This is a genomic window from Cupriavidus pauculus (assembly GCF_002858765.1).
In the GTDB taxonomy this organism is placed as follows: Bacteria; Pseudomonadota; Gammaproteobacteria; order Burkholderiales; family Burkholderiaceae; genus Cupriavidus; species Cupriavidus pauculus_B.
The window spans coordinates 57672-173014 of sequence record NZ_PJRP01000011.1 but is presented as its reverse complement, the minus strand read 5'-3'; the positions used below and the strand labels follow the sequence as shown (position 1 = coordinate 173014).

Below are 115343 nucleotides of genomic sequence, written 5' to 3'. Positions count from 1 at the left end.
CAAGCCAGCACTAGGAGCACACCATGGCAAAGAGTCAACTACGCAGCACTCGCGAGGCGAAGAAGCCCAAACAGCCAAAGAAACCGTCGGTGCCAGCGACCCCATTCAGCACAGTTCATTCGCGGGTTGGGAACGAAGGCGTCGCCAAGAAGAAGACGTAAGTCGGTTCGCCGCAGACACACGGCACGACAATCTCACGCGACTTGCATCGTTCACCCCAGGGAATTCCTAGCTCTACATTGAAAGCGCAGACCGCTTCGGGAGGCGCATCATGATCCATCACAACACGGACCCCACTTTTCGCGGGCTCCCCCTCACCGCCGAGCAGGACGCGGAAATTCGTCACTACCTGAATAGGAAGACCAGACTGGGCAAGCCATGGAATACCCCCGAGCTACGAGGGATGCTTGAGGACATGCTGCTGCCGCCGAGCGCCGAAGATGACAGCCAGAGCGACATCCCGCGCGGTGCGGTGTCTGCCGTTGAGCGCGCGACCGCGTTCGTCGACCAGGACATGGAGCCAATCGAGGCGTACGAGGAATTGCATGCTGCGATAGAAGCCGAGAGCATGAAAGAAGATACGAAGTAGCGGTAGCGATGCGCGCTGGTTGGCAACCTGGTTCCTCAAAGGCGTAGAACACAGGATGCCAACATGGCACTGAATTTTCCCAACCCCGGCCGCAGCTATGTAGGGCCCGGCGTGGCTTGTGGTTCTTGGGGGATGACAGCGCTCGCGAGATGACATGACGACTCACGCCATCGTCGCCGCCCTGGCCTTCACCGGGCTCGCGCGCGCTGCCTGATCGCCGCGTTCTCAAGAATCGTGATGCCGTCCTGGCCATGGAGCAGCTCGGCGGCAAAGGCACGGCCGATATCATCTTGATCGATCGTCCCGAAGGATCCCGGGACAAGACGCCCCAGCCACGCGAGATACCCCGGCGTATGCACATTGCCGGCAATGATGCCGGGGCGAAAAATGGCCAGCCGCTTGAACCCGACCTGCCGTACCGCGAGCTCCTTTTCTCCCATGATGCGCGCGTAGCGAATCCGGCTCGTCGCGCTGCTTCCCGCCGCCGACAGCAAACCGAACGCCTCGATGCCTCCTGCCAGGCAGCCACGCGCAAATGCACCAACGACGCCGATCTCCAAATCCCTTATGGCCTCGTCACTCCACTGCTGGCTCCCCTTGCCGATACCAATGCATGACGCCGCAACCAGCGTTTCGCCCGGCCGCCCGCTGGATCGGGCAAGTGTCTCGACGTCGCCGGCGAAATCTACGCCACCGGTATCCATGACCACCTCGCGCAATCGCACGTCGCTCGCAAGCGAAGCGGGTCGACGATTAACCAGAATCACCTCGAGGCAGGAAGGCATAGCCAGCAACGCTCGCACCAGCGCCGACCCGACCTGCCCGGTGCCCCCGGCGACCAAAACCCGAAATCCCATGTCATGCCCCTTCTTTGTTGTGAATCGTGTCCGTCATGACATCATGGCGCCTTGAACGGGAGCGCTTCGTCGATGACGCGAAATCAGCCAGGGGCTATGGTAGCCGCCCCTTCCTTGTCACGAGGCCATCTCGACCTTCAGGAAGGACTCGGCCGTTCGACCGGACCAGCGCGCACAACCGCGCTCATATAGGTCGACGAACTCCACCGCGGATGCGGTAAGAAGATCCTGATCGCGGTACTGGAGGAAGACGTTCAGCTTGGGCATATCGTGCGGAAGTACCAGGCGCGTCATCGACCCTTGCTCAAAATAGCGCTCGAAACTTGGGCGCACCGCGTCCATCCAATGCATCACGGCGTTGATGCGAACCGCCAGTTGGATATACAGCGTCACCGAGGAGCTCCGCACGATGCGTGAAGGCGGCGTCAATCCGTAGTGCGCGAAGAGCGTGGAGATGCAGCTCTCGGCGTCGTCTTCGGGGTCCAACGTCAGCCATGGCTCGTCAATCAGCGCCTCAAGCGTCGTCTCGGGGGTCTCGCGCGGGCCGGAGACCAGCATGGTCTCGTGGCTGAGCATCTTTCTCCAGCACAGGTCGGTATCCGGCTCACCGTACTGACTGACAAGCCCCAGGTCCAGCGTACCGTTGCGCAGGCCTTCCGCAATCTGTCCGCCGCGCATCTCCAGGACGGACACCTTTACCATCGGACGCTTCCGGACAAACTCAGCGACGGCCTCAGCCAGTGCCAGCGTCGCGGCCGGTCCTGTGTGACCGATGGTCAGTCGTCCACCCACCTCCCCCCGGTAGCTGCCGATTTCCTCCCACATCCGCCCCATTTCCTTTTCGATGGAGCGAGACCGTCGGATCATCATCAGCCCGCACTCCGTCAGCGTTGCGCCCTTCGCGGACCTGACAAGCAGTTCGGTGCCAACTTCCCGCTCCAGCTCCTTGATGGACTTACTGAGGGCGGATTGCGTCAGGTGCAGCAGCCGAGCGGCCTCATGAATGCTGCCGGCGTCCGCAATCGCCAGCAATGCCTTGAGTTGATTGAATTTCATCGCCTGCCTCGTCTACGTCCCCAGCGATTCGCTCGAGAACTTTTGCATCAAAACTGTGCAGGATTCTGCCAACCGTGCACCAGCCTTGCACTCCGGGCCTACCCGGGTGTACGTCGGCCAAATCAGGGATGGCGTGAGCAAATTCCGGACCCAAGACAATATTCCGACAGGCAGTACGCCTGATGAGCAAAAGTGATCGCTTTGAAAAAATGTCGCGGGCGCTGCGCGAAGAAAATCCACACACTACGTCTCGCACAACACCGGACCAATCAGGCAACGCGTCCGGGAAGTCATCGAAGAAATGGCCCCAACCAGGTCAGCAGCTACGACCGAATCGCCTGCCTTCAATTTTTGATTCCTCCCCCTGAATCGATTCATGAGACATCTCATTCGGTTGTCGACTGCGGTTGCCGCGATGGCGGTATCCGTTCCGGTGCTGGCCCAAGACAGTCAACTCGGCAGCATCTACGCATCAAATGGGACGGGCTTCGGTGCGCAAGCGCTAGGCATCGCACCGGGCCGCAATATCGTGTCGCTATACGGTACGGTGGACATGGCCATCAACTACATTCGCGCTGGATCGCAGTCTCAGGTGCGCATGCAAAGCGGCAACGTCTGGACGTCGAAGTTTGGCATCTATGGCCAGGAAGACCTTGGCCAGGGTTGGACAACGTTTTTCCGTCTGGAATCCGGTTTCGCCGCCGATACTGGCGCCGTCCAGGATTCCAAGTCGTTCTTCAACCGCGCGTCCTACATCGGCATGCACAGCCGAAACTATGGGCAGCTTGTGCTGGGTCGCCAGTACACGTCCATCGGCTCTGCCGCCATTGGCGCGGACCCCTTTCTGGCCAACGGGCATGAATCGGTCCACACGTACCTGCTGACCACCTCTGGCCTGGGTGGCGCGGCCAACACCGATGCTGTGGCGCGGCTGAACCAGACCATCCGCTATATCTCGCCGCGCATCCTGAACGTCTCGCTCGATGCCAGCCTGTCTTTCAAGGGAGATCGCAGCGTTGGCACATCGATGCATGCGAAGACGTTGTCCGCCAACTACAGCGACGGCGCCACCATGGTCGGCGTCGGATACGGCCAAAGCTATTGCGATCCCGCCATCACCGGCAGTTGCACCAGCACGGACGCGGCCGCCCCAACCCTGCGCACAGACACATGGATTGTCAGCGCGCTGCATGACTTCGGCGCTTTCGTCGGACAAGCGGCCTGGTTGCGCTTTGACCCCAAGGCCCCTGGTGCCCACACGGCTGACCTCTACACGGTCGGTGCGCAGCGCATGGTCGGCCGCAACTTCTTTCGCATTGGCCTGGCTTATCGGCACACCACGGCAGACCAGAACTATGCCTATGGCGGCACGGTCGGCGTCGATCACTTCCTGTCAAAACGGACGGCCCTCTATGCCCGCGTCAGTGTGCTGAAGAACGGCCCGAAGTCGAGCCTGATCTACGACTACGACACCACGAACGTGCCGGTATCCGCCGGGAACACCGTGTCCGACGCGTCCATCGGCATGTATCACAACTTCTAACGGCGACCCGCCGCCCATTCCCAAGTAGGAGGCACTAATGACAACATCCGTATCCACTCGCTTTGTTGACGAATTCATCGAGAGTCACCGCGACCACTATGTCAAGCTGTCCGATTCCATCTGGAACCAGGCGGAGCTTGGCTACCAGGAATGGCAATCGTCTGCCGCCCACATTGCCTATCTGAACGAGGCAGGATTCACGCTGCAGGAAGGCGTGGCCGGCATCCCTACCGCGTTCGTGGCCGAGGCCGGCAGCGGCGGTCCCGTCATTGGCATCCTGGGCGAATTCGATGCGCTGTCCGGCCTGAGCCAGCAAAGCATGGCCACATCGTGCCAACCATCGTCCGAGATTACCAACGGTAACGGACATGGTTGCGGCCACCACCTGCTTGGCACCAGCGCTCACTACGCGGCAGTGGCCGTCCACCAATACCTGAAGGCGCATGGCCTTCCGGGCACGGTGCGCTTTTATGGCTGCCCGGCGGAAGAAGGCGGCTATGGCAAGACGTATATGGCCCGGGCAGGGCTTTTCGACGACCTGGATGCGGCGCTGACCTGGCACCCCGGGGTCTTCAACGGGGTGATGAACATCGAAGCCCTGGCCGTGAAACAGGCGTACTTCCGCTTTACAGGGGTGTCCGCACACGCAGGCGCCTCGCCGCACCTGGGTCGCAGCGCACTCGATGCGCTAGAGCTGATGAACGTGGGCGTGAATTTCCTGCGAGAACACATGCTTCCCGACGCGCGCGTCCACTACGCCATTACTGACGCGGGTGGCGTAGCGCCAAATGTCGTGCAGCCGCGTGCGGAGGCACTCTACATGGTGAGAGCCCCTCACAACCACCAGGTTCAGGAACTCTACGAACGCGTGTGTGCGATCGCAGAGGGCGCCGCACTGATGACAGGTTGCCAGGTAGAGGTCGAAGTGCATTCCGCTTGCTCCAACATCGTCCTGAACACGGTGTTGAACCAGTTGATGCACGAGAAACTCAGCGAACTGGGGGCGCCGCGCTACGAAGCGAACGAGCTCGATTTCGCCGCGTCGATTCACAAAACACTGCGCAAGGACGAAGTCGAAATGGCCGGACGCATGCTCACCGCTGCCTGGCGCAACCCGAAGCCGCTTTTTGACGGCGTTGAACCCCTCGATTCGACCCGACCTCAACGTATGCATGGCTCCACGGACGTCGGCGATGTCAGTTGGGTCACGCCCACCGCCCAATGCATGACCGCCTGCTTCACGTTCGGTAGCTCGCCACATTCGTGGCAATGGGTATCCCAGGGAAAGAGCCCGATCGCTCACAAGGGCATGCTGCTCGCGGCCAAAACGATTGCCGCCACGGCGTTGGAGCTCTTCGTGCGTCCGGAACTGCTGACGCTGGCCCGGGAAGAGCTGGTAGAACGCATCGATGGCAAGTCGTACGAGTGTCCGATCCCGGCAGAAGTGCAGCCCCCTTTGCCTCAGGCAGACGTGGCGTTGGCCGCCTGACGGGAAAACGTCCCTACGACCCGACTGGCCAATTATTGGCCAATGACCGACTAATGACCGGCCAATGCAGAGACGCAGGGCAATGCACAGCCTGTGCCCCGCGTCTCTGCAATCCACGCGTTGACGTGCCATCCATCAAGCAATCGCAATCATGATGCCTACCACTGCAGTTCCCGGCCAGCGCGCCAGCGATGTGCGTGCCAAGCCAAGCCAGGCTCGCCTCATCGTCGCCACCTCGATTGGCAACGGACTAGAGATCTTCGACTTTACGGTCTACAGCTTCTTTGCCGCCATGATTGGCGCCCAGTTTTTTCCTTCTGGCGACCCGATCACGTCTCTGTTGTTCTCCGTCGGGACGTTTGGCCTGGGCTTTCTCATGCGGCCGCTTGGCGCCGTGCTGCTCGGTGGCTATGCAGACCGCGTCGGGCGTCGCGCGGCGATGACCATGACTATCTGGCTGATGGCCCTTGGCACAGCCCTGATTGGCCTGTGTCCGCCGTATGCATCGATCGGCGTGTTCGCACCCATCATTGTCCTGATCGGACGCCTGCTTCAGGGATTTGCCGCCGGCGGAGAAGTTGGCGCGGCCACGACGTACCTCATGGAATCGGGTCCTGCTTCGCGCCGCGGCTTCTATGTGAGCTGGCAAACGACCAGTCAGGCGGCCGCAGCACTGGTAGGCGCGGGATTCGGCATGGTACTGAGTCAATCCCTGGCGCAGGATGCACTCTATAGCTGGGGCTGGCGTATCCCGTTCCTGGTTGGGCTGCTCGTGGCACCTGTCGGCATCTACATTCGCCGCGCACTGCACGACACTCACGCTGGGCAACCCCAATCCGCCACGCAAGAGGCATTGCCGGTCGTTTCACTGCTTCGCGAGCAAGGCGCTGTTGTGGTGCTCGGTGCGTTGCTCATCATGGGTGGAACCGTGTCCCTTTACACGCTCGTCTACTACATGCCCAGCTACCTGACCCGCGTCATGCACATGCCGCCTCAGACAGGATTCATGTCGGCGACCGTGTCGGCGTTGGTGCTGCTCATCGTCTCGCCACTGTCCGGCCTGCTTGCCGACCGACTGAAGTTTCGCAAACCGCTTCTGCTGTGTACCTATGGCGCCATGACCGCACTTGTCATGCCGGTCTTTCTCGTTGTGGTCCACGCGACGCCGGAAAGCGCGTTCCTGGTTGTGGCAGCCGTGGCGGCCTTCACGGCGGTCATGACCCTGGGCGGCGCAGCAATGGTCCTGATGCTGCTCGAAGCGTTTCCCCCTGCCATGCGCGCGACCGGGATGGCGCTGCCCTACGCCATCGCAGTGACGTTCTTCGGCGGTACGGCGCAGTTCGTGGTGACGTGGCTCATCGACCGCACCGGCAATCCGCTGTCGGCTGGCTGGTACGTTCAGGCCTGCTGCATCGCAAGTTTCGTCGCCCTACTGGTCTTTCGCGAGCGAAAGGCCGCGCACTAACTGCAAAACCGCACGCCCCAACACCTCACGAACGCCATGTATCTCAGTACCTTCGACCTATTCAAGATTGGCATTGGACCATCGAGTTCCCATACGGTGGGGCCGATGCTCGCAGCACTCACGTTTGCACGAGCGCTTGGCGAGCGCGGGACGCTCTCGCTGACGCACAGGATACAGGTCGATCTGCACGGATCACTAGGCGCGACCGGCCGGGGCCATGCCACAGACCGCGGGGTCATGCTCGGCTTGATGGGGGAACAGCCCGATACGGTCGACCCGGACTTCATCGAGGAACAGCTTGAGATGATGCGCCGCCATGGCACCATTGCGCTGATGGGAAGCCATGGCGTCGCATTCAACGTTGCCGAGGACATTCGTTATCTCCCAGCCCCGCTGCCTGACCACCCTAACGCCCTCACCCTTTCGGCCTTCGATGCCACCGGGGTTTCGCTGTCTACCCAGACCTACTACTCAGTTGGCGGGGGGTTTATTACGACCGATGTGACGGCGGCGCCGGTCACGGATCGGGCGGCACCGCCCTATCCCTTTGACTCCGGGGCGTCGCTGCTGGCCCAGTGTCACCAGTCCGGACTCAGCATTGCGGAGCTTGTATTGGCCAACGAGATGGCGTGGGCCGATGCGGAATCGGTTCGGTCCCGGCTGCTACAGATCTGGAAGGCCATGGCGGACTGCGTCTTGCGAGGGTCTATGAATAACGCGCCACTCTCGTCAGGCCTTCGCCGGCGAGCGCCCGACCTGCTTCGGCGCTTGCAGGCCGATGCGGCCAAATCAGACGACTTCCTTACGTCGATGGACTGGGTGAATCTGTTCGCGATGGCGGTCAACGAGGAAAATGCCGCCGGCGGCCGCGTGGTGACTGCCCCCACAAATGGCGCGGCCGGCATCGTGCCCGCAGTCCTGCATTACTACGTTGATTTCGTCCCAGGCGCCCATGAGGACGGAATATGCGACTTTCTGCTGACCGCAGCCGCAATCGGCATGCTCTACAAGCTGAATGCGTCCATTTCCGGGGCAGAGGTAGGCTGCCAGGGAGAAGTCGGTGTCGCCTGTTCCATGGCCGCGGCCGCCCTGGCCGCGGTACTAGGCGGCACACCGGAGCAGGTGGAACACGCGGCAGAGATCGGCATGGAGCATAACCTGGGGCTGACTTGCGATCCGGTCGGCGGTCTTGTCCAGATACCCTGCATCGAGCGGAATGCCATCGCCTCAGTCAAGGCGATCAATGCAGCGCGCATGGCGGTCCGCAGTGACGGTGGGCACAAGGTTTCCCTGGATGCCGTCATTCGAACGATGCGCGCTACTGGCGCCGATATGGCAGCCAAGTACAAGGAGACGTCCCTGGGTGGCCTGGCTGTAAACGTCGTGCTTTGCTAACCACCAATGAACGCCTGTCGACTGTCCGAATCCGTCGCTGCCGTCCGCTGCTCAGCGCGCCGATGGCCGAGTTGAGTCGATCGTCGCACCTGGTACCGGCAAGCCCCTGCCTGCGTGGCTCGAAGGTCGGGGCGGGCCACAAGGCGGTCATCACGAGCGAACTCGCCAGGACGTTCAACCCACAGGTCCCAGCTCGCCAACAGTCATTGCTGTCGTCGTGGAATCTGAAGCAGCGTCGCAAGCCTTTATGAAGTCAGGGCGATGCTTTATGCCGCCCCGACCTATCGAGATTTATCGCAATGCAGCGGCCGAGGCCACTGACGCGTCGACAATCAGCACCGGCCAATCGGCGACCGGAACAGACAGCGTCACGGCATTCGAGCCATTTGCGGCGATGCTGCCAGCCGGCAGCGCGTACACCCTGCCATCCATCATGTCGACATAGCGCGGCTGGCTGCCCGAGGTTGCCAACTCGCTAAATCCGATATGGCTGCAGGTGACCTGCACGGCGGCGCGTGGCTCCGCGTCGTCCGGCACAGGCAACGTGGTCATCTTCCACACCCCGATGACAGTGGACGGCGCGCCGTCCTTCATCTGGCGCCAGGCGTGGGCAATGTAGCCGGCCGGCGCCACGCAGCCATGGTCCGGCACCGGTTGCATCCGGTTGTCAAACAGCGCCGTGACGTTCTGGAAGGCTCCGTAGACTATCTTCTTGCCATTGACACGCTGGTCGCCGTTAAGGAACGGCGTGTCGTTGCTGGGATCCCATACTCCGGTCGTCAGCAGCCCCTTGGTGTTCTTGGCATCGTCATAGTGCAGGTCGGTGATGGTGAACATGCTGGTCTCGATGCCGCGCGCCAGATCGCCAAGCACCCGGCGCAGGTTGTACTTGGCCTGGTTCTTCTCGGTCCACGCCAAGGCCCCCTGGTTGCACATCGCGTACGTATTGCAGGGCGTCGACGGCGCACCGTTCTCGTCCATGCGCGCGCGAAAACCATAGCCGGCCAGCAGGCTCAGGAAATTGTCCATGCTCTGCTTGTCCCAGACCACGTGGTCGTAGTCGACACTGGTCGTGTAGGGGTGGAAGGCTACGTACACATCTTCGCTCGGCACAGCGGGGCCCTTGTTGTCGTAGAAATACTTGAGCGACGTGAGGATGTAGTTGCGGGCGTCTTGGTTCGCTGCACTGTCGTTGCAGTTCTGCATACAACTCAACACATAGTGCACCGTGTACCAGGAACCGATGGTCAACTTCGCATTTGGCTGAATGCGTTTGATCAGCTTGGCGGTATCGACAATCAAACTCTTGTAGGTATCGAGATCCTTGGTGGGCTCATTCCAGATCTGCCAGTCGGTTACCTTGTCCTTGTATCGCGTCACCGTGGCAGCGACGAAGTTCAGGAAGCGCTCCTTGCCCTCTCCGGTCGGGAAGGTGCCGCCGAGCCCCGCAGTGCCGCAGTCCGTGCAACCGGGCCGCACGTTGCCATAGCCAAGGAAGACCAGCGGCGCCTGCCCTTGGGCCAGCGCGCCGTCGACGATCTCGTCAAGCTTGGCGAAGTTGTAGGTCGCGGGTGTGGTGATGGTCTGCTCGATGTCGTTCCAACCGGATTGAACGCGCACCTTCGTCGTCCCCAGCGGGTTCAGGTACTCGCGCCAGTTGGAGAACACGCTGAAGCCCCGGTCCGTGGTCTCGCCGCCGATCATCAGGGTGCTGCTCAGGCCTTGCGCCTTAAGTTCCATCGTGGTGCGCGGCCTGATGCGGCCGAGCGGCGTGTAGCCGTTTTGCGCGATTGGCTGCAAGGCGGCGTAGCTGGCCGGATCCGCGTCGAGAATCGCGCGTGTGGCGGCACTGACTGGCGGATTGATAGAGACCGGCGTGGGTCCGGGCTGCGTCGGCGGGCTGGCTTGCGGTGGTGTCGTGCTCACCGACTCCGGCGAATCCTCACCGCCGCAGCCGGCAAGCACAGCGGTCAGGGCGGTAACGGCGAACATGGTGGCGATGCGGGTCAAGTTGCGCTGGTACATGTGTCTCCTCTTTTGGGTTTTGATGACGTAACCATCCTTTGCATGCATTTTGGATAATCCATAATTCACGCAAGCGAACAACATGCTGACTTCCTGGCCAATCGGTTGGTCTTGCTCCTAGAGAATGGACAGACGCGGTGAAGGCCGCGCGCCGGCCCGCAACACATCCATCAGTTGAAAGAGTTGCCCGTCCTCCGGGCGCACCTCATGGGCCTGCCATTGCGGTCGGATCAGCGAGGTCACAAATACGGAACCGTCCGGCCCTGGGCATGGCATGCTTGGCGCCTGGCAGGGCAGCGCCACGACGGCCACCCGCTTCCCCGCCTGCGTATAGATATTGATGCGCCCGGCCGAGACCCCGGCGGACCAGTAGTGGCCAAGGTCGTCCACAAAGGCGCCATCCGGTCGCCCTGCCCGTTCGTCGGCATGGACCCACGGCTCGATGTCCCCGATGGTTCCGGCATCCGGCTGCCAACGCGCGCGGTAGACGACGCCGGCCATGCTGTCGGAGAAGTAGAGGGTGTGGCCGTCTGGCGCCCACGCGAAACCATTGGCGACGTACAGCCCATCGTGCACGATGTGGCAGCGGCCTGACGCATGCAGCGCGTGGATGCGACCGGTTGGCTGGCGTGCCCCGGAGTCGTCCATCGAACCGAACAGGAACCAGTTGCCGCAGGGAGATACCCGCCCTTCGTTGAGCCGATTCCCCGGCCGGTCCGGCTCGGGCCGTGCCACCGTGCTCAACGCGCCGCTGGCAGGATCCAGGACAGCCAGTTCGTCACTGAGCGCCAGCACGACGCGGCCGTCGACCCGCCGACAATGGGCGCCGACAGGCTTGTCCAGACGCCACGTCGACATCATGCACGTCTGCGGGTCCAGCATATGGAAGGCCGGCGCCCGCACATCTATCCACGATAGCTGGCCGCCATCCCATACCGGACACTCGCCAACGCGGTTGCCAACCCGGAACTCCCGCAGGTGCACCCCCTCGGCGGTACGCTGCTCCCGGACCTCAACGAGGCGCGTCGAATGCGGAACGATCACCGTCGTACTCCTCCGCGGCAAAGCTGCCGCCCTGGTAGAACTCTGCAACCGGATCCGCGGATGTCTTGTCGCGCAGCGCATCGACATAGGCATCGGCCGAATCCTGGGGCGCATAGCCAAGCGCATAGGCGCGCGAATTGTCCCACCACGTCATGGAATTGTGAGACGCGCCGTAGACGATGGCCTCGTCGATCTCCGCCGTCATGCCCACGCGAACCAGTTGCGCCAGGTCGCGCGGGCTGATCCAGTGCGACAGCATGCGGGCATCCACAGGCGCGTCGGAGCAGTGGCCGATGCGCATGCCGAAGGCCTTGATGCCGAACTTCTGCGCATACAGACTGGCTACCGCCTCCATGAACACCTTGGCCACACCGTAGCGCGAGTCGGGGCGCGGCACATCGCTACTGCCCACGATCACCGAGCGGGGATACATGCCAACCGCATGGTTGGAACTGGCATAGACGATACGACGCACCCCGGCTGCCCGTGCGGCCTCCCACAAATTGGCCACGCCCGCCACATTGGCAGGCAGGATCACGTCCCACTGGGCTTCGCGCGGATACCCGGCAAAATGCACGATCACGTCGACGCCCTCCAGCATCCGGTCCAGCGCATCGGCGTCCTCCAGCGCGCACTGCCACGCCGTCTCGTTCGCATGCAGCGGCGTCACGGCGCGCTGATCGCACAACCGCACTTCCGCGGCCACTTGCGCCAAAAGCGGCCGCACGTGTTGCGCCAGGCGTCCCGCGGCGCCGGTCAGTGCCACCACCGGTGGAGTCTGGTCAGGCATAGCGATGGCTCTCCCGCGTCTTCCATTCCGCGTACTCCACCTGCAACGCCGGATCCAGCAACGGATACAAGCCCGGCAAGCGGGCGCCTTCCAGGATCTTCTCGTTGACCCAGTCTTCGTACATCGTCTGGCCCACCGACTCCAACGCCACCTCTTCGGCCAGGTGCTGCGGAAGGCAGACAATGCCCTCTTCGTCCGCCACCATGATGTCGCCGGGGTAGACGCTCACGCCCCCACAGGCAATGGGCAGCTGAAGATCGACGGCGTGGTGACGAATCAGGTTGGTCGGTGCCGACGGGCGGCTGTGCCAGGCCGGGAATTCCATCGCGGCGATCTCGGGGCTGTCGCGGAAACCGCCATCCGTGACCACAGCCGCGCCTCCCCGCTTCCACAGGCGCGTCACCAGCAGACTGCCCGACGACGCCGCGCTGGCATCGCCTCGACTGTCCATCACCAGTACATGGCCAGCGGGACACTCCTCGATGGCAACGCGCTGGGGATGCCGCGGATCCTCGAACGCGGTGATCGGATCGAGGTCTTCGCGCGCCGGAATGTAGCGCAGCGTGAAGGCCGGTCCGACGAAGCGGCAGGCCTGCGGGTTCAGTGGTTTCAGGCCTTGCAGGAAGACATTGCGGAAGCCTCGCTTGAACATGATGGTGGTCAAGGTGGCAGTGGAGACCCGCATCAGGATCTCGCGCGATTTTTCGGACAAAGGCATGGTCGTGGTCTCTACGTTTCTATGTTATCGGTCGATGATGCGTGCGCGGGTGCGCCGCGCCTGCAGGTAGGAAATCTCTTGCTCGGTTCCAGGCTCCCAGCCGCCCGCCGGCAACGCGATGTTGCGCTCGCTCGGATGCGCGGCGACGAATGCATGGTCGAGCGTGGTGCCAAGGCCCGCGTCGGCGGGCACCGCGATGTACCCGCCGCTGGCCTGCAGGGAACGGGTCACGGCCGCCTGCTTGCCAACCCAGTCCGGCTCCAGTCGCTCCAGGATCAGGCCGTTGGTGGAAGCGGCCATCCAATGGACAGCGGCAAACTCTGCAACCGGTCCGAGCGAACCCGAATGCGGCGCAAGCATCAGCGCTCTGGCCTCGGCCAGCGCCGCGATCTTCTTGAGTTGGGTCGGACCGCCCGTGCGCCCGGTATCGGGTTGCACCACGTCGACCAGGCCGCTGACAATAAGCTGGTCGAATTCGGCCAGCGTGCCCAGTCGCTCGCCGGCCGCCAGCGGCAGTGCCACGCTGTCGCGCACGCGGCGCCAGCCGAGCGGATCGTCGGGCGCCACCGGTTCCTCCAGGAAAAGAAGGTGCGCGCCTTCGAGTGCCCGGCCCACCGCCACCGCGTCGGCGCCGGTCAGCCACGCTGGGCCGTGCAGGTCGACGATGAGATCGACATCCGGGCCGATGGCTTCGCGGATCGCCCACGCACGTTCCACGATCTGCTGCGTGCCGCCAACCTTTAACGCACGTACGCCGCGCGCCACGGCGGCCCGCGCCGTCTCGGCATCCTTGACGTGCGCATAGTAGGGAACCCGGTCCCTGACACGTCCGCCCAGCAGGTCGCACAACGGGCGCCCCAGGGCCTGGGCCTTGATGTCCCACAGGGCAGTGTCAATGGCCGCCAACGCGCCGCTGCCGACCACGCCCAGGTGGCCGTGGCCCATCATGGCGACGCGCAGCTTCTGGTGCAGCCGCTCGGTCTGGAAGGCATCTTCCCCAACCAGGAGCGGCGCAAGGTCAGGCAGCGCTGCCGCCACCACGCGTGGCCACCCGGAACCCTCGCCCAGCCCGACGAGCCCTTCTTCCGTATGGACTTCCGCGAACAACCAGTTGCGTCCCGATGCCAGCGCGCTTTTTCCCGCCCCACCCCATGCGGTATGGGTGGGGGCGCCCGCCTGCATCAGATGAACATTGACCTGAGTAATTTTCATGTTTGCCAATGCGATTACTGCGGCTTGATGTTGGCCGACTTGATCAGCGCGGACCAGCGGTCCAGCTCGTCGACATAGAGTTTCTGGAAATCGGCCGGTGCTGCGCTGGGCTTGACCTCCATGCCAAGCGCCTGCACCCGCGCGCGGACCGCCGGTTGCTGCAGGGCCTGGTTCAGCGCGTCATGCAGCCGGGCGATGACTTGCGGCGGCGTACCAGCCTTCACGGCCAGTCCTTGCCAGCTCCGGATATACGTCTCCTTCGGCAATCCGGCCGTCGACGCGGTGGGCGCGGCAATGCTGGCCACGGGTTCGGCCTGCATGACCGCCAGCGGGCGTACCTTGCCGGCGTCGATGTACGACTTCAGCGTGCCGGAGCCGAGGTCGAACATCACGTCCACTTCGCCAGACATCAGCCCCTGCAGCGCGGGAGTGCCACCTCGGTAGGGAACGTGCAGGGCCTGCACGTGTTCCGCGCGCTTGAACAGTTCCAATGCCAGGTGAGACGATGTCCCGATCCCGCCGCTGCCGACCCGGAGCCCGCCATCGGTCCGTCTGGAAGCCGCCACTACATCGGCCGCCGTCTTGTAGGGCGACGAGGCGGCAGCCAGCATCAGCACAGGCACGCTGGTCATCTGCCCCACCATCGCGATATCGGTGCGCGGGTTGTATGGCACACCGATCATTGACGGATTGGTGGCCAGGTGGATGGCCGCGAAGATCACCGAATAGCCATCGGCAGGCGCGGCCAGCGCGGTTTGCGTGGCGATGTTGCCGGAGGCGCCGCTCCGGTTATCAATCACGACGGGCTGTCCGAGCGTCTTTGCCATCTGCTCGGCCACCGCGCGCGCCACGGTGTCGGCGGCGCCGCCGGGCGCGAAGCCGACGATGAGCTGGATGGGCCGGGAAGGATAGGCTGCGGGCGCCGCGGCGCCGGAGTTGGCCAGCCCAACGCCGGCGGTGAACAAAAATGCAAGGCGCAGGACGCCCTTACCGAATTTCATTTCGGCTGTCTCCTTGATTTGTTGGAAATTTTCTCGTGGCGCCCCGTCGGGCGCGCACGGCTAGTGCGACTTGTCGATCATGCGCAGCAGGTCGTCTCGCGCGGATTCCGCATGTTCAAGGGCAACCTTCGCGGCCAGTGCCGGATCACCCTTGCGCACGGCGGCCACCAGCTTGCGGTGTTGCGCGATCACGGCTTCCTTGCGCTGTGCGCCATAGCCTAGCGAGCGCCGCAGCGCATCCACGAGGCTGGCACGCGAACCCAGCACGTCCACGGCCGGCTGGTTGCCCGCCACGCCGTTGAATACGCGATGGAACTCACGGTTGGCTGCCACGCACGCACCGATGTCGGTGCCATGCACCAGTTCCTCGTGTCGCAGTCGCGCCGCGTCGATGACTTCCAGGTCTTCGGGTGTTGCCAGCGTGGCGACCTTGGCCGCCAGCATCTGCTCGATAGCGCCACGCATGTCATAGATGTTGGCAATGTACGTCGCGTCGACCGTGGGAATCACCGCGCCGCGGTGCATCTGCATGTCGATGACGCCCTCGCCCTGCAGATGCAGGAGCGCCTCGCGCACAGGATTGAGGCTGACCTCGTACCGGTCGACCATCTGCGCAAGCGTGATGTGCGCACCGAGCGGCCAGATTCCAGCGGCGATATCGGCCCGAATCTGCTCGCGCAGTCGAACGTAAGTGGGGGTGTTGATCCGTTGCATGGTCGTGGAAACCCGGTTGCGTTTGGTGAACCATGAGCTTACTATACATTGGATTTTCCAAAATCCAAAATCCAATGAGATACGAAAACTTCATCGACGGGCAATGGATCGGCAGCGAGCGCTGGTCGCCGAACGTCAATCCGTCGGAACTAGCCGATGTGGTGGGATATGTGGCCATGGCCACGCCCGACATGGCGGAACTGGCCATCGAAGCCGCGTCGAACGCCTTCGGCACCTGGTCGCAAGGGCCCATTCAGCAGCGTGCTGAGATTCTGGAGCGCGTAGGCCTGGAGATTGTGGCCCGCAAGGACGAATTGGGCCGGCTGCTTGCCAGGGAGGAAGGCAAGACACTTCGCGAGGCGATTGGCGAGGTGGTGCGCGCCGGTCAGATCTTCAAGTACTACGCGCAGGAAGTGCTGCGCCCACACGGCCAGCACCTGCCTTCGGTCCGGCCCGGCATCGAGATCGAGGTGACGGCGGAGCCCGTCGGCGTGATCAGCATCATCACGCCGTGGAATTTCCCGATCGCAATTCCGGCCTGGAAAATCGCCCCTGCGCTCGCCTTCGGCAACTGCGTGGTGTTCAAGCCGGCCGAACTGGTGCCCGGCTGCGCGTGGGCGCTGGCGGAAATCCTCTCACGCAGCGGCCTGCCGCGCGGCGTGTTCAATCTGGTGATGGGCCATGGTGCCGAACTCGGCCCCGCGCTCACGACCGACCCGCGCGTCACTGCCATCTCCTTTACCGGTTCGGAAGCCACCGGCGGACGCATTGCACAGGCGGCGGCGACCACTGGCAAGCGGCTGCAACTGGAGATGGGTGGCAAAAATCCACTCGTGGTACTCGACGATGCCGCGCTGGACGTGGCCGTCGACGCCGCAGTCCAGGGCGCCTTCTACTCCACTGGCCAGCGCTGCACGGCCACGTCCCGCATCATCGTCACCGATGGCATCCATGACCGCTTCCTGTCTGCCTTCGAAGCCGCCACCAGGAACCTGCGTGTCGGCCATGCCCTGGAGGACAGCACCGACGTCGGCCCGGCCGTAGATGCTACGCAGCTCGACAAGAACCTGCGCTATGTCTCGCTCGGCCAGGACGAAGGCGCCCGCCTTCTCGTCGGCGGCGAGCGCATCCGTGCCGCCAACGATGGCTTTTTCTTCGCCCCGGCCATCTTTGCCGACTGTCGCCCCGACATGCGCATCGCGCGCGACGAGATCTTTGGTCCCATCGCGGCCGTACTTCGCGCTAGCGACAGCAATCATGCGCTGGCCCTCGCCAACGACTCAGATTTTGGCCTGTCGGCTGGCGTCTGCACGCAATCACTGGCACAGGCCACGCGGTTTCGTCGCGGCCTGCAGGCCGGCATGGTCATGGTGAACACGCCAACGGCGGGTGTCGACTATCACGTCCCCTTCGGCGGCACAAAGGGATCGTCCTCCGGCCCGCACGAACAGGGCTGGGCGGCGCGCGAGTTTTTCACCACGAGCAAGACCTCGTATATCCGCGCCTGACGCCACTCGCATCGGCCACACGATTTTTGCAGTCCCACGGCGGTGCGCAAACAACAGCAGCCGCCCATATTCATCCAAAAAAATACGGAGACAACATGAGGAAGTTCATCCTGCCGCTGTGCCTTGCCTGCGGCGGCGCGAGCCCGACACTGGCCCTGGCGCAATCGAGCGTGACACTGTATGGCCTGGTCGACACCACCATCCGCTACACCACGCATGAGAATGCAAACGGGAGCGGCAAGGTGCAGATGGGGGACGGCGTGCTCACCGGCACACGCTTCGGTCTGGCGGGCACGGAAGACCTCGGCGGGGGTTACCAGGCGCTGTTCGTACTGGAAAACGGCTTCCTGCCCGACACCGGCATGGCCTCGCAAGGCGGCCGGCTGTTCGGTCGCAAGGCCTATGTCGGCTTGGCTGGCGACTTTGGCACGCTGAAACTTGGCCGCGATTTCACGGTGATCCATGAAGTGATTGCCAGCTACGACACCATGGCGCTGCCCAACCTCGGCCTGGTCGCTTTCCAGAGCGGCAACTATACGGGCGGCGTGCGACAAGACAACATGCTGAAATATGGCGGCACGTTCGGCCCCGTGACGCTGGCCGCGCAGCACGCATTCGGCGAAGTTGCGGGCAGCTTTGCCACGTCCTCGTCAACCGGGGCCAGCGTGACGTACGCCAGCGGACCGCTCAAGCTCGCCGGCGGCTACCAGATCATGCGCGACACCAACACCTACTTTGGCACGGCCGTGCCGTTGAGCGACCAGCAGGTCTGGTCAGTTGGCGGCACATACAAACTCGCCAACACACAATTCAACGCCGGCTTTACCCGCAGCACCTATAACAAAGCCGGCTATCGCGACAACGCCTTCTACGCCGGCGCCAAGCATCCCTTCGGCGACGCCTGGATGCTGCTGGTCACCGGCACGTATGACCGCATGAAGATCAACGGCGATAGCGGCAACCGCTTCACCGGCGCCGTGATGCTTGACTACAACTTCAGCAAGCGTACCGATGTCTATGTGGAGGCCGACTACACCGCGCTCACTGGAACATGGCGCACGCTCGCCGCGCAGCCGACCTTTGTCACACCGTTTTATGGCCATAGCACCCGCATTGGTGTGACGACCGGTATTCGGCATAAGTTCTAAGGAATTACTCGTACCTGAAGGCCGACAGCCGGCCGCTCAAAAGCGGCCGGCTTGCTCTATAAGTACGGCTGCCAAACTTCATTCGCAACTTCTTGGAGCCGGCGCTGAACGGGTTCGAATGAGCGTAGCGGTATCTATGGCTGTCTTGCCCGTTAGCGCGGTCTTCTTTAGATCATCCAGTACTACGTTGACGCTTCCATACGAAGTCGACTTAGGGTCAACGCGCCAAGAATGGCGTCCCGGAAAATCCGTCCGATAACACCTACCCGCAGTTGGCAGTACGGGACCGGACGGTATGCGCTCCTGGAACGTCAGAACTTATGCCGGACGCCAATCGACACACCCATCATTGACGACTTGCCGTTGCCAAGTACATAGCTGTTGCCAAGCGAGAGGCTATTCGCATAGGCAATCAACGCAGAGTCAAACATCAACCCCGCGTTCTTCGCATAGGCTGCGGACAGATACACGTCCGTTCGTTTGGAGAAGTTGTAGTCGGCGATAAGGTTGACCTGCCAGGGATTTGCAACGTTGGTATTGCCGAATACATTTCGGACCTTGTCATAGTCGTACTCGAGCGTCAGGCTGAATGCCGGCGTTACCTGGTAAATTCCGCCGATCCAGAAGAAGTCATCGCGTCCGATCGTCGCACCCGCCGGCGTCTTGTTTTGTCCCCAACGATAGCCGCCCATGATCCGCCCCCAAGGCAGGCTATAGCTGAGCGCTGCCGTGGCTTTCTTGAAGCTGCCACTACTCGCACTGGTCGTGGTGCCGATGGAGGGGTTGAACTGATCATACGCAAGCGCAGCCCACAGCGCCCCGCCGGTGTATGACAGGGACGCGCCATAAGCGCTGTCTCTTCGCGCCTGGCCCGGCACTTCGCCATTGCCGCCGATCGCCAGGCCCGACTGCACGGTCTGTGGCAACGCCACGCCGGTGCCGAAGGAATAATGCGCGACGCCGGTGAATTGGCCCGCATTCAAGGTGTACTTGATTGTATTGTCTTCGCGGAAGTTCGCACCGGTGAAGAGCGTGATGGGCTCATACTGAGTGGCAAAGTACGCCGGCACAAAGTTGACGATGCTGTCGAATAGTGAGGTGTACTGACGCCCAAGGCTGATCTGGCCATACGTCGCGTTCTTTATCCCTACAAAAGCCTGCCGACCGAACAGTCGGCTCGACTGTTGCATCGTGCCGGTGTCGCCGTTGAATCCATTTTCGAGCACAAACACAGCCTGTGTTCCTGTGCCGAGATCCTCCACGCCGCGAATACCCCAACGAGAACCCGATAAGCCACCCGAATTCATGCGAACGACGTCATGCGCCGGCCCTGGATTGAATCCATTGGCCGCTGTGGGCACCGCGCCCACGTTGTTCACGTACTCGATGCTTGCGTCGACCACGCCATAGAGCGTGACGCTCGACTGGGCCAATGCGGAACCCGAGCACGCGGCCAGGGCAACTGCTGCAAAACGATTCAATTTCACCACTGTCTCCTTTATTGTCGTAATACATCTGGCTTGCAGGAATCGTCAGCCTCGCCGTCGGGACGAGCGCGGGCCGCACGCTGTGGGCGTGCATAGGCCACAGGAAAGGCTTGGGAAGCTAGGGCGTGGTTCCCGTGCGCTCCTTTGATGCGGGAGCAAGGGGAACAAGGGGTATTCACTGGAGATCGCGACCAACGATCACCTTCCCCGAGAAGCCTTGTCTGGCTGCTGACCATCGACGGGGGTCACTGTCGGCGGGGGCCAGATGCGACAGGACGAGGGTCTTGACGTGGGCCGCTTCGGCGATGGCACCGACATCCGATGCAGCGGTATGCGCATGCACAAGATGGTGCGCCTTGGCCTCCTGCGCCGCGCTCCTGGGCTTCGGGTACAGGGCATCCACCCACGCGGTGTCGATCACCTCATGCACCAGCACGTCAGCGCCTTGCGCCAACCGAATCAGATTCGGGTCGGGGCTGGTATCGCCAGAGAAGACAACGGACCCATTCGAGGTGTCGAACCGATACGCGAATGCCGGATAGACGGGAGCATGGTTGACCAGTGTTGCCGTCACCCTGACGTTCTCGTCCCGGTAGATCTCGAACGGTGCCATCTTCGGCGCGGGATCGCGATCGGGATCCACGTCAAGGCCAGTCGGCAGCGTGATATCCATGACATCGACGCGGCTATGAGGATTCGGCTTGCGGCTATCCAGAATGTTGTCATTGATGTCCGCCGCGAAGGCACGGTATAGCGCTTCGGTCATGGCAACGGTGCCAGGCATTGGCTGCTCGGGTGCCACGACCTCCGCTACACCGTCGTGGCCGCCGCTCGCAGGTGGCAGTTTCCCGCGCGAGCCAGGCCCGATCACCTTGAGTTTCTGACGCCGTTCGGCCAAGCCGTCCGACGCGCCAAACAGGACGAGCGACGGATAGTCGACGATGTGGTCCGCATGCATATGGGTGATGAACGCCGCCCGTAGCGTTTCAAGGCCCCGTCCCGGTGGCGGCGCGCCCAAGCCCGCCTGGAAGTAGCGCCGCAGCCAGCCCGCGCCGAAATCCACGAGGTAGACCTGGCCGTTAACCACTACTGCCGAGGCGATTCCCGCAGACTGCGAACCTCGCCATGAAGTCCGGCCACCGGCCGTACCCAGCAGTACGAGGCTTGGGCCGGGCTGCGCCACCGAGAGAGGGTGCGGCTTTCCGGCCGGTTCTGCATGGGAAGTCGACGCCAGGACGGCGAGCGCCGCGCATGCTCCCGCACAAAGCAGGCGCAAGCCATTGACCGGGCCGATCTCTGCCCGGGAAAGAATGTCACGCATGGGTTCTCCGAAGGAAGGTCAGGACTGAACTGGCATCATTCCGGCATCTTTCCGGCATCATTCCGGCTTCACACCGGCGTCCGAAATCACCTTCTCCCAACGGAGCTTCTCGGCCTCGATGAACTTTGCGCCTTCCGGCCGCGACATCGGCATCGGATACGTGCCCAGGTCCTTGAGCCGGTCGATAAACTGCTGCTGCGTCAATGACTGGTTGACGGCAGCATTGACGCGATCCAGCACCGGCACTGGCGTACCCTTGGGTGCGAAGATCGTGAACCAGCCCTTGGCGACAAGACCAGGCGCCACGTCCTTGGCCAGTGGAATACCTTCCAGGCCGGGCAGGTTTACGTCCGACGTCACCGCAAGCGCCTTCAGGCGACCGCCACGCACCAGCGGCACGAGCGGTGCGATGCCATCGACATAGATTGGGATATCGCCCTTCACCACGGCCTGGATGGCTTGCGTCGTTCCGCTGAAGCTCACTTGCCGGAACTTCGCCTTCTGCAGCTGTCCCATCATTTCCGCCGTGAGATGAGGAACGGAGCCACGGGTCGGACTTCCGATCACAACGTCGTCAGGACGTGCCTTGGCGTCCTTGATGACGTCGCCGAGCGTCTTGTAGAGCGTCGCGGGACCGGCCACGAACATCATCGGCGTGTACGCCAGCGTCGCCGCCACTTCGGTGTCGCGTTGGATGTCGAATTTCGCTTCCTTGTACATCACGGGCGTCGTGACAGCCGCCGCCGCGTGAAACAGCACCAGGGTGTATCCGTCGGCCGGCGCCTGCTTGAGCGCGCTCATCGCGACAATGCCGTTGCCGCCTGGTTTGTTCTCCACGATCACCTGCTGCTTCCAGGTGTTCGTCAGGCGTTCGGCAACCTGGCGGGCGATGATATCCGGCGCGCTGCCCGCGATCGATGGCACGAGAATCCGAACCATCTTGTCGGGATACGTGCTGGCGACGGCCGGCAAAGCCATGGCGAGCAGCGTCAGGGCGAGGAAGGGGCGTTTCATGTTGTCTCCACGTCTGGCGTACCGGCGACCCCATCGTCGCGGCACTTATTTGATATACAGTCAAATAAGGATTGTAGTTTTATTGACTGCATCTCAAATAAGTAGATACCACTAGCAAGGTGGTATCGCGACGCGGTGACGCCCGCCCTGCGGGTTACGCGGAACGCGCGCTCTTCTTCTTCACGGGTTTTGCGTCACGCTGCCAGGCTTCGATGCCATCGAGCGTAATGCGCAGGCCTTCCTCGAAGGCGGTATCGGAGGAAAGGTGGGAAAACGGCTTGCTGACAAAGCGTGCACCGGGATACTGCTCGGCCGACACGGAATCCAGCTTGTTCTGGATGAAGGCCTGGTGATAGGCAGGCAGTTGGCGCGAGGCTTCGGCCATGCTTGCCGCGACAAGGTACTGCGCCAGCAAGTGGTACCCCAGCGCAACCTGTTCGGCGGAAAACCCGCCCTGCATGATGGCCGACGTCATGCGGTTGAAGAACTCCAGGCCATAGTCGGTTTCGCCCGGCTGCACCTCCTGGAATAGGCGGTACCGGTTATGCGATGCCACATAGTTGCTCACGCCGGGATTCTCCACCGCTACCTGGAAGCTGAGCCGAGCAATGCGCTCGACATCTGCGCGCCAATCCCCTGTCAGCGCTGGGATACGGAGGGTGCGCTGGCGATAGTAGTCGTTCAGCACGCCGGACACCAGTTGATCGCGGCCGCCCAGGTAATAGTGGATCAGCCCCGGTGCCACGCCAAAGTCCTTGGCAAGCTGGACCATCGAAATCTGGTCCAGCGGCACCGTCTTCGTCAGCTGGATCGCATGCTGCAGGATCGTCGTGCGACTGAGCATGGGCTCGGCGCCAATCGGAGACTCCGTTTTCGGCGGCCGGCCACGACGGCGCGGCACCGGATTGGGCGTGGGCTGTGCGGCAACCTTGGCAGCAGGCGACTTGCGGGCGGCAGGCATGGGCGTTGGACGATCAGACCGACTGAAAATTGGTGGTATGCCAATTCTATCGCTGATCGCCCCGGATGCCATCCTCCGTGTACCCTAGGCAGACACGACCGCCGTTACGTCCTGCCCATGCGCGCCGGCTCTGTAGCGTCCGAGCGACAGCACCAGCGCAGCGGCGGCCAGCAGCATACAGGGCAGGACCAGCAACGGCACATCGTAGCTGCCATGCCGGTCGAACCAGGCGCCCAGCCCAATCGGACCAATGACCGCACCGAGGCCGTAGCCAGAAAAGGCAATGCCGAACAGTGAGCCAAACGACGCGAGGCCGAAGTATGACCGCACCAGGTAGGAAATCAGGTCGCCTTCCGCGCCGATGGTCAGGCCGATGAGGGTGGTCGCTACCAGCAACGCCGTGTAATCATGCGTCCCGCGCAGCAGGAATACCCCGATGGCACCGCCAACGAAGAATACGCTTGCCACCAGAGGCGCATGAATCTTGTCGATCAGCAACCCGGTGAGGAGTCGTCCGACGAGGAGTCCGACACCGACCATCGAAGCGCTCCGCGCAGCCATCCCCGCATCGAAGCCGCGATCCGCAAACAGTGATGGGAGATGCGGCCCCAAGGACAAGGTGGCCGCCGAACTCAATACGAACACCAGCCAGATCGCCCAGAGCCGGTAACTACGCATCGCCACTGCCAGTGCCACGCCTCCCGGCGCGTGCCTGGCCCGACGAGCACCGGAGAACCGCTCCCGCAACAGGCCACAGGCCACCAACGACAGCACGACCGAGCCGACACCCAGACCGACATAGGCCATACGCCAGCCAAATGTCGTGACGAGAAATTGCGCCGTGATCGGCAGGATGACGGTACCTGCCCCCAGGCCACACATCGCAATGCCCAGCGCGAGCCCTAGCCGGCGATCGAACCACTGGGGCAGCACCGCGAGGTAGCCCAGCACCGAGGTGGCCGCACCGGACACGCCGACAACGACCGAAAGCGCCACCCACATCAGCATGCTGCCGTTCTGCAGTGACATCGCAGCGGTGGCCAGGCCAAAGACGATCGCCGAACACACGATGACCCGACGAATACCGAACCGGTCCATCATGGCGCCAACAATCGGGCTGACAATGGCCAGCCCGAACATCGACGCGGCATACGACAGGGACGCCTGCGAGCGTCCCCAGCCGAACTCCGCGGCCAGCGGCCTGACGAAGACGCCGGCCGTCGCATTGAACAAGGGGGCGTATCCGGCCAGCATGCCGAGCGCCGCGCCCAGGATCACGCTGACGTAGATCCAGCCGGTGGCACGGGGCAATACTTGGGGGGCGTCTTGCATATCAGGGTCTCCGTGGTCTTGGCGCCGCCTTCCGTGGGCGGCCGCCTTGTGAATGAGCGGATGCTCAGCGCAATCCGGTCTGGCTGCCCAGGTAAGCGCCTGCGCCCGGTGCCTTGGCTTCCAGCCCAAGCCTGCGCAGCATTTGCCGCACGGTACAGGCCGCCGTCGACGTCACCGGAATGCCAAGCGCTTGCTGGGCGGGCTCAAGCGCCGCCAACGACGGCATCTGCACGCAGGCGGACAGGACCACGGTATCCACACCCTTGGTGTCCAGACGCTTCACGTCTTCGAGCAGTTGCAGCGGATCGCGCTCGCCCACCTCCAGGTTGTCGAGGATCGAGAAATTGATCACATCCTTGACTTCGATGCCCTCGTGCTCGATGTACTCGACGACGGTTTTCGTCAGGGCGTCGCTGTACGGCGCCATCAGCGAAATGCGGCGCGCACCGAAGTCCTTGAGTTCCTCCACCAGTGCACCGGCCGATGTCATGATCTGGGGACGATACGGCGCATCGCCAATGGCGGCACCGAGTTCTTCGATGACCTGACGGTGATAACCGTTGCCCATGCACATGGTGGCCACCAGGCACGCCGTGCTCATGACATCCACGCGCGCGTCGGCCAGTTCCAGCGCGCAACGCCCCATATCCCGGTTCATCCTCTCCAGTTCCTCGGCCACCACGCGATGCATGCGCACGCGGCTTGCGTGAAAGCTGAACTGCTCGGGGAGCACCTGCATACGGGCATGGAAGATGGCAGGGACTTCGCGCTCCATCGTGATATTGGAGCTGGGCACGATCTGCCCGATTCGATACTTCGACATTGACGATTCCAGGTACAGGTTCACAGGGCTGGCGAGAGGAAGCGGTTCAGCACCGCGCGCAGCGAGTCGGGGATGGGCGTGCCTTCGCGCCGGTCTTGGCGTACGCAGATCGGCGAGAACATGGCGTCGAAGACCGGGGTGCCATCGGGCCGGCGGGCCACGCAGCGGATATCGAACGACCGGGTGCGAATGGCTTCGACGGTGCAGGTGATATCGATCACATCGTCTGGCCAGAGCGTGCCAATAAATTCGAATCGCATCGCCTTGCATGGTGTACCGACGCCATGGGCGTCCCCGAGCCGGCCGTCGCCGCCCGCCATGTGCGCGGTATAGAGGCCGACCGCACCGAGCAGGTAGTCGGTGAACCGACCCGTGTAGACGACGCCGGCTGGGTCGCAGTCGCCCCAGCGCACGGTGCGTCTGACGACAAAAGGGCGCTCGCTCAGCACATACTCGGTGGCGCGAATCATGACTGCCCTTCTGCGGCCAGTGCCGTGACGCCGCCTGCGGCCAACTCGGCCATCAGCGCCGGAAACTGCGCCCGCAGACGCTCCACGTCGACGCGACCCGTGCGCGTCATGAAGCGGAACACGAACTCGTGCGGGGTAGGCACGTCCATCCACTCGCGGATGCGTTCGTACCAGTTGTAAGACGCCTCGGAAGCACTGATCAGCTTGGCCTTCTCCGGCTTGCGCACGGCTTCGTACTGTTCCAGCGCGGCCGGGACGTCGTCCGGGTGCGCCACGATGGCGTCCGCCAGGGCCATGGCATCCTCCATGGCGATCCTGGTACCTGAGCCGATCGAGAAATGGGCGCTGGTCAGTGCATCGCCAATTAGGACCTGCTTGCCCACATGCCAGTTGGCATTGAGGATCACCGGGAACTGCCGCCAGATCGAGTTGTTCGAGACCAATCCGTGGCCCGCCAGCTCCGGCGCAAATACCGACTCAAACAGGGCTTGCCGCGCTTCCGCGCTCATCTCCTCCATGCCGAAGTCGACCCAGGTCTGGTGGTCGCACTCGGCCACGAACGTGCTCATCGAATCGGAGTACGGGTAGTAGTGGGCCACGAAGTAGCCGCCCTCGTACTTGCGAAACACCAGGGCCGGACTCGCAAAGGGCTTTGCCACACCGAACCAGGCGAAATGATTGGTCAGCGTACGGCGCGTCGTGCCGAAGGCAGCTTCATTGGCCGTACGCAATTGGGAGCCAATGCCATCCGCCCCGACGACCAGATCGGCATCGAGCGCATCGAAATCGGCGATGCGCTTGTTGTACGTCACCTGTACGCCCAACTCCTTGGCGCGCGCCTGCAGTACCGTCAGCAGGCTGATGCGCGGAATAGCGCCGCCGCCCGCACCCGGCTTCTTCATGACGATAGGGTGTTCGTGACTGACGATCGAATGCTGGTCGTTGAAACGCATGGCCTTTGCCAGGCGATCCACCACAACCGGTGAAGCCGACCGCAGATTCGACAGGCCCGTATCGGCCAGGACCACGCCGAATCCAAACGTCGCATCTTCCGGATTCTGCTCGAAGACATCGATGTCGACCTGCGCCATCCGCTCCTTCAGCAGGATCGACAGGAACAACCCCGACGGCCCGCCACCAATGATCGCCACCTTCATTGCGCGTCTCCCGGCGCCACCACCAGCGCATCCATGTCGAATTGACGGATGCTACCTGCCAGGCCGCCCGTCAGCGCCCCGTACCATACCGCCGGTTTGAAGCCGAGTTCCTTGCGCCGGAATTGCAGTGTCGGATTGCCGTCGATGCGCACGTAACCATTACCGAGCGTCGTGGTCTGGTAACCATCGGTTTTACGCGCCACGTCGATCAGTGGCGCGAACTCGGGTACATCCAGTACGTAGACCGAGGCCTTGTCCGCGCTCGGCACGGCTCGCTCGATCCGCTCCGCCTTGCGCTGCCAGACGGGTTCGATCGATGCAAAGGCTGCGCCCTTCTCCCGTGCACGCTCCAGTTCGATGGCCGAATCCATCGTGAACGCTGCATCCTGCCTGTCGGCGTCGCTAAACGGGCGCACCTGCCAGGTGATTTCAATCGGGTAGCCATTCGGGTCGTTAAAGTAGATCGACTCGATCACCTCATGACGAATCTGGTAGCGCAGCGGAATACCAACGGCCTCCACGCGCTGGCGCCATTGCAGCAGCTCCGCTTCGTCGCGTACCCGCCATGCAGTGTGCGTGGCGCGGTCCTGGTAGTGCTCGCGAACGGTGAGCCAGTCGGGGCGTTCGGTGCCGATGTAGTAGAAGAAGGCGATAGTGCTGCCATTGCCGCTATCGAAGAAAAAGTGCAGGAAATCCGCGTGGTTGTCGGGCCCCCACCCTTTCGCTGAGATAGCATGAACGAGCGGTAGACCAAGCAGGTCGCGATAGAAATGCACCGTTTCTGCAAGTTTCCAGGTGGGCCGGGCAGTGTGATGCACGCCGTGCAATGCAACGACGGGCACGTTGGCGTGGGCGCCTTGCGTGGATGGGTTCATGTCTCTTCCTTCTTCACTTTGCGTGGTGAACAGTGTCTTTGTCCGCTTCGGTGCGCAGCATCTGGACGATGCGGTCACGCAGCAGGACCTTGCTGAGCTTTCCCGATGCCGTCAGCGGGAATTCGGGGATAACCTCCAACCGCTCGGGCCACTTGAACTTGGCGAGGCCGGCTTCCTGCAGGTATTGGGTGAGTGCGGGCAAGGTCAGGCCCGATGCCGCCGCGGCCGGCTTGAGCAGCACGAACGCGCAAACCCGCTCGCCGTAGACCTTGTCGGGCATGCCAACGACCGCAGACGCCAGGATTGCGGGGTGCTCGTTGATGACGTTTTCCAGCTCTTCGGCATTGATCTTTTCGCCGCCGCGATCCACAACGTCTTTGATCCGGCCGCGGAAGAAGTAGTAGCGCTTGCCGTCCACTACCTGCGCCGACATCAGGTCGCCAGACCTGTAGAAGCCGTCGGCGGTGAAGCGCGTGACATCCTCCTTCTCGGACTTGTAGTAGCCACGGATGGTGTACGGGCCCCGGAACAGCGCCTCCCCTACCTCGCCATCTTCTACGGGATCTTCGGTGCCTGGATGCACGATGTGCACTTCGTCGGCATCCGATACCGGGTAGCCAATCGATTGGTCGCGAATCTCCGCTGGGTCTTCCGGGCGCGTGAACATGATTACGCCCTCGGTCATGCCGAAAATATGATGTGTGGGCGAGCCGGTCAGGCGAGTCAGGTTGGCGGCGTTCTTCGGTGCGATGAAGTTCCGGCGCGCCTTGTCGGCAGCGGTGCCGCGCAACAGTTCCGGCGCGATGCGATTCAGGATCGGCCCGGCGACGCCGAACCACGTCGGCTCGTAATCGCGCACGAGCGACTGCAGCGTTTCCTCGCCGATATCGGGCGCCACCGTCACCTTGGCGCCGCTCAACAGGAACGGCCCGAAGAAGCAGCCCATGTTGAGGTTGTGCATGTACGGCGTCGGGAAGAACAGCACGTCATCAGCGGTATAGCCGTTGCAGGCCGCCACTGCGCGCATGTTGTACAGGTACTCGTTCTGAAAGCGCGGGATGATCTTCGGCACGCCCGTGGTGCCACCTGAAAGCTGGAACACCGCGGCCTGGAACGGCTCGTGGGTGACTTCGGCCAGCATCTGCTGCGCCCGCTCCAGCGGCATGTCGCGGATCAGGTCCGCCAGCAGCACGGCGCGGCCGCGGCGCTCGCCGCGCGCCTGCAGGATGAACTCGAGGCTTGGCACTTCGGCCTGCATCTCCTCGGCAAACGCGACGTCATCGAACTTCGGGTCATCGCCCTGCACGAAATGCAGGCGCGCCTCACACAAATTGCCTAGATAGCCCACTTCCAGTTTGCGGAATGCCTGTAGCGAGCACAGCGGGATGATGCCGGCCTTCAGGCATCCGAGAAATGCGAACAGCAACTCATTGCTGTTCCCGCATTGAAAGACGGCGCGATCGAGCGGTCGGAGCCCAAGCGCCAGCAAGGCAGCGCCGAGTCGGTCGGTGTACTCGTCCAGTCGCTGATAGGTGAACTCGCCTTCCGGACCGACCAGCGCCAGACGGTCGTGGTGATCACGGAACGACTGGCGGAAGGCGCCGACCAGTGTCTCGCCAGTCAGATAGCCCTCGCCCACGTATCGGCGCAGGCGGTCTTCATCGGGATAGCGCACGCCGTCCAACAGGACGGATGGGCGCACATGGGTGGGTTGCAGCATTGTTTGTCTACCTCTGTACTTATATTGGGTCTGTGCACCGCTTAACCGAGCGATTCGCGCAGCCATTCGACGATATGGCGGCCGGCAACGCGCTGGCCGGGCTCCTCATCGCGGCTCAACGCCATGCCATGGTGGTTGCCACGCACACGAATGTGGCGCTTGTGCTCCGCAGGGATCTGATCGTAGATGGCACGAATATCAGCCGGGAACGTGCACTGGTCGCCGGTGTATTCGAGCAGCAGCGTTGGCTGATGCAGCGCGCCGAGCGTCTTGTCCAGTGCTGCATTCGATGACAGCCCAGACCACGTGGAGAGCCACGATTCCGGCGTAACGACGCGCCCGAACCCCACACTGCCCCAGTTGGACACAAAGGGGTCCTTGCCCCAGAGCGAGCCGGTCTTCCGGTCAGACGGGTCCAGGGAGATGTCCCAGGAGCGCAGGTCGGCGTCAGTGCGCCAGACCTCGAAAATCGGTGCATGGGCAGCGAGTCGGCGGTCTGCATCGGTCGCCGAGCCCGCCTTCACCTGCTGGCGCGCCGCCTGCTTGGCCCGCAGCATGTCCCTGGCGCGTGCATCGATGCGCGCAACGCGCTCGGTTTGGGCGACGCGATATCGCTCGATGAACTCTGGCGCATATCGGCCCTTGCCGGATTCCACATCGAACCCGTTGGCCTTCGAAAACGGATCGAGTGTCGGATCCGTCTGCATGGGATCGTCTTCGTCGGTGACCGACGGGTCAATGCCGCTCATCAGCAGTTTGCCCTGCCCCGGATGCGGCGACACAAGGATGAACGCATCGACTTCCGGCATATGCAGTTCACCCAGGTTCGTCGGGCGGCCACCCGGCGTCCGGGCAATCCGCATTTCACGGGGTGTCAGCGCCTGCTGATTGTAGAACGTGTACAAGCCCGCTCCGCCCGAATTGCCAAGCAGCACGATCTTTTCGTAGCCGAGTTCACGCAGGTGCGTCATGCCGGCCGCAACATCGAACAACGCGATCTCGTGTTCCAGGCGCAGGTCGTTGCCAATGGAGCGCGGACCTTGCACCCAGCAAGCGCACCCGGCATCGAGCACGAACGGCACCAGATAGTGGGTGATCGCCATTTCGCGCGGATGCATCAGCGATACAACGGTCTTCTCCTTGCCGGTGGCGGTGAACAGGAAACCAAGCGTTCGCTGCCCATCGGCCGTGCCCAAGGCATAGGGCACCATCTGGTACGGCCGATTCATCAGCCGTGCATCCCATGAGGCACCTCGCATCCCCGCCGTCACTTGCGGCTTGTCTTGTTCGCTCACGCTGTCTCCTTCGTAAATGCTACCGTCTCAATAATCTAGTATTTATTTGATATGCTGTCAAATAATTCCGCTGTACTGCACTGACTAGGTAGGGCACCACCGAAAAAAAGGTGTGCCGCCGGGGCGACACACCCGCAAGACGCGACCCAGCCGGCGCGTCCAGTCGACAACAAATCGGTAGGAATGCCCATGACAGGACACCGCCCCGCACAGATCCCGGCGTACCCGATTCGGGCAGAGCCCCTACCTTGGGTGTTTGCTCAGAAGTTGTGGCGCAGCCCGATCACGGCACCAAATTGGTTGGCACCCGCAATCACGGAGCCGTCATACCCGTTGGCACCCAGCGCGGAACCGCCCTTATTCAAGGTGTATGACGCCGTCAGGTAGGCGTCTGTGCGCTTCGAAAACCGGTAGTCGGCAGACATCACCAACGACATCGGATCCTTCGCCGATGTGCGGTCGTTGGTCTTGTAAACAGCCCCGGTCAGCGCAAACGCCTGGTTGAAGTTATAGGTCGCACCCGTCCAGAACAGGTCCGTACGAGTCATCGAGGTCAGGATCTGGCTGACCAGTCGGCGATACCCCAAGTAGGCTGACACGGGGCCAAAGTCAGCGGCAGCCGATGCCACGTAGCGACGCTCGGTGCGTCCGGCCGTAGCTGCGGAGGTGCCATTGAGCTGATCGAACACGCCGGCCACGCGGAACTTGCCCATGTCATAGGAAAACCCTGCACTCATTTCCCGGCCCACCCGGCTGTTGCCCGGCACTTCGCTGCCGTTCGCAATCGTCGAATCCACGCCGAAGCTGTAGAGCGCCGACGCGGTGAGCCCGCCGAACTTGCCGGTGTATTTCACCGCGTTGTCAGTACGCCCTGCCAACCAGGTGTCATGCGAGTACGACGAATACTTGGGGGCGAAATACATCGGATCGAAGCCGATGATCAGGTCGAACGTCAGGTTGTGGTGGCGCCCCATCGTGACCTGCCCATACGGCGTGTCGAGGCCGACATATGCGCGGCGGCCAAACAACCGCCCGCCCTGCGCGGCCATGCCGGAGTCGAGCACCATGCCGCCTTCAAGCAGGAACACGCCCTTCAGCCCGCCACCCAGGTCTTCCACGCCACGCAAACCCCAGCGGCTGCCGGCGATGTTGCCGGACGTCATGCGCACGAGGCTTGACGATTGCTTCGCGGCGTTCGGTACGTGATTCAGATATTCAATACCCGCGTCTGCAACGCCGTACAGCGTGACAGACGATTGGGCGTGCGCGGTCGCGCCGGTCGCTAGCAGCGCACCGGCGATGGCCAGGCTTCTTTTCATTGCTCCTCCGTAATTTGTCTTCGATCGCGGCCTGAAGCGGCCTGCGATGTGCTGTCCTGCGCGGCCGGCATGGGGGCATGCACTACGGCACCGCATTAATTGACATCCACACAATTAAAGGTACGGTGTTTTTGATACCCAGTCAAATAATGGTTTTCCCCAGCCGAGCGCGGTGATCACTTTCCATTGATCGGATTGACGCCGGCGGACTCAGCAAAGACACCATGCGCACGAAACGCTGCGATCCGCGCTCCCAGGCCATGTCAACGACTATTCACGCTCAGGCGGCGGTCGCAGTTTGGAGGGGCGGACATCGTGCGTGTGGGCAGGCACCAACCGTGGTGGAGTCCATCCCCCTGTGGCGAGTCGAGAAGTTCGTCGCTCTTGGTTGCCTCCGGCAAAACACCCAGTCGCCGGGCCTGCCCGTCGACCAGCACCGAGGACCTACGGCGCTATCAACGCTATTTGGTTGATCACGGCATTTCCCCGGTTTGAAATCAGACATCCAGCTCAAAGAGCCCGCCATCGTCTGAAAAAGCCACGCTCAATGCCATGCACTTGTCCCCAACACAGGGGACGCGAATATTTCTCCCCCCTGCTAGAGTTGCGCTAGCGTTCGGGATCGGGCACAGGCGCTCCCACCAGGTGGTGCGCTTCAACGGATTCGGGTCGGGACCATGCATTGACACTTTCTCGCCGGCTGTTTCGATGGACCGTTGACCATCGACGGACCACCCTCCGATGCTCATAGTAGTAGTCGGCAATAGCAATCCAGAATAAGAACGGCGACGAGAGCTATGCGGGCGAAGGACCGTCTCACTTGGGCATGCTATGCCCGCTGGCGCGCAGGCTTCCCTTGGCTTGGCTTGTCAACCGGCCTGGCACAGTTACCGCCTACTCTGCGACGCACTGCGAGCCTACACCGTCTACCCACTCATCGCGACCGATCCTCATCGCAGATCGATCAGCGTAGTTTGCCCGTATCACAATCTTTGCCCATTGCAGCGATCAATGACCGGGTGTCTGGCCGTCAGCCGCGCCATTTCCCGCACGCTCGATCAGGCCGGACGGAACACATTGGGCACGCGTCATAGGTGAGCGGGGTAAGAACCGCCGCCGATTTAGTTTTCCCGTCAATGAGGGAGTTCATTTTGAATCGTAGAAGGTTTGCGCTGACCTCGGTAAATATTGCGATTGCGGTGCTGAGTGGGTGTGGCGGCGGTGACGAACCGCCTACTGGCGCTCCTCTCACCCCTGCACCGAATGAGCCATCCAGCCCGGCGTCGCCTACCCCTGAGCAACCTGGTTCTGGGCAACCTGGCCCTGAGCAACCTGGCCCTGAGCTCGCAACGCCGACCTCGCTGCCCGCATCGACGATCCTCGAGCAGAGTCTCGTCAATCACGACAACGACGCTGGCGTCGGCCCTGGCCAAGCAAATTTCTGGGACCTGATGCCCGACTTCAGCATCGGGAACGGCTGGAACAACCAGTTCGCAGGTTTGGGCGGAGGGGCGCTGGCGTTAAGTGTGAACGTAGGCGGCACTTCATCCAGCTTCAACAGCGACCAGACCTTTGCGGAGTTGACTCCGCTGGGCCCCGAGATGACCCAAACCGACGGCCTGAAGGTTGTATCGACCACGACCGATCCGCAGTTCCAGTCGAACGGTGTTGCTGCCTTCCTTCACCCGGTGCCCGATGCGCGGCTGCAGCAGACTCTGGACTTGCGGCAGGCAGTCGGCCGAGTAAGCCTCGGATGGACGGGCACGTGGGGCGCTCTACGCGGCAATTTCAGAGACGAGCCGGCCTTCATGCAGGTGGTGCTGCGCGACACTAGCGGTGGGCTGCTCACCACGCTATTCAGAGTCGATAGCGGCGGCCAGTTGGGTACGTGGGGGTTCGCATGGCTCACGGCCTTCGTCGGCCAAGTGGTCGTACTGTCCTTCGAACAGTGCAAGCGCGGCCAGGGCACTTCAATCGAAATGGTATCGGTAGATGATAGCGCGCCCCGGCCACGGAGCTTCATTGTCAATGGCGACTTCAGTGCGGGCCTGTCGGGTTGGACCGTGTCACAGTCGCGGGGAGCACAGAACATCCGCTCCGGCGTTAGGATGCTGCGCGGGCTCGAGGTCCAGCGCACGTTCTACGCGCAACCTGATCAGCCTTGGGCGCGTTTGACCGACACCTTCCACAATCCCTCGGGCTCGCCGATCACGGCGAGGGCGAGCTACACCAGCTTTCTGGGATCCTTAGGCGCGGGGGTCATCTACCCACCCGTAGGCGCGCTACAGAAGGCGCTCGCGTCGTGGGACGGCTTGGGTACAGGCCGCGATACGGGATTCGTCTTCGGTGCGGCAGATGATGTCGCGTATACCTCTACGTCGATGCTCAACGTGTCGGACGGCAGTAACATGGTGACAATGGACTTCGCCATCACGGTGCCGGCAGGCGGCACGGTCACACTGGTAAATTTCCTGATCCTGACGGGCACGAATACCTGGATCCGCGCTACGAGCACCGCTGCCCGCGCCACCGAGGTGGATACTCAGGCCGCCTCGATCGCCGCGAATTTCCGCACCGACGTGCTGTACCAGCGTGGCCTGACACAGCAGCAACTCGATACCTTGAAGAACTTCTAAGCATCGGACGTCCCATCACGAACTCACGAACAAACCCGTGAAGGCCGTGCCACTTGCCAAGAACGTCAGCACATGCGCCGCTTCATGAGAGCAACGCGAAGGCTTGGCTCGGTTCATGGCCTGGCCTCCACCACGGTGTGCCTTTTTCTACATTTTCATCGAGGAACCTTCTTTCCGGTAACGACAGCCAAATTTGATTGCAGCACGGAGTCCAGCCCGACTGTCGACGAAGGACGGCCAGCCCCGATTTGAATAAAATCTCGATGCCCTGCTGGCGGCAGGCTTTATGAGGCCGGCAATTGTGAAATTGCCGTTGTCGGAAGAGTACCAATGCATGCGAGACGGACTGAAGGTAGCGAAGATTGCTGCGTCTCGTCTACGCGCACATTGCGCGCCTCAGTCGCGAAACGCTTTGCAGGCTCAGCCAACCCTGATTCCATACTCTCCGACCAGTGCAGCAGCTTGCTCCATCGAAATGATCGCGCCTTTGAAGTCCTTCCCCATATCTGCGAGTCTTAACCCACCAAGGTCTACGGACCGGAGGTCAGCACCGTCGAAACGCGCGTTGCGCAAGATTGCATTTCGTAAGCTCCCACCCTCAAAAACGGCGTCACGAAAGTCACAACCTGACAAATCTGCTTCGGATAGATTCAGGAGCTCGATTCTCTGCTTTCGAAAGGAAAACGCCTTGAGGTCGGCTGCCACCAGTTGTGAGTCGTGAAAGCTGAGCCCGAGGGAATGCACATCGTTGAGACGCGCACCGGTGAGCTTTACTTCCACAAACATTGCCGATGCGAGCTTGGCTCCAGACCACTGCGAGTTGTTCAAATCGCACCGGCAAAGACGTGCGTCCGTCAGATCCGCGTAGCGAAATTTGGCCGCACCAGCCTTGCAACCGAGCCAGCGCGTGTTCGCAAGATTCGCCCGTTCGAAATCAACTGCCACGAATGAGCAGCGAGAGAATCTAGCGTTGCGAAAATCGAGGCCAGACAGATTTTCGCCATCGAACACGCAGTTTTCGAAAGTAGGGTCGGTGCCGATACTCGCCAGCAGTTGAAGCAGGTCGTCACGGCCCAGGGTGAGACCAGTGATAGCCTCATCGCCGGCTTGGGGAATCGGTGAGAAAACGGATGGCATGTGTGCAAAATCCTCTTGGGTGAGGGGCACACAAGGATTTGACCACGTGCGCCTCCTCAAGCATGCTTGTTCAAGGATGACGCCGTGGACGGAAGAACCCTAGATGGGCGCAGGAGATACCAACCTGCAACTCTATTTTCGGCTGCGAGATTCTATCTGGTCGAGCGTGAGATGTGCAACTCCCGCCTTCCAGAGGCCCTCAAGGTGGGACTTCTTGTGCACGACTATTGCACGGCGACAGCTCTTATCGCCCACCCCACACCAACCTCCAAGCCTTGCCCGGCCAATACGCGAAGCCACGACCGGGCACACCTTCCGCGCGGCGCCACCCTCATACCTTTGCCCTACCGGGTTACGGAAGGCAGCGCGGGCGATGTCACGACTTAGCACTGATTCAGAACTGATAGCGCAGACCTGCGACGAATTGCCTACCAAGGCCAGGGATAACGGCAAGGTTGCCCCAAGACGCAGGGTAGTAGGTCTTGTCGAAAAGGTTGTGGATATCGAAGTAGACCTTGGTACGACGGTCGATTTGCCAATACGAGACCAGCTTTACCGTTGCATACGCGGGCAGCGAGTAGGTGTCCGTCGCGTTGCCGGACCGCGAACCGACATAGACAACGCCCGCACCAACGCCATAGCGACCGCCAACCCACGGCATGGCATCTTCGCGGATTGCCAGCAAGCTCGCGCTCACCTTTGGGATGTTGGTAAGGCGAGTTCCAGGTGCGATCGCGTTGTCCTCGGTGACCTTGGCGTTAATCAGGGAGAAGCTCGTGCTGATGCGCCAGTTCTGGTCCACTTGACCGAACGCGTCGATTTCAAGGCCGCGGCTCGTCACTTCGCCCGCTGCGATGTTGAAATTGGGGTTGGTAGGGCTGCGGGTTAGGACGTTGCTCTTTTGAATGTCGTACACAGACAGTGTTGCGCCGAGCTTGGCATCCGTCGACTGCCATTTCACCCCAGCCTCCACGGCACGACCGTGCTGGGGACTGAAGGCGTTGCCAGATTCATCCACCCCGCTGTTGGGTCGGAATGATTTGCCGAACGACATGTATGCAGAGGTTTGGGCGGTCGGCAGCCAAGTGAGGCCCACGCGTGGCGACACAGCCGTTTGATGCTGACTGGTTGTCTTCGCAGTCATGAGGTTGTCGACCGACTGCTGATAGCTATCGAATCGCACACCCCCCAGCAGCTTCCACTTTTGCCCCAGCGAAATCTCGTCTTGCACGTATGCACCGAAGTTTCGTTGGTTCTCTCGGGTAGATGTACTCAGTGTGACCGGCGGCTTCGCTTGCCCATAAATGGGATTGTAGATATCGATGGCATACGGGTTCGTCGCGAGATTCGAGTACGCGATGTCCATGCCCATATACAGCCGCGAGACATCGATGCCCACGAGCATGCGATGGCCGATGCCGCCCGTCTTGAAATTCCCTTCCACTTCCGCTTGTGCAGACGTATCGCGCGACGGCAACGAGCGCCAGCTATTGCGGCGCGTCAGCGTGCGGCCATCCGCCAGCAGGCTTCCGAACTCCGCAGCGTCGCCTTCGAATCCGGACTCCTTGTAGCTCACGCCGAGTCGCGTACGCCATCCTGGCGCCAAATCCCGGTCGAGCGTCAGTTGGTGCGTATTGCTGGAAAGCTGGAGGTTGGGGTCGCTTGGCTCTTGCAGGTATCTGTCGCGTGGCAGGACAAGTTTGCCGTTCACATTGATGACACCGCGGTCCAAGGGCGTCTGCACGCGCATGAACTCGCCCTCGTATTGGAGCAGCGTGTCGTTATCGATGGCCCAGGTCAGCGCAGGGGCAATCAGATACTTGTGATTGTCGATGAGCGAGCTGCGGCTGGCGCCGTCCTCGGCCATCACGTTCAAGCGGTATGCAAATTTGTCGTTGATTGGGCCGGTCGTATCAACCGTTGCGCGCGCGAAGCCGAGCGTGCCACCACTCACCTCTGCTGTCGTCGACCGCGTGAACTTCGGCTTCTTTGTGACGATGTTAATCGTTCCTCCCGGCTCGCTGCTGCCGTACAGCGCGGCTGCGGGACCTTTCAGAAACTCAAACCGCTCTACCGTGGCCGTATCCCGCATGGGGCTGTAGCCGCGAGACCCTGGAAAGCCATTAACCAGGTATCCCATATCGGTGCTACTGAAGCCCCGAATTGCATAGTTGTCCCAGGTCCCACCGAAGTCGTTTTGTCTGGCGATGCCGCTGACATAGTCCACGGTGTCGGACAAACGGGTAGCCCCGAGGTCCTGGATGAGCGCCGACGTGACCACACGAACCGACTGCGGCACCTCACGTAGCGGTGTTTCCGTTCGCGTTGCGCCGCCGGCTTCCGTCGGGACGTAAGACGGAGAAGCGCTTGCGGTGACCCTTACCTCGGGCAACTCTGAGGTGGTAACTGCATCGGCTTCGGCGTATGCCAAGTCTGCAAAGGGGAGGAACAACAGGCTAGCGTGACAGGCATGGCGCGCGATAACGCTGCGCCGGTACGGCGGAATCAAAGACATCTTCAAACTGCAGAGTGGAATGCCCGTAATGTACCCGTCTAGATACAAATACTTCTCATTCGCATAAATCTCGCAGGGTCTTTGCTTTTTGAAGGCTGACTCGTGCTAGATCTGCAGACTTACCATCACAGCAGGGTCATCGCGCTGGCTTGCCCTTCTGGCATATCGCTCAATACTGATAGACCATCTGCATCCCCGCCGTCATCCCGGCCGTGTTGAACTGCTCCGGCTTGTATACGGGCATCCCTACGAACACGTCATACGAGACGCCGCCAAACCTCTGCGTGCCCACGCCGCCGCGCATGCCGATCACCGCACCAGCCAGTTGCGATCCGACAAGCGCCTGGGTCGATGGTCCGTACACACGGCCATAGTCGAGTCCGATATATAGCGCCTGGCCGCTCGCTCCCAGCGGCGCCTGCAGTTCGTTGCGCCAATAGAATCCGCGTTCGCCGGCAAGCTGGCTTTCGCCATCAAAGCCTCTCACGGTATATCGGCTGCCGATCGTCAGATCATCAACGTAGTACAGCCGGTCATTGGTGAATTGGCCACGAATTGTCGTGACGTAGCGGAATGGCTGTTCGGCCAGTTTGAAGGGCACCGAAAGGTTGGCGTCGAGCACCATCATCCGGTATCGCCAGGTTGGGCCATCCAGCGACGCCAGCGTGTCGTCCTGCGCGCCGAAGGCGCCGATACCCTGGCGGAGTGACAGCGTGGCATCGAGCTGCGATTGGCCGAAGTAATGGCGGTCCGTCACACCGAATTCGAGGATCGTATTATTCCGGCGCTGCTGCGGAATTTCGGTGTCCTCGATATAGCTCTTGCCGAACCGGCGCGTCAGGCGCACCTGCATGCCAAGCACGTCGCTCTGGCTGCGGCGCAGCACCCGGTGCAGCTTCAGGTCGACGTTCTCCGATTTCCCGCTCGACACGAACGTCGCATTTACGCCAGCAATCTGCTGGAAGTAATTGCTGCTGTAGGCCGAGAGCGTCGCTGTCCAGTAGCCCCACGGAATCGAATAAAAGCCATTCCAGCCGCGCGTCCCATGTTCCTTGTTGCTGAACATCAAGTCCTGGTTGTAACCGACGTTGAACATGTCGCTCAGGCCCAGCGGATTGTCGATGCCGACGCTCACGTTGCCTTGCCACTTGCCGGTGGAACGCGAGCCCGAGTTGTCGACGGAGGCTACCAGCGTCCACGGCTTGCCGCGTTTGACAGCGATCACGACATCGCTGCGCCCGGGCGTCGACGTCGGCACGATCTGCATGTCGACGTCTTGGCTGGCCACGCGCTTCATTTGCTCCAGGCCCTGCTCCAGATCGCGCAGGTTCAGCAACTCGCCAGGGGCAGTGGGGAACGCTGACTTCCACGTGCCCCACAGATCAGGCTCGCTGAAGCGGATATCGCCGATCACGCCCGGGATCAGGGCCAGCTTTAGTGTGCCGGAGGACAGGTCCTGCTCAGGCACCAGCACGCGCGTGGTGACGTAGCCCTTCGACAGGATCGTTTGCGACAGCCCCTTGACCAGCATCTCCACTCCCTGCTTGCCAACACATTCGCCTTGATAGTGCTCAAGCCACAGTTGCGCGAAGGCGAAGGGGTCCATCGGCAAGGCCGAGGCGCCTGCGGTTTGCTGATCGGCCGGCAAGTTCTTGGGAGCTTCGAGAACGAAGCGACTGACCCGAAAACAGGGGGTTTCCTGCGGCAACGCTGGATGCTCGGCGCGGGCGGTTGTCTCGGCGCGCACTGCCGGTGCATCAACGATGGAGGCGCGTTCGCGGGCTTCCTGCTGCTGGCGCGCGCGTTGGTCTTGCTCGGCGTTGGTCAGAGCTGTGGCTTGGCCGGGTGAAGGTGGGACTTGGGCCGACACAATCGGCGAGAACGTAGAAAGGCCAAATGCGAATGACGCGAGCCTGGCAATATGCGACGAATTCAAGGACATCGGCGTGACAGGGGTCAGGCGGGATGCCCGCCTGACGAGTGTGTTAATAGTGGTGTCGCGGCTAACCCGGTCCGTGTTAGCCGATTCGGTCAAAAGGGCGACTCGACCGCTTCGTCTCCAGTGCAAAGCAGCTCTTCCGGATGCAACTGCCGATTAAACCGATCTGCGGAACATCTCTCACCATCACTCGCGGCTGCGCCTATGCCACCTGACAACCGCATAAATGGCGTCCACAATGATGGTCAGGCATAGAATTCCGAGAATATGCTCGCGACATTCGAATTGCGAGCAATATTTTCTGCCGAGAGTGGCGTAAGTCCCGTATATCTGGACAGGAACTCAAAGATCTCCGGCAGAAAGCGAACTATGAGGTAGACAATCGCTACTCCACCTATACGGGAGATTGCCCCAATTCCGTTGGGGGCAAGAACGATGGCATCAAGCTTCTTGCTAAGGTTCATAAGATAATTTCCGTCGTCCCTTTCAATTCTTACCAGGTTTATTTTCATAGCTGGGCACGAACGATACGCCCCCCTGGACAATTGCCCCTCTTGTGGCCCCGGCCATACCGGGTAGAGGATTGCGAACTCCTTGAAGTATGGTGGGAACTTTCGGGTCAATTTGTCGGGGAAAGACTATGGGGCGAGCTACTTGTGCGACCCCTTGTGTCAAACCTGCACCTGCAAGATATCCGGCGGCACCCGCGAGACCACCTATGGCCGCAGCATATCCCACGCTGTTTTTTTACCGTAGCGGACATTTTTGAATGCGCTCTTCAATTCCCCACCGGCACCTCCAAGCATTTTGAATTGCAAGTCGCATGAGCCGACGTCACGCAGACCAGCCATCTACTTTCCACATGCCGCCCGTGGATCCGATGGATATTTCATGTATAGATATCCATTTTCTCCATATCGATAACGCTTGATTAGTGCCGACGCGCCGCCCTTGCAAAAAAAAGCATCCCCATCGCTCACATTCCCGGCTGACCACCCCAGAGAATTCAATATTTGTTTATATTTCACGATCAAAGCTGGAGACCATGATGCTGGCGAAATAGTAATTGCGAGCATCGCGCTTCCGATCTTCGTCTTCCTATCGTCGTCGAAGTCGCTGATCTGCGCGGATTCTTGACGAATTACATCCATATCTTCTCTCAGCATCTTCCGAGCCTCCCGTATCTCCCTCAGGGATGGTCCTGATTGGCACGAATAGCCAATTAACGCTCCTATGGTTACAACAAAGATCAACGAGAGATATATTCTTAAATTGCTTTTCATTTTATTTCTTACCTACTGGCTTACTTACACCGGTTCCTGCGGCAATTCCCGCCGACCCGAAACCGATCTCCAAAGCATAACTACCGCCGATGGCTTTATTAATGTTAAAGCAAAGTCCCCAACATCCCCCGGCTACGTACGAAGCTCCATCCAGGAAAGAATCAGTAGCGGCAGCGAGGTCGCCTTGCTTGTTGAATATGAAGCCCCACACGAAACTGCCGGACGGCGCAATTGGAACACTCCCGCCACCGCCAAAATATGGCTGACCATTATGTAGGTTCAAGGTTGCGTTTGCAGCCAAGCCAGCACCAGACCGATTAGCACTAACATAGTCTGGCTCAATTGCTGGCTTTGCCCCCGGCAGGGCAGCTTGCTCAGGTGTGAGTTGACCACCCTTGCCCCCACTTAAAAATGGCTTGTAGTAATCGTCAGACGTTGAGAACAAACTTCCTCCGTTCTGGCTAATGTAGGCCACAGCGTACTTGTCCCCGCCAGGGCCTTTACTTGCTGCTGCGTCTACTAGCCTGTAGCCGTTGCCCAACAGCATGTTTTCCGCTTGCTCTACCGTGAGCGTCTTGCCCGTAGACTTTTCGTAATAGTCCGCAAATTCCTTTGCATTATCCTTCGCCCACTTCCGCTCGTCAGGATGCAACTGCCGATTAAACCGATCCGCATTTGCGCCGGTCGCCGCCCCTGACCCACCACCCACCGCAGCACCAATACCTCCAGCCACAAGATTCGCTGCCAGATTGCCGATGGCCTCGTCCAAGTTCTTGCTGCCGCTATCGACGCCGTCGGCGACCGATTTGCCGAGGGATGCAAGCTTGTCCGCAGCCAGAGACGACATACCCGCCCCCACCGCGCCCGCAATCGCACTGCCACCGCCCAGTCCAGCGATCATCGCCCCACCAGCCGCGTGCAATGCCGCGCGATATTCGCCACCCTCCTTCCAGCCTTCGACATCGGCCTGCGCCTCGGCAACCGCCGCACGGTTGGCATCGCTCGGGTCCTTGCCGTAAGCGTCGTTGGCAGCCTTCAAGGCATCTTTCGCAGCCTTCTCCTTACTCCCCGCAATATCCCCCACCGTCTTCGCCACCGCCTCCCCAGCCGCCTGCGCCGCCGCCATCATGTCGGCCTGCTTGCCCAGCACGTTGCTGAGGTCCGGGCCCTTGCCCACCGTCGTGTTGGTGTTCGACGTGTCCCGGTTCAGCGTCGCCACGTCTTGCGTCTGGTTGGCCTGGTCGGTAATTGTGATCGTGCCGCCTGCGATACCCGACTGCGCCACGCCGCGCTGACTGCCGCTTTCGTGCTGCGGGATCATCGGGCTCACGCCGCCGGTGTTCTTGCCTGAGGTCTGGCCAGAATTTTTGTCCTCGACCTTCGGGCCGAATGTGAACCCGCCGCTCAGCCCCATCGACGTTGCGCTGTAGTCCGACTTGTTCTCGATGTCGCTCCAGCTCAGCGTCGCTGTGGTCAGCTTGTTCTTGTCCTCGGGGGCCGTGCTGGCAATGATGGCGCCCTTCAGGTCCGTGTTGCCCTTGACCTTGATATCGAAGCCGCCGTCGCCCGCCAGAATGCCCGATTGCTCGGTCACGTTGGCGTAGCTGCTGTCGCCCTTGCCCTTCGTCGCCGAGAACGATCCGCTCACGCCGCCGCCCTGGCTCCAGCTCAGGCCGCCACCCACGCTCTGCTGGCGCGCGTGGCTTTCCTCGGTGTCCTGGCGGCTGGCCAGGTTCAGGTTGCCGCCCACGTCGGCCGTTACCTTGCCGCCGCTGACCACCCCACCCAGAATGTTGGTGTCATTGCCGGACACGATCGATACCGATTCGCTGCCTGACACGTGGCTGTTCACCTGCGTGGTGCCCGTGGTGTCACCGTTGCCCTTGCTGGTAGACCCCGACACCGACACGCCAAAGCCTTGTGCGCCATATGACACACCGATACTGCCACTGCTGGACTTGTTCGTGCTGTGGTTCTCGTACGTGTCCGTGGCCGAGACGATATTGACGTCACCCTTGGCCCCCAGCCCCACCTTCGCGGCGGAGATATCGGAGCCGATGATGTCCAGGTTGCCGGCCGTCTTGTTGCCGTCGGCATCCACGCCCGTGGCGATGAAAGTCGCGGTGCCCCCAGCCTGCAGATTCGAACCCGTGTGCGTGGTGCTGTCCTGCTCAAATGTGCTCTTGCTCTTGCTGGTGCCAAAGGACAACGTCAGCGCGGTTCCTGCCGGACCTTTGCCATCGGCCAGGCTCTTCATAGCGTCGCCGGCACCCATCGCCGCGTCATACGCGTCTCGCCCAGCCGCGATACCCCAGAGCGCCGACGCACGGCCGTCCTGGCTCTTCGTCGCCGAGCTGACCTTCTGTCCCGCATTGATCGCCGAGCCAATAGCACCGCCGCTCACGCCAAGCGTAAAACCGGTCTGTTTGATCTCGTGGGTTTCGTCGTGGTGCTCACTTCCCTTTGCCGCGTCGATGATCACGTCGGCACCGATACCCGTCAGATCCTTGGCGGCAATGACCTGGCTGCCCGTTACGTGCAACGTGCTGCCGGCCTTCAGGCTGACATTGCCGTCCGTACTGCCCACCAGGCTGCCGGTCTGTGTGACCGAACTGTCGTTGACGGTGTCCTTCTGGTCGCGCATGCCATATGAGAGGCCACCACCCGTGGCGCCGAAGCCCGTGGATTTCGTGTGCGAATAGCTTTGACTCTCGCTGGTGCTTTCGGCCGTGGTGATCGTCAGGTTCCGGCCGGCTTCCAGTGACACGTCCTGCGTTGCCGCCACGGTCGAGCCGCTGATCGTCATGTCGCGGCCGGCGCTGCCGACGATGGTGTCGCCGGACACCACCGAGCCAACCGCCACGGTTTCCCGTGAACTGGAGGTCGTCGTCGTTTCGGTCTTGGACAGGAAGCCCGAGCTTTCCGTATGCGACCAGCTCTGGGCGTTGTGCTGCTCGGTGACCGCCCCAACGGTGACGTCACCAGTGGCCACCAGCTTGACCGTGCCGCCGTCGGTCGTCGCGCTGCCCGTACTGACGGCGGAGCCGAGCACGGCCACGTTGCCGGTGGTGTTACCGTCGACCGCGGCCGGGGCGATGCCATTGGCCTGCAGGATCTGGCCCACAGCCGCCGCCTGCCCCGCGCCCAGCGTGACATTGTTGCCAGCCTGGACCGTCGAGCCACGGGATCCTTCGTCATACGACGACTGCGTGAACTGCGACGCCTTGTTGCTGAATGCGCCTGCCTCTTGCGTGCGCGAGTCCATTGCCGCCGTCACCGTGGTGTTGCGACCCGCAACCAGTGCGGCGTCTGCGCCCGCATCGATCGTGGAAGCGGTCAGCGTGGCGTCTCGCCCGGCCACGGCCGTCACGCTACCGCCGGCTTGCACGGTGCTGCCCTGGTTGATGACCGTCCGGTCCCGCAGATAGTCCTGGCCGCCGTGCGCCGTTGCATCCTGCGTGGTGCCCAGCGTTGTAGTGCCGATGTTCATATCCCGGCCTGCGGCCAGCAGGGCATTGTTGCCGGCATTGACGGTGCCCCCTGCCATGTTGATGTCGCGCCCGGCCAGCAGGGCCACGTTGTTCGACCCCGAAATCGATGCCACCGCGCCAATGCCGGTGGCGCTGGCACTGTTGCCGTTCGCGAGGGTCGTGGTGTTCGTGATCGTCTGCGACTCGTTGACGATGTCGCGGCCAGCCGCCACCACCACGTCCTTGCCACCGATGCGGCCACCGAGGTTGCGCACATCCTGGGTGGCGCTCACGACGGTCGTGCCGGTCCCGCCAATGGCACCCTGGTTGACAATGTTGCCACCCACCACCTGCGTGGCGATGTCGCCAACGATCGAGCCACTGTTCTCCACGGTGCCAGCGGCATTGATCGCGACGGTATTGCCGGCAACCAGCGCGCCCGTGGCGTTCAGGTCCACGCCATTGCCTTGCGCCAGATACACCTTCGGCACCAGCACCGATTGCGTGGTGCCATCGGGCAGCGTCACGTCCTGGGACACCATCCAGACCATGTCGGTCGTGAGCTGGCGCATCTGCTCATCGGTCAGGCCAACGCCGGGGGTCAGGTCGAAGGTCTTGGCATAGGCGACGCCGTTGTTCATCAGCGCCTTGTATTCCTCCAGCTGATCGGTGTGGCCGGTCAGGAACGTCTTGCCCGTCAACTGCGTGATCTGGTCGCGAACCAGCTTTTCCTCGTAGAAGCCGTCGCCCAGCCGCTTCTGTGTCTTCTGCGGATCCAGGCCCAGCGCGCCGAGCATGTAATCGCTGGAGATGAAATTACCGTACTGCGTAAAGCGCGGATCGGTGGCGACGAGGTACGTATCGCCCGGCGCGGTGCGGAACTGGTACAGGCCGTTGGTGGGCAGTTTCAGATTGGGAATGCCGCCCTTGCCCGTGCCCAGCGTCTGCACCGCACCCGCAACCGCGCCGCCTCCGTTCGCATTGACGGCGGCGGCCCCACCGGCGTTGCCCGCTTCATTGGCCAGTTGGGTGCCGCTGGCGCTACCCCCCGAAACGCTGCTGCCGGTCACGGCCGCACCGACGGTATTCACCGACGCGACGGTCACATTCTGTGCCGTGGTCTGCACCGCCTGATTGGCTGTCGCAACGGCCGGCAGCGCCGCCACCGTGGTTGGCGCCTGCGGTGCGCTCGGATAGGCCACGACCTCCGTTCTCTGGCTGTTGCCGGTACGCTGGTGCCAGTAGAAGGTGGAGGTGTCCTGTGTGGTCACGGTCTGCTTTAGCACCGTACCCACATCCTGGATCGTGCCATTGGCAGCCACCCGCACGAGATTGCCGCCCGCGGCCATGGTCGAGGACTGGTTCAGGATATTTCCGCCGTTGCTGTTGATGCGGATGTTGCCGCTCGCCTGGATCCTGGCCGCATCGGACGCGCTCACGAGCTGGTCGGTCGCTGTATAGGTGACGGTCGTGCGGGAGATCTCGTTGAAGTCGGTGCCGAAGTTCGCCTGACGGACTTCATCGGGCCGGATATGGATGTTCGGGTCCCAGTCCGGCCAGAAGGTGATGCTGTAGGTGGATCCGTTGTCCGTGATGGACTGGTAGTACTGCGTTGGCCGGGTTGCAATCGGGCGCGTGCAGATCGACGTATCGATGTCGCAGTTTGGACCCTGAAATATGGAGCCATACTCCTCGACCGGAGACTGCGTAAAGGACAGCGTCTGGCTGGCGGGGTTCAGGTTTGTCACCGTCGACTTGTCCACTGTCACGGTGACCGGCGCCCGCAAGGCGTTGGTTTGCGGCGTGCTGATCGGCGCGCTGCCAGTCGCCCAGTTCCACCCAGGGAAGGTGATGCTGCCGTGATAGTTCAGTTCGGTACCGGGAAGTCCGCCTTGCCAGAGTGTGAGCGTCTTGACCGCCGTCTGCACCGGGGTGCCGGCCGTGGTCACGATGCTCGTGCGCGTGTTGCTGACCTGGTTGGCCGCGATGTCGATGTCGCCGTCTGCCTCGATCGTTGCCGAGCGATTGATCAGCGCGTTGGTCTGATTGGCGAGCAGGCCGGTGTTGGGGTCGCGCGTGCCATCGCGGGCGATCTGCAGGTTGCCTGCGCTGTAGAGCGTTGCCCCATCCAGGTTCTGCACCGAGTTGCCGGCGTAGAGGTTCAGGTTTTGCACGGCCGCCATGAGGGCCGAGGGTCCGTTGTTGACGATATCGGAACCTTGTACCTGCACGTTGTTGCCGATCACCGTACCCGTGTTTACCATCGTCGGGCTGTTGAGCTGCACCGTGTTGCCCTCGATGCGGCCGGCGTTCGACACAAGGTTGCCAGCCGTGACGGTGGTGTTCGACGCATTGATATCCGCCGTTGCGTCGTTCACCACATTGGCGCCCGACACCGTCAGTGCGCCCGCCGTGGCGAGCGTGCCGGTGTTGGTGAGCGTCCCGCTGGCCGACAGCTGCATCTTGCCGTTCGCACGAAGCAGGTTCGACGCGTCGTTGGTGTAATCCCCCGCCACGTTGAGTGTCAGGTCGCGTCCGGCGATCATCGTCCCGCTGCCGGACATCGCGCCCGACACGGCAACGTCCTGGTTCGCCTTGACCGCGCCTGCCTGGTTGGCCAGGGACTGCACGTTGAGTTTGACGTCGGTGCCGCCCATCACCTGGCCGCCGGCGTTGTTGAGTGCTGCGCCGGTCTGGTCGAGCGTCAGGCGCTGGCCGTACAGCGTGCCGCCACGGTTGTCGAGTTGCGACTTCACCTTCAGGTCCAGCGCGCCCCCGGCAACCACCTGCCCGCCTGCGGTGCCATTCGCATTGTTGGCGAGCGTCTGCGCGGCGATGCTGACGTCGCCGTTGCCGCCCATCCTGCCGGCGGTGTTGGTCACCGCGTTGGTCGCCGTGACCACGGTCGCACCGTCGCCCGCATTGACCAGCGCGCCCTGCGTGTTGTCGACGCTCGTCGCTGAGACCGTTGTGGTGCCATGCGCGCCGTTTGCCGCCAATGTGCCGGCCTGGTTCAGCACGGCCCCCGTCGCCGAAACGGCCAGGTCACCGGTGGTCTGCGCCGAGCCGCTGGTGTTGTCCACAGTGCCACCACTGGCCAGCGAGAGGCCCGTGCTTCCGTAGACGCTGCCTTGTCGGTTCGACAGGTTGCCACTCGCGATGGCAGTCGCCTTGCCCTGGGCGGTCAGCACGCCAAGGCTGTTGTCCAGCGTCCTGGCCTGCGCCTGGAGGTCGCCGTTGGTCTGGATGGCGCCGCCGGCGTTGGTGAGCACCCCCTGGCTTGCCACGGACAAGCTGCCCGTGCCGGCATGGGAAATCTGGCCGCCGTCGTTGACGATCGACCCGGCGTCGACGGTCAGGCTGGCACCGTTTGCGGCGATGGTGCCGCGCGTGTTGTCGAGCTTGCCGCCTGCGGAGATTGCCGTGTCATCCTGGCCGTACTGCTTGATCGTGCCACCCTGGTTGGACAAGTCCCCCGTGGTGGTCACGCTGACGCGATCGCCATCGACCCAGCCGCCCGCGTTGTCCAGCGACGCAGCGTTCAGCGTCACTGCAGATGCGGAAATGGCACCGTCTCGGTTGCTCGTCGATCCCGTGCTGGCCATCCGCAGCGCGCCGCTGGCCGTCAGGCTGCCGTTGTCGTTGTCGATGGATTGCGCACGGAGGCTTGCGTCGCCGCGCGCGGTGATCGTCCCCTGATTGGCGATGTCGGTACCCGCCTCCAGCGAGACCGCACCGTTGCCGCCGATGAGACCCGCCATGCCGGTCGCGTCCTTGCCATTCGATATCGCCTGCTGAGCGCTCACTTGCGTCAGGCCGTCGCCCGCGTTGGCAATACGGCCACCCGCGTTGTCCACACTGGCGGCAGCCACGGACAATGCGCCGTGCGCGCCAGCCGATTCGATTCGGCCGCCGGCGTTTGTCAGCGTGCCATCGGCCTGCAAGGTAAGCGACTCGCCCGCGTGCAAGGTGGCGTTGGTGTTGTCCATCGCGCCTTGCGCCTTGAGTTCCAGCGCCTTTTGCGAAGACATTGCGCCGTTGGCGCCGTCAAGCGAGCCCAGGCTGGCGGTGAGGCCGCCGTTGGTCTGGATGACGCCGCCGGCGTTGCCCATCCGGCCCCGACTTGTGACCGCCAGCGTGCCGGTGCCCGCATGGGACATCCGGCCGCCGTCGTTGATGAGGCTTGCCGCCTCGACCGTCAAACCCTGTCCATTGGCGGCGATCGTTCCACCGGTGTTGTCGAGCTTGCCGCCGGCAGTGATCGTGGTATCGCCCTGACCCAGCTGTTTCAGGCTGCCGCCCTGATTGAGCAGATCGCCCGTCGTCCGGATGACCAGCGCGCCGCCCTCGATCTGGCCGCCCTGGTTGGACACGTTGGTTGCCGTCAGCGTGGTGGCCGCCCCGCTGGACATCTGGCCCCGGTCGTTATTGAGCGCGCCCCGTACATTGACCACCAGGGCCGCCCCGGCCGCCGTGGTCGCACCCGTCAGGTCCAGGCCGCCCGCACTGGCGGACAGGCTCAGATTGCCGTTCGTCGCGGTCTGGCTGCCTGCCATGTCAAGGCGCTCGCCGTGGATCACCGCATTGCCGCTGGCCAGGTTCCGGCCGGTGGCCGAAACGGCGCCAGACGCGTTCACGGTCAGGTCAGCACCACCCACCGGCACGCCGTCCGGATTCAGGCCAGCCGCCAGCGTGCCCGTCGATGCCACGCTCTGCGCGGTCACGCCAAGCGACTGCTGCGCCACCAATGTGCCGCTGTTATTCAGCGCGGCATCGGTCTGGATGCCGATCGCGCCCGCCGCGTAGGTCGTGCCGCCGTTATCGACGCCGTCGCGCGCGGTGGCCCTGATGTTGCCACTGGCATTCGTTTGCCCGGCAAGCACAAGCTTGCCGGCGGCGTTCAACGTCATGTCACCCGCCTGCGCGGCCATCACGCCGCGCAGGGACACGCCTACGCCCTGCTCGGTCGATGCCAGCAGGATCTTGTTGGCATACATGCCGCCAAGCTGGCTGACATCGATGCCGGCCGATGGTGCCGCCCCCGTGCCGGCGATGGCCGTGGCATGGAGCGATTGGTAGTCGATCTGGTTCGCTCCGGCCACCACGTTGAGCTGGTTCGCGTAAACGGCCGCATTGGCCTTCACTGCGCGGGCAATCAGGTCCACCTGGTCGACGCCGGCCGCATTCAGCCCCGCGCCCTCGATCTGGATCTGGCCGCCGGTCACGCGGAACGCATCCAGGCTGCCGCTGCCGCCGTAGACCGGCAAGCCCGTGGTCAGCGTGGCGCGGCTGGTGTTGATGAAGCCGGCGCCATCCACCAGGATGCCGTTCGGGTTGGCCACGATCACCTCCGCACGCGACCCCGCCACCTCCAGGTAGCCGCGCAACTGGCTGGGCGACATGCTGTTGACCTGGTTGACGATGATCCGCGCCGATCCGCCGGGCAGCAGGTTCGGGTTACCGTTGATGTAGCCCGCCTGCTGGGTATTGGTGATGCCCGGCGAGTTGTTCAGGATGGCGCCGGCCTTGTTGACGTCGAACTGGGTGTAGTGATTGGTGGACACCCCCGCGCCCGACGGCCGCGTAATGTTGACCTGCGGCAGCCCGTTCGGCGTAGTGATCACCGTGGGACGATTGGCGCCGGAATTCGGGTCGGCCACGATCTGCGCGCCCGCCATCAGCGGCAGGCCCATGCAGGCCCCGACGGCCAGCTTGATCGCAGAAACACCGATACATGCTACGTCCTGGCCCGTCTTTGCGTTTTGTCCTGTCGGCGAGGAGGCCGCTCTCCCGGTTCCGGTGCTGCAAGCAGATTCCGCGACGGCCATGAGCATGGCGCGCGTCCGGTTAAAGACAATTCGGTAACAAAGACGATTCATGACGACCCAGATGCTGGCTTTCTAGCGGAAACTCGCTGAGATTCGCAGCAACCTAGGGGTCAACACCGACCTACTGCGCGCAACTGCAACGGTAACCTTTTGTAACGGAAAAATTTTGCGCAGCGTAATGGACAGTGCATGTGGTCCATACCCCCCTTTCTTCCTAGGTAGGGACCAAAACAAAAATGGAGTTTTCTTACGTCCGCAACAGGGATTACCCGCAAACCCGCATTGCGCAAGGCATACGGGAAATGCACCGCATCTGACTTGTTCCAAGAAATGTCATGATCTGACAGATATGAAAATTATTTACATCTGATATACGTGACGCACCCAAGCCACAGATACACCTCCCCGGAGCCGCCTGGTCGAGTGCGGCAGGCATCAACGCTCTGACGGAACCCGGGGCGGCCTCGGCGCCGAAATTCTGTTGGGAAGCGATAGAGCGCAGCGATGCGTCTTCAGTTGTGGCCCGTCAGACTATCCGCGCCGAAGTTCCCGCCATACGTGGTTTATTGGCCTAAAAATACACTTTTACGGCAGGAAATAAACCTCATCCATGCGTCCGCATGACGCATGGAAAGAAAGCGACAGCAGATGTTAAATGCCCACGGCCAATCCCTCTCAAGCGCTAGCGCCTGAGAGGGATTGAAGGCAGTTCAGCCACGAATACCCGTCCCCAAAACAGGAAGCCAGAACGGCAGGACGCCTGCTATAACACCTCCCGCCCAGAGGATTCAACCAATGTAAAGGCCATTGCATCGGACAAGGCGGCAGGCGCTCGTTTTGCTCAAGGTTGTCGCAAGCTCCTCCGTTCCGTCGGCGTCAGTTGGCTAAGCGCCGCTGAATCGAGATTCATCTGGCCCAGCACCTGCACCGCACCCTTGTGGTCATACGACGGTGTCTGCAGGCTTGCGCCTTCTCGTGGGCGCACCGCGCCTTCCGCCGGCTCTCCGCCCGTGCCCAGCACGCGCACAGTGAACACAGACGGCATGGCCTGGCGCGCCGCAGAGCGTTCGCGCTGCACCGCTTCCTGCGCTGCATTTGCGGCCTGCGAGGCGGCAGCACTAGCGTTGGTCAGCGCTCCAACGTTGACGGCAGCCACCACCGGAATGCCAGTGGCCTTGCCCTGGACCTGAATGTTCTCGGCGTTCACCACGCGCAGGGCAGCCAGGTTGACGTTGCCCGAGACGCGGATGCCCGCCTCCCCTGCGTCGATGGTGCCCAACGGTGCGATCAGGTCGATATCGCCCGGTGGCACTTCCGCGATCGGGTTCAGGGTGGCAATACCCGCGCCCGTGTTCGGCGTAGTCGGCGACAGCGTCACGCGGCCAAAATCGTCGTAGACACGGCGTTGCGGCGTGTAGACCACGGTGGACTTCGAACCGCGACCCGCATTGATGTCGCCCGCGGCCGACCAGCCCAGGATGTTGCCGCCGAACGTGGTGAAGATTCGGCTCTGACCCAGCAGGATGCTGTCCCGCGCATACATCTGAATCTCGCCCGAACCCTGTGTCAGCACGCCCGAGCCCTCGCCCGGCACGAAGCCGCCGTCCACGCCCACCAGCGTACGGCCACCCGGCGTCAGGATGCTGACGTCCCCGCCGAAGTCGGTGTGGATGCCGGAATCGAGCACATCGAAGTACGGCATATTGGCCTGCGATCCTGCCGCTACCCACTGCGCCTTGGTCAGGTACTTCACGCCAGCCCGGGGACGGGTGGTGAAGGTCGGGTTGGACGAGTCCATGTAGTACTTCGCGCTGCTGAACATGGTCAGGTCACCGTCGTAGGCACCCTCGCCCGTCGCATTGCCCAGGCTCGCGCCACCCGGCAGCAGCGTGGCGATGGCCTCCCGGCCGCGCAGGTAGCTGCCGGCGCGCGGGCCACCCACATCGTTGTACTCACGCCCCGATGCCTTCAGTTCCGCGTAATAGACGTTGCGCAGGTAGGCGCGCTGCTGCTCGGGCGGCAGCGCGGCGAAGAACGCGCGCGCATCGCCGGTGGCCGCATCGAAATGCAAACCCAGGCCATTGGCGCCGCCGAAGCGGTCCGTCAGCCAGTTCACGAGGTGCAGTTGGCTGACCAGTCCGAACTCGCGCTGCAGGTCACGGCTGGTGGCCGCAGTCCCACTTGCCTGCTTCTGGTCGCGCGCAAGGTCCAGTTCGCCTTGCTTGGCGGCGAGGAATGCAGGCGCGTCAGCCTCGCTACCCTTGTAGTCGAACTCGGCGCGCAGCCAGTCGCCCAGTGTCAGCTTGCCGCCGTACGTGGTCACCGCCTTGCCTGGCTGGTCGGCCAGCGGGCGGCCCGGATCGGCCTGGTTGGCCGGATCGAGGTAGCGCGCCGCAAACGCCTGGAAGCCCAGCCCGTCGAGTCCGCCCGCGCCCACGCCGGCAGCCACGGCGATGCCGGCCCCGCTGGCGCGGTCACCCGACCGTGCATTGACCACCTGCCCGATGCTCTTGAGTTCGCCCTTGTCTGCCAGATAGAGGTCGCGGCCGGCGGTGACCTCCATCAGGCCCGGACCTGCTACGTAGAACGTGCCGCCCAGGATGTCACGCCCGGCCGAGATCACCGAGATATCGTCCGCGCTGTTGTGGACGATCAGGTTGCCACGCAGGCTGCCCGTTTCGATCCGTGTCGGACGCAGCGGTGCATTGGGATTGGAACTGTAGTACTGGCCGAACCAGCCGAGCGCGGCACTAGGCACTGACTCGGTAATGCCGAGTTCCGTGCCAGCGTTGACGATGTCGCGCCCCGCGCGGATCGCCACTGGGCCGCCGCCTTCGTACCACGTCGCCTGCTGCCCGCTCGCGCCGTTGGGGTTACCCCGCGTGATGATGCCGCCCGTTCGCAGCCCCACGATGTCGCCCGTATTGGCATAGAAGCGCGCGGGCGGCTGGCCCGTATGCGCCAGACCGGAGGCGCTCGGAGACACCAGGCTGAACAGCGGATACAGTTGCTCGCTGCCCAGGCCGGTGCCGAACATCACGCTGGGTGCCAACCCCTGCTGGCTGACATTGCCGATGATCCACGGGCCGTACCAGACCTGCCCCACCACGCCGGCAAAGCCGGGGTTGAACGGCGTGGGCAGTGCGGCGCCATCGGCGCCCGACTGCGTCACCGCGTAGCCACCGGCGTAGATCGAGTCGCCCGCCAGCAGTTCCAACGCGCCGGTGCCAGGGGTCGTGAACTGCGGACCCACCGGCGACGGGGCCAGCGTCAGGCCATACGGCGACTGGACTGGCTTGCTATCGCCCTCCCGTTTGCCCTGGCTTGAGCCACCATAGAAGAGGCTGCCATTGGGCGCCGCCGCGCGCAGGATCGCGGGCATCACGAAGCGGCCATCCGTGGCGCTGTGATTCTGGCCACCACGGTTATCCATCCACGCCATCGATGGCGTCAGGTTGCCGCCCGCCGCCAGCAGGTTCACTGCCGTGGCCGGGGTCCAGAGCGAGAACCAGCTCCAGCCTTCGCCGTCCTGCGCCGTGCCGTTGAGCGTGAACGGCGTGCCGTTGTGGTACTGCGGCACCCGTCCCGGATCGGCCACGCCGCCCACGGCGATATCGCCGCGCGCATCGATGCTGATGGTGGCATCGCCCGGCACCAACACCGGCCCACCGGCGGCAATCGCTGATGTCGACACGTTGGGCTGGTACGCACGCGTTTCCATGCGGTCCGACAAGTCATAGCGCAACTCCACGCCACCCACCGAACCGGCCGCCAGCCGCAGGGCGCCGCGCAGGTTCGTGAACGTGCTGTTCAGCGGGACCTGCATGTTGTCGTAGCGCAGCATGCTGCCATCCACGCCGCTGCCCGGATTCGGCGTCGCACGCACCTCGGCCACCGGGTTGAGGCCGCCACCGATGCGGATGTCGAGGTCGCCGCCACCGGTCAGCGTCAGTGTGCTGCCATCGGCCGACACACGGCCCGTGCTGGCCACTGCCAGGTTCAGACCCTGGCTGCGCGACAGCACGTGGGCCGCCTGCCCCATGCGCGATTCCATCATGCCGGCATCAGCGCCGGCCTCCAGCACGAGATTGCCGCCGCCCAGCGTGCCGATACCGGTGAACCCCACCAGGAACGGCGTGCCGTCATGCCGGGCCCCGGCGCCGCCCGTCGCAGCGGGCACGAAGGTACCGAAGTTGATCCACCATGCCGTCGGCACCCCCTCGCCCGGTTGCGCGGCGCTGCCGGTGCCCTGGCGCCACAGCCAGCCGCCCACTGCGGACGTGTCGATATGCGGCCGCATGATGCCGAGCGCATCGTCGGTGCGAACGGTGCCGGAGGACTGGCCGATGGTGTCCCCACGCACCGTGCCCTGCGCGCGCACCAGCACGTTGCCGCCATGCTCCGGATACCACGCCTGATAGAGACTCTGCGTGCCGCCATTGACGTAGGGCTCCAGGAAGGCACCCTTGGCGCCCAGGATGTTGCCGTCCTTCCCGATCGAGCGCGACTGGTTGTACGCGGCATCCACGCCAAGCGACTGCGTGCCCGCCGTGTAGACGCCGAACGGCGAGGACATCGTGAAATCGCCCGCCGACAGCACATCCAGATCGCCCGTGCCGGTCCGCAGCACGCTGTAGAGTTGCTGGCGACCCGGCGTCGGGCGGTCTTCATACTCGGGCGGGGTGCCGTCGGCCGTCTTGACGACCAGTACACCGAGGCCCCAGTCGTTCAACCCCATCAGGGCTTCCTCACCGCCCCACGATGCCAGGTCGGTGATCGGCTCGCCCGGCACATAGCCGAATATCTCGGCGTCCGGGCCCCAAATATATTGCCCCGGCAGGCCCGTGCCCGGCTTGAGCACGGTATCCGGCACCAGACCATAGTGCGTATCGGCCAGTAGCACATGGCCGGTGGCACTGTGCGCCAGCAGCGCGCGCGTGTCCGCTGCATCGAGATCCGCGCCGCCCACCAGACGGATCGACCACGATTGCGATCCCGGTGCCAGCATCGGCGCCAGTGCGAGGTTGCGGCCCTGGTTGCCATCGGCATCGGCCGGACGCATCTGCACGCTTTCGGCATCGCCCGGTAGGCGGACCACGGTCTCGGCGGGCACCATCGCGCCCTTGCGCAGCGTCAGCGAACCCGCCAGTTGCACGCCGTTCACCGGGGCCGACGCGGTGCCGATGTCCATGATCGCGCCATCCGGGAATGGCAATGGCACGCCGGCCGGCCAGACCATCGGCCCCACCTTGGCGGCAGCCGGCAGGCGATTGCCTGCGTCGAGCTGCATGCCGCTGGACAGCGTCACGGCCTGCGACAGCACGGCGCCCGCGGCATAGATCACATTGCCATTGGTATCGCGCACCGCACCGCCCAGTACCGTGCCGGCCGGCAGCACCAGGTCCGCCGTCAGCGTGGCGCGTGTGGCCAGTTCGGTGCCTGCGCGCAGCGACATCGCCTGCATTGACAAGGCATAGTTCAGCGCGCGGCCCGAGTAGAAGAACGTGCCTTCGGCCAGCGTGACAAGGCCATCGGTCGGGATGATGACATCGCCACCCCAGGGCACGCGGCCCTTGACCAGAATCCAGCCCTTGTCGTCGACCGTGGGCTGCAGCACCGAGGTATCGAAGCCGTCTGTCAGGCTGCCGTAGACCTTCAGGTTGCCGCCCGCGCGCAGCACCAGCGCGCCCGCTTCGCCCGAACCGTAGACGCCGGTCAGTTGCGAATGCGGATTGACGCTGGCGTAGCGGAAGCCGGACAGGTCAATGTCGCCATCGACATGAAGATCGCCATCGGGCGTGGCGCTGACAATCTCCACGCCCGGGCGCAGATGGAAGGCATCGGTGTAGCCACGCAAGCCGGCGAGCTTGCGGTTCATCAGGTCGCCGTTGGTCAGCGCGTTGCCCATGAACACCACGCTGTCATCGTGCAGGTCCTTCAGGTAGCCCTGCGTGATCGACTGGTAGTCGCGGCCATCCACGGTGCCGTTGGCAATCAGCGGCGCGTTGTCATAACGTTGAAACGCGTTGACGTAGATGCTGCGCGCGCCCTCGATCCGCACGGTGCCGGAGGCATCGATATCCACGTCCGTGCCGCGTGCACCGCCGATGCGCCGCGCGCTCAGTTCCACCGTGCCCAGCGCCTGCGCTGTGCCATCGGTGCCGGCGCGCACATCCATGCGCGCGCCATCGGCCAGCACCAGCGTGCCGTTGCCGCTCTGGATCTCGATCATGGCGCGATTCGGCGCCTCGATGATCTTGCCGTAGCTGTCCACGCGCAGCACGCGGCTGTGTGCATCGAGCAACGCATTGCCGCCAATGGTCACGCCATCGCGCGCTGCAAGGCGGATGCTGCCCACCTGCTCGCCGCTGGCGTCCACGGTGCCGTTGACCACCAGCCGGCCGCCATCGACCGACACGCTGATCTCGCGCGCCTTCAGTTCGTCGCCAATCGTCAGGTCGCCCTGCTTGACCTGGAAGTTGCGGCTGCCGCTGACCTTACCCGCATTGAGCCGCTGGTTCAGGCCCGTGAAGTCGGCGATCTGCTGGCCCCGGATATCGGCCCCGCCTGCGGCATACGGCACGTACGTGCCGCCCGCGTCGTAGTGGCCGGTGCTGCCGCCGGCAATCGAACCCTGCAGATCGACCACGCCCGCGCCGGTGCCCAGCGCGATGGCCGTCAACTTGCCCGCGCGGTTCTCGACGGCCGAGAGATCGACGTGCGAACCCGCTGCCTGGCGGATATTGCCCGCGCGGCTGTCCAGCACCACATCGCCGCCCCAGCTGTACTTGCTGGTATCGAAGAAGTCGAGCTTGCGGCCGGCGAGGTCGAGGTCGGCGCGGTCGCCCAGTGCGATGTCCCCCTGTGCGGAGACCGTGAGCTTGCCACTCGGCAGCGCCACGGCGGTGTCCAGCGAGACATTGCGCCCTTCCAGTGCGATCTCCGCGCCCAGCGCCGCCACCAGTGCCGCGTTCGTCAGTACCGGCGCTGTGGCGCCAGCCGGTGCCACCACGCTGATGTCGCCTCCCGCGCGCAGCGTGTTGACGGAACCTGCGTGGCCCGTCAGCAGTGGCGTCTCGATATGCAGGTTGCCGCCGCTGTACGTGAACTTGCCTGCCGCGTCATCCCACGCACCGCGCGACTGGTAGACCGCGAGCGTGCCCTTGCGGTTGGCCGTGATGCGCTCGCTGGCCTTCAGGTTGACATCGCTGAAACCGAGCGCCAGCCGGTCCATGTCATGCACGGTATCCACGCGCACGGATGGCGCAAAGCCGAACTCGATCTCGCGCGCTTCGATGGTCAATTTGCCCGAGCCCGTGCCAGCCCCGCCGGCGGCCACCTGCCCAGCTGGCGTGGTGGCGCCGTTCCACACCAGCACATCGGTCTGGATGCGCGCGTCGGCATTGGCGTTGCCCGCACCATATATGGCCGGCGTGGTCAGTACCAGACGGTCGAGCGCGGATTTGCCGGTGACCGGGTCGAGCGTCGAGAGCGTGATCGAGTCGTGGAAGTTGACCGCGTCGCGTGCGGTCAGGATCAGGTTCTCCAGCGCCGGGGCACCGGTGCTGGTGTCGCCGTTGATCAGGCGGTTCAGCACGTCCTGCGAGAGCCGCAGGCCCGGCGTCAGTGCCTCACGCGCGGCCGCCGCAGCCAACGCGGCCTCGGTGCCCACGTTGATGGACCCCACCGACAGCGAGAGGTTGCGTGTGCCGTAGCGCACCGCGTCGCGCAACTCGAACGACTTGTCGGTGGCCGCCGCGATGGTGCCCTCCGAATACAGCTGCGCGTTGGTCTGGCACGCGGCCCCTGGCGCACAGGCGCCGATGTCGATGAAGCCGCCGCCCGAGTTCGAGCTGCCTGCGGCCGGTGCCAGCATGTCCAGCCAGCCGTTTGACAGCGCCACCACCGAGCGCTGGCCTGGCTCGAAGACAAAGCCGTTGGTGGAGTCCCACGCGGCCTTGCCCAGCCCCAGCGTGTTGATGCCCGCACCCTGCTCGATGGTGATGCCACCGTTCGGATTACCGGTGACGAGGTAGACCTCGGGCGCCTTCAGCATGGCGCCTTCGCGCAGCACGATATTGCTGCTGGACATGTCGAATGTCGCCACATTGCCGCGTGGGCCCGCGCTGCCCACGCCGCCGACCTTCGGCAATCCGCCGATGCCCAGCCGCGTCGCACCGATCGCGTTCAGGTCATCGGCATGCAGCGCCACCGGATTCAGCGTCGCACTCAACGCCCCAGGTGTGCCGCCTGCGGCCAGGATCTCGTAGTTGCCTGCGCCAGTCACCAGCGCGCTGCCGCCCCAGCCGCCTTCCGGCGTGTCGTACAGCGCGCGGCCGGCGAAGTGCAGCGCCTCGGCGTCGCCAATCCTGCCGTTGGACGCGTCGGAGACGAAATCCAGCTTGAGCGTCTTGGCGTCGCGCTCGATCATCGTCCGGGGCATACCGTTGCGCTGGGCCGCGGCCATGGCGTAGTCGGTATAGCTCGTCTCGTTGTACTGCGAATAGCGGCGCATCACGTCCGCCGATGTGACGATGGCCTGCGTGGGCAGCGCGTCGCGAATGCGGGTCCCGACCGTGCTGAGTTGCGCGCTGGTGGCGTACGAGCCATTACGCATGGCCAGCGCATCCTGCCGCGTGGCGGCGGCGGCCTGCGCGCCGTTCAACTCCACACGGAAGGCACCCGGCAGCAGCGCATAGGTGGACGGCAGCAGCGTGTAGGTACCCGCCGGCAAGCCCGGTACGCCCGCGCCGATGGTGATCTGGCGGCCGATGGCGGGGTCGCTCGCGCCCTTCTCCGCCACGATGGGCGCGTAACCGGCCTGCACCCCCGGCACGATGGCATAGACCGGGTTGGTAGCCAGGCCCGGCAGCGTGAAGCCGCCCTGCGGGTCCACCTGAATGAGCGGGTTCATCCGCGCATCGGTGGAGCCGCCCCGGCCGGACAGGAACGCAGCGCCCTTCAGGTCGCCGCCGCCGCTCATGTCCAGTACGGCCCCCGCCTGCACGTCGATGGCATGGCCGGCCAGCGTGACGGCGGGTCCGGTACCGGCCTTGTCGAACGCGACATCGGCACCGTTGTATAGGTAGCTGAGACCATCCAGCGATCCGCCGAACGGCATGGTCAGGCCCTTGGCGCTCACGGACGTGACGCTACCCGGCAGCAGGTTGACGATGCCGGTTTCCTGACCGTTCTCGCTGGAGCCGATGGTCACGCTGCCCATCGGCGCACGCACCACACCGCGCTGGTTGACCGTCGGGCCGGCAAGCTGGATGGTGCCAAATACCGAGTACGGTAGCGCCGGGTCGGCCACGCCGGCCCCACCAGCCACATCCGCGCGCTCGATGTTCAGTACGCGCGTGGGGACCATGCGGGTCTTCATGTTGCCCCACTGGTCCACGTAGGTTTCCAGGCCAACGACAATCTTGCCGCTGTCCAGCGTGGCCGGATAGATCTGCGACGCGGCCAGCGTCAGGTTGCCGGACGAATAGAGCTCGGCGGCACCGGACAGGCGGATATCGGCCGCGCTGCGCAGGTTGACCGTCCCGAAGGCATCACGCAGCACCTTCAGCGGCGCGCCGCTGTTCATGACGATATCGCCGCGCGTGCCCATCAGCATCTGCCCGGCGATATCGAGGAAGCCTGCATCCACCGTCAGGCCCGCGTCGTCGGCCACCAGCGGCACGCCGAGCGCCCCGCCGCCCGAGTTGACCAGGTTGCGCGAACCGACCACCGGATTGGGCATGATCGAGTTGTCCACCGCGCGGCGCGTGCTGCCCGCGAGCTGCACATAGGGTGCCGCCAGCCTGACCTGCGTCGCCCGGTCGGCCTGCGCGGCCAGGCCTATCGAGCTGGCAACGAGGCGCAGGCTCTGGTCCATCTTCAGGTCGACATCGCCCTCGAAGCTGATCAGGCCGTTGGCCAGCAGCGCCAGGTTGCCGAAGCCGCCCGCCACGACACGGTCCACGCCAACGCGCGCATAGCCGAAGGCCAGCGTCTCGCCGTTCGCACGATTCGCGCCCGGCGCCAGGTCGTCGGCCAGCACGCTATCGCCCTGCGTCTGCGCCACGATCATCTCGCGCGGCACACGCACGGCGTCCTCCACGCCAACGCCTTGCAGCGTATTGTTCGCCACACCGATATAGGCCGGCGTTTCCAGCGCCAGCGCCAGCGTGCCGCCCGCCGCGCCGGGACCAGCCGACGCCGCGCGCAGCGCGCCATCGACGAACAACCCGCGCATGGAACTCAGCGCAATCACGCCGCCGTTGCCCGGCAGCGCCACGGCACCCTGGCCCGGCACATCGATCGTGGCCGAGGCGCCGGATGCGTCGAGCCGCGCGCCCGGACGCACCACGATGAACGCGTCCGCTGCATCCACCTGACGCGCGCCAGCGACGTAGGGTGCGCCGATTTCGATGGTGCCGCCATCGGCCGCGTGGCCGTAGACGCGGCCGGCATTGTCGCGTGCGGTGGCCGCACGGCCCGCCGCGTCGAGTACCGCGTGGTTGCCGATCCAGATCGAACGGCTGTCCGCGTGACCGCTCGGCGTATCGGCCGTACCCAGACCCAGCGCCGTTTCGAGCACCGAGATCTTGCCGCCCCACGCGTTCAGCGTGCCGTCGATGGTGATCTGGCCGTTGCCCTGCATCGTGATCTTGTGGCCCGGATCGACCGAGACCACACTGCCCGTGCCGACTGTCACCGGCGCTTTCCCGTACACGCTGCCGCCCGTCAGCACCAGATCGGCACCCCGCCGCTGCGTCAGCACGCCGTCTTCGGGATCCTCCTCCCAGACTGGCGGCAACCACTGCTGCATCGCGTCCGCCGGCGCCGTGCCGGTGGGCGCCGCGTGCGCGTGCACGGTGTCGTGGCGCAGCACGGGCATGTTGACATCGATGATCGCCCCCGGCGCCACCGCCACGCCCTGCTGGCCAATCACCTCGTATTGGCCGAAGCCCGTCTGGAACACCTTGCCGTCGAGCACGAGCAACGGCTTGACCGTCACATCGGCGCCCAGCGCGGTGCCCGGTGCGAGCCGGTCGCCCGCGTGCAGCGTCACTGCCTGCGTGAACGGCGTGCCGGCCTTGATCGTGGTATCGAACGGCGCCACCGGCATGCCATCGGCAAACACCCCCGCAGGGACCACGTAGCCGGCCACCATGTTACCGACCGTTCTGGTCAGTTTCGCGCCGGCCGGCACGGTCATGCCAGTCTGGTAGAAGTTGCCAAAACTGTCGTAGACCGTGTACGAGCGGCCGCCCTCGCCAGCCGGCACCTGCCAATTGCCCGCCAGCGTCACGGGCTTGTCCACCGTGGCCAGCAGGCTGCCTCTTGCGATGGCGCCCGGCTGGATGCGGTCAGTGGCGTACGTGTAGTCGGTCGGCAGCACCGTGCCCACCGGTATCGTCAGATCCTGCGTCAGCATCAACTGGACCGCGGCCGACTCCCCGGCCTTCAGCACGCCGTTCTCGGCCAGCGGGCTGTTACCAACGACCACGCCCGTGCCGGAATCGATGGTCAGCTTGCCGCCGCCGCGCACACCGTAGCCGCGCAGTTCGCCATCCATGCGCAACGTGCCGGCGTTCTTGCCGGTGGTGTCGAGCTGGTTCGACAACAGCGAGATATTGCCGCCCCGGCCGCCGTCGAGCTTGCCGTTGGCCTTCAACGCCGCGCCCGACGAGACATCCAGCACACTGCCGGTGTCCAGCACGATATCGCCCGTGGTACTGATGCGGATATCGCCGCCATGGATATACGGGAGCCCCGCAATGTCACCGGCGTCCGTGCGCAGGTTGGTCCAGAGGCCGCGTGTATCGAGTGTGACGCCAGACCCCACGTTGACACCCGCCATCGCAGCCGGCGTGGTCGAAATGGGGGCGCCCAGCCATTCGTTGGTACTCGTGCCCACCAGCCGGTCCACCATGTTGCCCAGCACGATCTGGCCGCCGCGCGCCGTCAGGTCCGCGTTGACGTCCACCTTGCCCGCGTGCAGCGCGATGCCGCCGCCGTTGGCCACGGTCACCGGCGCGTCTACCGCGATACCATCCTGCGCGTAGACCTTGAGGCGACCCAGCCCTTGTGCGTTGACCCAGCCGGCATCCAGTGCAATATGGCCGGCCAATGCCTCGGGCATCGTTCCGTCGAGACCGAGCCCCTGGGCGATACGTTCGGCGGTGCCAATCTCCACCTGTTTCACGACGGCGGTCGGGCTGTCTCGCAGCATGCCCGACGCGGTGTCGTAGACCGGCCGGATCGACCCGATCACGAGTTCGCCGGCCAGCGGCGCGGCAATCTGCGACTGACGATAGCCATCGAGCGTGGCGTCCCGCGCCTGGCTCTGGCGCGGTCCCTGGTAGACCGCCGATTCGATGGCGCCTTCCAACACCGCCGAGCCCGTGCCCACCACCACGCGGCCCGCATCGCGCCCCACGGTGTAGCCGTTTTCCAGGCGGCGGTCCGGCGCGATCAGCGGACTGTTGAACTGTTCGGTGGAAGACTTGCCCCAGCGCTGGTGCTGGGTTTCGTAACCGCGATACAGGCCGCTGTAGCGCAGGTCGGCGGGTGCATTGTCGAGGCTGTACAGGCGGCCATCCTCGCCGCGCAGCCAGCTCTGCCGGATCATGCCGGTCTGCACGTTCAGCGAGCCGCCCGAGACGTTGACCGACGAGCCGGCCTGCGTGACCAGTTGGCCGCCATCGAAGGTCACGGTGCCGCCCAGCGCGGCCCATTCGCCGATGCCGTGGCCGCTCGTGCTCAGGTAACCGCTGACTTCCAGCAGGCCGCCGCCGGTGTACCAGCGGTCCGTGGTGTAGCCGTTGGTGCCCGCCGGCACGCGGACCAGGTAACGACGGTCCACCCACATCGTGGTGTTGTTGAGCTTGCCCGAGTCGCGGTTGCCCGGCGAATCGCGTTGCTCGTTGCCCTGGGTATTGATCTGGACGTTGTTGGCTTCCATCGCCACATTGACGCCCACCGCACCGGCCACGTCGAGGATGGCGCGGTCGGCCAGCAGCGCACGACGCACGGCGTTCACGCTGATCTGCCCGCCCGTGGCAAGTGTCAGCGAATTGCCGTCGAACAGGACGTCGCCTGCCGAGATCACCTGCACCAGCGACTGGTCGCGGCGGTTGTAGCCGGATTCGCTCGCGGTGCCGGAGTCACGCAGCAGCGCGTCGCGCTGCACGTCGAGCGCCGTGCCGCCGCTGTCGTCCAGCAGGATGGCGCTGACGCTGCCCGGCGCCAACGTGACGCGGCTCTTGTCGTCGCCCTCGGCGCGCAGGTGGATCGTGCCACGTGTGTTGACGGAGGTGGACGAGACCAGCACGCCCGTTTGCTCGACCGTATGACCTTTGAGCGTGATGTCGCCCGTGGTGGCCTGGATCAGGCCGCTGTTGGTGACGCGGCCCGCTGCGCTGTCGGCCAGCCGCAGCACGTCGATCTCGTTGCCGCGCGTGCTCGAATTGGGATTCCCATCGGTGCCGAGGCCTCGGCGGATCACAAAACTGTCGCCGGCAGCCAGCGCGGTCTGGCCGCCCGGCGTGACAATGGTTCCGCGGTTGTGCGCCTCGCGGCCCAGCAGCAGCACGTAGCCGCCGCCCTGCGTGACCGACTCGGGCTTGCGCGTGGCAATGCGCGCACCGGCTTCCACCACCACATCGCCCGTGGCCGCGCCGTGCGTCACGGCGGTCGTGCTCACGGCCAGGTCATTGGCGAAGGTCGGCACGTAGCCCGTGCCGCGCGACTCGCTGAACAGGCCCTTATCGAACTGCGCGTTGGTCATGCCGGCGGCAGCGGCCACGAGATTGCGGGTATCCACCTGGCTCGTGCCCGTAAACACGATGCCGTTGCGGTTCACGATCATGACGGTGCCATCGGCCTTGATCTGCCCCTGGATCTTGCTTGGACGCGCCTGCGGATCGTTGACGCGGTTCAGCACCGCCCAGTCCTGCTTCTGCTGGAACTCGACCGTGGTATTGCGCCCGACGTTGAAGGTCTCCCAGTTCAGGATGGCCTTGTCGGCGGTTTGCTCGATGGTGACCTGCGTGCGGCCGTCGGCCGTTTTCTGCGTGGGGTTTTTTGCATTGAGCCAGCCAGCCGTGAGGCTGTTGGTATCGACCTTGAGCCCACCTTCGGCGAGCCCATCGGGCACCGACGACTCCAGTGCGGCGGCCTGGCGTGCAGCCGCCTGTGCAGCCTGCATGGCGGCGATGCTCTGCGCGGCCTGGCCCAGGTTCTGGATCGAACGCTGCAACTGCTCGTTGGCGCGCTGCTGCTGCGCGTTCGGGCTGGTCAGCGATGCGGCCGGCGTGCCGTTGGGCAGCCGGCCGGTAGCCGCCGCTGTGTCCTGCATCATGTTCTTCTGTGCCATCCACGCGCGGCTGAACGCCTGGCTGGCATGCGCGTTGCCCCAGAAGCCACCGGCCGCCACCAGCAAGGCCACGGTACGGGCCAATGGCCTTGCCGTGGGTATGCGGCGTACCGTCATCGTATTTCTGCGTGGTTCCTGCACAAGCAAGGTCTTCTTGTAAACGCGCGTCTGCATGGTGCCCTGATCCCGTCAAGCAAGTTTGCGGGCCCGTGCACGTCGTTCAACGAACGCGGTCAGGCCCTGTCGTCATTGCCATCGGCAGCCCATGCCGCCGATGTTCCTGGGAACTAGACCCTTTGGCGTGCGCGAATCGGCAAGGATTTCCTTGAAGATTTGGTGACAATTTGGCGACGGAATCAAGACAGCAGCACAATGCCGCCGGGTAGATGGCGCGCGGTAAGTCCAAACGAGTGCTGGATCTGTGCGATGGCCTTGTCGAGCGCGCTGATTTGAAATCTGCCCGTCACCGGCCGGCTGGCCAGCTCGCTCGCCATCAGCACGAACTTCCCGGAGCGATAGCGGTTGATTTCGCTCACCACCTCGCCCAGCGGCGTTTCCGTGAATCGGAGGAACCCTTCACGCCAGGCTGGCATGCGTGCGACATCCAGGTTCACGATGCGCGCCAGCTTGTGGTCGTCGTAAGACACCTGTTGGCGCGCCGTCAATGTGACGGCGCCGGCCGGGTGGGAAACCTGAACCAATCCCTGGACGCAAGTGACACATACCTGCTCGGCGATATGGCGTACCTCGAAGCGTGCACGTGCGCCCACAGCCCGTCCGGTCCCCGCGGTGACGGCGAACGGCAACCGCGCGTCGGCCATATCGATGGCCGTCTCGCCCGCAATCAGGTCGATACCCGCCACGCGCCCCCGCTGGCTCACCGCAATGCTCGTGCGCGTATTCAATTCAACGTCGACATTGCCGCCAAGCGCCACGCGACGCTGCTCGCCAGCGACGGTGCGATAGTCGGCGCGCATCTCGCGGGCAGATGGCCACAGCCCCAGCGGCGGGAACATCATCGCGGTGGTCGTCGCGGCGACCGTGCCGACCGCGCCGCCAAGAAACGCACGGCGCTGCCAATGCACGGGCGCCGGCTTGATGTCGGGGCGCGACGCCAGCGGCTTGTCTTCCAGCAACCGCTCGCCCCCCATTGCCAGCAGTTTCCACTGGCGTTGCGCGTCGGCGAACGCGGTCGCATGCATGGGATTGGCCTGGCACCACTGCCGCAAGGCGTCGCCATCGCGATGCGTCATCTGGCCGGCACCGATCTTTCGCACCCAGCGCATCGCTTGGCGTTCGATCCGGGTCAGGCCGCGCGGCCGGTTGAGTAATGGATTCATGGTGGCAGTCATGGCATCTGGCAAGCACGCCGAGCAAGTTCGCATGACAACAAGACGGTTCTGGAGGACCGAATCGGCACGATTTTTTTAATCATCGTTTCCCATGTGCGCCACACAGTACTCGTGCGCCCGCTTCAGTTCGAGCCCGATCAACCGCGGCGACACGCCAAAGCGTACCGCCGCTTCCTGATTGGAGAGTTCGTCGACGCGCACGGCCAGGAAAATGGCCCGCCGGCGTGGTGGCATGGTGTCGATGAGCTTCGACAGCGCTTCCACCTCAACGCGCGCGGCCACGGTTTGCGCGGGGCCCGGCGCGGGATCGGCAATCTCCAGCATGAGCGAATCCAGTTCCTCTGCGCTCATCAGGCGCCGGTCGCGTTGCAGGCGGTCGAGCGCCAGATTGGTGGCCATGCGCATCAGGTAAGCAGCAGGGCTGGCTACCGGGCCGTTGGCGTCATTGCGGTCGTCCAGATGCACCCACGTGTCATGCAAGGCATCGCTCGCCAGTTCGGCCGACCCCAACCGCCAGGTCAGACGCCGCTTGAGGTCGTCGTAGCGTTGCGTCAGCAGGTCGCGCAGGCTGGATCGCACGGGTTCGCTCATTGCAAGCTCCGCGGCGCGTCGCATGGCATGGGGCAGTGCTCACCCCGTGAGCATTGCACGGGACGCACCAGCAACACATAGGGCTGGTCTGGACGCGCCGGTGCGCGGCCGATCTCGGTGTGATGCAACGCTGCGACGATGGCCGCATCGCGGCGACCGTCGCCGGTGGTATCGAGCAACCGCGCTTGCTGCACGCGCCCGGCGCGGTCGATTTGCACAGAGAGGGCGAGCCGATAGGTGCCCAGCGCCAATGCCGGTCGTGCACACAATGTCTGTTGCACACGAGACTGCACCAGCGCGTCGTAGGGCGGGCGGGCTGCGGCCACGCCTTGTGCGTCCGCGTTGGCGGGCGTCTCGCCAGTCGGGGCGAGGACAAAGGCATCGCCTGCCGTGGCGTGCGCGACGAGCCCGGTACCCTCAAGGAGTCGATGCAGTGCCTGCGTCGGCGCCATCGCACCTTGTACCGGGTGGGACCAGCGGCCTTCGGCCAGGTCGGACGGGTAGAACACCGACACATTGGTCTGTGTGTCATAGCGGGCGAGCGCTGATTTCAGCGGCTGTGCCGGCAAGTCAAAGGCCATGTCGGTCTCGCCACTGGCCACGCATGGCCATAGCAGGCAGGCCGCGAGCGCAATGGTCGCGACGCGCCCAGGATTTGCGTGCGCACGGTCGGCAGCGGTCAGACGTGCCATGGAGATCGAACGGCCTGTGCATAAGGGGTGTGCCGGTCAGGAACGGGGTGGTGTCCGGTCAGATCCTGTCGATGCAGCCGGCCCTGCCAGCGCAACACCGTTCGGGATCGTATGAAGAAAAAGTGACGTTGCCATGACAAAAGGAGAACGGCACACCGTCGGGGAACGCCGGCGTGCCGTCTCAAAGTGAAGAAGTGCAGGTCGACGTCAGGCCCTGGTTGCGCCGGCTTCGATGACTTCTGCGGCCTCCACGGCTTCTACGCCCTCTGCGGCTTCCACGCCTGCCGCGTCGTCGACGCCTGCGTCGCCAGGCATGTCCTCCGGCGTCGATGGCCGGTAGTTACGCAGGTGCAGGAAGAATTGGCCCATCATCTGGATCCAGACCTGCATGGCCACCGAGAGGTAGGCCTCGGTCACGCCGCCCGTGACCATGACATCCATTTCGAGCACGAGGAAGTCACCATGCGATGCGATACGCGCAAAACGGCGGCTGCGATGCCACTCGTTGAGCAACGCATCGGGAAACTGGCCGCCTTCTACGCGCAGCGGGCAGCTCAGCGTGAAATCGAGAAACTGCCCATCGCTCACGCGATTGCCCCAAAGCACCTGGAAACCCACGCCGTGGCTGGCACTGTGCAGGCGCGCGCTGCCATCTTCCTGCACAAGATTCACCGCGCAACCCGCGTGGCGAATGGCATCGGCCACCTGATCGGCGGTGACATGAGTCAACAGTGTGGGCGTGGCGCCATCGGCGACCGGCGCAGGATTGGGAGCGGAAGCCGCTTCGGGGACGACAGTCGCTTCCTGCGCGGCGTCGAAGGTGGTCGATTCAGTCATGGGGACTCCTTGGTCTGCAGCATTCATGGGTATTCGGATTCGGTAAGGTTTGGCACTAGCCTGGCACTACCAGCTTGCTGGGTTATGGCGACGCCGGCGTGGCAGCGCCAGACGCTGGCATGGCCACTGTCGTGGCAGGCGTCTCGGCCGCGGTGTTGGACGGCGTCTGACCCACCGCCTCAGCGGGCGTCTCCACCGTCTCCCCCGCACGCACATCGAAACGGCCCTCGTAGAGCTTGTCGCCGTAGTCTTGCGCGATCTGCTCGTAACGCACGCGGCTCTGCGCCGCGAACGGCTGACGCGCGGCCAGCACTGTCGCGACGTCCACCGTCTCGTAAGCGCGCAGGATGTCCTGCCCCACGCTGTAGAGCTTTGTATTGGCGCTCTCGCAACGCTTCAAGGCGGCCTGGCGCGCGCCAGCTTCGGCGACCAGGTTGCGGCGCTCGGCGTCGAGGGTGCGCGCCATACGCAGCAGCTCGTCATAGGACTTGCGATACTGAGCGATCTGGTTGGTTGCCTTCTCTACGACGCCCTGCGTCTGCAGATGCGCCTGGCGCGTGGCATCGGCTAGTTGCTCACGCGCGCCACGCTCGGTGGCCAGCTGCGCCCGCACGGCATCGAGCTCCTTGCGCAGAGCGCTGGCGTCGCCGCCACCGGCCGCGCCACTGGCGGAAGACTGACCGGAAGACGGCTGACCGGCTTTCAGCGCCGCCAGTTCGTTTTGCGCCTGCTGCAACTGCGTGGTGGTGATTCGGAGCTGGTTGCGCAGGCGCTCTTCCATGCTCGGCGCCTGTTGCGCGTAAGCATTGCCTGCCACCAGTGTGGCCAGGAACGCCAGGCTCTGGATACGGTAGAAGATGGTCGGAAACACGTCATCCTCCTTTAGAACCGCGCGTTGAATTCGAACTGCAGCGTATCGATGGACAACGGCGGTCCGAACACTTCCTTCGTGGAGATCCAGCGGCCGGTCACCCATGCATTCTTGTCCAACGCGTAGGAGCCACCCAGGTAGTAGCCACGGGCGTTGGTGCCGCCACCGTGGAACGTGGAGTCGTTGTACCCGTCGGGCATCGCATCCGGCTCGATGCGTTTGTAGCCCGCCAACACGTTCCAGTCGCCGCGCGCGGCAGGCGTAGGCTTGCCGAACGTGGCCTGGAACATGTAGGCATTGCCGCCGCTCTTGAAGTCCTCGCGGCTGGTGCCGCCACTGCCGCCAAAGTTGTTGACGATGCCGCCGTTGGCGCGATTCCACATCTCGTCGGCGTCATACGCCAGGTTGCGGATGTAGTTGCCGTCCAGACGCAGGCCGTAGCCGGCCACCTTGGTGTCCCAGCGCAGGTTCACGTCCATCAACTGGAACTTCGACGCCAGGCCCACGTACTGCGGTTGCGGCGTATTAGCGGGATCCAGCGGGTTGAGTGCGATATTGCGCAACAGCATCAGCGTGTTGCCCTTCTGCATGAAGGCCGGGCGGGTCCAGTCCGTGCTGCAACCGTCGGCGCCCGCGTACAGTGCACAGGGTTCCGAAACGCGGCCGGTGACGTTGTGGAAGTCGTAGTACGCCAATGCGCCGCGCAGGCGGTTTTCATTGTTGACCTTCCAGTCGGCACCAATCTGGGCCCCCATCAGATACTTCATCTCGCTCTTCATCTTCTCCTGGCTATTCGAGGGCGCGTTGTCCTTCGAATATTCCAGCGGGATGAAGCCAAGCGTGCCGAACATTGTCACGTCGCGGTTTGGCAGCGCCTTCTCGAACTGCGCGGCCAGTCCGTCGAAGTTCAGGTCATACGAATAGAGCGTGTCAGTCGAGAAGAAGGGGTTGCCGAAACGCCCGCCTGTCACTTTCATCCACTCGAACGGCTGGTACGACGCCCAGGCCTGATCCAGCCAGACATCCTTCTTCGCCAAGCCGCCGCCGAGCGTCTGGTTGGTGGAAACTGGGCTGTTGTCATTGCCGGTGGCCAGGCGCACGCCGGCCTTCACCGTTTCCGTCACGTCAGCCAGCACGCCGACACGGGCGCGGGCACGCCACTGGTTGGGACGATTCTGTCGCGTGTTGAGCAGGGGCGGCAACGACAGATTGGTATTCGGGTTGACGTCGAAGCCGTTGCCCGAATTGATGGCCGCCCAGTCGATCTGGATATCGCTGTTATTGCCCGAGTAGAAGCGCGATTCGTTGCGCAAACGCACATCACCCTCGACGCGGATGCGCTTGGTCCATTCCGGCGTCTCGTTCGGCGCGGCCCAACCCTCGGCCTTCGCCTGGGCCATGACCTCGCCCTTGACCTCGTCGCGGATTTGGTCGCGCACTGTTTCCGGGATGTAGGGCACACGGACTTCGCCGGGCACGGCGGCCACGGTGCCCGCTGCAGTGCCGGCCACTGCGCCGGCCACAGCACCGCCCGCCGCACCCGAAGTCGGCGCGGGACGCTGTGCCATCTGTGCGGCCATGGCTTCGGTCTGCGCCTGCGCCAGGAGTGCCTCGCCGGCGTTCTTTTCCAGCGCGCCGCTCTGGATCAGCCCGCGAATCAGCTTGATCATGGCGCTTTCCTGCGGCACGACGTCTTGTGCGTGAGCGGTGCCAACGGTAGCCAGACACGCCAGCGCAACGGCCGCCGCCAGGACGTTGGCGCGCATGGCATGGCGCGGGGGATGAGCGAAAGGTTTCATCGTTCTTTATCGAAATGCTGTTGGGATGCAGGCAGACAAGCGCTTACGGCCGTCGCCCCTTGATAGACAGCCGCATCGGGAAGCGCAGCGATGCGGGCGGCTTCTCGTCGGCACGGAAATCACGGACCATGGCCAGCACGGCGTCGTCAGCTTCGGCACTGCCGGAGCCGCCCACCAGCTGCGCGCGCGTGACGCGGCCCTCCGCGTCGAGCCAGAGGTCGATGCGGATGTCGTCGAATGCCAACTGGCGCGTGCGCTTGTCGCGCGTGAATGCCTGCTGCAGCGCGCTCGAGACGTAGGCCGAATACGATCGACTGCCAAGGCCGCCACCGCTGCCCGTCATGCCACCGCCCCCGCCGGCCTGGATGCCAAAGGCGTCGTTACCCGCCTGGGCGGCGCCATCGATCGTCACGGCTTGGCCTAGATCCTGGGACGGGCTGGGCGGCGCGTCGTCCTGCGGGGCTTCGGTGGGCTCGGCCGGCTTTGGTTCGGGCTCCACCACCTCGGGCTTGACGGGTTCGGGCTCGGGGAGCTTTTCTGGCTCGGGCGGCGGAGGGGGCGGTGGGGGCAGCACCAGCATTGGCGTGCTGGGCACCTCCCGCCGTGTCGCGGCGGTGTCCGACAGCAGGTGCCAAAGCAACAGCCCAGCCGCACAGAGCACCAGCGCGCCAACGCCAATACCGCCCCAACGCCGCCATAGCAGCGCGGCTCGGCTCGGGGGTGCCAGCGAGGGTTCGTGACGGTTCACGCTCGTCGCTCCCTCAGGCCGGCTTGCCGGTCACCAGACCGATTTGGTTGAGATCGATCCTGCGCAGCAAGTCGAGCACCTCCACCACCTTCGCGTACTGCACCGACGCGTCACCGCGCACGATGACCGGAAAATCCGGTGTCAGCGCCTTCTCAGTCCGCAGCCGCTCCTCCAGTTCGGCCAGCGACACCGGATAGGCGTCCAGGAACACCTGGCCCGCGTTGTCGACGGTAATCGCCTTGGTCTTGGGCTTCTCCAGCGCGACCGACGCGCTCGCCTTCGGAAGATCCACCTTGATGCCCGGAATGCTCGCGTTGCTGGTCAGGATGAAAATCACCAGCACCACCAGCAGGACGTCGACGAACGGCGTAATGTTGATGCCGCCGCTGCGCTTGCGCACGCCGAACCTGTTTGCGTTTGCCATGATTGCGGCTCCGCTTCAGGCGCGTTGCAGGACAGGCGCGTGACGCCCTTCGCCCTGCTCTTCGGCCAGGCGCGTGGCGAATTCGTCCACGAACACAGCCATGTCGGCGGCGATGGCGTCCGAGCGGGAGGCCAGCCAGTTGTAGCCAAACAGCGCGGGAATGGCGACGCCAAGGCCTGCGGCCGTACACAGCAGGGCCGCAGCCATACCCGGCGCCACCGAGTTGATGTCCACGGCACCGGCCATGGCCGCCACCACGAACACCAGCATGATGCCGATCACGGTACCGAACAGGCCAACGTACGGGGCCCCTTCGATGGTGGTGGACAGCCAGTTCATGCGGCTGGCCATGCGCTCGCTCTCGCGCACCATCACGCCATCCATCGATGCGCGGATGGCGCCAATCGTGGCCGCCCCCACCGCGTTGGTGTCGTAGCCCATCTGATGGCGGCGGTGCAGCTCGTCTACGGCGATCTCGTACAGACGCCAGAGCGACGAATGCTGCTTCACATCGGCCGTGACACGGCCCGTCTTGGCCAGATGGTCGAGCGACACGCTCGACGCTTCACGGAACTGCGCCATGAAGGCCACATTGGCGCGTGCATTGGCACCGAAGCTGCGGCCCTTGGTAATCATGATGGTCCAGGAGGCGGCCATCATCAGACCCAGCACCGCCACGACAACCCAGGCGTCCAGCGGCATCGCCGCGAGGATGTACCCGAAATGGCTCTTACCCGCCTGTTGCTCGTCCGGTCCGAACGCCACCAGACGCGAATCGGCGCCTTGCGACACGGCGTCTGCCAGCAGCATCGCGGCAGGCCGCGCCACCTTCGACACCCGGACTTCGTCGATGGCGCCCGGGAACGCGCCCTTGCCCTCGCTGTCCGCCCCGATGAAGGCATGCGAATTCAGTGCGGGCAGCCCAGCCTGCAACGTCGCGGCCGACCGGCCACCGACGTACAGCGTGACGGCTTTGCCGTCGGCGCTAATGGCCACATGCGACCACTGGGCGGCCTGGATCGGCTGGCCAGGGTTGCTGCGCTGGCCGTTGACCTGCACGAACGGGACGCCCTGGTCGACACCGACGAGCAGCTCGCCCGCACCGTCGCGCCGGGTGTAGATCAGTTGCTGCGGACCCAACTGGTCAGGGCGTACCCACGCGGAGAATGTGAACGTACCACCGGCCTGGACCGCCAGCGACGGCGAGGCCGGCAGCGCCAGCGCGGTCGTGCCGAGCTGCGCACCCTTGCCGATCACGGTGCCTTCGATACCGACCACAGCCGTCTGGCTGTTGTTGCCGTATGCGGTGCTGTCACGGGCCGGCACGCTGCCTTCGGCAAAGTGATAGACCAGCGTGAAATCCGGGTCGAACACGCGCTGCCCATTGCCCGATGCCGGCGCCTTCGGGTTGCCGTAGTACATCCAGATCTGCTGCTTGCCATCGGCCGACACGGCGGGCACTTCCACCCAGACCAGCGCGATACCCAGCAATGGATCGAACTGCTCGATCTGGTGGTTGAGCACGGTCTTGTCGTCACCGGCCACGAAACGGAGGTCGGCGCCGGAATCGCTGACACCCTCGAAGCTGAAATTGCCGGTATGCAGCCGCAGCAGAACCGGTGTACGGCCGGCGTTGCCGCCAATATTGCCGCCTTGCGGCCCGGCATCAATCGTCACCGGCTTGCGATAGGCCCAATCTGGTTGCCACCAGGCATGGGCCAGACTCGGCAGGAGCGTGCTCGCCAGGGCAAGCAGCAGAAGGAGGGAACGTCGCATGACAAGGGTTCTCCGTTGCGTTCTTCGGAATTCGGTATGGATGCGAGGCGCAAGCGCCCCAGCGAATCAATTCGGGGTCAAATGGCGGTCAATAGGTCGCGATGACGCTGAAATTCAGGCGCGGGTCGTAGCGCTCGGTACGCTGGCCATCCTTGAGTGGAATGCCCAGGTCGAGCCGGCCATTGACATAGCGCGCGAGCCGGAAGCTAGTGCCAACGCCGACCGACGCCAGCGAGAAGCGGCTTGTCTGCTCGGGCAACGGGTCGCGCAGACGTAGCTGGCCCGCATCGGCGAACGCGTAGACGCGCCAGTCCTCGACCGTGCTGCCAAAGAAGTCCAGCGGCGGCGTGCGGATTTCGACCGAACCCACCACGCCGTAGTCGCCCGTGCTTTCGGCGGACAGGTAGCCACGCACGGAATTCATGCCGCCGGCAGCGATCTGTTCGCTCGACACGAGCGGCGAATCGGTGATTTGCCCGGCCAGCCGCCACGCCAATTGGGCGTTGCCCGCAAAGTTGTACGTGCCGTTGGTATCGCCCTTGAGCAGCAGGAAGCTCGGCGACGCCTTGTAGCGCTTGTAGTCGAACTCCTTGTAGTCGCTGCCGTAGCCCAGGAAGCTGCGCGTGCCGGCCACCATCGCGACGTTCAATCCGTACTGGCCCCGCGCGGTTTGTGTAAAACCGGCGTACGACAAGGTGATTGGCGCGTACTTGAGCGGCACGGTGTCGCCGGCGTTGCCCAACCGCGTTTCTTCCTTGTTGTCCTTGAAATCGACACCCAGGCTCAGTGCGTGGTACCAGGCCCCGGTGTTCGGCACGGTGTAGGTGCCACGCACCCCGATGGAATGGCCCTTACCCAGCACGTTGGTACCGCCCACGGTGGCCACGTTGCTGTCGGACAGGTAGCCCGAGACTTCCACGCCCCAGTTGGTGCCGCGAATAGGCGCCAGATACGAGCCCGACCACACCTGCGTCTGGTTCAGGTCCTGCGGCGAGCCGAAGAAGCTCAGCGACGCGCTGTGGCCCAGTTGCCAGAGGTTGTCGTGGCCGATCGAGGCAATGGCGCGCAACTCCTTCGTGTCCGCGCTGTAGTCGTTATTCACGCCCAGGCTTGCCCGCCAGGGGCTGCTGTCCTCGACCTTGAGGTCCACATCCATCGTGCCCGGCAGCGCGCCCTGCTTGACCAACGGCATCACCTGGCGCTTGCCACTGCGGTTCAGTTCAGTGAGCTGCGCCTGGGCTTGCGTGAAGTCGGGCACAGCACCCTCGGCGAGCGCCGGGACCTGCTCACGCACCTCGCGCGGCGATTGGTACTCTGTGCCCACCACGCGCACGCGGCCCACACGGGTCTCGCTGACCTGCAGATAGACGATGCCGCCAGTCACCTGTTGCTCGGGCAGGTCTACGTAGACGGACTGGTAACCCTTCGCCTGGTAGACGGCCAAGAGCGCGTCGCGGGCGGCCTCAATGTCCTTGAGCGTGCGCGACGGCCCGAGATAGGGCGTGACCGCGCGTTCGATTGCGCGTACGTCCAAGACCGTGTTGCCGCGCACCACGTATTCGTTGACGTCGACGCGGCGCTCCGGCTGCCCCTCGGCCTGGCTTTGCGCCTGGTTTTGCACCTGTACAGGGGCCGCCGCGTCGGGCTTTGCCCCGTCGGCCTGCGCCAGCGCAGCACCCTGTGTTCCCAGTCCAATCACCGCCGCGCACACCGCCTGCCACGGCGGTGACACGCCCTTCTTCTTCCTGACTCGCATGAGTTGACTCGACCTTCTTGTATCGATTGCCAGCCCCGCGTGCCATGGTCCCGACCAAGGACGACACTATCTGGGGGCATCACGCCGCGAGACATGATGACCAGCGCTCATGTCAGCGTTACGCACAGATGCCTAGACGGTCCGTCATTGGCAGATATGTCGTTTGTCACGAAAACTTCATGTTCGAAGACGGAATGCGGCGTGACACTTCACGCAAATCAAGGAGAAGCCATGTGGAATGGAGAGGGGATTGCGGGGATTGCGGTGATGGCGACGTTGATCGTCGTCGGCGACCTGGCATGGGCCGACATGCCCGACATGCCGGCCAAACCCGCCTGCGTGGACGTGGAGGTCAACGGGGAGCGCGCGCCTTCGTACGCTTGCCTGACGCAGCAATTGGCGCCGCCACACAATGCAAAGACCGAACAACGGCAACTCGGCTCGGAGTCCATCGCGAATCGACCGTCGAATCAGCTCGGCCTGTATAACCGCGCCGCGACGGAACACCGAATGGGCAATACCTTCGGCAGTTCCGTGCTGCCACAGCGACCCGTAGACAATAAATAGGAAGGCCATCCCCCACTAACGTAGGGCCCCCGCGACTTCGGCCTGCTCGTCGCTACCTTGACGAAGACATCCGCGTGTTCGTCATTTTTTCCGGTGGCGCCGGTGCCGGGTACAACCGGCTGCAGAAGCGTTCGCCTCGCGTCGGCCGTGGCACATTTGTTTCGTAACGGGGTACTTTCAGGGGGTGGCGGCGCACGGCGCGTTTTCTCGGGACGGAACGCGCCCACCCCGCGGCCCCACGCGCGCCGCTGCTGCGCTGCCTTGACTACCCCGTGAGATAGCGTTGACAGAATGTGGACAGGCGCGGCCCCACGGACAATAATGTCGTCAGGCCTAGCCTACGAGGTCACCCCAGTCTGACTGGTGGCCGCCTGAAGCCCGCTCGCCGAGCGGGCTTTTGTGCGTCTGGAACCCTTTGTCACGCCCTGCATGACATACAGCGCTTCCGCACCGCGGATGGACGCATAGCGGCACTCTCAGGTTGCCGCCTCTTTGGGTTCAGACGGCATCTCGACAACCGCCGATCCGAGGGATATCCGTCGATGGATAGAGCGGATTGGTTGTGGACCTAAAGCCAGAGCCGAGGGCTTTTGAGAATTTCTTCCCGCGGGCCGACACCGGGAATCGATGCATCCATCAGCACGAGCTTGCTCACCCGCATCGACTGCCCGGCCGCGAAAGCATCCAAACAAAACGACCGAAACGCAAGGAATTGCTTGCTAGCCGTATCAAGTCGTGAAGAGTTTTTCGACCATTTCTCTAATAGTGATGTGACGAATCGCCAACAACAGTCGCCACTCACCTGCCAGCGTTGCAATGATCTCGGGGTGCGTCGCACCGAGCGCACCGTTCTCCTTTTGTACGAGTGCGAGTAGCGCGTCGACTTGTGCCGGGATCTTCCGGAGCAACTCGTCGATTTGGCGAGAAGCAGTCGCCCGGTGAATTCCCAACTCTTCGCCAGCGCCCTCAAGTAACGTTCGACTAAAGTCGACGTATCGTTTCGCGCCACGGACATCCGACGTGAACTCAGACAGATCCGGCCAGCGAGGCTTTTCCGCGAAGCTCTTCGTGTCATATACCGCGTCGCACAGCAGGTCATAGAAGGGCGACAGCGCAACGCCGTTGTCATCCACGAGGAAGCTCAGGTTTTTCAGGTGAGAGTCACCATTACCAACAACCACGCAAAAGACCAGCCAACGGAAGATTCGCAGCCTTGCGGGCGCCGGCGCGCGGCAACCCTCAGCGAGCTGTGAGAGCGCTTCCAAGGACCAACCCACATATTTGCGTGTCGGCGCGAGATTCAGCATTTGGCAGCCGTCAATCGCGTGTTGGCGAAAAATGGAACCATCCTTATCCACCCGGTCGAACCGCTCGACCAGGTAAATGGGAGCGGGGGACGTAGCGGCGAGTCACTTTGGGGACGTCCAATCCTACGAGACCTGCGAGTGTCATGATGAACCACTCGTTTGCCACTGAATGGGGGAAATCTGCTGCCTCGGGGTGATCTGGCTTCAGAATGTGGGTTGAAACAGCCCCACCGCTGGGCTCGTAAAGTAGCCCGTCTCGCAACACAACTGGAAGCTTGTGCTGCGTCCCGGCCAGCGACATTTTCTTGGGAGCATCGTGCGTCAGCGGAATTTTGGGAAGGTTGAGGATCCGCTGATTCAACTCTTCATCTCCGAGGAGACGAAGCGTGGCCTCCTTATCTTGCTGACCGTATAGGTCAGGGGCGGATAGGGTGACTGAACCGGCAGATTCGCGCCCATAGTACGCAAGAAGCGCAAAAGCGTCGCTCACGTCAGGGAGCTTTGCGTCGCTGGCGAGCAACTCGCGCACTTTCTCTTCGGGCAGCAAATTATCGAAATACCACTGGCACGGGCGCGTGGTGGCACCGTCCACCTGCTTCGCAGCTTCAAGGGGAAGGTGCGGGCTCAGCGCAAACCGATTGCCGTTGGCAAGCCAATCGGAATGGTATTCGAACGCCCAAATATTCTGATTCTCGTGCAGCGTACCGATCAGTTGATGATCGATCGAGGCGAGCAAGGTTCGTTCGGTCATTTGTCGGTCGCTTTCTTGAGACGCTTCTTATGATCAGGTCCTTCGTGACTTTGCAGAAGCTGTTGTGCACGCTTGAGCGTCATCCCCGCGCGCGAATTTTTTGGGGGCTGGGTTGCCAGGAGGCGCTCAGCAGCGTGAAGAACCAATGCCGCTTTCGCGGTGGACGCCTTGTCGGCAGAACCTTTCGAGGACGTCGTGGTACTTGCGGCCTTCTTCCCGGGCTCGCTCGCGATCAAACGCTCCGCAGTTCGGAAGTCGCGCGCCGCAGCTCGATGCAGCGCGTTTTGGGACTGAATCCTTAACAGTTCTTCGCTCGCGTCAGGGATGTCAAACGTCACTGTCACGCCCAGCCCCTCCAATATCTGGAAGAGCTTTCCCCATTGGACGGATTCCGCGCCGCCCTCAGCCTTGTTAATGAATGACAGACTCACGCCAACGCTGCCGGCAGCGTCATCCTGACGAAGGCACTGCCCCTTGCGAGCCGCTCGAATGACGCCTCCAATATCGGAGGCCTTCTTGATCGTGTAGCGCATACGAATTCCTGCCGTTCAGAACGATGGCTTTACTGTGCGAACGCAAAGTATTGTACAGATCAGGTGCGTTGGCTGTAGAAACTATGCGATCAGCGAGTTTTTTGGTAAATCCGCCCTATCGACCCGGAAAACTGTGCGATTGGCGAATTTTTGCGCGTAATCAGGTGCCGTGGGTGATGAAAATGTGCGGTCACAGAGTTTTATCGTGCGGTGAGCCAAAACATCGAGCGAGGCGGCACGGGCAAGCCGGTGGTACACGGCGGCAATACATTCGCTGTAAGTTGCTGAGAGTTTGTGTTCTATACGGCACTTATTTCCGAATCGCGCCACAATTTCATTAGATTTGTGGCGCGATTGGGGAATCGCGCCACAATCGCGCCACTCCCTTCAACGAACGTCCCTGCCCATCGCAGAAATTCTTGAGCCACGGTGATAGCGGCCGTGGCATTTGCTTCGGTCCAAGCCGTTATTTAACTGACCCAAGGCCCGCCGCGAGGCGGGTTCTTTCTATGCGCTACACATCCCCTTCCCCCTCCGATCTTCATCGCCTGAAATCCGAACTGGACCGTACCGGCGAGGAAATGGCGGAGCTCTTCGGCGTGGCTGGCGGCCAGCAATGGCGCAAGTACACCGGCGGCGCCCAGCCGCGCGAGATGGCCCCGCAGATGCTGTTCTTCGGCGCGGCGCGTCTTGCGCTCTCAGATGAGGAACTGAAGCGCGTGCTGGACCGTATGCGCGAGATCGGCGCCGAGATCGATCTGACGGCCGAACAGGCCGAATCGTAATTTGACAACCTACCTAGGAGCCAATACGCGGCGCCCGTTCAGGGAAACCCTCTGCCGCTGCCAATAGTGCCGACCAGTAACGTCGACGCAAGTAGTTCGCGCAGGCAAGCGATGATGGCTAGCGCCGGCCACACTTTGTTCCAAAGATCTTTCACACTTCCCCCGCCTGCAATACAACGTTGCGCGTGGCCTTCGCGAAATCGTTGCGCCCCGCCAGACGACGCCCTCAGGGGAATGGGCGCGCATCAAGGCCGAATTCGGGCATTGTGGCGTCTACTGTGGCAGTGCGGCGTCGGATTCGAACAGGGGTGTCGTTCCCGACCACCTGATCCCGGTCACCCAATTCGGCGAATTGGTTGCCGGCAACACGGTTCCCGCCTGCCAAACCTGCAACGACTCGCGCGGTGACCGCGCCTGGCGGGATTTCTTGCGTGCTAGCTTTCCCGATAAGGCACAGGCTCGAATTGAAAAGCTCGAAGCCCATCTCGTTGCCCATCCCTATGAAGCGATTTCGCCCGCGACAGCGCTTTCTCCCGACAGGATTATGCGCCTGGTCGTCGCGTCGCTCTCACCGACGATCTGCGCGAATTCCGCACGAGTGAGTGGGCGGAGCGACGCCACCATCTCAAGCGCAAGCATCGTCTTTTCGTGCTTGATAACGGATTTCTCAGAGCCCATGGACCAAGGGTTCATTTCCAGATGCAGCAGCCCCAAAAACGCCTAGTTGGAGGGATAAATGTAGGGTCTTGTGTAGGGTTCCATGTAGGGTCGTAAATAACCGAAAATCCTTATCCTGCCTAGCTTTTAGCGAAAGAGCTGTACAGATTAATGTAGGGAAGATTGTAGGGATGCATGTAGCCATCGAAAAGCAGCCGACGCGTTACGATTACATCACATGAACACTTCGTCGACTTGCTCGTGGGCCGCTATGGGGCGCGGCGAAGGTGGCGCGAGCGGGGACGCTTACAGACGACGGCAGCCGAACAAGACGCATTGGACTGGCGAAACTGCCGACACCGAAGATCTTACTTACCCGTTCTTTTCGTTCAGCCAGACATCACCCGTGATGAGTGTGAACCTTTGAACCGGGAAGCCGAACGAGGCTAAATACTGAGGACGCCCCGCAAACGTCTCTCGGATCTGCCATTCCAATCTGCCTTCGAGAATTCTTCGCCATCGTGCTCAAAGAATACATACTTGTCGATTTCTTCTGGAAAGCTGAATAGGAATGGCTGGAGTGCTCTACCGTGCGAGGCATTGCTCACCGACAAATAGTTGTAGCCGAACGCCGTGCCGCCAGGCACAGTGGGGCGATGCTCATCGTGCCTGACCAAACATCCGGACCATGGGCACGACTTTCGGCAGCCGATGCCAAGTCGGCCCAGCGGGGCTCCACGCCGATGGCCCTTTCGCCCCCCGGAGCGCTCGCGAGCACAAGGGGGCATGGAGGCGCCTCGGGAGGATAGACAACGCCGCCGTACCGGCGGCTCTTGTACAGGCCGCGGGGTTAGAACTTCTTCACGCCGGCCTTCGCAATGGCTGCCGCACTCCCCAACCGTTCAACGCCCCAGCAAGTTTCGAGCAACTTTCGCGCCTGCGCCGCGGGAATTACGCCATCGGCGAGACTGAGGAATTTCGCTTCCAGTTGCTTATCGCTCATCGGGACCTCAAGGCTGCCAATCGCGTGCTGGATGTACTTCTGCAACTTGCGGCCGTCCTTCAACGTGATCGTCATGTCAACCTGCTCCGGCTTGATCGCGGGATCAATGGTGGCGACGACACGGTCTCGCAACGCAATCACATTCGAATCGCGCACGGCGCGGTCGCTGTATTGCCTTTCACCGGCTGCGCCTTCGATGATAGCTACAGCAACAGAGTGGTAGACGCTGAACTTTCCCTCCAGACCGATCTGCGGCGTCTTCTTGCCGGTCAGCTCAATCACCAACGGATGAACCTTCAGATTGATACTTTCGATCTGGTCGGCGGTTAAGTGGTTCTCATTGCGAAGCTGAATTGCCGCGTCAATAGCCGGATGAATAACGATTCCACACGCGAACGGCTTGTAGGTATTGAGCGCAGCTTCGTACCGTTGACCCAAACCCTCCGTGATCTCCCGGTAGTCCTGCTTGGTGCTGATCGCGTTGGCCCATCCGCGTTTGGCCTCGATCATGCCCTCGGAGCTGGTGTAGTCCTTGGACGCCAGGATCGCCGCGAAAAGACCATTGCTGGCGGCGCGACCTGGGTTGAAGCTCTTGTTCATCGAGCCGAAAGACTCTCTCAGCCCCACTGGCTGCGACGCGGCCAAACCCAACGCCCACACCATCTGCTGTTCACTCAAACCAAGGATCTTCCCGGCTGCGGCTGCAGCACCAAAAACGCCTGCTGTGCCGGTAATGTGCCAGCCGACATCGTAGTGGTTCGGATAGACGGCATTGCCAATACGACATTCAGTTTCCACGCCAAGCACCAGCGCGTTCAGGAAATCCTTGCCCGAGATCGGGCGATACTCGGAAAGCGCGAGGATGGCCGATACAACCGGTCCAGCAGGGTGGATGATTGTCTTAAGGTGAGTGTCGTCGAAGTCGAAGATATGGCTGCTGACACCATTGATGAACGCCGCGTTCATGATATCGAACCGCTCCGTTCGCCCCAGCAGGCCCGCCTGGCGCGGGCCAGAGAAGGGCTTCAGGGCAGCAACAGCGCGGTCGACAGTTTCGTGATGAGAGCCGCCGACCGCGACGCCGACCCAGTTCAGCAGGGTGCGCGTACCTTCTTTTCGCACATTGGCGGGTAGGTCTTCGTAACGCGCAGCGACAAGATATCGCGCCAGCGTCTTGGTAACGCCGGTTGCCGCCTTGGAGGTGGCGGCAACCCCTTCTTCCGTCGCCGTGGCAACTGTGGAGAGTGCGGACGTGGCGGTTGCGACTGATACGACGGCACCTGCCTTCAGAAAGCTGCGACGATCAAATTGGCTCATGGAATCAGAACAGAATGAGTTAGCGGAATGGCTACCCGTGCCGATTGTCCTGCCTCGGGCAGGACGCATCAGCCGGGTAAATGTTTCGTCAATCGACTTTGACGTTCAGGTCCTTCACGACACCTGCCCATTTGTTCAGTTCGGCGTTGATGAACCGACTGAGTTCCGCGGGGGTGCTTCCAGTTGGCGTCGCACCTTCGCCATTAAACCGCTGGAGCAGCTTCGGTGACGCCAGCGCCCGGGTTACGGCCTTGTTCAGCGTGTCGATCACCGGCTGGGGAGTACCCTTAGGTGCCAGAAGCGCATTCCAGGTATTGATCTCGAAGCCGCCGAAACCCTGCACTTCACGCATGGCGGGGACACCAGGCAATTGAGCGGAGCGCTCTTTAGTGGTCACCGCCATGGCGTGCAGCCGGCCAGCCTTCACCTGCTGCAACGCGCCGGGCAGCGTGGCGAAGCTGAGTTGGGTCTCCCCGGCGATCACCGACGTATTGGCCAGCGCCCCACCGCGATAGGGCACATGGACCAACTTCACGTTGGCATTCTGCGCGAACATGGCGCCGGCCAAATGCACGGGGGATCCGTTACCGCTGGATGCGTAGTTCAGTTCTCCGGCCTTCTGCTTCGCAAGCGCCACCAGATCCGGCACGGTCTTCGCCGGAAGGTTCGCATTCGTAATCAGCACCAGCGGAATGGAGGCCACCATACTGACCGGCGCAAATCCATTGACCGGGTCGTAACCGAGCGCCTTTTTATAGAGCGCGGGATTGATGCCGTGACTCGACACCGTCGCCATAAAGAGCGTGTAGCCATCGGGGGAAGACTGCTGCACATAGGCGGCCGCAGAGTTGCCAGCGGCACCGGGCTTGTTGTCGACGATCACTGGCTGCTTCAGTTCACCGGCCAGTTGCTCGGCCAGTGACCGGGCCAGAATGTCGGTGGTTCCTCCCGCTGCGTAACCCACTACGATCCGAATGGGTTGCTGGGGGTACTGCGCGAGCGCCTGCCCCATGAGGGCCAGGCCCGCGACCGCCGTCATCGCGACGAGCATTCGCTTCTTGTTCATACTTGTCTCCTGAATCTTTTTATGACGCCACGTCATTGCATGGCGTTTTACCGGAATGCTGGAATTGCGAAGGTATGCCTACTTGCCTGTGAAGGCCGGGCTACGCTTCTCCGCGAAAGCTTTCTTGCCTTCGCGATAATCATTACTGGCGAAGCACTGCATGACGAGCTGCTGCATGCCCGCGATATCGACCTGCGGTCCGAGTTGCTGCAGCTGGCGAATCATGCGTTTTCCGGCGCGCAGCGTCAGGGGCGCGTTGGCGGCGATCTGGTCGAGACGGATCTGGAGCGCGGCGTCGAGGCCGGCAGCATCCGCTTGATCGGTCACGTAATGAATCAGCCCAAGCGCCTTAGCATCGGAAGCCGCATAGCGATTGGCCGTCAGAAAGATCTCGAGCGCATTGGCTGCGCCCACGGTACTGACTAGATTGCGGATGGCGGTGAGCCGGTAGCCCAGCCCGAGCTTGCCGGCCGGAATCGCAAAAGTGCTGTCGGCCGACGCAATCCGGATATCGCAGCACAGTGCGATGTTGAGGCCGCCACCGATGCAGTAGCCCTTGATCCTGGCGAGAGTTGGCTTGGCGTAGTCATAGAGCGCCAGTTGGGCCGTCTCGGCCACTTGTTCGTAGGCCACGACCGCTTCGTCGCCGGAGCGCAGGTTGTCAAACTGGGAGATATTGGCCCCGCTCACAAAAGCGCGCTCTCCGGCGCCAGTGAGCACAACCGATCGAATCTCGTCGTCCTGCTCGAACGCGGCAAGGGCTTTTGGAAGTGCCGCCCACATGTCGAACGAAATGGCATTGTGGCGACCTGGATCGTTAAAGGTAATCCAGCCTGTGTTGCCCCGCTTTTCTACGAGCAGGGTATCGGTAATTTCACCTTCGAGTATGCGTGTCGTGGTCATGATTTCTCTCTGGCCCTCGGGCCCTATGTCTTTCAATGCCGTTGGTTAGGTGCAACCGCATTGCCGCGCGTGCCTTCTCAGCATCGCCTGCGGCGATGGCATCGAATATCGCGTGATGTTCCTTCTCGATCTCCGAAATACGCGAGGTTCCGGTCGAGGTTGCTCGCAACGTGCGCACAGAGTCGTGCAACACGTGGCTCAGGTGCGCCATCAGTCGGACAAAATACGGATTGTTGGTCGCATTACCCACCGCGAGGTGGAAGTCGAGTGCGGTGTCCGCGCCCTTCTCCCAGTCACCACCCGCCGCATCCACCTTCACCAGAGCCATCCGCAGCACTTCGAGCTGCTCGGCCGTGCGAAACCGTGCCGCCAGCGCCGCCGCTCCGGATTCGATCTCGACCCGCAACTGGAACACGTGCTCAAGCGCGTCCTTCTCCATCAGCTCGTCGGTGACGATCTCAAAGTTGCGCTGCCCGATACCATGCGCGACGAACGAGCCCGTACCGCGCCGGGTCTCCACGTAGCCCGACAGCTTCAGCCGAGCAATGGCTTCGCGCACGACATTGCGGCTCACCTCGAACGCCGTGGCCAGTTCGTGTTCCGTCGGCAGGCGCTGCCCATGCGTCAGCGTGCCGTTCAGGATCCGTTGGCGAATCTGGTGCGCGATCTCGTCCGGCAGGTTGTCCGGCCTGCGCAGGCTCGTGAATCCGCGGGTTTCGCTGTCGAGTTGGTCTTTCATAAGAATCTCCGTCATGTCTGCAGCCCCGCATCCGGGGCGATCACGGCGGATATCTTAATGCCCAATCAGATCACCCCCTGCGCGGCGAGGGCTTCGATCCGGGCCGCATCCAGGCCGAGCATCGAGCGATAGACGTCCTGGTTGTGCTCTCCGCTCTCTGGCGCCGGTGCCAGTTTCCCAAGCGCCGTGCGGCTCAGAATGACAGGCTGGCCAACGACGGAGATTGGGCCCAGGCTGGGGTGATCGACAGGCTGGCGCATGCGCAAATGTTCCACTTGCGGGTCTGCAAAGGTCTCGTCCATGTTGAGAATGGGGCCGCATGGGACGCCTTCCCGGTTCATGCGGCTGATCCAGTCGTCTGTGGTCCGGGTACGGGTCCGTTCGGCAATCGCGGTGTTCAGCGCCGGACGATTGCGGGCACGCAGGGGCACCGTCTTGAAGCGCTCATCTGTCACCAGATCGGGCGACTCCAGCACATTGCAAAGCCGTGCGAAGATGTCATTTCCCATAGCGGCGATGTTCATGAATCCATCCTGCGTCGGGAACACGCCGGTTGGGGCGCTGGTCGGGTGATCATTGCCGCTCTGACCTGGCACCTCACGGTTCATCAGCCAGCGCATGGCCTGAAAGTCCATCATCCAAACCTGCGACTGCAGAAGCGAAGTCTGCACCCACTGCCCCTCGCCCGACACTTCGCGCTCCAGCAATGCCACCATCAGGCCGATCGCGCAGAACAGGCCCGCGGTCAGGTCCGCCACGGGAATCCCCGCCCGCATGGGTCCGCGTCCGGGTTCGCCGGTGACGGACATCATGCCCGAGATGCCTTGGGCGATCTGGTCCAGGCCCGGTCGGTCGTGGTACGGGCCATCCTGGCCGAAACCTGAGACGCTGCCATAAACGATGCGAGGATTGACCTTGCGCAGCGATTCATAGTCGATACCCAGCTTGAACTTCACCGATGGCCGGTAGTTCTCCACTACGACGTCGGCCTTGCGCACCAGGTCGAGGAATAGCGCACGTCCCTCCGGATGCTTGAGGTTGAGCGTAATGCTCTGCTTGTTGCGGTGGGTGTTCTGGTAGTCAGCGACCTGCGCAGAGCCGCCCGGCCTGTCATCGGGTGCGAGTCCCGGCTCTTCGATCTTGATGACCGTCGCGCCCCAGTCTGCAAACTGGCGCACAGCGGCGGGACCAGAACGTACGCGTGTGAGGTCAAGCACGGTGAATCGAGAAAGCGGACCACGTTCCACAATTGTCTCCAATGTTTTTAGTCGGCCCCACATACAAGTGGGATGTTGGACATCCTATATATAAAAAACGGACGGATCAACCCGGGGGTAAACCCGTCGCATGCCGCGATCAGCCTATAATTCGTAGCTACAAATATTCCTTACCTCGCTGAATATTCGTAGCTACAATTAGATGCATGGAGATGACCGCTGCGACTACTCCGAAGTGCGCGAGATCCGGTTCGGGGTCATCGGTGGTCGCCTGTACTGTGTGGTGTTTCCAGCGCGGCGAAGCAATGCACATCATCAGCCTGCGCGAGGCAAACAAACGTGAGGTGGCCGACTATGTCGAGCAAACCTAAGATCGTTATGCCGACGGACGAGGAAGACGCGGCAATCAATCGCGGCATCGCGGAAGATCCGGACACCTTCGAGGTATCAGCCGAACAGATGCGCGCCATGCAGCCGCTCGCCAAACGAGGCCGGGGCCGGCCCAGGCTCGCCAGCACGAAGGAACTGGTCAGCATCCGCTATGATGCAGATGTACTGGATGCGTTTCGCTCGAGCGGCGATGGCTGGCAGACCAGGATGAACGATGCGTTGAAGGATTGGCTGACGACGCATCGGCCATGAGAGAGCGCAGCGACGACAGCGCCTGACGTCGCTGCGGCTACAACTGCGCGCACGCACACACAAATTCTTGAGCAGGGCGTTCACTCCGCTCAGTAATCAAATCTATCGCTGTTTGATCTGCGTGGATAAGATGGCTGCTTAATCCGTATGTGTGGAGAAGTCCTGCCGAGTGCGTTCGTCGGCGGCGACGTGACGCTCGTCGCGAGGCGCGACCGTCCATTCGTTTCGTAAGCCGTACCTACACAGCAACTCTCGCGCCCTGTTGAACCATCCCATGGTTAGGGAAGGCAGGCATCTTCTGGACGCCCTCAATATAGCTTCCGTTTTTCCCACGCACCCGCCGCCTTCGGGCTACCAGACTGCATGGGAGCCCTAGTGGCACTCAGCGACAACCCAACTGGCGCGAGAGGCGCTGCCCGGCAGCTTTCAATGCTTCTGGGACAGGCCCTGTCCATTCGGGATCCAGACGTTCACTAGGACATGTTGTGGACAATGCCATCACCATCTCACCAGTCGCATCGAACACGGGCACGCTGAAAGCATTGACGGTTACCTTGTGACGCACGGATGGCGCGGCACCGACCGCACGTGCCACGCCGCGTGCACGTGCTTCAGTGAGTCGTTCAGCGAACGCCTCGCGGTCGTCTGCCCCCAGTTCACGCCGCAAGGCTTCCTCAACAAACTCGGGACGCTGGAAAGCCGCAAATGCCATCCCCGTAGCAGATTGCGTGAGACTCACGACGACGCCTGTTTGCAAATAGGGGCTGACAGGCGCGGTCGACGGCTCCCATCGCACAATGGTTGGCCCCAAATTTCCCCATACGGCGAGGCCTACTGTGCGTTGGCCAATTTGCTCGCAGATCTCTGGCAGCGCCGCGCCGGCCAGGCGCACGGCGTCAAGGCCCGGCAAGCCCGAAGACTGACTGGTTGCGCCGGCCAGTTCACCGAGGTCGTGGGCAAAGGTGACCATGTAGCGACCATCACCAAAAGCCAACGGCCGATGCGCCGAGCGTCCCATCCGCTCTACACGCCCGAGGTACACCACATGATCTCCACCCGGATACGCAGCCACCTTTTCACATTCCAGCCAGGCGGCAGCGCCATCGATAATAGGAACCCCGCCTAAGCCGGACGTCACGGCGATGTCCCGAAATTTGTCGTCACCGGATTTAGCAAACTGGTTCGACACGTGGATCTGGTGCTCAGCCAGTATGTTGACGACAAATCGATCTGCATCTCGAAATGCCGGGTAACTGCTTGATGTCAGCGACTGGCTCCACAAGATGAGCGGTGGGTCCAGCGATACGGAGTTAAAAGAGTTGGCGGTCACGCCAAACGACTTGTTGGTGCCGTCCACTGTAGTGACTACGGTCACGCCTGTCGTGAAGGCGCCGAGCGTCCGACGCAACTCGCGGCGGTCAATTTGGTTCATGGCAGGTCCTTTCAAAGCGCAGGAACAACAGCCTGGGTGTTGGCTGGCGCGGCGGCGACCCGGCGGAACGCCACCAGCTGGGCGATGGAGATCATCGTCAAACGGTGCTTTGCTGCAAATCGAATCAAGTCAGCTCGACGTGCCATGCTGCCGTCATCGTTGACGACCTCGCACAGGACTCCGCCAATGCCTCGACCCGCCATTTGCACGAGGTCCTGAGCCGCCTCCGTGTGACCGGGGCGTTCAAGGACGCCCCCTGGTCGACTCCGCAGTGGGAAAACATGGCCCGGCCGCGCAAAATCCGTGGGGCCGCTCGATGGATCAGCCATGGCACGAATAGTCGCCGTGCGATCCGCGGCTGAGATGCCCGTGGTGATGCCCGCGCAGGCATCTACACTGACGGTAAAGGCCGTACGATACGATTCGGTGTTCGCCTCGACCATCAGTGGCAGCGCCAAACGATCCAACACGCTGCCTGGCATCGACACACAGACGACGCCGCTGGTATGACGGACCATGAAAGCCATGGCGGCGGGCGTCATCGCGCTCGCGGCCATGATGAGGTCCCCTTCGTTCTCGCGGTCCTCATCGTCGATGACGACAACAAACTCGCCACGCGCAATAGCCGCGATGGCGACTTCGACACTATCGAGGTCCTGTGCGACGGTCGCCGGAACGATGTGCGACGTCTGTATCTGCATGGCCTCCATGGCCTGTCTCCCTTGTGTTTGACAGGCCAAGTCTAGATTCGCCACGGGGCCGGGCACAAATTGCAGAGGTGAATGGATCTATATCGAACCGTAATAAATAGGCCGGCACCGTTACGGCGGACAGTCAGTCCTGTGCTTCGAGTTGTGTCTTGAAGTTCTGCCGCAAAAACGCCTGAAAGTTTTGGGCCGCAGCGCTCAAATCCGCCTTGCGTAACACCACGCTACCGTAGCGGCGCGACGCCTCCAGGTCGGTGACCGTCACCGTCACACGCGTTCGCTTCGCATTGTTCTGTACCATGGAACGCGGCAAGAACGTGATGCAGTGCCCCGCATCGATCATGCCGAGCAACGTTGGCAGGGTTGCGACGGTAGCCGCCTTTGCAGGATCGAAATCAACGCCACGCTTGCGAAAAGCCTCGGCCAACTGCAGGCGCAACGTCTCGTAGCGGTCCAGGAACATGAGGCGATGGGGCACTAGCTTTTCCAGGGTGACCGTCTTCACGCTGGCCAACGGATGCTTTGCCGGCACAACCAGGAGCATCTTTTCCTCGGCAAGTGACTGGAACTTCAGTCCACGCGGCGTGCCATCCAGCGCCGTCACGCCGATATCGGCTTGCCCTTCCACAACACTGCGAATGACCCGTTCGTAGGGCAGGTCACGCAAGACAATCTGCAGGTCAGGATATCGCTCCGCATAGGTATGGATAAGGCGGGGCAAGACCGTTGCCGACAACATGGGCGTGGCAGCCACCACTACGCGGTTTCGCTCGGTCTCCGAGACCACGTTGAAGCGTTTGAGCACATCACGCAATCCACTGACCGCTTGCTCTGCCGCCTCGCTAAGCAGCAACCCTTCCTTCGTCGGTTCCATGGAGCGCGTCGTGCGCTGCAGCAATTTCACACGGAGCTTGTCTTCCAGCCGACGGATTCGGTTCGTCACCGCTGGCTGCGAAAGATGCAACTTCTGTGCAGCGACGCTAAAGCTGCGTTCGCGCACGACCCAAAGGAAAGTCTCCAGCTCAGCAAGGTCGAGACGGGTCAGCGAGGGGCGGTCGGTCGATTTATTCATGGTCGTTATAAAACTATCACACCCGGGAAATTGTGCCCATCAGGATCGACGCCAATACTGCGCTCTCGACACGTTGTGTTTTTCGACAGAGAGAAGAGACCGAACATGAGCAAAACGCCTCGACAAATGGCCCTCGTCGCCTTCCTGCAAGCCCAGAACTGCTCCAACTATGTGGGCTCGTGGCGGCATCCTTCCAGTATGACCGACTACCTGTCGCCCGAGTACTACCAGCGCATTGCGCGCACGCTCGAAGATGGAAAATTCGACATGGCGTTCTTCGATGACCGCCTGGCCATGCCCGACATCTACGGCGCAAGCCATCGTGACACGGTGAAATACGGCGTGCGCGCAGTCAAGCTCGAACCCACATCGGTGCTGATGGCCATGGCGATGGTGACCTCCAAGCTAGGCCTGGGCGCCACGTACTCGACGACCTATTACGAGCCGTTTCATGTCGCTCGCCTCTTTGCCACGCTTGACCTGATGACCAAGGGGCGCGTGGCCTGGAACGTGGTGACGTCGATGAACGACTCTGAGGCCGCGAACTTCGGGCACGAAGAGCATCTGGAGCATGACCTGCGCTACGACCGTGCTGACGAGTTCATGGAAGTTGTGATGGGTCATTGGGACACGTGGCGAGAAGGGGCGATGCATCCGAACAAGGAGACAGGCCTGTTCGCGGATCCCGACATGGTCCGTCGGCTCGACCACGCCGGGCAGTTTTTCCAATCACGCGGCCCACTCACCGTACCTCGATCGGCGCAAGGCCATCCTGTCATTCTGCAAGCCGGCCAAAGCGGCCGGGGCCTCGCCTTCGCGGCGCGCTGGGCCGAAGTCGTCTTCGCCAAATATCCAACGCTGGAAAACGGCAAAAAGCAGTATCAGTCGCTGAAAGACGGCGTGGCAAACGCCGGGCGGGATCCCGACTCGCTCAAGGTCGCTCCGGAACTGAAGATTATCGTGGCAGATAGTGAAAGTCAGGCGCAGGAGCAGCGCGAACTCATCGCCAGCCTGTCTCGCCCCATCGACGGCCTGACCATGATTGGCGAGACGCTCAATATCGATTTCTCCGGCCGACCCTACGATCAACCGTTCACTGACGAGGAACTCGCGGCAGTGTCCTGGCAAAGTCTGCGCGACAAGGTCGTGCAGGTGAGTGGCAAGCGCAATCCTTCGGTGAAGGACTTCGTTGAAGCGTCGGGCCGCGGCACGCTTAACGATGGCCCCGTGTTCTGTGGCACTGGCGTACAGGTCGCCGACCAGATGGAGGAGTGGTTCAAGACGGCGTGCGATGGCTTTGTGCTGTCGGCCACGTCAGTGCCGGGCACTTACGAGGACATCGTGCGCCTGGTGATTCCAGAACTGCAAAAGCGTGGCCTGTTCCGCAAAGAGTACGGCGAAAGCACGCTGCGCGGGAATTTGGGGATGGCGCGCCCAGGCGCCGGCGACTGGCGTCGCGTTGCAGCCTGAGCGGGAGTCATCATGACGCAAACTGTACGCATGATGTCCGCCAGTGGCATTCTCGGCTATGGATTTCCCGAAAGCTCGTTGCAAGCCGCGCTGGCGTTGAAACCGCACATGATTGGTGTTGACGGCGGCAGCTCAGACCCCGGCCCCCACTACCTTGGGTCTGGCAAGACGCTGAACTCGCGCCTTGCCATGAAACGGGATCTCTCGCTGCTGCTGCGTGGGGCCATCGCCAACGGCATTCCCATGATGGTCGGCACTTGCGGCGGGGCTGGCGGCGAGCCGCATCTCCAGGCTTGCGCTGAGATCATTCGCGAAATTGCCGCCGAGCACGATCTGCATTTCAAGATGGCGCTGATTCACGCCGAGCAGGACAAACCATTCCTGCTCGAGCAGTTAGCCGCCGGCCGCATCAAACCGATTGGCGGTGCGCCGGACTTACATGCCTCCGAACTAGAGCAGGCAGTGCGCGTCGTCGGGATGATGGGTCCCGAACCGTATCGACAAGCGCTTGCCGCCGGAGCACAGGTCATTCTTGGCGGGCGCGGCACTGACCCGGCACCGTGGGTGGCATTGGCCATGCATCACGGGTTGCCCGAAGCCCCCGCATGGTACGCGGGAAAAATCCTCGAATGCGCATGCAATGCCGCCATCCCCAAGAAGCACGACTGCCTGATGGTGACCGTCGGCCCAGACTTTGTCGAAACCGAGCCCCTCAATCCGGAGTTGCGCTGCACGCCGCTATCCGTCGCCGTGCAGGCACTGCACGAGAACGCAAGCCCGATCACCCGATACGAACCCGGCGGCATTGTCGACTCGAGTGACTGCCGTATCGAAGCATTGACGGACCGACGGGTGCGTATCAGCGGCATGCGTTGGCTGGCACGCCCCTACTCCATCAAGCTCGAAGGCGTCCGTCATGCCGGCTACAGCGCGATCGCCTTGGCCGCCACCCGTGATCCTGGGTTGATTGGCCAAATCGACAGCTTCATGTCCAGCGTACGCACCGCGACGGCCACCAAGGTCGCCGCGCTCGGCATCGGTCCCGATGACTATCGGCTGGTCCTTCGCCAGTACGGCCGCAACGGAGTAATGGGTGCGTGGGAGCCCGAACAAAGCGCCGCGCCCGTGGAGGTCAGCATCATCGCTGAAGTGGTGGCACGCACGCAGGACATTGCCAACGCGGCGCTGTCGCTGGCACGCGTCACGCTGCTCCACTCCGATTTTCCGGGTCGCATGTGCCGCGAGGGAAATATGGCCTTCCCGTTCTCCCCGTCCGACATCGAGCGAGGCCCCATCTACGAATTCATGCTGCAGCACGTGCTGGAAATCAACGATCCGCTGCGCATGTTCCCCGTCGAATACGAGCAGGTCTAATCCGCGCCGCCACCAGGAAACTCCAAGCATGGTCAAACTCAAGGACATCGCCAAGGCGTGCAAGAGCAAGAACGCCGGGCCATTTCACGTGACGCTGGACATCATGTTCGACAACGCTGCGCTGTTCGAGCAGGTTCGCAGCACCGGCGTCATCACGCCGGATCTCATCGCCAGCCTATACCAGGTGGATGTCGGGCAGGTCCTGTTCACCGAATACCCGCCTGCCTTGGCGTGGAAGGCCACGCTGCCGCGCCGGATTCCGTCCGGCGCAGTGGGCGACACCGACGTCTATGGTGCCCAGCAGCACGCACCCCTGCTCGATATCGAAATTCCTATTACGCCACCGGCCTGAGCGTTCCACATATCTCGTGCGCCCCCGCTCAAATACAACACAACGAGGAGACATTATGAAAACCGCAACGATCAAGCGCCTGCTGCCCGCCGTACTGCTGCTTCCTTGCCTGGCCCAAGCCCAGGAAACCCTCAAAATCGGTGCGCTGGTGACCCTTTCTGGGGCCGGTGCCGCCTGGGGCCAAGCACTGCTCTATGGCGCGGAACTGGCCGCCGATGACGTCAACGCCAAGGGCGGCCTGGACGTGGGCGGCAAGCGCTACAAGGTGCAGGTCATCCCTTACGACGACAAGTACCAGTCCAGTGATGCCGTGACCGCGGCCAATCGTCTGATCTCCGAGGACAAGGTCAAATACATCATCGGCCCGATGGGCTCGGCACCCGCACTGGCCGTGGCGCCCCTGACCGAGCGCAACAAGGTCATCATCATGACGCTGGGCTTCACCGCCAAGGCGCTCAGCCCGGAGAAGCCTTACTCGTTCCGCCCCAATCTGACCACCGAGGAAACGTCGTATCCGTCCATCGTCTGGCTCGTCAAGAACCTGAAGCTCAAGAAGGTCGGGGCGCTGTTCCCGAACGACGAGTCAGGGCAGCAAATCTCGCGCGATCTCGAGAACGCCTACGCCAAGGCGGGCGCATCGCTGTCGGCCAAGGAGTTCTTCGAACGGCAGCGCGTTGACATGGTTCCGTTGTTGACGCGAATGATCGCGTCCGGCATCGACGCCATCGAGCTTGACGGTAACTCACCGCAAACCGCCGGCCTGATCGTTCGCCAGGCGCGCGAACTGGGCTTCAAAGGGCCGATCGTGCGAAACGGCGGTCCGGCCACGCCTGAAATCGTCGCCGTCGCCGGAAAGCCAGCGACGGAGGGCATGCTGGTCAGCTCCCTCACCGATCCTGACAACAAGGCGGTTTCCAACTACGCCCAACGCTACAGCGAAAAGTACAAGAAGAACATGAACGGCTTCAGCCCCGCGTTCTACGACGGCACGAATATGCTTTTCGCCGCCATGCAGAAGGCCGGAACGGTGACCGATTCTGAGCGCGTACGCAAGGAACTCGAGAGTATCAAGAATTACCCGGGTATCCAGGGCACGCTGAACTGGGGCGGCAAAGCCAAGTACGGCATCGACCACCAAATCGAATCGCCATTCTTCATCTCGGAGGTAAAAGACGGCAGGGAAGTGGTCCGTGCCCGATGCAATGTCAACGCCTGTGAAACGGATGCACGGTGAACGCCATGGATACAACGAGCCTTGTTGCGCAGGCACTGGTCAATGGCGTCATCATCGGATTGCTTTACCTACTCATGGCCATTGGCTTCACATTGGTGTTCGGTGTCATGCGCATTGTCAACTTTGCGCATGGTGAGTTCTACATGTTCGGAGCGTTCTTTGCCTACGTGCTCGTCGCGAACTGGCACCTGCCTTTCATCGCGGCCGTTGGCATTGCCTTCGTGCTAGCCGTCCTTCTGGGGTGGCTCGTCGAGGAGCTGGTACTGAAGCCATTCCGAAACGATGAACTCAACGGCATGATTGCAACAATCGGCCTGGGCATGATTCTTCAGGCTGTGGCGCTCATGATCTACGGCCCGGACCCACAGTTCATGCCGTCCGTCGCTGACGGCAATGTATCGATCGGTGCCGTCACGCTACCCATGTCGCGCCTGTACGTGGTCGGGTTTTCAGTCGTCGTGCTTCTCGCGCTCTATCTGTTCCTGGGGCATTCCCGTACCGGTCGCGCGCTGCGGGCGGTGGTGCAGGACACGGAAATCGCCACAGCGCAGGGGGTGCGTGCGCGCCTGATTTACCCGTTGGGCTTCGGCATCGGTGTGGGATTGGCCGCAGTAGCCGGCGCACTGATGGCACCGTTGTTCTCCGTCTCACCTTTTATCGGTGCCACACCGCTACTCAAGGCATTCATCGTCGTGATCCTGGGTGGGCTTGGCAGTATCCCCGGCGCGGCGCTGGCGAGCCTCCTGCTCGGCGTGACCGAGAGCGCGGCCAGCACCTTCCTCAGCAACAGCATTGCCGAGATCCTGATTTTCGCGCTCGTCATGGCGATGCTTGTGATCCGACCCACAGGCCTTCTGGGCCGCGCGGAGGCCTGACATGAATGACAGCAAAAGCATCCTTTCCCCATCCATGCCAAAACCTGCCCTGCAGCGCCCCGGGACCGGCACCCTACTGCGGGCGGCAGGCATGATCGCCCTGGCGCTTGCGCCTCTGGTGGCAGGGGACCCCTTCACCATCCATTTGGCCATTCTCGTCTGCATCAATGCCATCGTCGTCAGCGGCTTGACGATCCTTTCGCGGGCTGGGCAAGTTTCGCTGTGCCATGGGGCCTTTGTCGGGATCGGCGCCTACGTTGCCGTCTTTACCGGCATGGGCGCCAATCTACCGTTCCCCGTCGCGGTGGTCGCCGCAATGATGGCGGGCGGCGTCTGCGCGTTCCTGCTGGGCGCCATCATGCTCCGGCTATCCGGCGTCTACTTCGTACTCGTGACCTTTGCGTTCGGGGAGCTCGTCCGGCTTGGACTATTGGAATGGGACACGGTCACGGGTGGCGCAAATGGTATCGCCGGCATTCCCGCTGCGACCCTCCTAGGCTATTCACTCGAGGACAAGCCTGCGTTCTACGCCGTGGTGGCACTGGTGACGGTTGGCGTGACAGCGCTGCTGGCCATCTTGCTGCGTTCCCCTGCTGGCCAGGCCGTCGACACCGTTGGCGAGAATCCCGCGTTAGCGGAATCCAGTGGCGTCAGCGTTCGCGGCACGCAATTGTTTGCCTTCACGGCCAGCGGCGTCCTGGCCGGGCTTGGTGGCGCACTCACCGCCTACTACCTGGGCTATATCTCGCCAGAATCGTTCAGCCTTCATCTGTCTACCGCGGTGATCATCATGATGGTGGTCGGGGGGCGCAAGGCCCTGCTGGGGCCGCTCGTCGGCGCGCTTGTCATGACGCCGCTGCCGGAGTTGTTCCGAGGCGCCGTGCAGACGCAGACGATCTTTTACGGCGTCGCGCTGATTCTTATGCTGCGATTTCTCCCTCAGGGACTCGCCAGCCTCCCCATTTCGCTTGCCTCGACCCTGGGGAGATCCCGGAGGAATGCGCCATGACACCCCTCTTGCAAGTACGTAATCTCTCCAAGAACTTCGGCGGGCTAAAGGCCGTATCGAATTTGAGCTTCGATGTCAGCGCGCAAGAAGTCGTGGGATTGATCGGCCCCAATGGGGCAGGCAAGAGCACCGCCTTTAACCTCATCAGCGGCACTATCGCGCCGAGTGCCGGCAACGTGCTCTTGCACGATCGCGATATCACCGGCCTCCCCCCAAGCCGTATTGTCCGGCACGGCCTCGCCCGTACTTTCCAATCAGCGTCGGTGTACCCGTCGGCGACGGTCGCCGAAAATATCCATCGTGGCGCACTGTCAACGCTGCCAGGTACGATTTGGACCCACATGGTGACCACTACTGACCGGCGCGCGGCGTTGGCGCGCATCGCTCGGGAAGTGGATGACGTCTTGGAGTTGACGGGACTCGGTCCGTGGCGCGACACACTGGCAGGAGGCCTCGCGTATGGCCACCAGAAGAAACTTGGCGTAGCAATCGGCATCGCGACGCGCCCCGCCATCTTACTGCTCGACGAACCGGCCGCTGGCCTCAATGGCGAAGAGTGCATGGAATTTGGCCGCTTGTTGCGCCGCCTGCAGCGTGAACGTGAAGTGTCTCTACTGCTAGTCGAGCACCACATGGCCCTCGTCATGGAGTTGTGTCAGCGCATTGTGGTGCTGGTGCAGGGCCAGAAGATCGCTGAGGGCACGCCCGACGCCATTCGGCAAGACGCAGCCGTTATCGAAGCCTATCTGGGAGCCCCCGACTATGCCCATGCTTGAAGGCCAGAAGATTGCCGTGCATTACGGTCCGCTTGAAGCCGTGCATGACGTCTCGTTCACCGTGGGCGATGGTCAGATCGTCGCGCTCGTGGGCGCCAACGGTGCCGGCAAGTCCACCACGTTGAAGGCCATGATGGGCCTGAAGACATTGTCCCGCGGTACATTGTGCTGGGATGGGGAGAGCATCGCCGCCCTGCCCCCCGCCGCGCGCGTGTCGCGTGGCATTGCGCTGTCTCCGGAGGGCCGACGGCTCTTTCCCCGCATGTCCGTGCTGGAGAACCTGCAAATTGGCGCACACACAGTGCGCAATGCAGCCGCTCGCCGACGGACGCTTGACCAGGTCTACACCTTGTTCCCGCGCGTAGCCGAACGGCGCCGACAGATGGCCGGCTCACTTTCTGGCGGCGAACAGCAGATGGTGGCGATTGGTCGCGCGCTGATGGCCCAACCAAAGCTCCTGTTGCTCGATGAGCCCTCGCTGGGCCTGGCCCCCAAGATCATCGCCGAGATCGCCCACGCCATCGAAGGGCTCAATCGCGACACCGGACTGTCAATCGTCCTGGTTGAGCAGAACGCCCGGCTAGCGCTTCGTCTGTCTCACCGTGCCTATGTATTGGAGCAAGGCGCCGTCGTACGAACCGGCACCGGCCAGGAACTCCTGGCAGACGACTTTGTTCAACAGGCCTACCTTGGCGCCGCACCCACTCATGGAGTTCACGCAACATGACCACCACTGTCTCGTCCAACAACTCCGCGGCTACCAGCCTTCCGCAGTACGAGGTTTACGCGGTGCGCTTCGCCACGATGCAGCGACGCACTGCCGAGAATTTCATTTTCCGTGATGAGCATGATGGCGTTGTTGACATGGATTTTTTTGTCTGGCTGGTACGACATGGCAAGACAACGATCCTGGTGGACACTGGATTTGGCGAACGCAGTGCACAGCACCGCAAGCGCCCGCTTGACGTCTGCCCGATCGAAGCCCTTCGCCATCTGGATGTCCAGCCGGAAGACGTGCATGATGTCGTGCTGACCCATTTGCACTGGGATCATGCAGGAAATCTCGACAAGCTCCCCAACGCCGTTTTCCATATACAGGACGACGAAGCTGCCTATGCTACTGGCCGCTGCATGTGCGAGCCGTCGCTACGGCGGGCCTTTGCGGTGGAAGACGTCTGCGACTTTGTGCACCGCGTCTATGACGAACGCGTGTGCTTCCATGACGGTGACGATTCGCTGGCGCCCGGCGTGGAACTCATTCGCGTCGGCGGCCATACCAAGGGCTTGCAGGCTGTACGTGTACACACGGCGCGCGGCTGGGTCGTACTGGCCTCCGATGCGGCGCATTACTATGCCAATCTGACCCGCAGAATTCCTTTCCCTGTGGTGGTCGACGTCGCCGGCATGCTTGAAGGCCACAAGCGTCTCGTGAAGGCAGCGAGTTCACCCGACCACTTTATTCCTGGGCACGATCCGCTGGTACTCAAGCGCTATCCACTTGTGGAGAGTGTCCCGATCGCCATCGCCCAATTGCATTGCGAACCGACTCCTGCCGGCGTGCAGGACTGAGCCGAAATCACAAAAAACCATGGAACATACTGCACGTCTTCATCCGCCGTCCGCTAATCTTGCACGAGGACTGGCTCGCTTCACGCGCCAGCTATCACCGGCCACGCTGCCAGACGATGTGTGGCGCAAGTCTACCCACCAGATCCTTGACGCCATTGGCCTTGCCTTTGCTTCTCGCCACTTCGCGTTTGCCGCCCCCGCGCTCGCTGGCATTGCCGCGGCGGGCGCACCAGGAGAAGGTACCGTTATTGGTGGCGGCGATCGCCTGCAACCACGCGATGCGGCGCTCGCTAACGGTTACCTGATCCACGGCCTGGACTTCGACGACACCCATCCTGGCAGCATCGTCCATCCGACGGTCGCCTGCTTGCCCACAGCGCTGGCGATTGCAGAGGCCACCAACGCGACGTGGGGGGATTTGATCGCCGCGTATGCAGCCGGCATGGAGACCGCCATCCGGCTGGGACGTGCCGTCAAGGGCGGATTCCACCATGGAGGCTTTCATGCGACCGGCCTCGTCTCGCATTTCAGCAGCGCGGTCATCGCGGGCAAGCTACTAGGGCTCTCTGAAGACCAACTGGTATCGGCGCAGGGGATTGCCGCGAGCACGTCCGCCGGCGTTCAGGTGTTTCTCGAAAACGGCGCCTGGACCAAGCGTATGCACCCCGGCTGGGGCGCACTGGCCGGTATCACGGCCGCGCAGATGGCGCGCGCCGGCTTCCACGGTCCGGACCGTCCCTATGAAGGCAAGTTTGGGTTGTTCGATACCCATATGCAGGAACGTGCCGGTGAGGTCGATACGGAATCTGTCATTCAGGACCTTGGCAAGCAATGGACCTTGATGGATACCGCCATCAAGCCATTCCCGGTCTGCCATTTTATCCACGGGTGTGCGGAGGCCGCCCTCAGCCTGCGGGCGCAGGTAACCGATCTGCGCAAGATCGAAGCCATTGTTTGCGAGTTACCTGCACCGACCTTGCCAATTGTGGCCGAGCCGGCCGCTACCAAGAAGGTGCCGCGCTCTGACTACGAGGCGAAGTTCAGTGTCCAGTTCGTGGTGGCCGCCTGCCTGGTACGGGGCCGCTTTACACTGGCAGAGCTCGACGATGCAAGCCTCGCTGATCCGGAGATCCTTGCCGTCGCCGACAAGGTGCAGTGCATCGTGGAACGCGACACGGCATTTCCGAAGTACTTCTCGGGTACCGTCAGCATTCGACTTGGGAACGATAGGACCGAACGCCGCAGCGTACCGGTCAATCTCGGCAGCGGCGAACGCGCGCTGAACCTGGAAGCCATCGTCGAAAAATTCCGCGCCAATGCGGCGCTGACACTGCCCAAGGCCGAAGTCCAAGCGACGCTGGAAACGCTGCTGTCTGCAGGTCAGGAAACGCTGGTGCGCGACGTGGCACGCGTGCTCGGCCGCCGCTAAGTACTTGTCGAAGAACCGGGCGTGGCAGGCCTGGCGCCGCCACGCCAAGTATTCCCGGATTGACAGATCAACTCGCACTCCCGCCAAATGAGGCCGGTATTCACCAAAGAGGGCGATTTGTCATGGACATGAAGCAGCTCCGCTACTTCGTCATGGTGGCGGAGGAACTCAGTTTCAGCCGCGCCGCCGAGCGGCTACACATGTCGCAGCCACCGCTCTCACAGCACATCAAGCTGCTGGAAGAAGAACTGGGCGTCACCCTGTTTAACCGCACACGCCGCGAGGTCAAACTGACCGACGCCGGCGCCGTTTTTCTCCGGGAAAGCCGCCTGCTTTTGGGGCAAATGCTTACCGCTGTCGACGCCACCGTACGGGCGGCGCAAAGCGATGTCGGCACCTTGCGCTTGGGCGTCGCGACATCGGCCCTCTTCGATCTCCTTCCCCGGTTCCTGGCCCAAGTCAAAGCGGCCTTTCCTGGCGTAGACGTTTCCGTCGCCGACATGCAATCCCAGGATCAGGTCTCCGCGATCTCGCACGGCCTTCTGGATATCGGCTTCGTACACGTCCGACCTGACCGGGACAAGCTCATGCATATTCCCTTGCATCACGACACCTACATGGCCGTCCTGCCCGAGGCGCATCCGCTGGCCTCGACGCCAAAATTCTGCCTGGCAGATTTAGCCGACGAGCCCATGGTCACGTTGTCGCGCGAGCATGGCCCCGCTGTCTACGACGCGATCGTCGCCTCGTGTTATGAGGCGGGCTTCAGCCCAAACTTTAAGCACAAGGCTCGCAATCCGCTCACCATCTTCCAGATGGTACGGCTTGGTTTTGGTGTGGCCTTGGTGCCGAGATCCTATGCGTCCAGCGGCTATCCGGGCGTCTGCTTCCGCGACTTGCCGCCGACTGCGGGGAAGGTGCACATGGAGGTTATCTGGAGCGAAAAACATGCGACAGATCTCACGCGGCGCATTGTCGAGGAAGTTCTGCCTCGCCTGATGCCAAAGCCCGTGGAAGAAAAAAAGGCCGATGCCCGCGCATCGGCCGCCGTTGGCGAACCCAGGTGATCGTCAGTCGGGAGTCGGCGTCACTGGGCTAATGCGGCCGTCCACTAGCTGGATCATCGCAGGGTGGTAGTTCTGCGCGAGACCTGCCTCGCTGGCGCGACACATCAAATCGTAGGTGTACCAAGCGATATGCGGCCGGAAGTCTGCGGCATCGGCAAGTGACAACGCAAGACGGGCATCCTTGATCGCATACGTCATCGGGAAGGTTTTTTCCGGAAACTGATCGCGCGCCAGCGACTTCATGCCGTGGTTACGCAATACGAAGCTGTCGGCAGACCCTTGAGACAAAAGTTCGAACAGCGCCTCGCCATCCATCCCGGCGCGTCGCCCAATCGTGAGCACTTCCGACAAAGCGTTGACGGTCATGAAGACCATCATGTTGTTGAGGATCTTCACCAACTGTCCGCTGCCGATGCCGCCGCAGTGCAGAACGTCTGACCCCATGCACGCGAGGTAGGGGCGTACCGTTGCAACGTCTTCCGCCGTCCCACCAACGCTGATGAGTAGCGTCCCGTCAATTGCCGCCTGTTTTGTACGGGCCACCGGGGCGTCGACGTAAGCGATGCCCGCCTCCTTGAGCTTTGCCGCTAGCGCACGTGTACGTGCCACGTCGCTGGTGCTCATATCAACAATCAAGCGCGGGCGCTTCGGTGCAGCGACCAGTTGCGCCGTGACCGCCTCCACTTCGACAATGGACGGCAACGACAGGAAGACAATGTCAGAGGTCTCGCCCACGGCTGCCGCTGAGGCCTGCGCAATTCCACCTTTTTCTACGACGCGCGCCATGGCGTCACCCGCCATGTCGAACACATGGACCGTCGCTCCCGACTTACGCACAAGATTCGCGCACATCGGCTCGCCCATCACGCCCAAGCCAATAAAGCCCAGGATCGTTGCTTGACTCATGTTACTGCTCCCTTCGGAATGGAGATCAGCGTTAGCTGGCTGTCTTTCGGTGACCTGTCGGTGACTGGTCGGTGACTGTTCGGGCTACCGGCCGGGTTACTGGTCGGCTTTGATATTCGCCTGTGCGATCAGCGTGCGGTATTTCGACAGCTCGCTGGCCGTGTAGCGCGTGAAGTCACTGGGCGACGACGCGCGCGGTAGAAACGCAATGCTGGCAAGCTTGTTCGCCACTGCGGGGGCCTGCACCGCCTTTTGCATTTCTCGGTAAAGGCGATCGACAACAGAATCCGGAGTCCCTGCGGGCACCCACAGCCCGTACCAGCTCGGCATGTCAAACCCGGGAAAGCCGCTCTCGGCTACGGTGGGGAGATCCGGCAGCGACGGCAGTCGCTTGTCGCTGGTCACCGCCAGCGCGCGCAGCCGGCCGGCTTTCACGTGCGGATAGGCAGACGCCATCGGCTCAATCATGGCGGAGACGTGTCCGCCCATCAGATCAACCAGCGCCGGCGCACCACCCTTGTATGGCACGACGGGCATCTGGATCTTTGCCTCCACGTTAAGGAGTTCGCAGGCAAGGTGGCCGGCCGCGCCGAACGCCGCAATGGCCCACTGCAGTTCACGCGGCCGTTTGCGTGCATCGTTTAGCAGATCCGCCAGCGTCTTGTATGGGCCGTCAGCACGTACCAGGACCAATTGCGGTTGCGCACCGATACCGGTGATGGGCACAAAGTCCTTCATCGGATCGTACGTTGCAGTGCTTAGCAACATCGGGTTGGCGACCTGCAACGACGCGTTGAGCAGTATCGTGTAGCCATCGGACTTCGCGTGCTTGACGTACTGAGCGCCGATCACGCTGCTGGCGCCTGGCCGGTTCTCGATAACAACCGGTTGGCCGAGTTGCTCCTGAAGTTGGGGACCGATAGTCCGTGCAACGGTATCGACCGACCCACCAGGCGGGAATGGCACGACCAACCGTATTGGGCCCGACGGATAGCTGCCATTGGAAGCACGGGACGCAAACGGTGCCGTCCCCGCCAGCAGGGTCAATGCACCGCCGCACATCGCCAGCGCACGGCGTCGTGTGATGCGGCGTGGTGCCGGCACACCGGAGTCATTCTGCTTGATAGCCATGATGTTCTCCTCAGCGGTGGTGGCTCAAGTGCGGATCGCAAACGGATCGCGCACGTCGTCGGAGAAATCAATCATCACGTTGCGGGTCGTGAGGTATTCCCGCAATCCCGCTTCGCCACGCTCTCGCCCAATCCCGGACTCCTTGAACCCGCCAAATGGCACTTGGGCCGCGATAGCACGGTAAGTGTTAACCCAGACCGACCCGCATTGCATCTGACGGGTGACCCGCATCACGCGCGCCAGATCTCGCGACCAAATCCCCGCTGCCAGCCCGTAGGGGCTGTCGTTGGCCAGTCGCACCGCCTCTTCCTCCGTTTCAAAAGGGATCACGGCGAGCACCGGGCCGAAGATTTCCTCCTGTGCCAGATGACTGCCGTTGTCGACGTCCGCAAAGATTGTCGGCTCTATGAAGTACCCTTCGCCCAGCCCCTCGCCTTGTGCGCGCTTGCCGCCGGTGACTAGCCGCGCGCCTGCGTCCTTCGCCTGCTCAATGGCGTTCAGGATGCGGCGAAACTGCGGCTCGTTTGCAACCGTCCCCATCTCCGTCGCGGGATTGAGCGGGTCGCCCATTCGAATCTGCTGGGCGCGTTCCGCCAGGCGCGACACCACGCGGTCTACCACGCCACGCTGCACAAGCAGTCGCGACCCGGCCACGCAGGTTTGGCCCGTGGCACCGAAGATGCCGGCCAATGCACCTACGACGGCCTTGTCCAGGTCAGCATCATCGAAGATGATGTTGGGCGACTTGCCGCCGAGTTCCAGCTTGACGGGAATCAGGCGACGCCCCGCCATCGCGGCGATTTCGCGTCCGACACCGGGGCTGCCTGTGAAGCTGACCAGCGAGACGCCTGGGTGCTGCACCAAGGCGCGGCCCGTTTCCGCACCGCCAGTCACCACATTGAACACGCCAGGCGGAAAGCCAGCTTCCTCGACCAGCGCGGCAAACTCGAGCGTAGAGGCTGACGCATGTTCAGAAGGCTTGACCACCACGCAATTTCCGGCAGCCAAGGCAGGGGCAAGTTTGTTCGCCAACAAGGCGAGTGGGGAATTCCAGGCGGTGATCAGTGCCACCACCCCGAAAGGCTCCATTGACAGGTAGTCGAGTGTGTTCGGCTGGTCCAACGGAATATGCTGCCCGAAGAGCTTGTCCGCGTACCCTGCGAAGTAGCGAAGCTGGCGTCCCACCCAGACCATTTGCGGACGCGTTTCCCGCACGATCTTGCCATTGTCAGTGCTCTCGATCCGGGAGATGCGGTCTGCCTGGCTCTCTATCAGCGAGGCCAGTCGCAACATCAGTTCTGCGCGACGAATACCGGGCAGGTCACGCCACACGTCTCGGAAAGCCTGGTTCGCCGCTGTGACGGCGTCCGCCACATCCTCGGCACCGGCGTCGGGAATTTCAGCCCAGACCTCGGAAGTAAATGGATTGATGCTTTGCAGCATTCGCCCGCTTTTCGGGGCGCGGGCGCGGCCGTTGATGTAGAGGTCGTACTTCTGGATCACGCTTGTCTCCTGGTTTGTATCCGTCGGCGGCCTTTCCGGCCTGCCGCGCCACATCAAGGTGGTGCGAGGAGTATATGGAGCGTGGTTGGCGTGCGTCTAATACCGTTTTGCTCGTTCTCTTATAGCGAATTCCCACACAATTGCGCTTCTGTGCTCACGAATCAGGAAGAGGATTCCGGCTCAAGTCAAAACGCACCGCCGAACAACCTGCGGCGTCAGATACCGAGGCACGATTTCGCGATGATTCCTAGCTGGATCTCGGCAGCGCCCCCGAAAATCGTGTAAGCACGGGCATTTAAGAAGTCGGGAAGCAGACAGTCGCGCAGCGCGTCGTCCTGCGTCACGCGGTGGTCAGCGTCGTCAAGCTCGCCGGCGGCGCGCCATCGCAGGCATTCCGCTCCCATCAGCGACAGACCCATTTCACTGATCGCTTGCCGTAGCCGGCTGGCGCGCAGCTTCAGGATGGATGCCACGGGACCAGGCCGCTCGCCGGGCGGCACCGAACACATTGTCTTCAGTTCCAGCATCTCAAATGCATCGAGATCAGCGGACACCTCACCAAACCGTAGAGCGCGCAGCGACGGCACAGTCAAGTCGCTCTCGCATTGCGGCAGACTCGCCAGCACATCCCCTATGCGCTTGAGTTGTGCCCGCAGTCGGGGGCTGAAAATGCCGGCGCCGCGCTCGAATTCAAGCAGATAGCGCGCACACTCCCAGCCCTGGTTCTCGGCACCAATCCTGTCGGTAACCGGCACGCGCACATTGTCGAAGAACACTTCATTGACGTCATGGTCCCCACCAATTGTCGGAACAGGACGCACCGAGACCCCTGGGCTCGCCATGTCGATTAGCAGAAAGCTGATGCCCTCCTGGCGCCGCCCCGCGTTGCTTGTCCGCACCAGCGCGAACATTCGGTTGGCATGGTGGGCGTGCGTTGTCCACAGCTTGCTGCCGTTCACGACATAGTCGTCCCCATCACGCACCGCACGCGTGCGCAGTGAGGCAAGATCTGATCCCGCGCCTGACTCGGAAAAGCCCTGGCACCAATAGTCATCGCCAGACAAGATGCGCGGCAGATAAAGCGCCTTCTGCGCGTCCGTTCCATACTGCAGAATCACCGGGCCCACCAGCCTCACGCCCATCGGATGCACGAGCGGCGCGCCGGCCAGCGCGCATTCGGTCTCGAAGATAAAGCGCTCGATTGCACTCCATCCAGTGCCACCCCACTCGCGAGGCCAGAGCGGAACGAGCCAACCACGTTCGCGCAGTCGCGCCTGCCAGGGACCCGAAATCTCAGGTTCCGGATACATCGCCGACGTGAGCTGCTGACCTCGACGCAGCTCGGGCGTCAGTTGGTCACGAAGATAGTCCCGCACGGCATCCCGGAACGCGATCAGCTCCGGCGTTAATTGCAGATCCATTCACGCGTCTCCTCTTTGTGAACGGGGGGTTCGATGGATGTCGTGGGGGCCAGCAACGTCTGGCTGTGGCGCCAGTCGCCAACGCTCATGGCAGCGCCAAGCCGGGCGGCGTGCCAATCGGCATGGCCGTCCTCAAGCTGGAATCGCGTCAGCAGCCGGAACAGGCCAGCCACATGCAACTCCTCCGACACACCCATCCCACCATGCAGTTGCACGGCGTTGGCCGCGACATAGCGTGCGGCGCGGCTGGTACATGACTTCGCCATGGAGGCCGCGTTGCACGCCAATCTGCGATCTGCGGCGACGCGCAGCGCCGCCAGCTCGCAGGCTGCCGCGGCTTCCTCGCAACACACCGCCATCTCTGCAAGCCTGTGCTGGACCGACTGAAACGACGCAAGCGTCCGGCCGAATTGCTCACGCTGCGTGACATGCGAAACAGTCGCTTCCAACGCCGCACGCATCGCGCCGGTGGCTTCCCAGCACGAGGCGATCAGCGCTTCACCAACAAGGGCGACGAACGTATCTGTTACCTCGGCGGCGGCGCTATCTGTGCCGAGCTGCGCCGCTTCGTCAACGGTCACGTCATTCAGCAGAATATCGATGGCAGCGTTGCCGTCCGCCATGCTGCACGGCGTCGACGCCAAGCCCGAAGCATTGATGGGCAGCACGAACAGGCCGAGCCGGGATGGGTTCGCATGAATGGCGGCACTCACGATGATTGCGCTGGCGTTGCCGGCGCCAACCACCATTGATTTCTTGCCGCGCAGCGTCCACCGCCGCGTATGCGCATTCCATGTCGCAACGGTGGACGGCAACCTCCAAGGATTCTCCTGCCCGGGCTCGGCATGCGCCATTGCCATGCGTTGTTCGCCCGCCATCAGGCCCGCTAGCCACGTGTCGCGCTGCACGCGCGTGCCTAGCTCGTCCAGCGCGCGTGCCGCCATGAGGACCCCATTGCGATACGGTGCTGCGCCAGTCCGATGCCTCCCCAAGGCGCGCATGAGCAAACCCACCTCAATGGGCCCACCACCAAAGCCGCCAACGGCCTCCGCGTGGGGCAGCGCCAGCCATCCCATCTCAGCGAACATGGACCAGTATTTGTCTGGTTCGCTAGCGTCGCGCATGGCGTCAGCATTGCCGGCCAGCCAATGCAGCGCACTCGACTCCAGCAGCGTCTGCGTTTCTGTCAACGTCAGGCGCATGGCATCAGTCCGCCTGGGCGCCGGAAGTCTTGGCCACCTTGGCCCATTTCACGGCATCCTGCTTCACGAACGCCGCAAACTGCACGGGCGTGTTGCCGATGATGTCGAGGCCCAGGTCGTGAAACTGCTGCGCCAACGAGGGATCCTTCAACGATTCCTGTACCGCAGCGTAGACACGCTGCACCACCTCTGGTGGCGTGCCGGCCGGCGCCAGCAATCCAAGCCATGGCATCGCTTCGTAGCCCGGCAGCCCAGATTCGGCCACTGTGGGCAGGTTGGGCAACGTTGCGGAACGCTTCGCGGTGGTTACCGCCAGCGCGCGCACGCTGCCCGCCTTGATGAACGGCGCCGACGACGCGTAAGCGTCTACCATGACCTGAACGTTTCCCCCCACCAGATCGGTCAATGCCGGCGCGCTCCCCTTGTATGGGATATGCGTCATATCGACGCCCGCCATGGATTTCAGCAACTCCGCTTCCAGATGCGTGGAGGTACCCGTTCCGGCCGAGCTATAGCTCAGCGGCTTGGCGCTGTTTTTCATGTACGCGATCAACTCCTTGACGTTGTGGACGGGCAGCGATGCGTTGACTTCCAACACATGCACGACCGATGCCACCAACGTAATGGGGGCGAAGTCCTTGACCGGGTCGTAGCTGACGTTCTTGTAGATACTCGGTGCAATCCCCAGCGACGAGGCAGCCATCAGCAGCGTGTAGCCGTCGGGGGTCTGCTTGGCGACATAGTCCGATGCGATCACCGTACCGGCACCAGGTTTGTTCTCGATGACGATGGGCTGCCCCAGCTGCTTGCGCAAGCGCTCGCCCAGTGCGCGCGTCATGATGTCGGCAGCACCACCAGGGGTGAACGGCACGATGATGCGCACCGGCTTGGCGGGATAGACATCCGCTGCAGCAGCAGGCGCGCCCAGCGACACGGCACACATCGCAATCGTCCCTGCGAGCAAACGTTTGATCATGGCAGTCTCCTATTTTTTCGTTATCGAACGTCCGGCACCCATGTACCGGCAATGCTGCTACGGCTGCGCAGGCAGAATGAGTGCGTCGAGCATCGCCACACCGTGCCCGCGCTCAAACACCGCCAACGGATTGATTTCCGCTTCCGCCGCCTCGTCCCCGAGCGCCAGAAACGCACGAGAAAACGCAGCAATGGCTTCGCATGTCGCGTCAACGTCGCGCAGCGGCGCGTTCCGGTACCCGTCGAGCAAGGGAAATGCCTTCAACTGGCCCAGCATCGCGCGTGCGTCCTGCGCATTGACAGGCAGCAGTCGATGGCAGACATCGCGGTACAGTTCCGTGAGCGTACCGCCTAGCCCAACCGTCAGCGCGGCACCAAACACCGGATCGCGTACCGCACCCACGATCAGCTCTACGGCGGGCGGCGCCATCTTCTGCACGACCACGCCCTCTATCCGGGCGTCCGGGACATGCTGGCCCACGTTGGCCAACATGACGTGAAACGCTTCGCGCACTGCCCCTGACGTCCCCAGATGTAATTGCACCCCGCCTGCTTCCGTCTTGTGGGGTACGTCGGCGCTGAGCACTTTTAACGCAACGGGGTATCCGAGTGCGGTGGCGGCGGCGACGGCCTCCTCTGCCGTCGTCGCAATCCGTTCGGCGATGGTCGGCACACCCTGCGAAACAAACCAGGCCCGTGCTTCATGCTCGTTGCGCGCCAACCTGTCCGGTCCAGACGGCAACGGGCGGCATGCCTGGGCAAGCGCACGCCACGGTTTGCGCGCACGTCGCTCTTGCCAGTGCAGGAATGGGGCCAACGCCTGCATCGTCATACCGATATCAGTCATCACGGGAATGCCGGCGTCGCGCAGATACGCGCGCCGGGTCGCGCGCCCCGTATCGACCGCCACGATAAGTCGGCCGTGTTGCGCCGACACGCCGGCGAGGTCATCCGCCATCCGATCGAGCAGATAGCCGGGGGCGTACACGATGATCGTATCGATGGTCTCGGCCGTTGCCAATGCGCCAAGCGCCGTACGGACGAAACCCGGGTCATTGACGACATTTCCGGTGACATCGATCGGATTCGACACCATGCCGTAGTCCGGAATACCGGCACGCAACGTGTCCTGCAATGCGCCAGGGAGCGTCGGCACCTCTAACCCCGCACCAATGCACTTGTCAGCCAGGATCGCGCCCACCGCGCCGGAGATGCTGACAATCGCCACACGCCGTCCGGCCGATCGGTCTCGATAGCGCGATAGCTCAGCGATGTGGGCCATCTGCGCGAAGTCCTGGCATTCGATGACATTGAGCTGAGCGAACGCGGCGCGATAGATGGCCTGGTTGCCGGCCAGGGCCGAGGTATGCGAGCGCACCGCCTCGCGACCTTTATCGGTTTCTCCGGCCTTGTAGACAATCAGCGGCTTTCCGGCCTCTGCGCATGCCGACGCCGCCCGAATGAATCCTGGGCCGTCGCGAAGCTCCTCGATATAGCCAATCACCGCATCCGTCTGCGCATCCTCTGCCAGATAGTCGAGATAGGCCGAAAAATCGATGCAAGCTTCGTTGCCGGTGTTGATAAACTGGCTGAACGGCACATCAAGTTCACGGGCGATGGCGAAGACGGCTGCGCATACATTCCCGCTTTGCGTCAGCAGGCTCACGCGGCCACGCCCCTCCTGCCGTGGCGCGGTCTTGAACACGGAGGCGAATGCGGTGTAGGCATGGGTATTCAAGTTGGCGAACCCCATGCAGTTCGGCCCCGCCACGAGCATCCCGCTGTCGCGTGCGAACGCCTCCACGGTGCGCTGCAGCGCGGCCCCCGATTCACCGGCCTCCGCAAATCCGGCGGCATAGACAATGGCTGCGCGAATGCCGCGTGCGTGGCAACGCGCCAGCATCACCGCCACATCCTCGGCGGCAATCGCCAGCACCGCCAGATCGATGCCAAAAGGAAGGTCCTCCACACGATCGTGGCAACGTCGGCCAAACACGCTTTCGTACTTGGGGTTGACCGGGTAAATGTCGCCCGCATAGCCGAATTGCACAAGCAGGTCGATCGGCATGCCGCCGATCCGACCGGGGTTGTCGCTGGCACCAATGATGGCAATCGACGAAGGGTTCAGCAGCGGCTCAAGCTTGTGCGCCATGATCGCGGCCTCCTTTTACCTGGGTGTCGATGGCTGTGCTGGCGACGTTCTTCACGATCGCCTTGGCAAGGCCGGCGTCGCGTGCGCGCTGGAACCCTTCGCCCAGATGGGAAAGCTGGTGGGTATCGAAGTGCGCCGACAGCGCGGTGCGCAAGCCTTGCGCATCGAGCGATCGATTCAGTGAACGCTTGATCAGATGTAGCCCGAACGGCGGTGCCTGCGCGATGCGCATGGCGAGCGCGTCCGTCTGCGACAGCAATTCATCGTCGGGCACCACGCGATTGACCATGCCAATGCGTAGCGCTTCTGCTGCATCAATGCGCCCGCCCGTGAACAGCATCTCCTTGGCTTTCCGCACCCCCATGACCCACGGATGAATCAGCACCTCGGTCGCGGCCGCGCCAAGCGTATGCCCCACCGGATCGGAGAAGTATGCCGATTCGGATGCGATGACCATATCGCACATATTGGCAATCATGAAGCCGCCGGACACGCACGCGCCCTGTACCTGGGCAATCGTGGGCTTGGGAAAGTCCCAGATCCGCATGCAGTAGTCGAAGTAGCGACGGCTTTCGTAAGCCCAGCGTTCCTCGACCGTGAAATTGGCGCGCTTTTCCTGCGCCTCTTTGAGATCGTGCCCCGCCGAGAAGTGCGCGCCCCGACCGCCGATGACCACGACACGTACCGAATCGTCTTGCGCAGCATCGGCCAGCGCGTGATCCAGCTCATCGAGCATCAGCTGGCTCTGTGCATTCCGGGCGCCCTCACGCGCCAGCCAGATGCGGCGTACGGCGTCACGCTGTTCTGTTTCGATGGTGGTGTAAGGCATCGCGTCTCCGATTCTGATCGTTCAAGTTGCGTTCGAGTGTAGAAGGAGGTATTTCTACAATACAAACAGATACCCACTGAATGACCACTATATGGACGTAGCGAAAACCCGACGTACCGGCAGGCCACCCGCTGTAGATCACGACGAAAAGGTGCCGCAGAGGCAGACAGCCGGCGCCCAGACACTGCGCAGAGGACTGGAAATCCTGCGGCTACTCGCTCAGCATCAGGAGGAAGGCGCGACGCTGGCCGAGCTCGTCGTTGCGACCGGGCTGGAGCGACCCACCGCCTATCGACTGTTGTGCTCGCTGGAGGAGGAACGCTTTGTCGAGCGCAACGCGGAGACCAAGCGATATCGGCTCGGTATCGACGCCATGCAGCTCGGTGCCGCGGCGTCGGAGAAGGCACCGATTGTCGACGTCGTGCTGCCGCTCATGAAGAAGCTGGCGCGAGTATCGGGCGACACGGTGTTCCTGGTTGTGCAGCAGGGCGATTTCACGGTCTGCCTGCACCGAGAAGAAGGATCGTTTCCTGTGCGCGTCTTCACGACGGTGCCCGGACAACGCAGGCTGATGGGGATCGGCGCGGGTGGCTTGGCGCTCATGTCGGCAATGTCAGATGCCGCGATTCGCGACATTCACAAGCGCCGCAGTGCGTTGTATGCCCAGGCGGATATGCCGATCACACGCTTGATGGCGGCAGTGACTCGCTCACGGCGTAAGCACTATGCCGAAATTGTGGACACCATTACAGAAGGTGTTTCTGGGGTGGGGTGCGCGTTTGCTTTGCCATTCGGCGCATCCGCTGCCATCAGTTTCGGTGCAATAAGCAGCAGAATGACGGCAAGCCGGCGCGATGAACTCGGCGCAATGATGGCGCACGAACTTTCCCAGTTCACCATGATGGGAGAGAAGGGTTGAGTTGACCTGAAGCGCTACTCATCGACCGACAAGCAATGCAGCCATCTCCAGAAACAGAGATGGCGCCTCACATTTTTGTCGCGGCTGTCTCCGCAAAAATGTATGTTTTGGATAAAAAACCACGTTTCTCATGGCCTATATAGGCATCTATCCTCGGCGGCAAGCGCGCGCGCTACCCGGACCAAATACCTACTAGCGAAGACGGCATGTCGACGACGCCTCAAGGACGCGATCTTTGGGAAATAATGGTTCGCGCACAACGTCTCGCACGCGCCTAGTGGAAGCGCTCAGGGGAATAATGCCTAAGCGCCGCATAAATGCGCTCTATAGATCACTTGCATCGGAATCGCGCCACAATCGCGCCATAGCCTTTACGAATCGCGCCACAATCGCGCCATCTTTTCCGGCGAATTGCGCCATACGTTTCCACGCCCGACAGCACAACGCTGGCTCAGCCAATGGGTGGATGACGGAAAGATCTCGACGTTCAAGCGGTGGCGTGGCGATGCATTTCCTTCAGCTTCGCGGGTCCGATCTTTTCTGCGGCCATAGTGGTGGCATAGTGGGTCTGCAAGTTCATCCAGAACTGCGGATCCATGTCGAAGTAGGCGCCCAGGCGCACTGCAGTATCAGCCGAAACCGCGCGCTCGCCCTTCACGATTTCGTTGATGCGGCGTGGAGGTACGTCAATTGCCCTGGCCAGTGCATATTGGCTGATACCCATCGGTTCCAAAAACTCCGCCCGGAGAATTTCACCAAGGGTTGAGAGAGGGATTTGTCGAGCCATTTACCGCTCCAGAATCATGCAGGTGCGACTCGCCTTAGGGATGCCGCACCCGACTTGCTTTCTCACTTCAACCATAGTGGAAGTTGTACCCACCGACATAGATGCGCGTCCTGAGCGTCCGAGCCTCTTCCTCTGCCATTGTTCCCGCCGCCAGAAACGAAAAAACCGGCTTTCGCCGGCTTCCTCTCCCGCACATCAGGTGGTCGTGCCACACAGATATCGGGGATTAGTTGTTAGCAAACCATTAGCTCGTTTCGCCAATCGTTGCAACAGTAGTTGCTGCACTCGGTACTGCTGACATCGTGCTGCACAACGTCAGCAACCGTCCAATGCTATCGCATATTTAGTTGGGTCTTTTCGACATCGATCAATTGATCCCGATGTAAATACACCCCGGCTACAGGCGGCACCGTTGTCAGCTTAGGCGCCCTCGCCTATGTTTCCCTGATCGGCGCCACATGCCCCTATCGCCTAGAGCCCAAATGTTTCGTGAGCCTTTCCAGCCGTGCAGATATTCGGTACCCCTATGTCGCGTGTACCGGCCACGGCGGCCAGCCCGAGCACTGCTTCCCGAAGAATAATCTGCGGAATTCGGCATTGCTCCGGGCTCGCCGGTGCTGCTGGCAATCCGCGTGTCATTCGGTCTGAACGGCGTTCCCGTCGAGTATCGGAGGTCATGGATGGTGACTGCCGCGCACGACTACCTGTGCGAACTGGGCCGGACCGGAGCAACGAGCACCGCAGGTTAGGCCGAGTGAGTTCTTTGGCAATTTGTGTGACGACGACGAGTTCGCGTGGAGGACCTTGCCGTGGTCTTGCCCGCCACCTATGGGTGTCACGTTGCTGCTAGCATCTGGGCACGAACTTTGTACCCGAAACTGCCTCTTTGGGATTACCCTCACGGCGATGCGGCTGCCTAGCCTGCAGACTTACTGAATCTGGACCTGCACCTTGCGCTACGAACTAACCGATCTCCGACTCTTCCAAGCCATCGCCGAGGCTCATAGCCTGGCGGGAGGCGCCAATGCAGCACACATCACCGCTTCGGCCGCCAGCTACAGACTGAAGAATCTGGAACATGCATTAGGTATTCCCCTCTTCATTCGGAGCCCCCGCGGCATGGATCTCACTCCTGCAGGCGAGATGCTGCTTGCACACGTCAGGGAGTTACTTCAAGGCATAGAGCGCATGCATGCGGAGGTGGGGCAGTTCGCGAGCGGTCTCAAGGGACACATCCGCCTGCTCGCCAACAGTAGCTCGCTAAATGGATTCATCATCCCAAGCGTCAGCCGTTTCCTGGCTGCCCACCCCGAGG

81 protein-coding genes and 1 pseudogene (1 of these 82 only partly in view) are annotated in these 115343 nt (G+C 62.7%); 26 read left to right on the top strand and 56 right to left on the bottom strand.

Annotated elements, in window-relative coordinates; genetic code table 11:
• The first annotated feature begins 271 nt into the window (after positions 1-271).
• On the top strand, positions 272-589 hold the full coding sequence (locus tag CYJ10_RS21820; protein ID WP_101683538.1) for a hypothetical protein: 318 nt from the start codon (positions 272-274) through the stop codon (positions 587-589).
• Between the two features lie 188 nt (positions 590-777).
• Here the strand turns inward: CYJ10_RS21820 and CYJ10_RS21815 are convergent, their stop codons facing one another.
• A complete protein-coding gene (locus tag CYJ10_RS21815; protein ID WP_101683537.1) occupies positions 778-1446 on the bottom strand; it encodes an NAD-dependent epimerase/dehydratase family protein in 669 nt (222 codons plus the stop codon).
• Between the two features lie 117 nt (positions 1447-1563).
• Complete coding sequence (locus tag CYJ10_RS21810) at positions 1564-2502, bottom strand: LysR family transcriptional regulator (protein ID WP_101683536.1); 939 nt, start codon at positions 2500-2502, stop codon at positions 1564-1566.
• A gap of 376 nt (positions 2503-2878) precedes the next feature.
• On the opposite strand from CYJ10_RS21810, the gene CYJ10_RS21805 reads away from it, so the two are divergent.
• The 4 genes from CYJ10_RS21805 (at position 2879) to CYJ10_RS21790 (ending at position 8394) form a co-directional block, all read left to right on the top strand.
• Entirely contained in the window at positions 2879-4045 is a 1167-nt protein-coding gene (locus tag CYJ10_RS21805; protein ID WP_101683535.1) for a porin, read from the top strand.
• Positions 4046-4082: 37 nt separating this feature from the next.
• On the top strand, positions 4083-5534 hold the full coding sequence (locus CYJ10_RS21800) for a M20 family metallopeptidase (protein ID WP_101683534.1): 1452 nt from the start codon (positions 4083-4085) through the stop codon (positions 5532-5534).
• A gap of 151 nt (positions 5535-5685) precedes the next feature.
• Positions 5686-6999, top strand: coding sequence for an MFS transporter (locus CYJ10_RS21795; protein WP_219621494.1), 1314 nt, complete (start codon positions 5686-5688; stop codon positions 6997-6999).
• Between the two features lie 36 nt (positions 7000-7035).
• Positions 7036-8394 (top strand): L-serine ammonia-lyase, encoded by a 1359-nt coding sequence (locus tag CYJ10_RS21790; RefSeq protein ID WP_101683533.1) that lies wholly within the window; start codon positions 7036-7038, stop codon positions 8392-8394.
• A gap of 291 nt (positions 8395-8685) precedes the next feature.
• Here CYJ10_RS21790 and CYJ10_RS21785 read toward each other — a convergent pair whose 3' ends face one another.
• The 7 genes from CYJ10_RS21785 to CYJ10_RS21755 all read right to left on the bottom strand — a co-directional run bounded on the left by CYJ10_RS21785 (position 8686) and on the right by CYJ10_RS21755 (position 15898).
• Positions 8686-10419, bottom strand: a complete 1734-nt coding sequence (locus CYJ10_RS21785; protein WP_101683532.1) for a hypothetical protein — start codon at positions 10417-10419, stop codon at positions 8686-8688.
• Between the two features lie 117 nt (positions 10420-10536).
• The gene (locus CYJ10_RS21780) at positions 10537-11463 is read right to left on the bottom strand and encodes an SMP-30/gluconolactonase/LRE family protein (protein WP_180863014.1); all 927 of its coding nucleotides are present in this window, start codon (positions 11461-11463) and stop codon (positions 10537-10539) included.
• Positions 11432-12253 (bottom strand): NAD-dependent epimerase/dehydratase family protein, encoded by an 822-nt coding sequence (locus CYJ10_RS21775; protein WP_101683531.1) that lies wholly within the window; start codon positions 12251-12253, stop codon positions 11432-11434. The genes CYJ10_RS21780 and CYJ10_RS21775 overlap by 32 nt, the downstream gene beginning before the upstream one ends.
• Positions 12246-12971 carry a ribonuclease activity regulator RraA gene (locus CYJ10_RS21770; protein WP_180863013.1) on the bottom strand — a complete coding sequence of 242 codons (726 nt, stop codon included), beginning with the start codon at positions 12969-12971 and terminating at the stop codon, positions 12246-12248. Before CYJ10_RS21770 ends, CYJ10_RS21775 begins: the two co-directional genes overlap by 8 nt.
• A 24-nt stretch (positions 12972-12995) precedes the next feature.
• Positions 12996-14183 carry a mandelate racemase/muconate lactonizing enzyme family protein gene (locus tag CYJ10_RS21765; protein ID WP_101683530.1) on the bottom strand — a complete coding sequence of 396 codons (1188 nt, stop codon included), beginning with the start codon at positions 14181-14183 and terminating at the stop codon, positions 12996-12998.
• Between the two features lie 14 nt (positions 14184-14197).
• Positions 14198-15184 carry a Bug family tripartite tricarboxylate transporter substrate binding protein gene (locus tag CYJ10_RS21760; RefSeq protein ID WP_101683529.1) on the bottom strand — a complete coding sequence of 329 codons (987 nt, stop codon included), beginning with the start codon at positions 15182-15184 and terminating at the stop codon, positions 14198-14200.
• Positions 15185-15244: 60 nt separating this feature from the next.
• Positions 15245-15898, bottom strand: coding sequence for a GntR family transcriptional regulator (locus CYJ10_RS21755; RefSeq protein WP_101683528.1), 654 nt, complete (start codon positions 15896-15898; stop codon positions 15245-15247).
• A 74-nt stretch (positions 15899-15972) separates the two neighbouring features.
• Here CYJ10_RS21755 and CYJ10_RS21750 point away from each other — a divergent pair, with 74 nt between their 5' ends.
• A complete protein-coding gene (locus CYJ10_RS21750; RefSeq protein ID WP_219621492.1) occupies positions 15973-17406 on the top strand; it encodes an aldehyde dehydrogenase family protein in 1434 nt (477 codons plus the stop codon).
• A 26-nt stretch (positions 17407-17432) separates the two neighbouring features.
• On the top strand, positions 17433-18554 hold the full coding sequence (locus CYJ10_RS21745) for a porin (RefSeq protein ID WP_374703291.1): 1122 nt from the start codon (positions 17433-17435) through the stop codon (positions 18552-18554).
• A 311-nt stretch (positions 18555-18865) separates the two neighbouring features.
• On the opposite strand, the gene CYJ10_RS21740 is transcribed toward CYJ10_RS21745, so the two are convergent.
• The 12 genes from CYJ10_RS21740 to CYJ10_RS21685 all read right to left on the bottom strand — a co-directional run bounded on the left by CYJ10_RS21740 (position 18866) and on the right by CYJ10_RS21685 (position 32328).
• A complete protein-coding gene (locus CYJ10_RS21740; RefSeq protein ID WP_101683526.1) occupies positions 18866-20041 on the bottom strand; it encodes a porin in 1176 nt (391 codons plus the stop codon).
• Positions 20042-20216: 175 nt separating this feature from the next.
• Positions 20217-21362 carry an MBL fold metallo-hydrolase gene (locus CYJ10_RS21735; RefSeq protein ID WP_101683525.1) on the bottom strand — a complete coding sequence of 382 codons (1146 nt, stop codon included), beginning with the start codon at positions 21360-21362 and terminating at the stop codon, positions 20217-20219.
• A gap of 57 nt (positions 21363-21419) precedes the next feature.
• Positions 21420-22376: a Bug family tripartite tricarboxylate transporter substrate binding protein gene (locus CYJ10_RS21730; protein WP_101683524.1), complete on the bottom strand. Its 957-nt coding sequence runs from the start codon at positions 22374-22376 to the stop codon at positions 21420-21422.
• 154 nt (positions 22377-22530) lie between these two features.
• Positions 22531-23337 carry a TetR/AcrR family transcriptional regulator gene (locus tag CYJ10_RS21725; protein WP_101683523.1) on the bottom strand — a complete coding sequence of 269 codons (807 nt, stop codon included), beginning with the start codon at positions 23335-23337 and terminating at the stop codon, positions 22531-22533.
• Between the two features lie 84 nt (positions 23338-23421).
• Positions 23422-24669, bottom strand: coding sequence for an MFS transporter (locus tag CYJ10_RS21720; protein ID WP_101683522.1), 1248 nt, complete (start codon positions 24667-24669; stop codon positions 23422-23424).
• Between the two features lie 64 nt (positions 24670-24733).
• Positions 24734-25492, bottom strand: a complete 759-nt coding sequence (locus CYJ10_RS21715; protein ID WP_101683521.1) for a maleate cis-trans isomerase family protein — start codon at positions 25490-25492, stop codon at positions 24734-24736.
• Positions 25493-25512: 20 nt separating this feature from the next.
• Positions 25513-25962, bottom strand: coding sequence for an acyl-CoA thioesterase (locus CYJ10_RS21710; RefSeq protein WP_101683520.1), 450 nt, complete (start codon positions 25960-25962; stop codon positions 25513-25515).
• Entirely contained in the window at positions 25959-27119 is a 1161-nt protein-coding gene (locus tag CYJ10_RS21705) for an FAD-dependent monooxygenase (protein ID WP_101683519.1), read from the bottom strand. Before CYJ10_RS21705 ends, CYJ10_RS21710 begins: the two co-directional genes overlap by 4 nt.
• Positions 27116-27994 (bottom strand): VOC family protein, encoded by an 879-nt coding sequence (locus tag CYJ10_RS21700; RefSeq protein ID WP_101683518.1) that lies wholly within the window; start codon positions 27992-27994, stop codon positions 27116-27118. Before CYJ10_RS21700 ends, CYJ10_RS21705 begins: the two co-directional genes overlap by 4 nt.
• 13 nt (positions 27995-28007) lie before the next feature.
• On the bottom strand, positions 28008-29714 hold the full coding sequence (locus CYJ10_RS21695; RefSeq protein WP_101683517.1) for an AMP-binding protein: 1707 nt from the start codon (positions 29712-29714) through the stop codon (positions 28008-28010).
• A 41-nt stretch (positions 29715-29755) separates the two neighbouring features.
• The gene (locus CYJ10_RS21690) at positions 29756-30943 is read right to left on the bottom strand and encodes an alpha/beta hydrolase (protein ID WP_101683516.1); all 1188 of its coding nucleotides are present in this window, start codon (positions 30941-30943) and stop codon (positions 29756-29758) included.
• A 326-nt stretch (positions 30944-31269) separates the two neighbouring features.
• Positions 31270-32328, bottom strand: a complete 1059-nt coding sequence (locus CYJ10_RS21685) for a porin (protein WP_101683515.1) — start codon at positions 32326-32328, stop codon at positions 31270-31272.
• Positions 32329-33779: 1451 nt separating this feature from the next.
• On the opposite strand from CYJ10_RS21685, the gene CYJ10_RS21680 reads away from it, so the two are divergent.
• Positions 33780-34964, top strand: a complete 1185-nt coding sequence (locus CYJ10_RS21680; RefSeq protein ID WP_101683514.1) for a hypothetical protein — start codon at positions 33780-33782, stop codon at positions 34962-34964.
• Between the two features lie 420 nt (positions 34965-35384).
• Here CYJ10_RS21680 and CYJ10_RS21675 read toward each other — a convergent pair whose 3' ends face one another.
• From CYJ10_RS21675 to CYJ10_RS21600, 16 genes are all read right to left on the bottom strand, one after another.
• A complete protein-coding gene (locus CYJ10_RS21675; RefSeq protein WP_101683513.1) occupies positions 35385-36101 on the bottom strand; it encodes a pentapeptide repeat-containing protein in 717 nt (238 codons plus the stop codon).
• A gap of 394 nt (positions 36102-36495) precedes the next feature.
• Positions 36496-38616 carry a TonB-dependent siderophore receptor gene (locus tag CYJ10_RS21670; RefSeq protein ID WP_101683587.1) on the bottom strand — a complete coding sequence of 707 codons (2121 nt, stop codon included), beginning with the start codon at positions 38614-38616 and terminating at the stop codon, positions 36496-36498.
• A gap of 169 nt (positions 38617-38785) precedes the next feature.
• The gene (locus tag CYJ10_RS21665; RefSeq protein ID WP_101683512.1) at positions 38786-40558 is read right to left on the bottom strand and encodes a ShlB/FhaC/HecB family hemolysin secretion/activation protein; all 1773 of its coding nucleotides are present in this window, start codon (positions 40556-40558) and stop codon (positions 38786-38788) included.
• 242 nt (positions 40559-40800) lie between these two features.
• Positions 40801-41019, bottom strand: coding sequence for a hypothetical protein (locus CYJ10_RS21660; RefSeq protein ID WP_101683511.1), 219 nt, complete (start codon positions 41017-41019; stop codon positions 40801-40803).
• Positions 41020-41839: 820 nt separating this feature from the next.
• A complete protein-coding gene (locus tag CYJ10_RS21655) occupies positions 41840-51187 on the bottom strand; it encodes a hemagglutinin repeat-containing protein (protein WP_101683510.1) in 9348 nt (3115 codons plus the stop codon).
• A gap of 790 nt (positions 51188-51977) precedes the next feature.
• Entirely contained in the window at positions 51978-65621 is a 13644-nt protein-coding gene (locus tag CYJ10_RS21650; RefSeq protein WP_219621490.1) for a filamentous haemagglutinin family protein, read from the bottom strand.
• Between the two features lie 239 nt (positions 65622-65860).
• The gene (locus CYJ10_RS21645; RefSeq protein WP_180863012.1) at positions 65861-66844 is read right to left on the bottom strand and encodes a FecR family protein; all 984 of its coding nucleotides are present in this window, start codon (positions 66842-66844) and stop codon (positions 65861-65863) included.
• Positions 66845-66931: 87 nt separating this feature from the next.
• Positions 66932-67447 (bottom strand): RNA polymerase sigma factor, encoded by a 516-nt coding sequence (locus tag CYJ10_RS21640; RefSeq protein ID WP_101683507.1) that lies wholly within the window; start codon positions 67445-67447, stop codon positions 66932-66934.
• The gene (locus tag CYJ10_RS21635) at positions 67444-68139 is read right to left on the bottom strand and encodes an STN domain-containing protein (RefSeq protein ID WP_101683506.1); all 696 of its coding nucleotides are present in this window, start codon (positions 68137-68139) and stop codon (positions 67444-67446) included. Before CYJ10_RS21635 ends, CYJ10_RS21640 begins: the two co-directional genes overlap by 4 nt.
• Positions 68140-68346: 207 nt before the next feature.
• Entirely contained in the window at positions 68347-68976 is a 630-nt protein-coding gene (locus CYJ10_RS21630) for a YbjN domain-containing protein (RefSeq protein WP_101683505.1), read from the bottom strand.
• An 82-nt stretch (positions 68977-69058) separates the two neighbouring features.
• Positions 69059-69847 carry a hypothetical protein gene (locus CYJ10_RS21625; RefSeq protein ID WP_101683504.1) on the bottom strand — a complete coding sequence of 263 codons (789 nt, stop codon included), beginning with the start codon at positions 69845-69847 and terminating at the stop codon, positions 69059-69061.
• 11 nt (positions 69848-69858) lie between these two features.
• Positions 69859-71646 (bottom strand): putative porin, encoded by a 1788-nt coding sequence (locus tag CYJ10_RS21620; RefSeq protein ID WP_101683503.1) that lies wholly within the window; start codon positions 71644-71646, stop codon positions 69859-69861.
• Positions 71647-71689: 43 nt separating this feature from the next.
• Positions 71690-72394 carry an energy transducer TonB family protein gene (locus tag CYJ10_RS21615; RefSeq protein ID WP_257993449.1) on the bottom strand — a complete coding sequence of 235 codons (705 nt, stop codon included), beginning with the start codon at positions 72392-72394 and terminating at the stop codon, positions 71690-71692.
• Between the two features lie 13 nt (positions 72395-72407).
• On the bottom strand, positions 72408-72818 hold the full coding sequence (locus CYJ10_RS21610; RefSeq protein ID WP_101683502.1) for an ExbD/TolR family protein: 411 nt from the start codon (positions 72816-72818) through the stop codon (positions 72408-72410).
• A 15-nt stretch (positions 72819-72833) separates the two neighbouring features.
• Complete coding sequence (locus CYJ10_RS21605) at positions 72834-74594, bottom strand: DUF2341 domain-containing protein (RefSeq protein ID WP_101683501.1); 1761 nt, start codon at positions 74592-74594, stop codon at positions 72834-72836.
• An 88-nt stretch (positions 74595-74682) separates the two neighbouring features.
• Positions 74683-76350, bottom strand: coding sequence for a ShlB/FhaC/HecB family hemolysin secretion/activation protein (locus tag CYJ10_RS21600; RefSeq protein ID WP_101683500.1), 1668 nt, complete (start codon positions 76348-76350; stop codon positions 74683-74685).
• A gap of 231 nt (positions 76351-76581) precedes the next feature.
• On the opposite strand from CYJ10_RS21600, the gene CYJ10_RS21595 reads away from it, so the two are divergent.
• A complete protein-coding gene (locus tag CYJ10_RS21595) occupies positions 76582-76917 on the top strand; it encodes a hypothetical protein (RefSeq protein WP_101683499.1) in 336 nt (111 codons plus the stop codon).
• A gap of 728 nt (positions 76918-77645) precedes the next feature.
• Here the strand turns inward: CYJ10_RS21595 and CYJ10_RS21585 are convergent.
• A pseudogene (locus CYJ10_RS21585) lies at positions 77646-78975 on the bottom strand (HipA domain-containing protein).
• Positions 78972-79508, bottom strand: coding sequence for a helix-turn-helix domain-containing protein (locus tag CYJ10_RS35255; protein WP_101683498.1), 537 nt, complete (start codon positions 79506-79508; stop codon positions 78972-78974). The pseudogene CYJ10_RS21585 and the gene CYJ10_RS35255 overlap by 4 nt, the downstream one beginning before the upstream one ends.
• A 509-nt stretch (positions 79509-80017) precedes the next feature.
• Here CYJ10_RS35255 and CYJ10_RS21575 point away from each other — a divergent pair.
• Both CYJ10_RS21575 and CYJ10_RS35250 read left to right on the top strand, forming a co-directional pair.
• Positions 80018-80293, top strand: coding sequence for a hypothetical protein (locus tag CYJ10_RS21575; RefSeq protein ID WP_101683497.1), 276 nt, complete (start codon positions 80018-80020; stop codon positions 80291-80293).
• Positions 80294-80459: 166 nt separating this feature from the next.
• Positions 80460-81017 (top strand): HNH endonuclease, encoded by a 558-nt coding sequence (locus tag CYJ10_RS35250; protein WP_146002096.1) that lies wholly within the window; start codon positions 80460-80462, stop codon positions 81015-81017.
• Positions 81018-81800: 783 nt separating this feature from the next.
• Here CYJ10_RS35250 and CYJ10_RS21560 read toward each other — a convergent pair.
• From CYJ10_RS21560 to CYJ10_RS21540, 5 genes are all read right to left on the bottom strand, one after another.
• Complete coding sequence (locus CYJ10_RS21560) at positions 81801-83270, bottom strand: MmgE/PrpD family protein (protein ID WP_101683494.1); 1470 nt, start codon at positions 83268-83270, stop codon at positions 81801-81803.
• 88 nt (positions 83271-83358) lie between these two features.
• Complete coding sequence (locus CYJ10_RS21555; protein ID WP_101683493.1) at positions 83359-84336, bottom strand: Bug family tripartite tricarboxylate transporter substrate binding protein; 978 nt, start codon at positions 84334-84336, stop codon at positions 83359-83361.
• A 78-nt stretch (positions 84337-84414) separates the two neighbouring features.
• A complete protein-coding gene (locus CYJ10_RS21550) occupies positions 84415-85239 on the bottom strand; it encodes an enoyl-CoA hydratase (RefSeq protein ID WP_101683492.1) in 825 nt (274 codons plus the stop codon).
• Positions 85211-85978, bottom strand: coding sequence for a FadR/GntR family transcriptional regulator (locus CYJ10_RS21545; RefSeq protein ID WP_101683585.1), 768 nt, complete (start codon positions 85976-85978; stop codon positions 85211-85213). Before CYJ10_RS21545 ends, CYJ10_RS21550 begins: the two co-directional genes overlap by 29 nt.
• A gap of 65 nt (positions 85979-86043) precedes the next feature.
• Complete coding sequence (locus CYJ10_RS21540) at positions 86044-87225, bottom strand: CaiB/BaiF CoA transferase family protein (protein WP_101683491.1); 1182 nt, start codon at positions 87223-87225, stop codon at positions 86044-86046.
• A 324-nt stretch (positions 87226-87549) separates the two neighbouring features.
• Here CYJ10_RS21540 and CYJ10_RS21530 point away from each other — a divergent pair, with 324 nt between their 5' ends.
• Positions 87550-87837, top strand: a complete 288-nt coding sequence (locus tag CYJ10_RS21530; protein ID WP_101683490.1) for a BrnA antitoxin family protein — start codon at positions 87550-87552, stop codon at positions 87835-87837.
• A 382-nt stretch (positions 87838-88219) separates the two neighbouring features.
• Here the strand turns inward: CYJ10_RS21530 and CYJ10_RS21525 are convergent, their stop codons facing one another.
• The 3 genes from CYJ10_RS21525 to CYJ10_RS21515 all read right to left on the bottom strand — a co-directional run bounded on the left by CYJ10_RS21525 (position 88220) and on the right by CYJ10_RS21515 (position 91048).
• A complete protein-coding gene (locus CYJ10_RS21525) occupies positions 88220-89269 on the bottom strand; it encodes a flavin reductase (protein ID WP_101683489.1) in 1050 nt (349 codons plus the stop codon).
• An 11-nt stretch (positions 89270-89280) separates the two neighbouring features.
• Positions 89281-89979, bottom strand: coding sequence for a 3,4-dihydroxy-2-butanone-4-phosphate synthase (gene ribB / locus CYJ10_RS21520; RefSeq protein WP_257993448.1), 699 nt, complete (start codon positions 89977-89979; stop codon positions 89281-89283).
• A 124-nt stretch (positions 89980-90103) separates the two neighbouring features.
• The gene (locus tag CYJ10_RS21515) at positions 90104-91048 is read right to left on the bottom strand and encodes a LysR family transcriptional regulator (protein ID WP_101683488.1); all 945 of its coding nucleotides are present in this window, start codon (positions 91046-91048) and stop codon (positions 90104-90106) included.
• A 105-nt stretch (positions 91049-91153) separates the two neighbouring features.
• On the opposite strand from CYJ10_RS21515, the gene CYJ10_RS21510 reads away from it, so the two are divergent.
• From CYJ10_RS21510 to CYJ10_RS21460, 11 genes are all read left to right on the top strand, one after another.
• Positions 91154-92518, top strand: a complete 1365-nt coding sequence (locus CYJ10_RS21510; protein WP_101683487.1) for an LLM class flavin-dependent oxidoreductase — start codon at positions 91154-91156, stop codon at positions 92516-92518.
• A gap of 12 nt (positions 92519-92530) precedes the next feature.
• On the top strand, positions 92531-93892 hold the full coding sequence (locus CYJ10_RS21505; RefSeq protein ID WP_101683486.1) for an acyclic terpene utilization AtuA family protein: 1362 nt from the start codon (positions 92531-92533) through the stop codon (positions 93890-93892).
• Positions 93893-93920: 28 nt separating this feature from the next.
• Positions 93921-94244, top strand: coding sequence for a DUF4387 domain-containing protein (locus tag CYJ10_RS21500; protein WP_101683485.1), 324 nt, complete (start codon positions 93921-93923; stop codon positions 94242-94244).
• A gap of 55 nt (positions 94245-94299) precedes the next feature.
• Entirely contained in the window at positions 94300-95478 is a 1179-nt protein-coding gene (locus CYJ10_RS21495) for an ABC transporter substrate-binding protein (protein WP_180863011.1), read from the top strand.
• Between the two features lie 5 nt (positions 95479-95483).
• A complete protein-coding gene (locus CYJ10_RS21490) occupies positions 95484-96353 on the top strand; it encodes a branched-chain amino acid ABC transporter permease (protein WP_101683583.1) in 870 nt (289 codons plus the stop codon).
• Between the two features lies 1 nt (position 96354).
• Positions 96355-97362, top strand: coding sequence for a branched-chain amino acid ABC transporter permease (locus CYJ10_RS21485; protein WP_101683484.1), 1008 nt, complete (start codon positions 96355-96357; stop codon positions 97360-97362).
• Complete coding sequence (locus tag CYJ10_RS21480) at positions 97359-98138, top strand: ABC transporter ATP-binding protein (protein ID WP_101683483.1); 780 nt, start codon at positions 97359-97361, stop codon at positions 98136-98138. Before CYJ10_RS21485 ends, CYJ10_RS21480 begins: the two co-directional genes overlap by 4 nt.
• A complete protein-coding gene (locus CYJ10_RS21475) occupies positions 98125-98865 on the top strand; it encodes an ABC transporter ATP-binding protein (RefSeq protein WP_101683482.1) in 741 nt (246 codons plus the stop codon). Before CYJ10_RS21480 ends, CYJ10_RS21475 begins: the two co-directional genes overlap by 14 nt.
• Positions 98862-99707, top strand: coding sequence for an N-acyl homoserine lactonase family protein (locus CYJ10_RS21470; RefSeq protein WP_101683481.1), 846 nt, complete (start codon positions 98862-98864; stop codon positions 99705-99707). The genes CYJ10_RS21475 and CYJ10_RS21470 overlap by 4 nt, the downstream gene beginning before the upstream one ends.
• Before the next feature lie 19 nt (positions 99708-99726).
• On the top strand, positions 99727-101136 hold the full coding sequence (locus tag CYJ10_RS21465; protein ID WP_101683480.1) for an MmgE/PrpD family protein: 1410 nt from the start codon (positions 99727-99729) through the stop codon (positions 101134-101136).
• Positions 101137-101258: 122 nt separating this feature from the next.
• On the top strand, positions 101259-102203 hold the full coding sequence (locus CYJ10_RS21460; protein ID WP_101683479.1) for a LysR family transcriptional regulator: 945 nt from the start codon (positions 101259-101261) through the stop codon (positions 102201-102203).
• Between the two features lie 3 nt (positions 102204-102206).
• Here the strand turns inward: CYJ10_RS21460 and CYJ10_RS21455 are convergent, their stop codons facing one another.
• From CYJ10_RS21455 to CYJ10_RS21420, 8 genes are all read right to left on the bottom strand, one after another.
• Entirely contained in the window at positions 102207-103109 is a 903-nt protein-coding gene (locus CYJ10_RS21455; protein ID WP_101683478.1) for an NAD(P)-dependent oxidoreductase, read from the bottom strand.
• Between the two features lie 96 nt (positions 103110-103205).
• Positions 103206-104240 carry a Bug family tripartite tricarboxylate transporter substrate binding protein gene (locus CYJ10_RS21450; RefSeq protein WP_257993447.1) on the bottom strand — a complete coding sequence of 345 codons (1035 nt, stop codon included), beginning with the start codon at positions 104238-104240 and terminating at the stop codon, positions 103206-103208.
• Between the two features lie 24 nt (positions 104241-104264).
• Positions 104265-105743: an aldehyde dehydrogenase gene (locus CYJ10_RS21445; RefSeq protein WP_308302991.1), complete on the bottom strand. Its 1479-nt coding sequence runs from the start codon at positions 105741-105743 to the stop codon at positions 104265-104267.
• Between the two features lie 215 nt (positions 105744-105958).
• Positions 105959-107164 carry an acyl-CoA dehydrogenase family protein gene (locus CYJ10_RS21440; RefSeq protein WP_101683476.1) on the bottom strand — a complete coding sequence of 402 codons (1206 nt, stop codon included), beginning with the start codon at positions 107162-107164 and terminating at the stop codon, positions 105959-105961.
• Entirely contained in the window at positions 107149-108366 is a 1218-nt protein-coding gene (locus CYJ10_RS21435; RefSeq protein ID WP_101683475.1) for an acyl-CoA dehydrogenase family protein, read from the bottom strand. Before CYJ10_RS21435 ends, CYJ10_RS21440 begins: the two co-directional genes overlap by 16 nt.
• A 4-nt stretch (positions 108367-108370) precedes the next feature.
• Positions 108371-109342 carry a Bug family tripartite tricarboxylate transporter substrate binding protein gene (locus tag CYJ10_RS21430; protein WP_101683474.1) on the bottom strand — a complete coding sequence of 324 codons (972 nt, stop codon included), beginning with the start codon at positions 109340-109342 and terminating at the stop codon, positions 108371-108373.
• Positions 109343-109399: 57 nt separating this feature from the next.
• Positions 109400-111493 (bottom strand): acetate--CoA ligase family protein, encoded by a 2094-nt coding sequence (locus CYJ10_RS21425; protein WP_101683473.1) that lies wholly within the window; start codon positions 111491-111493, stop codon positions 109400-109402.
• Positions 111477-112322: an enoyl-CoA hydratase gene (locus tag CYJ10_RS21420; protein WP_101683472.1), complete on the bottom strand. Its 846-nt coding sequence runs from the start codon at positions 112320-112322 to the stop codon at positions 111477-111479. The genes CYJ10_RS21425 and CYJ10_RS21420 overlap by 17 nt, the downstream gene beginning before the upstream one ends.
• 91 nt (positions 112323-112413) lie before the next feature.
• Here CYJ10_RS21420 and CYJ10_RS21415 point away from each other — a divergent pair, with 91 nt between their 5' ends.
• The gene (locus CYJ10_RS21415) at positions 112414-113241 is read left to right on the top strand and encodes an IclR family transcriptional regulator (RefSeq protein WP_101683471.1); all 828 of its coding nucleotides are present in this window, start codon (positions 112414-112416) and stop codon (positions 113239-113241) included.
• Between the two features lie 487 nt (positions 113242-113728).
• Here the strand turns inward: CYJ10_RS21415 and CYJ10_RS21410 are convergent, their stop codons facing one another.
• Positions 113729-114028, bottom strand: coding sequence for a HigA family addiction module antitoxin (locus CYJ10_RS21410; protein ID WP_101683470.1), 300 nt, complete (start codon positions 114026-114028; stop codon positions 113729-113731).
• Positions 114029-114624: 596 nt separating this feature from the next.
• Between CYJ10_RS21410 and CYJ10_RS34885 the strand changes: the two genes are divergently transcribed.
• Both CYJ10_RS34885 and CYJ10_RS21405 read left to right on the top strand, forming a co-directional pair.
• Entirely contained in the window at positions 114625-114777 is a 153-nt protein-coding gene (locus tag CYJ10_RS34885; RefSeq protein WP_257993460.1) for a hypothetical protein, read from the top strand.
• A 202-nt stretch (positions 114778-114979) separates the two neighbouring features.
• Positions 114980-115343, top strand: partial view of a LysR family transcriptional regulator gene (locus tag CYJ10_RS21405; RefSeq protein WP_101683469.1) — the 5' portion only. It continues 575 nt past the right edge of the window; 364 of the gene's 939 nt are visible here — the first part of the coding sequence; the start codon lies at positions 114980-114982; its stop codon lies beyond the right edge, outside the window.

Excerpts from the sequence above, each read along its gene's own strand:
- CYJ10_RS21820 (WP_101683538.1), top strand. The coding sequence starts at position 272 with ATGATCCATCACAACACGGACCCCACTTTTCGCGGGCTCCCCCTCACC.
- CYJ10_RS21815 (WP_101683537.1), bottom strand. The coding sequence starts at position 1,446 with ATGGGATTTCGGGTTTTGGTCGCCGGGGGCACCGGGCAGGTCGGGTCG.
- CYJ10_RS21810 (WP_101683536.1), bottom strand. The coding sequence starts at position 2,502 with ATGAAATTCAATCAACTCAAGGCATTGCTGGCGATTGCGGACGCCGGC.
- CYJ10_RS21805 (WP_101683535.1), top strand. The coding sequence starts at position 2,879 with ATGAGACATCTCATTCGGTTGTCGACTGCGGTTGCCGCGATGGCGGTA.
- CYJ10_RS21800 (WP_101683534.1), top strand. The coding sequence starts at position 4,083 with ATGACAACATCCGTATCCACTCGCTTTGTTGACGAATTCATCGAGAGT.
- CYJ10_RS21795 (WP_219621494.1), top strand. The coding sequence starts at position 5,686 with ATGATGCCTACCACTGCAGTTCCCGGCCAGCGCGCCAGCGATGTGCGT.
- CYJ10_RS21790 (WP_101683533.1), top strand. The coding sequence starts at position 7,036 with ATGTATCTCAGTACCTTCGACCTATTCAAGATTGGCATTGGACCATCG.
- CYJ10_RS21785 (WP_101683532.1), bottom strand. The coding sequence starts at position 10,419 with ATGTACCAGCGCAACTTGACCCGCATCGCCACCATGTTCGCCGTTACC.
- CYJ10_RS21775 (WP_101683531.1), bottom strand. The coding sequence starts at position 12,253 with ATGCCTGACCAGACTCCACCGGTGGTGGCACTGACCGGCGCCGCGGGA.
- CYJ10_RS21770 (WP_180863013.1), bottom strand. The coding sequence starts at position 12,971 with ATGCCTTTGTCCGAAAAATCGCGCGAGATCCTGATGCGGGTCTCCACT.
- CYJ10_RS21765 (WP_101683530.1), bottom strand. The coding sequence starts at position 14,183 with ATGAAAATTACTCAGGTCAATGTTCATCTGATGCAGGCGGGCGCCCCC.
- CYJ10_RS21760 (WP_101683529.1), bottom strand. The coding sequence starts at position 15,184 with ATGAAATTCGGTAAGGGCGTCCTGCGCCTTGCATTTTTGTTCACCGCC.
- CYJ10_RS21755 (WP_101683528.1), bottom strand. The coding sequence starts at position 15,898 with ATGCAACGGATCAACACCCCCACTTACGTTCGACTGCGCGAGCAGATT.
- CYJ10_RS21750 (WP_219621492.1), top strand. The coding sequence starts at position 15,973 with ATGAGATACGAAAACTTCATCGACGGGCAATGGATCGGCAGCGAGCGC.
- CYJ10_RS21735 (WP_101683525.1), bottom strand. The coding sequence starts at position 21,362 with ATGCGTGACATTCTTTCCCGGGCAGAGATCGGCCCGGTCAATGGCTTG.
- CYJ10_RS21730 (WP_101683524.1), bottom strand. The coding sequence starts at position 22,376 with ATGAAACGCCCCTTCCTCGCCCTGACGCTGCTCGCCATGGCTTTGCCG.
- CYJ10_RS21725 (WP_101683523.1), bottom strand. The coding sequence starts at position 23,337 with ATGCCTGCCGCCCGCAAGTCGCCTGCTGCCAAGGTTGCCGCACAGCCC.
- CYJ10_RS21720 (WP_101683522.1), bottom strand. The coding sequence starts at position 24,669 with ATGCAAGACGCCCCCCAAGTATTGCCCCGTGCCACCGGCTGGATCTAC.
- CYJ10_RS21715 (WP_101683521.1), bottom strand. The coding sequence starts at position 25,492 with ATGTCGAAGTATCGAATCGGGCAGATCGTGCCCAGCTCCAATATCACG.
- CYJ10_RS21710 (WP_101683520.1), bottom strand. The coding sequence starts at position 25,962 with ATGATTCGCGCCACCGAGTATGTGCTGAGCGAGCGCCCTTTTGTCGTC.
- CYJ10_RS21705 (WP_101683519.1), bottom strand. The coding sequence starts at position 27,119 with ATGAAGGTGGCGATCATTGGTGGCGGGCCGTCGGGGTTGTTCCTGTCG.
- CYJ10_RS21700 (WP_101683518.1), bottom strand. The coding sequence starts at position 27,994 with ATGAACCCATCCACGCAAGGCGCCCACGCCAACGTGCCCGTCGTTGCA.
- CYJ10_RS21695 (WP_101683517.1), bottom strand. The coding sequence starts at position 29,714 with ATGCTGCAACCCACCCATGTGCGCCCATCCGTCCTGTTGGACGGCGTG.
- CYJ10_RS21690 (WP_101683516.1), bottom strand. The coding sequence starts at position 30,943 with ATGAATCGGCCGTACCAGATGGTGCCCTATGCCTTGGGCACGGCCGAT.
- CYJ10_RS21685 (WP_101683515.1), bottom strand. The coding sequence starts at position 32,328 with ATGAAAAGAAGCCTGGCCATCGCCGGTGCGCTGCTAGCGACCGGCGCG.
- CYJ10_RS21680 (WP_101683514.1), top strand. The coding sequence starts at position 33,780 with ATGCCCGACTTCAGCATCGGGAACGGCTGGAACAACCAGTTCGCAGGT.
- CYJ10_RS21675 (WP_101683513.1), bottom strand. The coding sequence starts at position 36,101 with ATGCCATCCGTTTTCTCACCGATTCCCCAAGCCGGCGATGAGGCTATC.
- CYJ10_RS21670 (WP_101683587.1), bottom strand. The coding sequence starts at position 38,616 with ATGTCTTTGATTCCGCCGTACCGGCGCAGCGTTATCGCGCGCCATGCC.
- CYJ10_RS21665 (WP_101683512.1), bottom strand. The coding sequence starts at position 40,558 with ATGTCCTTGAATTCGTCGCATATTGCCAGGCTCGCGTCATTCGCATTT.
- CYJ10_RS21660 (WP_101683511.1), bottom strand. The coding sequence starts at position 41,019 with ATGAACCTTAGCAAGAAGCTTGATGCCATCGTTCTTGCCCCCAACGGA.
- CYJ10_RS21655 (WP_101683510.1), bottom strand. The coding sequence starts at position 51,187 with ATGAATCGTCTTTGTTACCGAATTGTCTTTAACCGGACGCGCGCCATG.
- CYJ10_RS21650 (WP_219621490.1), bottom strand. The coding sequence starts at position 65,621 with ATGACGGTACGCCGCATACCCACGGCAAGGCCATTGGCCCGTACCGTG.
- CYJ10_RS21645 (WP_180863012.1), bottom strand. The coding sequence starts at position 66,844 with ATGAATCCATTACTCAACCGGCCGCGCGGCCTGACCCGGATCGAACGC.
- CYJ10_RS21640 (WP_101683507.1), bottom strand. The coding sequence starts at position 67,447 with ATGAGCGAACCCGTGCGATCCAGCCTGCGCGACCTGCTGACGCAACGC.
- CYJ10_RS21635 (WP_101683506.1), bottom strand. The coding sequence starts at position 68,139 with ATGGCACGTCTGACCGCTGCCGACCGTGCGCACGCAAATCCTGGGCGC.
- CYJ10_RS21630 (WP_101683505.1), bottom strand. The coding sequence starts at position 68,976 with ATGACTGAATCGACCACCTTCGACGCCGCGCAGGAAGCGACTGTCGTC.
- CYJ10_RS21620 (WP_101683503.1), bottom strand. The coding sequence starts at position 71,646 with ATGAAACCTTTCGCTCATCCCCCGCGCCATGCCATGCGCGCCAACGTC.
- CYJ10_RS21610 (WP_101683502.1), bottom strand. The coding sequence starts at position 72,818 with ATGGCAAACGCAAACAGGTTCGGCGTGCGCAAGCGCAGCGGCGGCATC.
- CYJ10_RS21605 (WP_101683501.1), bottom strand. The coding sequence starts at position 74,594 with ATGCGACGTTCCCTCCTTCTGCTGCTTGCCCTGGCGAGCACGCTCCTG.
- CYJ10_RS21600 (WP_101683500.1), bottom strand. The coding sequence starts at position 76,350 with ATGCGAGTCAGGAAGAAGAAGGGCGTGTCACCGCCGTGGCAGGCGGTG.
- CYJ10_RS21595 (WP_101683499.1), top strand. The coding sequence starts at position 76,582 with ATGTGGAATGGAGAGGGGATTGCGGGGATTGCGGTGATGGCGACGTTG.
- CYJ10_RS35255 (WP_101683498.1), bottom strand. The coding sequence starts at position 79,508 with ATGCGCTACACGATCAAGAAGGCCTCCGATATTGGAGGCGTCATTCGA.
- CYJ10_RS21575 (WP_101683497.1), top strand. The coding sequence starts at position 80,018 with ATGCGCTACACATCCCCTTCCCCCTCCGATCTTCATCGCCTGAAATCC.
- CYJ10_RS21560 (WP_101683494.1), bottom strand. The coding sequence starts at position 83,270 with ATGAGCCAATTTGATCGTCGCAGCTTTCTGAAGGCAGGTGCCGTCGTA.
- CYJ10_RS21555 (WP_101683493.1), bottom strand. The coding sequence starts at position 84,336 with ATGAACAAGAAGCGAATGCTCGTCGCGATGACGGCGGTCGCGGGCCTG.
- CYJ10_RS21550 (WP_101683492.1), bottom strand. The coding sequence starts at position 85,239 with ATGACCACGACACGCATACTCGAAGGTGAAATTACCGATACCCTGCTC.
- CYJ10_RS21545 (WP_101683585.1), bottom strand. The coding sequence starts at position 85,978 with ATGAAAGACCAACTCGACAGCGAAACCCGCGGATTCACGAGCCTGCGC.
- CYJ10_RS21530 (WP_101683490.1), top strand. The coding sequence starts at position 87,550 with ATGTCGAGCAAACCTAAGATCGTTATGCCGACGGACGAGGAAGACGCG.
- CYJ10_RS21525 (WP_101683489.1), bottom strand. The coding sequence starts at position 89,269 with ATGAACCAAATTGACCGCCGCGAGTTGCGTCGGACGCTCGGCGCCTTC.
- ribB (WP_257993448.1), bottom strand. The coding sequence starts at position 89,979 with ATGGAGGCCATGCAGATACAGACGTCGCACATCGTTCCGGCGACCGTC.
- CYJ10_RS21515 (WP_101683488.1), bottom strand. The coding sequence starts at position 91,048 with ATGAATAAATCGACCGACCGCCCCTCGCTGACCCGTCTCGACCTTGCT.
- CYJ10_RS21510 (WP_101683487.1), top strand. The coding sequence starts at position 91,154 with ATGAGCAAAACGCCTCGACAAATGGCCCTCGTCGCCTTCCTGCAAGCC.
- CYJ10_RS21505 (WP_101683486.1), top strand. The coding sequence starts at position 92,531 with ATGACGCAAACTGTACGCATGATGTCCGCCAGTGGCATTCTCGGCTAT.
- CYJ10_RS21500 (WP_101683485.1), top strand. The coding sequence starts at position 93,921 with ATGGTCAAACTCAAGGACATCGCCAAGGCGTGCAAGAGCAAGAACGCC.
- CYJ10_RS21495 (WP_180863011.1), top strand. The coding sequence starts at position 94,300 with ATGAAAACCGCAACGATCAAGCGCCTGCTGCCCGCCGTACTGCTGCTT.
- CYJ10_RS21490 (WP_101683583.1), top strand. The coding sequence starts at position 95,484 with ATGGATACAACGAGCCTTGTTGCGCAGGCACTGGTCAATGGCGTCATC.
- CYJ10_RS21485 (WP_101683484.1), top strand. The coding sequence starts at position 96,355 with ATGAATGACAGCAAAAGCATCCTTTCCCCATCCATGCCAAAACCTGCC.
- CYJ10_RS21480 (WP_101683483.1), top strand. The coding sequence starts at position 97,359 with ATGACACCCCTCTTGCAAGTACGTAATCTCTCCAAGAACTTCGGCGGG.
- CYJ10_RS21475 (WP_101683482.1), top strand. The coding sequence starts at position 98,125 with ATGCCCATGCTTGAAGGCCAGAAGATTGCCGTGCATTACGGTCCGCTT.
- CYJ10_RS21470 (WP_101683481.1), top strand. The coding sequence starts at position 98,862 with ATGACCACCACTGTCTCGTCCAACAACTCCGCGGCTACCAGCCTTCCG.
- CYJ10_RS21465 (WP_101683480.1), top strand. The coding sequence starts at position 99,727 with ATGGAACATACTGCACGTCTTCATCCGCCGTCCGCTAATCTTGCACGA.
- CYJ10_RS21460 (WP_101683479.1), top strand. The coding sequence starts at position 101,259 with ATGGACATGAAGCAGCTCCGCTACTTCGTCATGGTGGCGGAGGAACTC.
- CYJ10_RS21455 (WP_101683478.1), bottom strand. The coding sequence starts at position 103,109 with ATGAGTCAAGCAACGATCCTGGGCTTTATTGGCTTGGGCGTGATGGGC.
- CYJ10_RS21450 (WP_257993447.1), bottom strand. The coding sequence starts at position 104,240 with ATGGCTATCAAGCAGAATGACTCCGGTGTGCCGGCACCACGCCGCATC.
- CYJ10_RS21440 (WP_101683476.1), bottom strand. The coding sequence starts at position 107,164 with ATGGATCTGCAATTAACGCCGGAGCTGATCGCGTTCCGGGATGCCGTG.
- CYJ10_RS21435 (WP_101683475.1), bottom strand. The coding sequence starts at position 108,366 with ATGCGCCTGACGTTGACAGAAACGCAGACGCTGCTGGAGTCGAGTGCG.
- CYJ10_RS21430 (WP_101683474.1), bottom strand. The coding sequence starts at position 109,342 with ATGATCAAACGTTTGCTCGCAGGGACGATTGCGATGTGTGCCGTGTCG.
- CYJ10_RS21425 (WP_101683473.1), bottom strand. The coding sequence starts at position 111,493 with ATGGCGCACAAGCTTGAGCCGCTGCTGAACCCTTCGTCGATTGCCATC.
- CYJ10_RS21420 (WP_101683472.1), bottom strand. The coding sequence starts at position 112,322 with ATGCCTTACACCACCATCGAAACAGAACAGCGTGACGCCGTACGCCGC.
- CYJ10_RS21415 (WP_101683471.1), top strand. The coding sequence starts at position 112,414 with ATGGACGTAGCGAAAACCCGACGTACCGGCAGGCCACCCGCTGTAGAT.
- CYJ10_RS21410 (WP_101683470.1), bottom strand. The coding sequence starts at position 114,028 with ATGGCTCGACAAATCCCTCTCTCAACCCTTGGTGAAATTCTCCGGGCG.